The following is a 107,492-nucleotide window of genomic DNA, read 5'->3' as shown; positions in this document are numbered from 1 at the left end:
GCCGATTCGAAGTCTAAGCCCGCTGGATCTGCAACAGTCACTTCGCCCGTAGTTGGATCGATCGCGAAGGCGCCGTCGGGGTTTTCACTCAGGGAGTACGCGACGCCGTTAGCGGAGCCATCGGCATCAGTGGCAAAGGCGGTGATGCCGACGGGGTCACCAACGGATGCGTTCTCGGCCACACTGTTTGCGGCGCCATTGATATCACTGGCGGCGGAGACGTCGAACTCGTTGCTATCCGTGACCGCGATATCGAAGGTTTGCGTCGATGAGGATCCGTCTTGCGAGGTAGCGGTCACCTCGATCTGCATTGACTGAGCTGATTCGAAGTCCAAGCTCGCCGGATTTGCAACAGTGACTTCGCCCGTAGTCGGATCGATGGCGAAGGCCTCATGCGGGTTTTCGCTCAGGGAGTACGCGACGCCGTTAGCGGAGCCGTCGGCGTCGTTGGCGAAGGCCGTCACGCCGACCGTGTCGCCCGCCGACGCGTTTTCGGCGACCGAGTTGCGGTCGCCATTGGTGTCGCTGACGGGGGTCACGTCGAACTCATTGCTGTCGGTGACGGCGATCTCGAAGGTCTGCGTGGACGAGGAGCCGTCCTGGGATGTCGCAGTGACGTCAATTCGCATGGACTCGGCCGACTCGAAGTCCAAGGCCTCGGGGTTGGCGACCGTGACTTCGCCGGAGTGCGCGTCGATTGCGAAGGCACCGCCGGGATTCTCGCTCAGCGAGTACTCGACGACGTTGCTGCTGCCGTCCCCGTCGCTCGCGAAGGCGGTGACGCCCACCGAAGCGCCGGCTTCGGCGCTCTCGGTCACTGTGTTTGCGCCGATACTGAGATCGCTCACGGTGGAGATATCGAACTCGTTCTGATCCGTAATAGTGATGTCGAAGGTCTGCGTGGACGTGGATCCGTCCTGCGAGGTGGCGGTGACTTCGATCTGCATGAGGGGTGCCGACTCAAAGTCTAGGGCACTCGCATCGGCCACGGTGACGATGCCCGATTCGGGATCGATCGCGAAGGCATCGCCTGGGTTCTCGCTCAGGGTGAACTCGACGGCATTCGAGGACCCGTCGGCGTCTTGGGCGAGTGCAGCGACCCCGACCGTGTCGCCGATGGCAGCGTTCTCCGATACGGCATTGGCACTGTTGTCGAGATCGCTCACTGGCGCAACGTCGAACTCATCCGCATCCGTGACGGCGATGTCGAAGGTCTGGGTAGAGGTGGAGCCGTCTTGTGAGGCGGCGGTGACCTCTATCTGCATGGACGGCGAGGACTCGAAGTCCAGTGCCTCAGGGTCGTCAACGGTGACCACACCCCTCACCGGGTCGATGGCGAAGGCATCGTTCGGATTCTCGCTGAGGGAGTACTCGACGCCACTGCCGGAGCCGTCGGCATCGCCAGCGAAGGCGGTTACACCCACTTGATCGCCCGCGGCCGCGTCCTCAGCCACCGTGTCCGCAGCGCCATCGCCATCCACGGCGACAGAGATATCGAACTCGTTTTCGTCAGTGACGGCGATCTCGAAGGCTTGGGTCGATGTTGACCCATCGCTAGAGGTGGCGGTGACTTCGATCTGCATCGACTGAGCAGACTCGAAGTCGATCCCGGCCGGGTTTGCCACGCTGACCACACCAGTGTCGCTGTCGATCGCGAAGGCGCCGTTCGGATTGGAGCTTAGGCTGTAGGTGACAGCATCCGTAGCATCGGCATCCTCTGCTGCGGCCGCGACGCCGACCAGGTCACCGATGCGAGCGTTTTCGCTCACGAGGTTCAAGGAACTATCAGTATCGCCGGTGGGCGTGATCGTATACTCGTTGATATCTTCAACAGAAATGTCAAAGCGCTGGGTGCTTGTGGAACCGTCTTCGGATGTGGCCGTCACCTCGATTTGAATGGACCTGGTGGATTCGAAGTCGATGCCTGTGGGATCGGCGACGGTGACGACGCCACTGTTCGGGTCGATCGCAAAGGTCGCGTTGGGGTTTTCGCTCAGAGAGTATTGGACGGCGTTGTCGCTACCATCCTCATCGACCGCACTGGCGGCAATGCCCACCGTGTCCCCAACGCGGGCGTTCTCGGCGACCCGATCACCGCTTGCGTCCCCATCGGCCACCGGCGATAAGGCAAATTCATCGTGATCGTTCACGCGAATGACGAAGTTCTGAGTGCTGACGGTACCGTTCGGTGACGTGGCGTTGACAACGATCTCGTGGCTCTGGATACCTTCGAAATCGAGAAGCTCCGGTGCCGCGACGTATACCTCGCCGGTCGCGGAGTCGATGGCGAAACGCCCATCCGCATCGTCGGCGAGGGAGTAGGTCACCACACCGTCGCTGCCGCTCGGGGCGGTAGCGACAATCCCCACGCGATCACCGTGATTAGCGTCTTCGCTGATCTCATCGGCGGCGCCTGCACCGTCGGATATTGCGATGGCCGCGCCGTCCACGTCGGACGCCGCCTGCGGCTCGTCGTTGGCATTCGAGGCTTGCTCGTTGGCGGCCTCTTGCGCGTCTTCGTCCTCAGATGAGGCGGGTCTTTGCGCCTCGGTACCGTCATTATGGGCGGGCGCGGGCTCGACGGGAATGAACCTACCGCTGGGCGCGTCCGGGTTGTTGTCAGCGACGACCGGCTCGGGTGGTTCCGTGTCATGCTGCATCGCATGCGCGGGCGGCGTCGTGGGCCTACTTTGGCTACCTTGTGCCACGGGTGACTGACCGACGGCGGCGGGCGACTCGCCGTCGCTCTGGGGTGACTCGGTGAGCGTTGCAGCGGTGTCGCGGCGCGCTTCAGCGCCGCTCGAAAACACCTGCGTGTCGTCGAGCGAAACGGTGCGGGCGCCTACCTGCTGCTCGTCCACGACTGCGCTGGTGGCTTGGCGATTGCCCGTGCCTTCGCGATCGCCATCGGCCGCGAACTCCGGTGAGCCGTAGCCGCCGGCTCGAGGCGCCTGTCCGGCTTGATCGGAGCTGTCGCTGTCGATCTTTACTTCCTGCGCGTCCTCTCGGCGCCGTTCACCCCCCTGCTGACCCACCTCGCGGTCCAAGGCAGAGTCGATCGTCTCGGGGCCGCGTTTGGGCTGTCCCTGGTTTTCGTTTTGGTCGCTCATATGCTCGATCTCGATACGTCGGGCCCTTGAGGGCACCGGATGTGCACTGGGCGAAGCGCTCGCGGCGATCGCTCCTTCTCAGTGTTCGGCTATCGGACGGCATAGAGAAAACCCACAGCCCGTTATTGCATAAGGGTGTGGGTTTTTCGCTTTACAGTAGGATTAAGAGACGCGGTCCGATGACGAGGCCTTGCCTGGCTATAGCCCATCACGCGAGCGAGGCACTGCGAGAACGTTGGCCCCGGGCCCCGGTAGACTCAGTGCAGGCCTAGGGGCCGCCGAACATCTCCGCAGTAATGCCAGCGTACCAACCGACGCTTTCGAGGTAGTTGGCGCGTCGCGTTGCCTCGGGTTCGCCCGTGTCTGAGACGAAGCCGGAGACCTTGGTGATCTTTTCGGGTGTGGCCGTGTAGGTGGCACCGATCTTCACGCTGTCGTCCTCGGCGACGAGCGACCAGCAAGTGTTGGCGTAGCTCGCGCGCGGCAGCGGTGAGTCGGTGAGCGAGGCCAGTATGGCGCGCACCGCGACCTTGGCCTGGCTGTTGGCCGAGAATGCTGACTTCGGCATATCGCCTTGCTGAGAGGCGTCGCCCAAGATGTAGATGTTCTCGTCAGCGCGACTGCGCATGCTGGCCGGGACGACGGGGGCCCAACCGGTCGCCACCGTCAACCCCGCGGCGCTGCAGATCCTTCCCGCCTGTTGTGCGGGTATCACGTTGCACACGTCGACGGCTTGTACGCTGCCATCGATCACCAGTTCCATCCGCTCGGGACGGACCTCCACCTTCGCACCACCGGCGTCCGCATCTATGCGTTCGATCATCCCCGGGTAGTGACGGGCCCAGCTCTCCTCGAACAGAGCCTGCTTGGCGAAGCGCGTCTTCGGATCCACGATCAGCAGCTTTGCGCTGGGGTTGGTTGCCTGGAGCGTACGCGCGAGCATCGACACACGTTCGTAGGGCCCCGGGGGGCAGCGGTAAGGGTTAGGCGGTGCGATCAGCGCAAACACGCCACCTGGTTTCATCGCCAGCACTTGGCTGCGCAGAAGCGCCAGCTGCGTACCGCCCTTGTAGGCGTGAGGCATCTTGCTCTGGGCGCTCAGATCCCAACCTGGTACTGAGCCTGGCACAAAGTCGATGCCGGGACTCAAGACCAGCCTGTCGTAGGCGATGGTACCGCCGCTCGCAAGCCTCACCTCGCGTGCCTCGCGTTCGATGCCAACTACCCAGTCGTGGACCACGTTAACGCCGTACTGCGAAGCGAGGCGTGTGTAGCTGTGGGCCAGGCTGTCGTGTTGGCGGAAGCCGCCGAGGTAGAGGTTCGAGTAGAAGCAGCTGTGATAGGTACGCGTGGGTTCTACCAACACCACGTCCACGGAATCCGTCGACTCGCGCGATAGGGCAAGGGCGGCCGTAGCGCCACCCGCGCCGCCACCAACGACGACGATGCGCGGTCGGGTCTGGCCGCGCAGCAGGCGTGAAGAGAGGGTGAGGGCGGCGACTCCAGCGCCAACGAATTGCCTTCGTTTCAGCCTCATGACAGGTTCTTCGCCCGCTGTCAGTCTTGCAGTGAGTTCAATTCGTCCTCGTACTTGCGCACGAGGGCAATGTTACTCTTAGGCTGGTTCATCGCCTGCTGCATCATCTTCATGGCTGGCCCCATCATCTTCTCCATCTGAGCCCACTGCTCAGGTGGCATGGAGTCCTTCATGCGTTGCATCTCCGCCATCTGCGCGCTGGACTCTTCGAGACTGCCGTCGGCGGCGGCCATTGCGAGCCCAACGCTGTATGCCACGGTTTGTACGCGCTGAGGAGTGAAGTTGTGGCGCTTCAGGATGGCCTTCGCCTCTTCCTGGCCGGCGAGTCGCTCCGCGAAATCCGGGCCACCGGGGTTGTCGTCTAGCTTCACACCGAGCGCTTGAAGCTCTTTAGCGACCTTGAGAAGACCAGTGACGTCCCTTTCCGATAGTACTATCGGATCGGGCAGCTCGCCGGCCATCATGGCCGCACCCATGTCGTTCGGTGTCTGCGCGTCGGCAGGGATGGCTGTCGCGAGCATCAACAGGGCGCTGAGCAGCGGAAGGAGCTTGGCGTTGTTCAGGGTAAGACTGGGCATGGGATCTCCTAATGCATGGCGAGGTTGCGCGGCGGCCGATCACTATTTGCCCTGCGCATTTGACCGGCGCAAGAGTACCAGGATGGTGGGCATCGAGTGATGGTGGGAGAGCCACAGTCATCTCAGCGTGTCCAAACGCGGCGGTAACTCCCTGTCAATATTGCAGTTTATGCCGCTCTGTGGCTCGAGCGAAAGGTGAGAGTTCACTGCTGGGGACGCGATCCTGGGCTGATCGCTACCACGGCGGTGGCAACCTCGCCGGATGGGGCGGGTTCCACCAGTTCTACTGGGTGGCCCAGTCACCGGTTGAGTTGCGTGAGGCAGCTGGGCTGTGCCCTAGGTGAGTAGGTCGTTGAGTAGGGCGGTGGTCGCGTCCATCGGGTCGCGGGCGAAGTTGCCGAGGTTGGGCAGGAGGGCCTGTAGATCCGCGCCTTCAACCCCGAACCAATCGGCCGCGGTCGCCGTCAGCTGGTCGTTCGCAAGCGTAGGGATCACGCGGCCCTTGTCCGAGATGTCATCGTCCGATCCCAAGGCTAGGTTAGGGGCCGCCCCCACCATGGCCGATGTGCGCATGCCGCCGCCGAGCACCAATTGATGGGTGCCCCACCCGTGATCGGTGCCATCGCCATTGTTGCTCAAGGTGCGGCCAAAGTCCGACAGGGTGTACGCCAGCACGTTATCCCCAAGGGCTAGGTCGCCCATGGCCTTGTGGAACTTATCAAGTCCGAGGCTCAGCTCTCGCAATAGTGCTGGGTGGGACTCTGCTTGGTTGCTATGCGTATCAAAGCCCGTCAGTTGGGCGAAGAACACCTGGCGGCCGTACCCCTGGTCGCTTCCCAGCTTGATCATCGTGGCGATCGCTTCGAGTTGACCGATGAAACCACCGAAGGCCGAGGGCAGCGCCAGGTTGAGGTCATGCTCGGAGGGGACGGCGAACAGATCGCTGCCCCGATTACCGTAGAGATCCGCTGAGGTGTAGGCGAGGCCTGACCGTGTGTCGTTCCAATCCTCGCTCAGCTGCGCGAGCACGTCTTCGGAGCGATCGCCGAGGCGCTGGTAGGCCAGCTCGAACAGGTTCTCCGGCGTGCGCGGTGCGCGATCGGTGTAGTCCTGGGCGGGTGGCCTGACCGTATCCTCAAATCTGGGTGTCTGTGGATTTCCCATGAGAAACTGATAGAGCGCACGTCGGTTTGCAGCCAGGCGGTCGACGCTTGTGTCGATGGCACCGTCGACGGCGAAGGGATTGAACGCGGTGGGACCCGAGGACTCCAGCACTAGCGGCGTCGTTCGCAGGCCCGTTAGCATCTTGCTAGCGCTGCCCATCGAGACGTTCAAGCCGAGCGGGAACTCGGGGTCGTAGCCGCCGATCCACAGATCCGCAAGCTGCCCCGCCCACCCCGGGCCATTCAGCTGATCCGCTCGGCCGAGCTCGAGCTGGCGACGTTGATGGTTGTGGGCAAAGAGGAACAGAGGCAGGCGTGCCACGTCGTCTTCGATCTGAGCCTTGTCGGTGGGTACCACCAGGTTGCCCGTGTTGAGTACTGCCTTCAGACGCCCTGCTTCCATCAGCTGGGCGAGCTCCGGCATGACGCCGTTCACGCCGAGGGGCAATCCGGGCAGCGTATACATTCCCGCTAGGTAGGCTTGTGCCGGATCCAGGGGATCGCCGCCACGGTAGGGGTTGGTGCCAGGGGCTAGGGTGGCACTGGGAACGGTCAGTGTCGTGTCGGCGACGGCGAGGTTGCCGCGTGTGGCCGCGTAGGTAGCGTACGCTTCGCTCGCCGGGAGGGGCAGCAGCATGTTGTGTGCGTCGTTGCCGCCGCGAAGCATGATGATGACGAGGGCCTTGTAATCTCCCCTCGGTACCTGATTGCCGGCGCGCGCGGGAGCGCCGGCGAGCGTGCAGCAGCCCACGCTTGCGAGTGAGGTCAGGCGCAGGAAGTCCCGTCGATCGAGTTTCATTGGCATGTGTTCCTCAGATCCCTCACTGCACCATGTAGGCCGGCATCGCGGTGGCCATCACCAACGCATCGCGCACCAGTTCCCATGCTTCGAGGAAGCGCTTGTCGGCCTTTACCTCTGGCGGGTCATCTGCTTTCTCCCCCTTGTGCATGCCCTCGCGTAGGTGTTGGGCGAGGGCTTCGCGGTACTGCGTGGGTAGGCTGTCGCCGAACAGTCGCTCATCCACCCAATCGACGAGCGCGTCGACGGCGACCGCTTTGTACGGTTGATTGCCCTGCTCGTCCTCGAGATTGATGCTAGCGAAGTCCATGTTGCTGTCCCCCTCCATCGCGAGTTCCATGGCTATTAGAGGTGCGGTGAAGTTCACGTCGTAGACTCGGCCGTTGGAGAAACTCAGTACGCGACGGGAGCTGAGGCTACGATCGAAGCGAACGAACTCGCGGGTGTTGGCGAGGGACAGCACGAGGTTGGCCACATTGGCGTAGTACTGGTCGGTCATCATGACCATCTCGGGTGCGAGGAGATCCGCTTGCGTAAGGTCCGTGTCTGGCGGAGTGAAGTCGGGGTCGAAGAAGTTGAAGACCGACTCGGCGCGCATCGGTGCATACCCGATCACGCTGTCTAACTCACCCTCGTAGTAGATGTTGACCTCCGTGATCGGCACGCCGCCCTTATTGCTCATGAAGCCGGAGGGCACCGGAGCCACATCGAGCGCTCGCAACAACTGCGTGTAAGCCAGAAGGGGTTCTTTGATCTTGCTGTAGGCGGTGCCTTCGGCGTAGGCGTCTCGGTCGAGGAGAATGGCCTTAAGAACGGCGCCGAGATTGCCGCGCACGCCGGTGCCGTCATCGGTGAATACGTCGGCTACTCGAGCCACATACTGCGGCGAGGGGTTCGCCGTGACAAAGTGGGCGATGAGGTGCTTGGCGATGTATGGGGCGACGTTCGGATGAGTGAAGAGCGCATCGAGACTGGCGTCGAGGCCGCTGCGCGTCGAGTTGCCGTCGCCGTCGAGGGTGCGGTCGTCCGCGTCGAGGGCGATGCGTTGACCGAGGAGTACGACCTCACCATCGCCTTGCCCATCGTAGTACGGGTCGAGCTCATCTTCGTGCCAGGCCGGGTCGAAGACCATCGCTCGCGTGTGATCGCCATCGCCCGTTCGCGGCCCGCGAAAGCTGCGGCTGCCGGCGAGATTCCACCCGGTCATCACCTTGGCCAGCTCTTCGATATCGGTCTGTGTGTATGCGGGCACCGGTACTTCCTCGCCATCCACCGCGGCTTCGCCGTTCGGCGTGAGCGCGTATAGGCCGAGGGTGAACAGCTGCACTAGCTCGCGAGCGAAGTTCTCATCGGGGCGTGTCGCCTCCTGGGCGCTGGCCTTCTTATTGCCCGCATGCGAGAGAAAGGTTCCCATAGTGGGGCTGCGAGCGACGTCGCCCAGCAAATCGCGGTAGTTGCCGAAGGCGTGGCGCGCTAGGAGATCGTAGAAGTAGGCGAGGCTCTCGCCGCGCTGGTCCAAGGGGGGCGTACTGGTGGACGTCACCAGCAGCTGGCTGAGGGCGTAGGCCATGCGTTGGCGTAGGGGATCGGTGCCTACCAGCGGGTGGTCGATGGAGCCGAAGGCGTTATCGTTCCAGGCTGCCATCTGGAATCGGCGTACCAGCGGTTCCGCCGTGCGCTCGTTGAAGGCGATGCTGCCATCGACCGAGTCGACCGTGAAGAAGTCGATGTCGGGGGCGAAGGCCTCGGCGATCTCGATCGTGCGTTCCAGGTGAGTGGGCCATTCATCGCTCGGGCTATCGTAGGCCGAAGGCGTGGCCAGTTGGGCCTCTACCCAGCCCTCGGGCCCCAGGCGCTCAAGGTCGGCCATCAGGGTTGGGGTTGCCCCGAAGGTGCCCATCGAAAGGAGTTTGAAGCGCTGCTCGGTAGTGAGGTTCGCCGGGGCACTTACGCGCCCATCGCGTGGGTTGGCGTCGTCCACGTCGTCCACGCCGTCGCCGTCATCGTCCGCGTCACTGACATCGGGGATGCCGTCGCCGTCCAGATCGTCCTCGCCGGGCGCCGGCTCTGGTGGTGGTGCGGAGTCGCGTGTGGGATCTAGGGGAAAGGCGTCGTCGACGTCGTCCACGCCGTCGTTGTCGTCGTCGCGGTCGAAGCTGTCGAGCATCCCATCCTGGTCCGTGTCGGGTGCGTCCGGTTGGGTACGGCGCACCGCCTCTGAGAACGCCTCCCGCTGAGCGACGGCGAACTGCTCGGGGCTCATTTGGCCTGTGCGGACAAGGCCTACATCCCGAGCAGTGTCTGCCTGCACCACTGCGAGAATGGCCGCACCGGTGGAGCTGATCGGCCTAGCCTCGGCACTCGCCAGCAGCGAATTGACGTCCGCCACGGCTTCGGCCACATCGCTGATCGGCACGTCGTCCATCCACTCAATGCCAAGGTCGGTGAGAGCGCTCGTCAAGGCGCCGGTCAGAGGCTCCACCTGGTCGAGCAACGCACCGCCGATCAGCTGCTCCCCCAGGCGTCGCTGGAGCGCTTGTTCCAGCAGGGCGCTCGTGCGTGGGTCCGCGTCGGGGGCGAGGGCGGCCCGGCGCAGGGCCTTTAGCGTGAAGGCCAGCTGCTGCATCTGCTGCAGGAGCGCGGCCGCCTCGGCATCGCCGGCCAGAGTGGCTTCCCACACATCCAGGGTGCGCAGGGTACCTACGGCCGTCTCCACCCCCATCGCGCCAAGCAGCAGGTCGCCCTGAGCGTCGTCATCGAGGTGCGCTAGGAGGCTCGAGAGCGGCGTTACCATAAACGTCTCGGTTGAGTCTGGCTCGATCTTGGCGACCATGGTCAGACCTTCCAGGCGTAGCCCCGTGAAGGTGTCCACGCCATCCGTGGCGACCAAACGAGGCGTGATGCCCGGTTGCGGCGCGAAGTCCGGCACTCGGGCGTAGCCGCTCTCATCGGAGAGGGTGGACGGCTCATCGACATCGAGCACCCCGTCCGCGTCGAGATCGACGAAGACGATTGCGTTAGCCACCGGTCCGTCGATTACCCTCGCCTCGAGCACGTCCTCGACCTCCACTGTGACCGAGGCTCGAGCGGTGGCGTCTGCCGTGGCGGCGATGATCTCGAACACGTACCGAGTGTCTGCGCTCAAGGGTGCCTCGAAGTCAGGTGCGTCGATGAAAAGGACGCTTTGTCCCTCGATTCGCAGACGTGAAGCGTCAGGTCCTGCAAGGCTCATGGCGAGTTCGCCGCCGTCACTGGTGCCGGCGGAGAAATCGACGGCCTTCGCACTGCCCTCATCGACGCTCGTGCGTGCCGGTGCACTTACCGATGGCGTAGAAGGCACCGGGTCGGTGCCGCCGGTCTCGCCGCTGACTGGTGTGTCGTCGCCAGGGCTTGCGTTGCGGCCGCCAGAACCACCGCTACCACCACTGGAGTTGCAGCCTGCCGTCAGGGCGAGAAGCACTAGCATCAGCGCGAGGTGCACGCATGGCGGCGGGCGGAGTTGCATAGGGACCTTGCCTGAGTGAACGCACGACCCCGGGCGCGCCCACGCGCGCCATCGGGTGTAGGGCGTAGATGCTCTGCAAGGCGGAGGGCGCCGACGATGACCGCGATCTCGGAAAGAGAATCACGCGGGATTTACTTGACAGAATCGTTCACAAGGGAGGCTAGCGGTGAGATGCAGTACGCATCGGAAAGGGCGCGACGCGCGAGTTGGCGTGGCCGGCATGCCATAAGCGGGAGGGGCTACCAGCCGTTAACGCGCGGCCAGTAGTCGGTGTTTCTGGGGTCATCACCAATAACGACATAACCTTCAAAGCCGGCAGCACTCATGCACACGTGATTGGGCAGCACTCGTACTTGGGTGCCGACCGGCAATCGCGCCAGCACCTGCGGGCCGGTGACGTGGCCGTGCTCTTGGCTGACGGCAGTCACTCGGTAGCCCGGGAGCAAGCGTCCCGTGGCCGCGTCGGCGAGCAGACCGTAGGCAGTGTCGCGGGACTGCTCGGCCGTGGATCGGTCTTGGGACAGGGCCAAGGCGCCAGCATCAATGAACACCGTGTCTGTGGCCGTGTTCGCGCTGACCACGGTGGCCAACACGCTCACAGCCAAATCCTCGAGCGCACAGATGCCTAGCCCGTGTTGAAAGAGGTCGTTGAACATCCACACGCCGGCGCACAGCGTATCGACGCCCTCCAGTTGCTCTGCGAAGACCGCCACCGGGCTGCCACCCAGGCAGACGGACTCGACGGTGAGTCCAGCCGAACGAAGTTGCTCGGTGGCGGCCAAGGTCGCGCGGCGACAGCGCTCGACGATCTGAGCCCCTTGGGTGGCGTCAGAAGCAGTGTAGGTGCGGCCGGCGTAGCCATAGACCCCACCGAGGCTAACGGCCTGCGGTGCCGTGCGCAGCAGCGCTGCGCACTCCATAAGAGCGGGTGCCTCGGGCGCCAGGCCGCCGCGGTAGCCGTCGCTGTCGATCTCCAGCATGACTCGCAGCGGGAGATCTTCGCCGCTTGCGGGCGCCGATGAGATGAGCTGCTCGAGGGCCTGCGGCGTGTCGACCAGGAGGCCCAAGCGGGCGCCGCGTGCCACCAGCGCACGTGCTCGCGCGTGCTTGGCCGGCGCCAGCGGGATGGCGTGCAGGATATCGCGTGCGCCCGCATCGAACAGGTACTCCGCTTCGCGCAGCGTCGACACGGCGATCGATGGTGCCGAGGCGCCTGGTGCTCTTGGCAATCGGGCCATGACCTCGGCGCTCTTGCTGGTCTTCATGTGCGCGCGCAACTGAACGCCAAGGTGGCGCGTGCGCTCGCTCATCGCGTCGATGTTGCGGGCGAGCACGGTGGGGTCAAGTAGCAGGCACGGGGTGGGAAGGTCCATGAACGGCGGCTCTGGCAGGTACCTCGCCGAGCATAGGGGGCAGTCGATGGACTTGGCCAGTGCGCGAGGCGCCGGCGAGAGAGCTTACCGAAGCGGTGCGGGGTAAGGGACAGGGAATCTGCGGCAGCCGCTTAGCATCGGCGACCCGCGGGACAGGGTGGAGAGTGAACCTAGAGTGCGCTCATGTCGAAGTCATCGTCGTCGAACTCTTCAATGGCACTGCGCAGGCGTTTGCGCTCGATCATCTCTTCGATCGCGGCGCGCGCAGAGCTGGCCGTGCGCTTCTTCGGCGCCTCTTCCTTCAGGGACTCCAGTTCAGCGGCGATGGATTCGGGATCGAACAGATCCGTATCCGTGAACTCGTCGCTCCCCTCTACCTCGAAATCATCCGAATCGTCATTGTCCTTCTGCACCACGGTTCTCCCTCCTGTAGCGAGACCCCGACGCACATTCACGATGCGTTCGAGTGTCGATATACCACGAGACCGCGGCCGGTGCGATAGTGACTTTGCTACGTCGCCGGCTGCCCCTCACGAAGTGCCACTTTTACGGGGGCAGCGGTCGTGCAGACGTAGACCTGGATCACAGTTCCGGCGCGCGACACGCGGGACGCGCGCGGATCGCGAGCCAGTACCCGGCGGGAAAGCAGCTGGCGCTCGCGGTTGCGCCTATTGGATCAGGTTGTTGAGTTCGAAGATCGGTAGGAGGATGGCGATCACGATGATGAGCACTACGCCGCCCATCACCAGCACCAGCAGCGGCTGCATGATGCCGAGGAGCGTGGCGATGATCGATTCCATCTCACGCTCTTGGTTACCGGCGGCGCGGTCGAGCATGTCCTCCAACTCGCCGCTGGCCTCGCCGCTCTTGATCAGGTGAATGGTCATCGGCGGAAACAGGCGGCTGCTCGCGAGTGAAGCGCCGATCGGAGCCCCTTCGCGCACCCGCGAGGAGGCCTCCGCTACGGCCTCACGCATGGGGACGTTCGTGATCACCTCGCCAGAGATGCGCAGCGCATCGAGCACCGGCACGCCGCTACCGGCCAGGATGCTTAGCGTGCGCGTGAAACGGGCTGAGTTAGCCCCGCGGACCATGCGTCCGAACACCGGAGCGCGCAGCTGCAGCCGGTGAAACACCCGCTTTGGGCCCGGCTTCTGCAGCAACCAGCGAGCGCCTAGGGCCCCCACGATGAGCAGCACCGCGATCACCAGCAGGTTCTCGCGCATGAACGCGCTGAGCCCGATCAGTACTCGAGTGAGCAGCGGTAGCTCCTGCTGCATATTGTCGAACACCCCCACCACCTGCGGGACCACGTAGGTGAGCAGGCCGGTAACGATGAGCAGGGATAGGGTGATGAGGATGATCGGGTAGATCATCGCTTGCTGGATGCTCTGCTGCAGCGCGTGGCGGCTCTCCGTGTAGTCCGCCAGACGCTCGAGTACGCCGTCCAGGTGGCCTGAGGACTCGCCCGCTGCTACGGTCGCGATGTAGATCTCCGGAAAGGCGCGAGGGAAATCACGCAGACCGTCGGCCAGCGTGTGACCCTCGACAACCCGCGATCGCACCCCGAGGGTGACGGAGGTGACGCCGGGTTTTTCAGCTTGCTCACCGACGGCCTGCAGAGCTTCCTCGAGCGGCAGGCCAGAGCGGCTGAGGGTGGCGAGTTGCCGGGTCATGAGCGCGAGATCCATCGCCCCCATCGAGCCCGCGCGCTTTCCGCTGCCGCTCGCGCTGGCCTTGCCAGCTCTCTCCGCGATCTCCGTGACCTTGACCGGCAGCAGCGCGCGGTCGCGCAGGAGCTGGCGCACCTGGCGCGGCGTATCGCCCTCGAGGACACCCTTGCGGTTCTTGCCGTTGGCGTCGACGGCGACGTATTCGAAAGCTCCCACCGGCGCTTAGTCCTCGCGAGTAACGCGGAGCACCTCTTCCAAGGTGGTTAGACCCTTGAGCACCAGGCGCCGGCCGTCGTCACGAATACCGATCGTGCGGGTGCGGGCGTGGCGTTCGATCTCCTGCTCGCTGGCACCGTTGTGGACCAGCGTGCGCATATGCTCGTCGACCAGCAGCAGCTCGTATATTCCCGAGCGGCCGGTGTAGCCGCTGTGTTTGCATGCGGGGCACCCCACGGGACGATAGATGGTTGCCGGGTCGTCCTCGCGTAGATTCAAGAGCTCTCGTTCGCGTGGATCCGGCGAGTAGGCTTCCTTGCACTCCGGGCACAACACGCGCACGAGGCGCTGGGCGAGGACCCCGATGAGGCTAGAGGACAGTAGGAAGGGCTCGATGCCGATGTCGTGCAGACGGGTCACGGCGCCAACGGCCGTGTTGGTGTGCAGGGTGGAGAGCACGAGGTGTCCAGTGAGCGAGGACTGCACGGCGATCTCGGCGGTCTCCTTATCGCGGATCTCACCGACCATCACCACGTCCGGGTCCTGACGCAGGATCGCGCGCAGGCCGCGGGCAAAGGTCATGTCTACCTTGGTGTTGACCTGGGTCTGGCCGATGCCGTCAAGGTAGTATTCGATGGGATCTTCCACGGTCATGATGTTGCGGCTATCGTCGTTGATCCGCGTGAGCGAGGCGTAGAGCGTAGTGGTCTTACCGGAACCGGTGGGGCCGGTCACGAGGATGATGCCGTGAGGCTTATGGATCAGCTCGTCCATGTAGCCCATGGTGCCCGGCTCCATGCCGAGGGCCGTGAGCTCCAGGCGACCAGCCTGCTTGTCGAGCAGACGCATCACCACGCGCTCGCCGTGACCGCACGGCAGGGTGGAGACGCGCACGTCCACGGCGCGACCGGCGATACGCACGCCGATGCGGCCATCTTGGGGCAGGCGCTTTTCGGCGATGTCCAGACGCGCCATCACTTTGATGCGTGAGACCACCAGGGGCGCCACGGCGCGCTTGGACTGCAGCACCTCCCGCATCACGCCATCCACACGGAAGCGCACTACCAGGCGGTTCTCGAAGGGTTCGATGTGGATGTCCGAGGCGTTTTCCTTCACCGCCTCGGTAAGCACGGCGTTGATCAATTTGATGATCGGCGCGTCGTCGTCGCTCTCGAGAAGGTCCGAGGGTTCGGGCAGGGAGTCGGCAACGAGGTTGAGGTCGGTCTCGTCGTTGAGGCCCTCCACCATCTGCATGGCGTTGTTCGAACCGCTCTCATAGGCCTCGCGCAGCAGCTGGTCGAAGCGCTCGGAACTGACGCGCGTCGGCACGAGGGGGACGCCGGCGAAGCGGCGAGCCTCGGCCAGGCTGCTCAGGCTCACCCCCTCGCGACAGTACAGCTGCGCCTTGCCGTCCTCGTAGGCGCTGATCAGCACGCCGTGGCGCTTAGCAAAGGGGAAGGGGAGGTAGCGATGCTCGCCTGATCCCGTGCTCGCTGCCGACTCGTCCTGCGGCAGCTGCGCGTCGTCGGCGGGCAGTTCGTTCGGATTGACAGCCATGGCAGTTCAAAGACCTCGCAAATTTCCTTGGCGACGCGGTGTACTACCCGTCGCGTCGGCTGGTGCCCGGGGGCGGGCGCTCAGCCTATGCTCAGGGGTTAGCCGCCGGACTTGCAGCTTCGGCGGCGGCGTCGTTCAACGCGCCGCTGATGCCGCGTGTGCGCAGATCGATCAGCGGTGGAATCGACGGCGGTGTCTCACCGCCGAGCAGCCCGCCCTTACGGTCGTAGATGGTCTGCCCGCGCACCTGCGTGTACTTCTCGTTGGTGGCGAGGGCCGCCGCCTCTGCGTCACGCAATATCCGCGGCTGCACGAACACCATCAGATTACGCTTATTCCTCTCCGCCGTCCGGGCCCTGAACAAATTCTTCAGCAGCGGTAGGCGCCCGAGCACCGGCACGCGCTGTTCGCTCTCGGTCAGCGACTCGTCGATCAGACCGCCCATCACCACGACACCGCCATCTTCCACGATCACCTTTTGTGTGATCGTGCGCCGGTTGGTGATGAGGTCCACGGCACCTGCCGAGCCCTGGCTAAGGCTAGACACCTCGAGCTCGATATCGAGGATCACGGCGTCGCCTTCGTTGATCTGAGGCGTGACCTTTAGGGTCAGGCCCACGTCCTGACGCTGAATCGTCTGGAACGGGTTGACCGCGCCTTGGTTGGCGCCGGTGTTACTGAAGGATCCGGTCAGGAATGGTACCTGCTGGCCAACGCTGAGCTCCGCCTCTTCGTTGTCTAGGGTGGTGATCGTGGGGTAGGAGAGGATGTTGGTACGCGCGTCTCCCTCGAGCGCGGTCAGCAGCGCCGCGAAGCTCGTGCCGCCCTCGCGTATGCGACCAAGACCGAAGGTGAGCCCGTCTTGCACCAGTCCTGACGCGTCGGCCGGCACGCTGCCGTCAGCCGCGGCGACGGCCCCGGCGACGTCTACGATGCTGTTGCCGCTCGAGCGAAAATTGGTGGCGCCGGCGGACGCGGCCGTGCTCGTGGCATCTGTTATCCAGGTCACGCCCAACTCCGCGGAGCGGTCGGCAGAGACATCGACGATGATGGCGTCGAGCACCACCTGGGCGCGGCGGATGTCGAGCTGATCGATCACCGCCTGCAGGGAGCGCATCACCTTGGGCGGTGCTGTGATCACGAGGGCGTTGGTCGCCGCATCGGCCCAGATGATGACGCCACCACGCTGAGCTGGGCTACCGCCGCCACCGCCGCCGGCTTGAGCCTGGCCGCCGCCACCGCCGGTGCGGTTTTGCTGTTGCTGCTGGTTGACCTGCTCCGTGAGGCGGCCGGCCAGTTCCTCGGCGTCGGCGTAGCGCAGGTAGATCACCTGGGTGTTGCCGCCAGTTTCGAGGGGCGTGTCGAGGTGAGCGATAAGCGTGCGATAGCGCAGGCGCTCCGTCCGTTCGCCAGAGACCAGGATGCTGTTGGTTCGCTCGTCGGCGATCAGGCTGACCGGCTGTGAGGAGCCGTCGGCAGCGCGAGCCCCGGCCTGGTTCAGGGCGGTGAGCACGCGCACCAATTCGCCGGCGGTGGCGTGCTCGAGGGTGATGACCTCAATCTCCTCGTCCGAGTCGCGGTCGATGCGCTGGATGATGCGCGTGAGGCGATATACGTTGGCCTCACGGTCGGAGATGATCAGCATGTTCGAGGCGGGGTGCGCCGCCAAATGTCCGTACTGGGGCACGAGCGGGCGCAAGATCGGCACCAGCTGGGCAGCGCCCACGTTGTTGACCCGGATCACGTGGGTGACGATCTCGTCGGAGCGGTCGCTGAGAGTGGTCGGCAGATCGGTGCTCGGCAGCTGGCGCGCGTTCGTGTCCGGTAGCACCTTCACCACGTTGCCCGATGGGATGGCGACGAAGCCATTCACCTGCAGCATGGCGAGGAAGGCCTCGTAGAGGGCGTCGCTCGGCATCGGCGCGCCGAAGAAGGTGACGGGACCTTTGACGCGCGCGTCTACGATGAAGCTGCGGCCGGTCTCGTTGGCGACGATCTTGATAACGTCCTGCACGTCGACGCCGACGAAGTTGGGCGTGAAGTACTGATCGTCGCCCGTTTGCGAGAACACGTCAGCACCCGGGCTCACGAGCAAGAGGACGATCGCGAGCGCCCAGCCGGACCGCGTCGCCCGTGATGTGCGGCGAGCGTTGGGGTCGTCGGGGGAGTGTTGCTGACTCATGTAGTGATGAATTCCGCTGACGTGAAAGGGACGAGTTAGGTGATGCACGACGTCAGCCCCCGCTTAGGGCGGCTTGACCCGGATCGAGCACGATGGTCTCCGTGCTGCCGTTACGTTCGACGGTCACGGCGATCGGCACCTGACCCTCGAGCTGTTTAAAAATCTCGAAGCCCCGATTGGGGTTGTCTAACGCGGCGCCGTTGATTTGCGTGACGAGATCGCCGGGGCGCAGACCGAGGCGGGCGAAGGCCTGGCGGTCCTTGCCGGGGTACACGCGGTAGCCCTTAAGCTCGCCGCTGTCGAATACTGGCTGGGGACGAAGGAGATCGCTGAGCTTTACCTGGCCTGCGGCGACTTGGTCGACCAAGCTCTGCACGGACTTGTTTTGGGCCCGGTTGCGCGATGGCGCGCGACGTACGGCACTGCGTCGCCGCGCTGGCGTGGGGCTGGCCGCGAGATCGGCGATTTCAGGCAGGGACAGCTTGGTCAGCTGGCCGTTCTTACTAATGCGCACCCACTGGGAGTACACCCCGTCCACCTTGGCCTGCTCGCCCTCGACTTGGTCCCCCACACGGTAGACTGCGGCACTGTTGCGCGAGTTGACGATAACCGCCTGGCCCGCCCGGCCGCTGTTGTCCGCCAACACACCGAGAAGCTTGAGGCTGCGATCTTCCTCCAAGTCGTCGTCGGGCGTGAGGTCGGCCACCACCACCGGGGTCGCATCCGGATTGAATTCACCGAATAGGTGGGCGCTCACGATGCCCGCCGCAGACTCTCGCCCCCCCGGCCCGGCGCTGATCGACGGACCTGCGCTGGTCGCCGGCGGCGCGGCGACAGGCCCCAGATCGGGCTGGGGAATCAGCAGCCAGACGATTTGTCCAAGGTTCCAGGCCACGGCCACGGCGAGCACCAGAGCTACCCAGGGCGGCAACACCTTGGAGGCCTGGATCAGCAGCTGATCAGGCGGGGTTTGGCGCAGGCGGTCGATGGCAGGTGCGATGTTCATGGCGTTCCGTCAGACCTGAGGGGGACCCAGAGGTTCTAGTGTGATCAACAGGCCCGCCCACGGTCGGCCGACGCAGCCCAAAATTTTATGCGCCGCGACCACTTGCCCACAAGCACTGGGGTGCCCGGACTGTGGACCAGTGTCACTCTCGGCACCTGATTCCGCTTGGGAAATATAGCCCTAAAGTCGGCTTTTGCCCGTGTCTCGGGTCGCGTGTTTCAGGGTAAACGCCGCGTTCGGCAGATTGGGTTGCCTCACGCTTACACAGCACCTTGTTTCGCGCCCACGCTGACCCTATAAAGGATTGCGATGAGTATCTCGTCCCACGCCGGCCCTCGCGGCCGACCATACCCCGCGGCGGCCGACCGCGGGTGCGATCCAGTATGAGTGAGCTTCCGGAAAATCCGGCAACCGACGATGACTCCGGCGTTCTCGCCCAGGAGCAAGAGCCGCAGACCAAACAGCCACCGCTGTTTCGGGTTGTGCTGCTGAACGACGACTACACGCCAATGGAGTTCGTGGTCGATGTGCTGCAGCGGATTTTCTCGATGGACAGAAGCAAGGCCACTAGGATCATGCTGGAAGTCCACACCCGCGGGCGCGGAGTGTGTGGCGTCTACACCTACGAGATAGCGGAGACCAAGGTCGCGCAGGTGAACGCGTACTCACGCGAACACCAGCATCCGCTGCTCTGCACGATGGAGGAGAGCTGAGTGCTCAGCCGAGAACTCGAGTTCACGATCAACGAGGGCTTCCGCCGCGCGCGGGAGAAGGGCCACGAATTCATCACCGTCGAGCACCTATTGCTGGCGCTGCTCGACGTGCCGGAGGTGGAGGAGATCCTCCATGCCTGCCGAGCGGACGTGCTCGAGCTGAAGCGTCAACTCACGGAGTTCATCGACGAGTCCACGCCCGTCGCAGGCACCGAACGCGATCAGGAGGTGCAGCCCACGCTTGGCTTCCAGCGCGTTCTGCAGCGCGCCGTGTTCCACGTGCAGTCGAGCGGCAAGTCCGAGGTGGGGCCAGCCAACGTGCTGGTGGCCATCTTCGGCGAAAAGAAATCTCAGGCGATTCACCTGCTGAATGCGCAGGACGTGAAGCGCCTGGACGTGGTGAATTTCATCTCCCACGGCATCTCCAAGATCGATGACGAGAGTGAGCGGCCGTCCACCGAGTCGGGTGAGTCCGAGAAGGACGGGGAGGCGAACCGCAGCCCCCTCGAGAAGTACGCGGTCAACCTCAACCAGCGTGCGGACGAGGGCCGTATCGACCCGCTGATCGGCCGTTCGCTGGAAATTGAGCGCACGGTGCAGATCCTCTGCCGGCGCCGCAAGAACAACCCCCTCTACGTGGGTGAGGCCGGCGTAGGCAAGACCGCGATCGCCGAGGGCCTCGCGCGCAAGATCGTGGAGGGCGACGTCCCCGACGTGCTGACCGATTGCACCATCTACGCCCTGGACTTGGGCTCGCTGATCGCCGGTACCAAGTATCGTGGCGACTTCGAGAAGCGCCTGAAGGGCGTGCTCTCAGAGCTCAAGCGCCTTCCGGGCGCCGTACTATTCATCGATGAGATCCACACGCTGATCGGCGCCGGGGCGGCCTCGGGCGGGGTGATGGACGCGTCGAACCTGATCAAGCCCGTGCTCGCCAATGGCGAGCTGCGCTGCATCGGCTCGACCACCTACAACGAGTACCGAGCGATCTTCGAGAAGGACCACGCCCTCGCGCGGCGCTTCCAGAAGATCGATGTGCCCGAGCCGAGCATCGACGAGACGGTGGAGATCCTCGTCGGCCTGCAGTCGCGCTTCGAAGAGCACCACTCGGTGACCTATGACTTCGACGCGCTGAAGGCGGCGGCAGAGCTCGCGGCCAAGCACATCAATGACCGTCATCTGCCGGACAAGGCGATCGACGTGATCGATGAGGCAGGCGCCAATATTCGCCTGCAGCCGCCGGAGTCGCGAGCAAGCCAGGTGACCGTGCAGGATATTGAGGCCATCGTGGCAAAGGTCGCACGGATTCCGGCCAAGAGCGTATCCGCCTCGGATCGCGACCAGCTGCGCACGCTCGAGCGAGACCTGAAGCTGGTGATCTTCGGTCAGGACCCGGCCATCGCTACGCTGGCCTCTGCGATCAAGATGTCTCGCTCAGGACTCGGCGACGAGCACAAGCCGGTCGGCTCCTTCCTGTTCGCTGGCCCCACCGGAGTGGGCAAGACGGAAGTCACGCGCCAGTTGGCCATGAGCCTTGGCGTGGAGCTGGTTCGCTTCGACATGTCCGAGTACATGGAGCGGCACACGGTCTCGCGCCTGATCGGTGCGCCGCCGGGCTACGTCGGCTATGACCAGGGCGGCCTGCTCACCGAGGCGATCAACAAGCACCCGCACAGCGTGCTCCTGCTCGATGAGATCGAGAAGGCGCACCCCGACGTGTTCAACCTGCTGCTGCAGGTGATGGACCACGGCACGCTCACGGACAACAACGGCCGCAAAGCCGATTTCCGCCACGTGATCATCGTGATGACCACCAACGCCGGTGCTGCCGAGATGAGTCGATCGTCGATCGGCTTCACTCAGCAGGACCACACGACGGACGGCATGGAGATCATCCGCAAGCAGTTCACGCCGGAGTTCCGCAATCGTCTCGACGCCATCATCCAGTTCGCCGCGCTGCCCCCGCAGGTGGTCGTGCGGGTGGTCGACAAGCTGCTACTCGAGCTCGAGATGCAGCTGGAGGACAAGGGTGTGAGCCTCGAGGTCGACGCGGACGCCAAGGCTTGGCTCGGCGAGCACGGCTACGACGAGAAGATGGGTGCTCGGCCCATGGCGCGACTCATTCAGGACAAGATCAAACGGCCCTTGGCTGACGAGCTGCTGTTTGGGCGTCTCGCTGACGGCGGCGTCGCCGTGGTCAGCGTGGAGGACGACGAGCTGTCGATCAGCACTCGCGAAGGCGAGACGCTGTCTCCGGTCACCTGAGGGTAAGTCTCGGAAGCCGCCGCGGCGCCTGGGCGCCGTCGGCGGTCAGCGGGCGCGGTAGACGATGCGACCCTTGGACAGATCGTAGGGCGTGAGCTCTACCGTCACCGTGTCACCGGTGAGAATGCGGATGTAGTGCTTGCGCATCTTGCCCGAGATGTGAGCGGTCACCACGTGACCGTTCTCGAGCTCCACCCGAAAGTAGGTATTAGGCAGGGTCTCTAGGACTTTGCCCTGCATTTGAATTGCGTCTTCTTTCGCCATGTGCCTCGTCGTTCTGGGTATGTGGCGGGACGGCATTCTTGCCGAAGGCCGTGCCCTTTGCAAACCGATCAGTCGCCGTTCGGCGCCGACTCACCGCCCCAGCTACGCCAGGACTCGACCGGGATATGGGTGCAGGCGCGCGCTTCCTCAAGCCAACGTAGGAAGGTCACGCGGGAAATGCTCCGGCTGCCAAGGCTTTGCAAGTGCGAGGAGGGCAGCTGGCAATCGATGAACTGGTAGCCTCGCACCTGCAGCTGCCGCACGAGGCGAACCAGAGCGACCTTCGATGCATCCGATGCGCGGCTGAACATAGACTCACCGAAGAACACCCCACCGAGCGCGACGCCGTACAGTCCCCCCACCAGTTCGCCGCCATGCCAGGTCTCCACCGAGTGCGCGTGAGCGAGTTCGTGCAGATGACAGTACGCTCGGAACATGTCGCTGGTGATCCAGGTGTCCGCACAGGTGCCTCTTGGGGCAGCGCAACCCTGCATGACCTCGGCGAAGGCTTGGTCGAAGGTGGTCTCGTAACTGCCGTTGCGTTCGCGCTTAGCCAGGCTCCGCGAGACCTTGAGTTCGTCCAAGCGCAGGACCGCGCGAGGGTCTGGAGACCACCACAGGATCGGCTGTCCCTCGAACCATGGGAACACGCCTGCCGCGTAGGCGGCGAGCAAACGCTCCGGCGAGAGATCGCCGCCGGCGGCGAGCAGTCCCTCGGGCGAGTCGAGCGCATCGTTCGGGTGCGGAAAGGCATCCGGCGGATCCTCCGGTCCGATCCAATGCAGCTTTGCGGCGCGCGTCAACGCATCGACTCCCGATCGCCCGCACCGCGACGGAAGGGAAGGTGCTCGTCCGCAGAGTCCATGTAGCGATCGACGCCGTTGCGCTCGCTCTCGAGGTAGGAGGCGATCGCGTTCGCAAACGCGGGCTCGCCGATCATATGGCCGGACCAGGTGGCCGTAGGCTCGAAGCCGCGGCTGAGCTTGTGCTCGCCTTGGGTGCCTGGCTCGAAGCGCTCAATGCCCTCGGCGATGCAGTAGTCAATGCCCTGGTAGTAGCAGGTTTCGAAATGCAGCGAGTGGTAATCGCCGGCGCAGCCCCAGTAGCGCCCGTACAGGGTCTTCGCATCGCGGAAAAAGATCGCCGCCGCCACCGGCTTGCCCTCGCGTTGTGCTAGGCACACCTGCAGCTGCCCTCCTAGGCGCTCGGCCAGCATCGGGAACAGGGTGGGCGGAAAGTAAGGATCGTGGCCGCGCTTTAGGAAGGTGGAGGCATAGAAGTCGTAGACCTGGTCCCACGTGCCCTCGTCGAGCGTGTCGCCCCGGCGCCAGTCGAAGCGGATACCGTCCTCCTGGACCCGGCGTCGCTCGCGCTTGACCTTCTTTCGCTTGGCGGACGAGAAAGTGCCTAAGAAATCATTGAAGTCACCGTAGGCTCGATTGCGCCACTGGAACTGACAGTCCTTGCGCAGCAGATAGCCGGCGCTCTCTAGGGCGCCACGATCTGCGTCCTTCGGGAACAGCAGGTGATGAGAAGAGACGCCGAGCTCCTGAATTGCATCGGCCAAGGTGAGGAGCAAGCCCTGGCGCAGCGCTTCGGTGCTGGCGAAGGCATCCGGCGCCGCCTTACTGAGCAGCAGGCGCGGACCCGTTACCGGGGTGAAGGGGATGGCGGTCAGGAGCTTTGGATAGTACTCGCGGCCGTAGCGCCGGTAGGCGTCGGCCCACGCCCAGTCGAAGACGAACTCACCCCAAGAGTGGTACTTGAGATACGTTGGCACCACGGCCAAGACGCGGTTGCCAGCACCCGGTTCGCGCAGCACGGCGTGCTGCGGCGCCCAGCCGGTCGCCTCGCCGACGGTACCGGAGGCCTCTAGCGCATGCAGGAAGGGGTAGGAGACGAATGGCTGATCGCCCGTGTCTAGCGTAGCCCACACCTCGGGCCCGATCTCTTCCATGCTGCTGGCGAAGCTCAGGCAGTAGGGAGCCGGCGCGCTGGGCGCCGGTGGCGACGTCTCGGGCTCGATCGCGGACAAGGGTTACGTTTCTCCGGCTAGATGATCCAGGTAGCGCTCGGCGTCGAGCGCGGCCATGCACCCGGAACCTGCGGAGGTGATTGCTTGTCGGTAGACGTGGTCGGCCACGTCACCCGCGGCGAACACGCCCGGCACGCTGGTGGCGGTGGCATCGCCGTCGATGCCGGATTTCACCGTGATGTATCCGCCGCGCATGTCGAGCTGTCCCTCGAAAATTCCCGTGTTCGGCGTATGGCCGATGGCGATGAAAGCGCCCGCTACGTTGATGTTCTGCGCCTTATCCGCGTGAACGTCGCGGACACGCAGGCCCGTGACGCCTTGCTCATCGCCCAGTACTTCGTCCACGACGTGATTCCAGACGAGGCGAACTTTGCCTTCTTCCGCCCGATGCATGAGCTTGTCCTGCAGGATTTTCTCAGCCCGCAGCTTATCGCGGCGATGCACCAGGGTGACGCTGCCGGCGATGTTGGAGAGGTAGAGTGCTTCCTCCACCGCCGTGTTGCCGCCGCCAACCACGGCCACGTCACGACCGCGGTAGAAGAAGCCGTCGCAGGTGGCGCACGCGGAGACGCCCATGCCCTTGAACTTCTCCTCCGACTCGAGCCCGAGGTAGCGAGCGGAGGCGCCGGTGGAGATGATCAGCGCATCGCACGTGTATAGGCCCTGGCCGCTGGTGAGTCGGAAGGGGCGCACGGAGAGATCCACCTCATCGATGTGATCGAGGACGATCTGCGTCTCGAAGCGTTCCGCGTGCTGACGCATGCGCTCCATCAGGGCCGGCCCCTGCAGGCCCTCGACGTCGCCTGGCCAGTTGTCGACGTCCGTCGTGGTCATGAGCTGGCCGCCTTGCTCAGCACCGGTGATTAATACGGGGTTCAGGTTGGCGCGCGCAGCATAGACTGCCGCGGCGTAGCCGGCGGGGCCGGAGCCGAGGATGATAAGGCGTGCGTGCTTGATCGGTTCCATGATGTTCGTCTTGCTCAGTGCGTAGGGCCGTGAGGACCGTACCTCCCCAGCGCGTTGCTGGCCAGGTAGTCCATCGGGCAAAAGGGCGAAATTGCGCCATGCGCGACGGGTTTCAAGATCACCGTTGTTGCGACGCAGTGGGCTACCATTGCTCGCCGCTCCGAACGCCGTCCATCGCACCCCTCGCCACACTGCACGGATCGCAGTATGTGGGTTGTGCGTCAGGCTGTTATGCTCTTCTTTTAGAACAGAACTGAAGATTCAGGGACGATTTTTGATGGTGACCGTGTTCAGAGCGTTGCGCGAAGGCGCCCTTTGGGTACTCGCGGCCCTAGGTGGGCTGCTGATCATCGCCCTCGCCACCTACGATGCACGCGATCCGGGATTCACCTACTCCGGAGACGCGGGGCCTGTCTCCAACGCTGTCGGTCCCGTCGGCGCGGTCATCTCCGATGTGCTCTTCATGCTCTTCGGGACGCCCGCGTACCTGTTTCCTATCATGGTCTTCTACGCGGGCTGGCGCATCATCCGTCCGCGTCCTGCGGATGCGCGTCCGGAACGAGGGGTGGTGGCCCTGCGCGTCAGTGGGTTCTTCCTCACTATACTCACTAGCGCCGCCTTGGCCGCCCTGCACTTCTCCGGCGATGGCATGCCCAGCAGTGCCGGCGGCGTTGTGGGTAACGTGCTCGGCGGCACCTTGGCTTCGGGCCTGAGTTTCCTCGGCGCCACGGTGCTCCTTCTCGCCCTATGGCTGACCGCGGTCTCCTTGTTCACTGGGATTTCGTGGATCGCCGTCGTGGACAGCGTGGGCTACGGTTGCCTGTACCTCGTCGATCGCGTCCGCGGTGCCGTCAGCGATATGCGCGAACGCGCCGAGCAGCGCAAGGTGCGTCAAGAGCGCGTGAAGGCGTTAAAGGTGGAAACCAAGCGGCAAGAGAAGCGCCAGGCACCTCGCATCGAGCCGAGCATACCCAAGCCCAAGCCTTCTGAGCGGACCGAGCGGGAGCGGCAACGTCCGCTGTTCGAGAACGTGCCCGCGGGCAGCCTGCCGCCGCTGAATCTGCTCGAGGAGGCGCCGGCCAAAAAAGAGCAGTACTCGGACGAGTCGCTGGAAGCCCTGTCGCGCCTGGTCGAGCTGAAGCTGGCTGATTTCGGAATCGCCGTGGAGGTGGTGTCCGTGGCGCCTGGGCCTGTCGTCACGCGCTTCGAACTGAGCTTGGCTCCAGGCCTTAAGGCCGCTCGGATCACCGCTCTCGCGAAGGACTTGGCACGCTCCCTTTCGGTGATAAGTGTGCGCGTGCTGGAGGTGATCCCGGGTAAGTCTGTGGTTGGGTTAGAGATCCCGAATGAACAGCGCGAGTTGGTCACGTTGGGGGAGATCCTGAGCAGTGACGCCTACGAAGGCATGAGCTCACCCCTGACGCTCGCCCTAGGCAAGAGCGTCTCCGGCGCGCCCGTGGTGGCCGATCTCGGCCGCATGCCCCATCTACTCATCGCCGGTACCACCGGCTCAGGCAAAAGCGTGGGCATCAACGCCATGGTGCTGAGCCTGCTCTACAAGGCGACGCCCGAGCAGGTGCGTCTGATTATGGTCGATCCGAAGATGCTGGAGCTCTCCGTGTACGAGGGCATTCCCCATCTGCTGGCACCGGTGGTCACGGACATGAAGGAGGCGGCCAACGCCCTGCGCTGGTGCGTGGCGGAGATGGAGCGTCGCTACCGCCTGATGTCCGCCTTAGGTGTGCGCAACCTTGCCGGCTTCAACCGCAAGGTTCGCGAGGCCGAGGCGAGCGGTGAGCCGATCCTCGATCCGCTCCATCAGCCAGACCCCCTCGCCGAGGGGCCTGACACCGCCCCCGCGCTGCAGCCACTGCCGAGCATCGTGGTGGTGATTGACGAGCTGGCCGACATGATGATGATCGTCGGCAAGAAGGTGGAGGAGCTGATCGCGCGCCTGGCGCAGAAGGCGCGCGCGTCGGGCATCCACCTGATCCTCGCCACCCAGCGTCCGTCCGTGGACGTGATCACGGGCCTGATCAAGGCCAATATCCCCACCCGCATCGCCTTTCAGGTGTCCGCACGGGTGGACTCGCGCACGATCCTCGACCAGATGGGTGCCGAATCGCTCCTCGGCCACGGTGACATGTTGTACCTGCCGCCGGGAACGGCGCTTCCCGAGCGCGTCCATGGCGCGTTTGTTGACGATCATGAGGTGCACGCTGTGGTCGAATACCTCACGCAGTCCGGCACGCCGGAGTACATCGACGAGGTGCTCGAAGGGCCGTCGCAGCCGCTGCCCGGGATCTCTGGCGAGGAGCCCGCGGCGAACGATGATCCGGAGCAAGATGCGCTCTACGACGAGGCGGTGGCTATCGTCACGGAGACGCGCAAGGCCTCGATCTCAGGCGTCCAGCGACGGCTGAAGATCGGCTACAACCGCGCCGCGCGCCTGGTCGAAGCCATGGAAGCGGCTGGCATTGTCGGACCTCTAGAGTCGAACGGCGGGCGCGAAGTGCTTGCGCCGCCTCCACCTAAGGAGTCTTCTCGGTGACCTCGTTGCTTTGCCCTATAGCCGCCTTCGGGATGACTTGCCTGGCGCTGCTGGCGACGCCGCTGCAGGCGGGCACCAGTGCCGATGAGCTGGCTGAGGGGGCCGCCGTGTTGGAGGCCTACCTGTCTGATCTGAGCACAGTGCGCGCACGCTTCGTGCAGTCGCTCTACGACGCGGATGGGCAGCTGCTGAGCGAATCGAGCGGTGAGATGTGGCTGCGGCGTCCAGGGCGCTTCCGCTGGGAGTACCGCGATCCGTTTCCCCAGCTGATGGTGGCGGACGGCGAGAAGCTGTGGATCCATGATCCAGATCTCGAACAGGTCACCGTGCGTTCCCTCGCCACAACCGTAGCGGACACGCCGGCGAGCTTGCTGATCAGCGACGAGGACTACCGCGACGACTTCGTCATCACCAACACACAGCCGGGGCCGGAGCCCGGCGTGTTGGCGATTCGCCTCGAACCCCAAGGCGCTGGAACCGGTGACTTCGAGTATCTGGCCCTGCGCTTTCGCGAGGGAGAGCTCGAGCGCATGGAGGCGGTGGATCGTCTCGATCAGCTCACGCGTATCGACTTCAGCCAGGTGAAGCGCGGAGGGCGCCTGCCCGCCAAGCGCTTTCGCTTCAAGCTGCCAGAGGGTGTGGACGTCATCGACCAGAGCGACGACGCTGACTCGTGAGATCCCTGCGTTGGGCGCGCGCCTGGCTGACCGGGGGGATCGTGCTCGTGCTGGTCGTAGTGTTTCTTAGCGTTCGCCCTGTTGCGATGGCGCTTCCGGCCGTGTCGAACGCCGACAAGTTCGCACACCTCATCGCCTACTTCACCCTGGCTCTTTGGTTCTCTGGGGCGTTGCGTCGGGCCAGTTACTTGCCCCTCGCAGTTGCGCTCATTGCGCTTGGGGTCGGCTTGGAGGGTGTGCAAGCGCTGTTGCCGGTGCGGACCGCCGACCTTGGCGATGGGCTCGCCAACGCGATCGGCGTGGGGATCGGAGTCGCTGCGGGTGCCGCGGGGCTTGGCGAGTGGTGCCGCTGGATTGAAAATCGCTTGCCATGAGCACAATACCTCCCGACCCGGCGCGCGCGCCGCTAGCCGAGCGCATGCGCCCACGCGATCTGAGTGAAGTCACCGGTCAAGAGCATCTGCTGGCCGTGGGTCGTCCGCTGCAGGCGATGCTGGACGGGGGCCACCTGCACTCCTGCATCCTCTGGGGCCCGCCGGGCACCGGCAAAACCACCCTGGCCAGGCTCCTTGCGGATCAAGCGGGCGCGCGTTTCGCCGCGCTGTCGGCGGTGATGGCCGGTGTGAAGGATATCCGGGCGGCGATGGACGAAGCTCGCCGCGCCACGCAGCCGACCATCCTGTTCTTGGACGAGGTCCATCGCTTCAACAAGTCGCAGCAGGACGCCTTCCTGCCCTACGTCGAAGACGGCACCGTTGTGTTCGTTGGGGCCACCACCGAGAACCCCGCCTTTGAGCTGAATAACGCCTTGCTCTCTCGGGCGCGCGTGTACGTGCTCAAGGCCCTCGACGCAGAGGCGCTGGAGAGCCTACTGACACGCGCCCTGACGACGCCGTCGCGCGGCCTGGGCGACAGCCAAGTCGAGGCCGCTAACGGCGCCTTGGCCCAGATCGCGCGCTACGCGGACGGCGATGCGCGCCGCGCTCTCGGCGTCCTAGAGGTGGCCGTGCAGGTGGCGTTGGCCCAGGCCCGGCCCGTCGACGATACGGTCTTGGAAGTGGTCCTCACAGAGGGCACGCGTCGCTTCGATAAGGGCGGCGACGCCTACTACGACACCGTGTCCGCCCTGCACAAGTCCGTTCGCGGTAGCGATCCGGACGCTGCCTTGTACTGGTTCGCGCGTCTACTGGACGGTGGTTGTGATCCCCGTTATCTGATTCGGCGCTTGATCCGCATCGCCAGCGAAGACATTGGTAACGCGGACCCCCGTGCGCTCGCCATGACCCTCGACGCCGCCGCCGCCTACGACCGTCTCGGCTCTCCCGAGGGCGAACTCGCTCTCGCCCAGGCACTGGTGTTCATGGCCTGCGCCGCCAAGAGCAACGCGGTCTACGAGGCCTTCGGCGCGGCGCAGAAGGACGTGCAGCGCTACGGTAGTGCGCCTGTGCCCGATCACCTGCGCAACGCGCCCACCCGTCTCGCCAAGGCCCAAGGCCACGGTGAGGGCTACCGCTACGATCATGACGCGCCGGAGGGCGTTGCCTTCGAGCAAACGCATTTCCCGGAGGACATGGACCTGCGCAGCTACTATCATCCCGTGCCACGTGGCTTGGAGATTCGTATCGGCGAACGCCTCGCGCAGTTGCGTTCGCGCCGGGGGCGTAAGGCATGATCGCGCCGAAGGCCTTGGCGCTCGTCGCCTTCGGCGGCGCCCTGGGAGCAACTGCCCGCTACGTCACTACCGTAGCGATGCAGGCCTGGCTCGGTCGTGCGTTCCCCTGGGGCACGCTCAGCGTCAACGCCCTAGGCAGCTTCGCAATGGGCATCGCCTTCGTGGCGCTAGCGTCCCTCGGGGATGAGCAGCGCGCCACCGACGGACGCCTGCTGCTCATGACCGGGGTGCTCGGCGGCTTCACGACCTTCTCCGCCTTCTCCTTGGAGACCCTGGCGCTGATGGAGCAGGGTGCGTGGATGCGATCGGCGGCGAACGTAGGCGCGAGCGTGACCCTGTGCCTAGCCGCCACCTTCGCTGGCCTTGCGCTCGCCCGTCAGTGGAATCCTTGAGCCCAGCTCGCGATTGACGACGGCACACTAGGAGAAGCCCCCAACATGTTGGACCCCAAGCGTTTGCGTCAAGACATCGACGCGGTCGCCGCCAATCTCGCCCAGCGCGGGTTCGCCCTCGATACGGCCACTTTCCTGGCGATCGAGGAACGTCGCAAGGCCGCCCAGGTGGCAGTAGATCGCCTGCGCGCCGAGCGTAACAGTCGTTCGAAAGGTATCGGCAAGGCGAAGGCGCAAGGCGAGGACATCGCGCCCTTGCTGGCAGAGGTCGAGTCCTTGGGCGATCAGCTCGCCGCCGTCGAGACCGAACTCGGCACCTTGCGCGAGGAGCTAGATGCCCTACAGCTGGGTTTACCTAACACAGTCCATGAGTCGGTGCCTTTGGGCAAGGACGAGGACGAGAATGTGGAAGTGTCTCGCCACGGTGAGCCGCCGACCCTCGACTTCGAGCCCCGTGACCACGTCGACGTGGGGGCGGCGCTCGGTGGAATGGACTTCGATCGCGCCGCGGCCTTGTCGGGTTCGCGCTACGTTGTGCTTGCCGGCGAGCTGGCTAGCCTGCACCGCGCTCTCGCCCAGTTCATGCTCGACCTTCACACACGCGAGCATGGGTACCGGGAAGCCTACGTGCCCTACATCGTCGAGGCCCCAGCGCTGGTCGGCACGGGTCAGCTGCCCAAGTTCGCGGAGGACTTGTTTCAACTCGAAGGCGGCAGCGGCGAGCGCTTCCTGATCCCCACCGCTGAGGTGCCGCTCACCAATCTCTATCGCGAGCGCATCGTCGAGGAGGGGGAGCTGCCCGCACGCCTGTGTGCGCATACGCCGAGCTTTCGCTCCGAAGCCGGCAGCTACGGCCGTGATACCCGCGGCATGATCCGACAGCACCAGTTCGACAAGGTCGAGCTAGTGCACGTGGTGCATCCCGATGACTCCTACGACGCGCTCGAAGCGCTGGTATCGCACGCGGAGGAGGTGCTCCGGCGCCTGGGCCTTGCCTACCGCAAGGTGGCGCTCTGCACCGGCGACATCGGGTTTGCTTCCGCCAAGACGTACGACTTGGAGGTGTGGTTGCCGAGCCAGGGCAAGTACCGGGAGATCTCCTCGTGCAGCAATTGCGAGGATTTCCAGGCCCGTCGTATGCAGGCCCGCTTCCGTCCCAGGGGCGGAGGCAAGCCGCAGCTCGTGCACACCCTAAACGGGTCCGGCGTGGCCGTGGGCCGGGCGCTAGTAGCGGTGTTGGAGAACTTCCAGCAGGCGGATGGCTCTGTGGTGGTGCCGCAAGTACTGCGGCCCTACCTGGGCGGCTTGGAGCACCTGTCGGCTGTGGGGTAGGTGGACGGCACCGCTGGTTGACTGGCGCCTCCGCGTTGCGCGCGGTACCGCCAAACCTCGGTCGCGTGGACCAGCGCTACTCCTTTATGCAGCAAGACTGCGTCTGTCGGTAGATCGACTCCACGCGGCCTCGAACAAGCTCGAAGCAGCCGCGGCACGCCGTCGCCCGCCACGAACGCACGAGAAGAGGCGGCAGCACCCAGTAAGGACTACACGATTCCTCACGGTGCGACCGACGGTGCCGAATCCCGGAAGCATGGCAGTGAAAGTGCCGTACGCGGTCGGCGGTCGGCGCTATGCTTACGCGCCACGTGTTCGTTTTTACACTTCAAGGATCGAACGTGAAGCACCAGCGCACCAATGGCCGAGGGGCTTACGGCCCCCGACTCCGACGTACGACTTTTCGCCGACTCCCGACAAGTTCAGTCGCTGCCGGGTTGGCTACGGCGATGAGCGTCGCGTTCTGCGGCGTTGACGCACGCCCCCTCGATGCGCATGACATCGGCTTTGCCGGTGGTGCGTACATGTTTGGTGGCGCCACGGTGCAAGGGACGGTCGGCGGTATCGACGCGGTGGCCGCGTCGTGTCGTAACTTTACCGTGCCTCAAACGGTAGGCAGGGCGCTGCCTGGTCCCGGGCTTCAGGAGGCATGGGACTGCGAGAGGTTGGGGTTGATGGTCGCGGGCGGTGACCAGATCGCGTTGTCCGTGCGCGGTGTCGCCGCGACAGACGAGTTCATGGGCAGCGCCACGGGCTTGGCGGTGGGGGCGGTGGTGCGCTGTGTGAACGAAACACAGGGCGTGCGCCTGCGCATTCCGTTGACACAGGATGGCCGCTGGGACTGCGGTGCCGACGAACTCGGCCTAGTGCCTGGTGATCAGGTCTCCGCGACGGTGCTCGGCACCGCGCTCGGGACCCTGCGCTAGGTCGGACGCAGCCTCGTCGCTCCCGCGCCGAGGCTGGGCTGCGTACAGAAAAAAGCGCCGGTGGATCGGTCCACCGGCGCTTTGCTTTGTTGGCGCTCGGGCTCGAGGCCAGAGCTGCCTAGTCCTCGCCGCTGAATGCCATCAGCAGGTGCAGTAAGGACATGAACATGTTGTAGATCGACACCCACAGCGTGATCGTCGCAAGGATGTAGTTACGCTCACCGCCGTTGATGATCTCACCGGTCTGATACAGGATCAGCCCTGCCGAGAGCAGCAGGAAGGCGGAGGAGACGACCAGCGACAGCGTGCTCAGGTGGAAGATCATCGCCACCAGCCCTAGCAAGAAGGCGCCGAGGATGCCGACCGTCAAGAAGCCGCGCATGAAGCTGAAGTCGCGGCGCGACGTGATTGCGTAGGCGCTCAAGCCTAGGAACGAGACGCCGGTAACGCCGAAGGCGGTCATAATCATCTCGCTACCGCCCGGGACGCGCGCCATGGCGCCTAACAAGGGCCCAAGTGTGAAGCCCATAAAGCCTGTCAGGAGGAAGATAAAGACTAGGCCGAGCGGGCTCTCGGACGTCTTCGAGGTGGCGAACAGCAACACGAAGTAGCCGATCAGCGTGACCCAGGGCCCGAGGTAGGGAGCCCCGATGCTAGCGGCGATGAAGGCGCAGCCGGACGTGCACAGCAGCGTCAGTGCCAGCAGCCAATAGGTGTTGCGGAGCACCTTGTTAGTGGCGAGGGCGCTCTCGCTCGGAATGGATGCCGTTGAAGTGGCGTGCCGAAGTTCGGCCATCGGTGTTCACCTCCTAGCGGTGAGTGATTAGCTAGACCCTTGGACATTACCACGACCGCCGGTGTTCCCGCCTCTACAGGCGACCTACAGTTCTGGTCAAAATGCCCTCAGCGAGAACGTGAGCGGTGTGCGTAGAACCACTGTGCACGCCCGAGTGCTGGAAAATCCCCGTCGGGTCAGCCACCTGGGTAGTTGCGTTGGGGCGCGAGGGTCGCGACAATTCGCGCTCGGCTCGACGCTCGACGGAGGGGTGGCAGAGCGGTTGAATGCACTGGTCTTGAAAACCAGCAAGGGGTAACTCCCTTCGTGGGTTCGAATCCCACCCCCTCCGCCAAATCAATGGGTTACGCCAAATTCGTTGATCATAACAACCCTGCACCGATTGCATCATCTGCACCAATATGGCGAGTGCGGGAACGTCCTCCAGGTGGCGCGATCGGGCGCCGCGGAAGGGTGCCTTGAAGACAATCGCGTTCTTCCCGCTTCCGGTGGTCTCAAGGGCGTCGTAGGGAAGCGCTCGGAATGAGCTTCGCGTCGTCAGTGGCCAGTTTTTATTCCTTGGCTAAAGTACCGTTCTCTTTGGACCCAGGGTTCTACCCTTGCGGCGTCGGTGCCATGGGCATCGAGCTAGAGCCCGCCGTCTTCGAGCCAGAGTACTCCAGGCCAGCTTGGCTTCGATGCCGGGCCATCGACGATGGGCTTCGTTGCCCCGATGACGCCCCATCGGTTGGGCCGGTTCTGCGCAAGTACCACGAACGCGCTGCCGAGTGCAGTTCGCTAACCGTGTCCCAAAAGGGAAGAGCTACAGCAGGGGGCCTCGGGAGGTTCGCACCTTCGGCGAAGTGGTAGCCCGTACAAGGTGCCGGCCGGTTGAAACCTTAGCGCTCACTCCAGAGCCCGCCGATATCGCAGCTGAGCAAATCGTCATCGATGAGCGCGAAGAGGCGCCGCGAAGGGGTAACTCGTGCATGGGTTTCGGGATCGGCGTTGGCTCAAGCACCAGAGCCGGATACGGGATTGGTTGCTGCCAACGGCAGCGCGGCGGGCCAAGAGAGGTGACGGCGGTAGCGACGCTAGAGGGACCGCACGCCTTGGCGGCAAGGCCTTCGGCATGGCTATGGCGTAGCCGCTGTAACCGCCGGTGTACCGCTCAGTGTCCTGCAGCAGCTCCTCGGGCATGCCAGCCTTGAGACAACAGCTATCTACGCCAGTGCGATGGGACCTGAGAAGCATGCAATCATGCAGCGTATGTGGAGGGACTCATAAGGTTTGTGCACCGCGTATACTATTCAGCACTTATCGAATTCGCTGATATTCGGATTCAGTAGACGGCACGAAATCAATCGATAGATTCGCCGTGCAGGGGAGGGTCAATGAAACTGATAGCTAAATCCAGTTTAGTTCTGCTAGTACCATCTATTGGATTCGCGTTTCTGCTGGCGAAAGCACTCAACGGAGCCTCGATCGCTCATGAGCGGATCACTGCTACTGCGCCAGCCCAGGACGTAGCCGTGAGCCCCCGCGACAATGCCCTTGTAGCGAACTCTGCTGCAGACGACGATCAGATCATCGAAATTTCGCCAGTCACTTCGGATGTCGTGGAAGTAAGCAGCGACGAGTTTGCTGCCCTGCAAGAAGAGTCTGCTGTTGTACGTAAGCGCAATGGATGGATAGATCTACCTAACGATCAGCCGGCTTACCTAACCTATGACAATGATCTACTTGAGGCGCTGGTTGCTTACGGAGATGTAATAGCAGCCGATTGGCTTGGGACAAAGTACTCCTGGAATGATCCCGCCACCAGTAAAGAGATATTTACAGAGGCTGCGATTTTTGGGTCCACGGCCGCATTAGTTGCTATTGCGCAAATGCAGTATCACATGGCCACCGGCTCTCTTACAGAAGCCGGTGCCGCTAAGAAGATGTCCAAACAACTAGATGTGAATAGCCCGCACTTGGATCAATCCGTTGCATGGGCAATGGTCGCACTTGCTCGCGGGGATGAGCTAGCAATCAGCTTTCTAAACGACCTAGCAAGTCAAGTCGTCGCCTTTGCGCCGGCACGCAAAGCGTATGTCTGCGAAGAGTTTCATCGTCTCTACAATGAAATTGCGAGAGAGCGCGAGCAGAGAGGTATGCGTCCATTCAGCAATACGCCAAGCCCGATCGTGAACATCAGTTATCAGTCAATGTCTGTTTGTAATGAATGGCCAACAGCTAGTCCAGTATGCAAACCTGCGCAACTAGCCGGCGGCAGAAGCGTTGGATATGTCTGCGGAAGAGATTGAGAAGAGCGAATAACAGGGGAATTCGATGGCTAACGAAAAGAGTATTCTCCGGTGCCTATTGGCACCGACGATCGATTTAGAAGCCGCGCCCGAGTGCGCCACTGCCGAAAACCACTGGAGGGGAAGCGGGCCCGAATGCCCGGCCCCTCTCGATTTCGCCGCGCTTGCCTCGGGCGTTGGGCAATAGTCGCTGCGGGACAGTCCCACTCCACGCACCAGTTGGGGTAACTAGCATTGAAGTTTTGGAAATAGCACGAGAGGCAGGTGTCGCGCGGATCCCGCCGATGGTGCACGATGATGGCGTGCGGAAACAGCGTCGCGACGAGCCCGATGTCGATGAGGTCGTGGGGTAACTACTCCGTGACCCGCGCATAACCGCCCGCGCCCCTGCCGCCTTGTTGATCTCGCCTGTGGCAAGGTGGGCGAGCGCTAGGTGTTGCAGGCACTCGGTGGCACCGGGGTCGAGCTGTGCTGCAGTGGTTAGCGACTCGATAGCGTCGACGGGGCGCTCGCCATGCAGAAGGCAAAGATCGAGCGCTGCATGCAGTGGCCTCCTGCGGCGCTTCGTGTAAGGCGAGCTGGAACTGCTCCGCCGGCCAGATCGTATTCGCCTGCGAGCAGGCGAGCGTGCTCGCACTCTGCCGGTGTATCCGCGGTTGGGGAGACTTCAGCGCTCATCGGGGGGTTGGTCCTCTGGTCGGAGCAGGGCACTCGGCGCGCAAGCCGCTACCGGACCACCCGATTAGACAGAACCATAGTCCTGCGACCGGCGCGATACTGAGAACCAACTCGCCCTTCGGGTCTGCCCAGGGGCAGCGTCCGCGGCGTTGCATCGCTTGCCAATGGCGATGCCACTGGCTGCGCGACGCGCCTTGCTGGCGCTGCCCCTACGCAGACTGAGCGTTATCTTATTTACCAAGCGGCCCACTAGGTGCTCACTACCACCATCTGGGCGTTACCGACCTTCGCCCTAGCGGCCTGAAAGCTCGCTTCCGCCTGGATTCGCTCCAACCAGTCTCGGCAACTCGGATAGGCCTCCGTGAGATGACCTCGCACCTTTGCGGACTCCATGGCGTAGCTCATAACGATGTCCGCTGCGCTCAAGCTGGGTCCGCCAAACCACGCGGCTTCCTGTAGGTCTTGCTCGGCCTTCTGCAAGATTAGCTCCAGGCGAGGCCTTAGGAACCCATCCACTGCGCGGTTCAGCACCAGTACTACCAGCGGCTTCAAGAACAGCGGCACGCGCTGCCTGATGAAGGTGAAGAAGGTCTCGATCATCATCAGCGGTGTTAGGGAGCCTTGTGCTGTGTGGTACCAGAACAGGTGGCGGGTGCGGTGGGGCGCGTCGGCTGCGGGGCGCAGTTCGTCGTTCGGGTGTCGGTCGAGCAGGTAGTCGATGATCGCGTTGGTCTCGGCGAGCACGAGATCACCCTCGGTGATCACCGGTGCCGTGCCGAGGGGCGAGAGGTCTTTGTAAGCCGGCGGCGCGAGCAGGTTCTTGGGGTCTCGCTCATAGGTGATCAGCTCGTAGGTCGCGCCTATTGCCTCAAGAAGCCACAGGATTCGAAAGGACTGGGAATACTCAAGGTGATGCAGGGTGAGCAAGCCGGAAGACTCCCTTGCGAGGCGAAAAGTGACATGCCGACCAGGGGGCGAACCGGGGCTCTAAAGATGTCGCGTTCCCTGAGTTGATGAGCAACCTCATGGTGCCGGCGAAGCGTGCCCTCAGGTGATAGATCAACGGTATAGAGCCAAACGGGTGACGCGATTCGCGCCAACTCCGACATAATTTGAGCTTCGCGATGCCTGCTGCCTCTAACAGGATACTATGATCGAATACCTCGCTGCGGCACGTCGGAGGCGCTGGGCCTTCGCGGCAATCAACAACGGAACACGCGGAGAACGCATATGCCGATCGCACGTTTGTACGAAACAGAGCAGCAAGCCCACGATGCTGCGCAGAAGCTCAGCAGCACCAACCCCGGTGCCACGATGAACGTGATCACGCCATCGTCCGGCGGTGATGCGATGGCTGTGCTCACCGGTGCGGGCCTCGATGCCAGTGATGCGGCCGCGTACGCCGCTTCGGTCGCAGGAGGAAAGTCAGTGGTCACCGCGAGTGCCGCCTTCGGTAATGGCGTGGTGGTCAAGGCCGTGCTCGACGAGTTCGGCCCGGTACCACTGGCACTGCCGAGCGAGCGTCGCGCTGCGAACTCGCGCTACACGCCGTTTTCCGAGGCGCTAGCCCTGAACCTGTTGACCAAGCGCACGCAGGTGGCGACGTTCTGGGGCGGGGAGCTGAAGCGTCCCGATATCACTCGCTGGGGATTTCCGCGGATTCAGCGCAAGTACAACTGGAGCTTTGGTATTCCGCGCCTGCAGCGCAAGTACAACTGGAGTTTTGGGGTCGCGCGCCTACAGCGCAAGTACAACTGGAGCTTCGGTATTCCGCGGATTCAGCGCAAGTACAACTGGAGCTTCGGTATTCCGCGGCTGATTCACCGCTAAGCGGCCACTGATATCTCGTCGCCTCGGCACTGTCCAGGGCAGGGGCAACGAGCGTGGAAGCGCGGTGGGGCCATCGTCTGGGGACGCACTGCGGTGCGTCCCGGCCGCCCCCCGAACAGCCGCACCTGGTGCTCACGGTTCGGCAGATCGACGGCGAAGCATGCTGCCTGAGCCAGCCGTCCACACGATGCCGGTGATCTAAGGACAGACCTGCGCCGTGCCTATCCTTCCCCAGTTCAAAGTTGCTCACGCCGGACAGAGGGCTGCACCAAGAGCGGTGGCGGTAGGGCCTCGTGCGGTCGGCGCCGATACCACCGTACTGCTGACCCTAGGGCGCCTACCCAAGGCTGTAGCAATGGCGCGCAGTTTGGCTAATGCAGGCTGCCGTGTGATTGTCGCTGAGCCCTTTCGCATGCCGATTTGCCGCCTGTCTCGGGCCGTCGCTCGAACCTACCGGGTGATGGCGCCCAATCGGGATCGGCGCCGCTATCAGGACGAGCTGCTCGACATCATTGAGCAGGAGCAAGTCAATCTCGTGCTGCCCATCTCCGAAGAGGCAATGTACGTGATGTCGATCGCGCCGCGCTTACCCTTGGGCGTGCGGGTGTTCTCGCCAGATGCCGCTACGCTAATGTCGCTGCACGACAAGCTCAGCTTCGCTTGCAAAGCGGCGAGCTGCGGACTCGATGTGCCTGACACCTATCGGCTGCACGACCCGAGAGCGGAGCGACTCGCGCGAACTGGGCCATTCGTTGTGAAGCCCACCCATTCTTGCTCTGGCATCGGTATGCAAATTCTGGAGCAGGGCGCTGAACTGCCTCAGCCCACCCGCCCTGGCGAGCACGTGGCGCAACGCTTCATTGCGGGCGATCACGTGAGTACCTTCTCTGTCGCCCACAAGGGTGAGATCCGGTCCACGGTGATTTACCGCGGCAAGGTCATCACTCGCACCTCAGCGGTCTGCTTTGAGCGCATCGTGGAGCTGCCCTGTGTCACCGACTGGGTCGAGCGGTTCGTGCGCGAGGCTCGCTACAGCGGTTTTATATCCTTTGACTTCATCGTCGATCGCGGCCGCGCTTGGGCCATCGAATGCAATCCTCGACTCACTAGTGGCGTTCACTTTTTGCGCGCGGACTACGTGGCTGCTCAGGTGCTAAGGCCTGGCGAAGATCTGCCCGCGGCCTTCTCCGATCAGGACTTGCAGCAGCAGTTTTATACGACGCTCTCGAAAACCTGTACGAGCGTACTATCGCCGCGACGCTTCCGTTCCAACTTGAGCCACCTGCTGCGTGCTCGCGATGTGATGTGGTCAGCGAGCGATCCACTGCCCTTCCTGCTGAGCATCCCAGCTTGCTATGAGGTGCTGGTGCAGACGCTGTTTCGTGGCCGTACCTTCGGCGAGGCGGTTACCGACGATATTGCCTGGTTCGGTGACGGTGAGTTTGAAACGGTTGAGGATCTGGACACCTCCGCGCGAGATACCGCATCGGACCCGCAATTGCTGCAGCGTGATGCCTCCTAGGTGCTACTCCAGCGGCAGGCAGTGCGCTCATTATTTGCCGCTGAAGCTGGGCTCAGATGATGGATCAACGAGGCTTACCCCAACGCATGACGCAAATCGGGGTCAGAGGAGCCAAGTATTTGACGTTGCGACGGTCCATCGCTCTTTCCACGAGACTATTATCGGGCAGATGGCTGCGGAAGACCGCCAGCATTCCATAACAGCACCCAATCGATTTGCGGAGAAGGTCCATGCCGATCGCGCGTTTGTACGAGACAGAGCAGCAGGCTCAGGACGCCGCTCAGAAGCTCAGTAGCGAGTTTCCGGACGGCACAGTCCAGCTGATCACGCCGTCATCTGAGGGAGACGCCACCTCTATGCTGGTGCGGGCTGGGTTCCGCGATGATCAAGCGGCGGCCTTCGCGGCGGAGATTGCACAAGGGCGATCGCTGGTCGGCAACAGTCCCGCTTTCGGGAGCGGCGCCCGGGTCCAGGCCTTGCTCGGAGAGTTCGGGCCGATCGCCATGGCGGCACCTGCCCAGATCGCGCGCACGGGGAGTAGCGCCCGGTACACACCGTTCTCGGACCTCCTCGGCCTCAAGCTGCTAACGAACAACAGCCGGCAAGCCTGGTGGTTTACGGAGGACATGATTAAGCGTCCGGATGTCACGAGCCTTGGCATTCCTCGCCTGCAACGCAACTACAACATGAGCTTGGGCATTCCCAGGTTGCAACGTAAGTACAACTGGAGCTTCGGCGTTGCTCGCTTGCAGCGTAAGTACAACTGGAGCTTCGGTATTCCGCGCCTGCAGCGCAAGTACAACTGGAGCCTTGGTATTCCGCGCCTGCAGCGCAAGTACAATTGGAGCTTCGGCATCCCACGCCTGATCTACGCACGCGACACGCGGGTCGAATCTGGCTCTTGGCGCTCTCCCTGAGTTCGCGCGCGAGCGCGCTTGCCCAGTGTGTCTATCGAGGGCACGGCATCGTTGCCGCGCCCTTTTTTCATTGGGTCACTTGCCACGCGCGGTCGGCGCGGCCCGCTCGGTCGCCTTCGCAGCGTCCGGCGCGCCTGTACTGTGCCGCTTTCTGCACCGCTGCCTCGATCTCCTGCTGCACCTTCATCGAAGGCTGCTGAGTCTGCAGCATCATCTCCTGCTGACCCACCACCATGGCCTCCCGCATGCGCAGAGGCATCTTCGAGAGCACCCCCTGGGCAAGGTCTGACTCGTTAAGTCTCACGAGGTCGAGAATCTCTTGGTTCGTCAATACAGACTCGTAGATCGAGGCGTACTCTAGCTTCATCTTGTGCCAGACCATGCGATCGAAGGTGGGGTCAGTCAACTGGCTAAAATTCGGCTCATGATCTCATCAACTTCTTTGCCAGCGTCTGTGCTTGCGAGCCGCCTTGACTTGGATGACCGATCAACACTGGAAAGCCCTGAAGGACGCCTTCGAGGCCGCCCCCATCCAACTTGACGGCGCGGCTCGTGAGGCGTATCTGGCGGCAGTCCAGACCGAGTACCCAAGCCTCGCGGACGAGTGACCGCGCGGATCGCGCGATCACCAGCGCCTGGTCGAATTCACCCCTCGCCACGAGCGCATTGGCGACGTAGCGCCTGGCCCGTACCATGCGCAGGTGACCTTCTCCATAGAACGCCTCGTCGACGGCGAGGGCCGCGCGCGCTTGCTCCAACGCCTCCTCTAACGCACCCCGCTCGATCAACGATTTCGATAGGTTTTGGCAGGCAATGGACTCTTGGTAGTAGTTCTCTCCCCAGCCTGGATCAGCTTGGCGAGCGAGTCCCGAAAGACTGCCTCAGCTTCGGGATAGCGCCCGCAAACGTTCAGCAACAGGCCTAGGTTGCCAGTTCGTATTGTTGATCGTCGGCGCGGGCGGCGAGAAGGGCAGCGCCCATGCCGCCTTGCGCTAGCCGTTCTGTGATCGTCCACGGCCGATGGTCTTGCCGACCCAGTGATCGTGACCCTCATCGTGCATGATGCGAGCCGCTGCGATGGGAGCGGCCAACTCGGCGTCTGTCCGCTGGTCGGCATTGAGCAAGCCGCGCAGCTCGGCGAGGATGACTACCGGGTCCCGCGGCTCCGTGACAGTGCGCCCTGAGGCGGAGATGGTTTCGGCGCTGCGTGGCGAATGACCCTACGGATCGAGCCGCTTGCACATCACCGTGGCGCTGGCCGGGCACAGGGTGGAGAACTGGCGACTCGTTCGAATCGGCTCCGGCACTAGGTCGCGTTCGCGTGTGACGTAGCCGAGGCGGCTGAAGAAGCCCTCGGCGGTCTCCGTGAGCAGGTAGAGTTCGTCGAGGCCTCGACGGGTGGCGCTGTGTTCCAGCGCCAGGACCAGGGCGCGAGCGAGTCCGCGCCCGCGTAGGCTTGGGGCGGTGGCCACCGAGCGGATCAGCGCCGTGTGGCCGCAAGGCTCCAGGCCACCCACCACCTCGATCGCCCCGTCGGCCTCGCGCATGAGGAACCAGGACAGGTCCAACGCGTCGAGATCGTCCGTGGGCAGGCCGTTGGCCGCGAGCAGCCCGCTGATGGCCGGCAGGTGGGTGGAGTTCGGCGCTTTCATGGCGTGCGATCGAGCATTGCTGTTGGGGCCTGCGGATACGTTGCTAGCGTGGCGGATACCGGCACAGGATAGCAAGCGGGCGCCGGGCGGAGGCAGCGTGAATGCCACGCTATTGGCGGCGTGGTTTGAGCGCACGGATGCGCGTCCTCGATACGATGGCAGGCAACTAATGCCCGCCTTCGGCGTTGGTCAGTAACCTTGAAGCACCATCTGTTTGCGCAGCATGCTGCCGTCACGCGCCGAGCCAAGGGTCAGCGCAAGTGCCTCGGAACCAGGGTCCGGTCAGGAGGTCCAACGGGCCATTGCAGGCGCACGGACGGACAGGTGCAGATCAGGGATCGCATTTTCCACGGTGGGGCCTCTCCTAAGGCGAGGTCGATCGTCCGTGCTGGGCGAGGTGTAGGCGCGTGATCGGCGGCTCAGCCTCGATTGGAGATGGGCCATCGAGGTGGCTGACCTTCATCGCCCATCTGCTGTTCGTCCTCGCCGCCTGGTCGGTGTTCATCAAATACCTGTTCCCGTTGGCCTTCGCCGCGGTGAGGGGCGAGCCACTCGCGAGCTACATTTACTGGGATTTCTGGCCGGTCGTGCACGTCTGGCTCGGCTGGGCCTTGCTGACACGAGCCTCGTACGCGGGATGGTTGGCGCTGCTCGTATCGATCGCTGAGATTGCGATCATCGTCACGCTGTTCGCGAGGTTTTTGGCCGATCCGGACTGGACCATGTGGCGCAGCAACTGGTTCGTCAACAAGACCTTCGTGCTCGGCGGTTTCCTGCTGCTGCTGGGAACGGTGATTCGCTACCGGCAGGCACTTCTCGCGACGAGGTAAGGGATGAACGATCGGGTGTATCGACGACGGGAGGTCCTCAAGCACATGGCGCTCGGCGTCGGAGCGCTAGGCTTCGGGTCCCTGCGGGTGAGCGGGGCCGACGAACCGGCGCTAACGCTGCCGAACGGTCAGCCCTTGCCGCCCATCGGCATGGGCACCTGGATCGCCTTCAACGTGGGGGCGGACCCGGCCCTGCGCGATGCGCGGGCGGAGGTGCTGCGCGCGTTCTTCGCCCACGGCGGCGGCATGGTGGATTGCTCCCCCATGTACGGCTCGTCAGCCCAGGTGCTCGGCCATGCCCTGCAACGCTTAGGCGTGCCCGACACGCTGTTCTCAGCGGAGAAGGTGTGGACGCGCAATAGCCACGAGGCGAGGCAGCAGATCGATGCGCAGCGTGCGGCCTGGCACGTGCCGGCCTTCGACCTCCTGCAGGTGCACAACTTGATGTCTTGGCAGGCGCACCTCGACACTCTGGCGCAACTCAAGGCAGACGGCGCCTTGCGCTACGTCGGGGTCACCACCTCGCACGGCCGCCGCCACCGCGAGCTCGAGCGCGTGCTCGAGACGCGAGACCTCGACTTTGTCCAGCTGACCTACAACATCACCCACCGGGATGTGGAGCGACGGCTGTTACCGATCGCCCGCGAACGGGGTATCGCCGTGATCGCCAATCGCCCCTACGACGGCGGTGCTCTGATCAGAACCCTGAAGCGCTCGCATGCTGTGCCGAGCTGGGCCCGTGACGCGTTCGGCTGTGAGACTTGGGCGGACTACCTGCTGCGCTTTATCGTCTCGCATCCCGCCGTCGCCTGTGCCATTCCGGCCACCAGCCAGCTCGCGCACATGCACGAGAACATGCGTGCGGGCGTGGGGTCGATGCCGACGCCAGACCACCGTGCGCGCATGGTGCGCGACCTGGAGTCGATTTGACCGGCGAGTGGCTGACTTACCGCCTCGCTGACTTCGTTCCCTTCTCGGCGGAGGTCTACTTTCGGATGATCGAGCGGGTGAACGCGACCGAGTGGCCGCTGCATCTGCTAAGCCTCGCGGGGACGCTCGCGTTACTGCCCATGCTGCGCTGGGGACATCGACGCAGCGTGGCGCTGTTGCTAACCGCGATGTGGGTGTGGGTCGGCTACGGGTTTCTGTTGAGCGAGTACGCCAGCCTCAATTGGGCCGCAGGCCCGATCGCCTGGGTCTTCTACGGCCAGGGCGCGCTCCTGGCTGCCTTGGGCCTATCAGGGAAATTCGCTCTGGGGGAGCGATCGCATCCTGCGCCCGTGCCTTGGGTGGGGGCCGTACTGTGTTGGCTAGGCCTGTGCTATCCCGTGCTCGCGTTCGCCACGGCGGGGGGCTTCGGTCGCGGCGAGGTGGTGGGCATCCACCCGGACCCGACCGCAGTAGCGACGCTCGGTGTGTGTCTGCTCGCCCTGCGCGGTTGGGCACTGTGGGTATCGATGATCGTGCCCCTAAGCTGGTGCCTATTCAGTGGTCTCACCCTGTGGGTGCTCGGCGCGGTCTGGGCGCTCCCCTTGATGGCGTGCGCAGGTGTTGCGCTCGCCGCGGCGCTCGCTGCGGGTTGCTTTAAGCCGTGGTGTGCCCGTCGGCATTCCTGATGCGGGAGTTAACGAGCTCCACCGCCAGCGATGACGCATGATGGGCCACTTGCTCGTGGTGAAGCGCTTGTTCAAACCATATGCGCGCCGTAGCATCACGGGCTAACAGGGCGAGGGAGCGAGAAATTGCCAGGTCTGGCGGAGTCAGCTAAGCGAATATGGCGAGCATCGGGTATCGCTGAGAGGCTCAAGACGCGACGACTCGATCGTCTCAACAGGTTGGTCTCAGGTGGCCTTACCCGCCCCGCTAGTCGTGTTGTAGAAGTGGGGTGCAGCTCTGGAGAGGACTACATCCGATTTGCGGCCAGCCAAGGCGTTGCTGTGACGGGGGTGGATATTCGAGATGTGACGTTGGATTTCCCCAACGTCAGCTTCGTCAAGGCGGATGCCTCTGATCTTCCTTTCGAACACGATGAGTTCGACGTGGCGTTGTCGATTGGGGTGTTTGAGCACATTCAGCCGATTGAGACCCTTGCTGAGGCGGTACGCGAGATCTCCCGAGTGGCGCGTTCGTACGTGGTTGTAGTGCCGTCGATCTCGACTCGGCTGGAGCCGCACGTAGGCCAATTCTACTACCCGATCAGGAGCCACAGAAGGAAGCGTGTTCCGTGGTGGGGCCTGAACTACTTCAGCGATGAGGCGTGGCTTCAGTTCAAGGGGTTTGAGGGTGCGGAGATAGACCGCTTCGATTACATTCCGGGTCTTGTTACCAATACCGTCATCTGGCGCTTTGACCCGGGGGCGTCCGAGGTGTGAGGAGCTGGGTCTCGCGCCGTTCCCGTTTCGAGCAACTGCTGTCAGCCGCGTGCCACATCGCGGATTTTGAGACGGGCCTTGGTAAGGTTGCGAGGCCTTCGTGTCGCGGCTCCACCGGCGCAGCCCGCCCTTTTTCACACCTGCCTTAGATCCTCCTTAGGTGGAGGAAAGTGGCCTGAGCGCTCGAGTATTCTCGCGGCGCCGTTCCAGGGCGACACAAAATAGCCCCGGTCGCGCGTAGCGACCGGGGCCAACGGTCTTTCAAATCGAGGCCGGGCGCCTCAGCACCCGGCGCTCATCGCTAGCAGATCAAAGCTCCCCGGCAGGTCCAGGCGGGGCCCGGAACAGGGTGCGACCGATGTCGATGTCATCGTTGTCGATGGAACCATCGCAGTTCAGGTCGTACTCGCTGTATTCGGGCGGTTCGCTCGGGTTGCCGAAGCCTTCATCACGGAACAGCAGCGAGTCCTGGAAGAACACGAAGCCGTCGTCGTTGAAGTCCGCGTCGCAGTGGTTACCGAAGCCGTCGCCATCGCTATCGCACTGGCTTTCGTTCGAGATCAGCGTGCAGTTGTCGTCGGCGTCGGCGATGCCATCTTCATCGCTGTCGATGAACTCGCCCCCCACGGATACGCTCACGCTGGCCGTCTCCGCTTCGCTGCCGGCGTTGTCGACCACGCTCGTCGCCGTCGTCTCCACGTCACGGCCGGCCGCGGACGGATCCACGGACACCGAGAAGGTGAGCACGGCGGGGTCGAAGGTCACGCCCACGAGATCGAAGCAGATGAAGTCGCCATTGCTCACGGCCACATCGTTGAAGGCCGCCTGCGTACCGATGGACCCGTCCGGACCCTCCACGCCGATCGTGCCGACGCCGTCAGCGAAGCCGCTGATGTTGTCGTAGGCGTAGATGATCTCGTAGGCACCCGGCGCGTCGTCTACGATGCCCCAGTACCAGGCTTCGTAGTCGATGCGGTCGGAAGTGTCGCCTGCGGGCCACGGCTCCAGGTTATCGAACTCGACCAGGAAGGCGCAGGGCTCGCCGCCGCAGGTGAGGGTGATGGCGGTTACGCCGCGCTCGCCCTCAGGACCGTCAGACGGGCTCGAGACCATCTCCATGTCCCGCCAGAAGATGGCGGAGAGATCGTTCGGGTCGTCGAGGGACGGGATCGACTGGTTGATCCACGGGTTCGCCCCCGGGGAGCCTTCGAAGAAGACGAAGCCATCGTCCGTGAAGGTGAGGCTTCCGCGGTCGCTGCCGTAGAAGTTCACCTGCTCCGGATCGAGGCCGAAGGTGCCGGTGATGGTGTCGCCCTCGGTGTCACCGGGCTCGAAGCCGAAGGCCGCGAGGTCGATATAGCCACCGCCCTGGCCGACTTCCGGCATCGTGCACGCCGCATCTTCGGCGCTGGTGGTCACCGTGTAGCTGTTGGTGGCACCTTCAACGCTCGCCTGTACCAGCGACCAATCGATCGAGTCACCGTTCACCGTCACCTCACCGGCGGTCACTGCAACCGACTCCTCATCCAGCGTAAAGCCGTCGGGGATGGCGGTCTCGATGGCGTAGGCGAGATCTTCTGGCGTGGCGTTGGGCTGCACCGTGACGGTGAAGTTCAGCGTATCGCCGACCTCCGCCATCATCGAGTCGACCTCGATGGAGACGTCGTCCGCACCGCGCACCACGGTGACGGGGATGCTGCCGATGTCGCCTTCGTTGCCCGGGCCAGAGCCCAGGATGAGGTCGCCGTAGTAGATGTCGCCCGCCTCAGCATCGTCTAGATCGTAGAAGATCGACAGATCGTAGGGCTCGAGCTCGTCCACGGGGCCGCCCGGCCCCTCGGCGAAGAAGTTGCCGGTGCTCGGGGCCACGGCCGTGGCGTTGACGCTGGTCTCGTCGGTCGCTTCCGGATCGGAGGCGGTGAAGTTGATCACCGCAGCCCACCAGGTGCCGCCCTCGACGTCCGTGACCTCACAGAACTCATCGCTGCCGCCGGTGCCGCTGTTGCAACGCTCCTCGTCCAGCGAGATCTCGCCGTCCCCGTTGTCGTCGCGGCCCACGAACAGGTCGGCGTCTGGTGCTTCGGAGTCGAAGGTGCGCACGATCACGCGGATCGCATCGGCGGGCACGTCGAAGAAGCTCACGCCCACGCCGTCCGGCTGATCGTAGGGATCGAACTCGCCCGTCTCGCCGGTGATGGCGAGGCGCTCGGTGTCACCCTTGGACAGGCCGAAGGCCTGCACCTGCAGATCGCTCACCTCGATGGAGGCGATGGTCTCGGTCACGGAGCCGGCGTTGCGGCCGGTGTTGATGACCAGGGCGTTTGGCAGGTCACCGGCCGAGGGCGTGACCGCCACCTGCAGTTCCGTCGGCGGATTGGCGCCACCGGCGGGGGTCAGAACCAGTTCGGCGAAGGCGAACTCGCCGTTGGCCATGGCGGAGACGTCGGCCGTGACGGTTATTACCTGAGTGTCGCCCGCGTTCAGGGAGAACGAGGCAGGCTCGACGGTGACCGGGAAGTCGCCGTTGGAGCTGGAGGACCAGGTGTCGCTCACCGCGGCTTCCACGGTGCGCTCCCAGGAGCAGATGCTCAGGCACGCATCGTTGGCGAAGGACGCGAGGTTCATGTCCTTAGGATCGCCGCCGGTGGCCGGGTTAGCGGCCTCGAAGCCAGCTGCCGTTTCGTCGAAGAGCAGCCCTGCGTTGGCCGCCTGGTTCACGCGCACGCGGCCGCCACCGAAGTCGAAGGCGTCCGCCGGCGTGGCGCCGTCTTCCTTGCGCATCTCCTGCACGCCCGTGCTCATGAGGGCGGAGAGGATTTCCGCGTCGGTCCAGTCGGGACGGGTCTGACGCAGCAGCGCCATGGAGCCGGCGACGTGCGGGCTGGACATGGAGGTGCCGCCGAGGAACGAGTACTCGATGCCATCCGCGAAGGCTGCGTAGATGCTCACCCCCGGCGCGGACACGTTGGGCGAGAGGAAGTCAAAGCCCGTGTAGGGTCCGCGGGAGCTGAAGTCGGCCATGATGTCGCCGGCCGCTTCGTCGGAGAAGGGCGCGCCGCCCTCACCGATGGTGGCGACGTGGCCACTGCCGCTAGCCATCCAGGCCTTCAGGGCCGTGCCGTCCGCCTCCGCGATGTGGATCGCGGGGATGACGTGGGGGTCGTCCGCGAGAGACGTGGCGCCGCCCGGGATGTTGGTCAGGACGCAGCCGGCCGCACCGCCGTCACGCACGTTGATGCACTTTTGCACGCGAGCGATGGCACCGCGGTCGCAGACCACGATCTCATCCGCGCTCCAGGTGCCGGGCGGGAAGGGGTTGAGGCACTGCTCAGGGTCCGGGTCGCCGTTGGCATAGTCACCGGCGTAGACGATGGTGCCGGTGATGCCCGGGCTCAAGGAGCGGCCCGTGATGGTGGCCGGCGGCGCTACGTCGCCACCCTCAAACATATCCAGAGTCTTGGTGGGGAAGGCACGGTCGTGCGTGCTCGCCGCCACGGCCCCGTTCCAGGGCGCACCGTTGACCTCGGCAACGGTGCCGACGCCAGGACCGTCGTTACCGGCGGAGATGGCGAAGGAGATGCCTGCGGCACGCGCATTCAGGGCGCCGAGGGAAAGGCTAGCTTCCCAGGGGCTGCCCGGCGGGCTCGAGATGGACTTGTTGAGCACGTCGACGCCATCGAGGATGGCCTGGTCGATCGCGTTCAGCACGTCTGAGCTCGGGCACAGGGGCGCGCACACTGAGTAGGCGATGAGGTTTGCGTGGGGCGCCACGCCGGAGATGTTCACGGAGAACTCGATGGGGTTGCCTTCCGCATCGAAGAACGGGACATCGTCAACGAAGTTGCCCGCAGCAGTGCTCGCCACGTGGGTGCCGTGACCGTCCGTGTCCTCGGAAGTGGGCGCGGGTGGGTTCGACCCCTGGGTGAAGTTGTAGCGGCCGATTAGCTTGCTCGAGCAGACCAGGTCCGGTGTGTCGAAGCACTCACCCACGTAGACGCCGTCGCCATAGGGGTTGATGTGCTCGTACCCATCGGAGCCCATCGACGCGAAGGACGGATGGTCACCGTTGATGCCGCTGTCGATGATGCCGACGATGATGCCTTCACCGAGGGCCGCCTCGCCGGTGGCCTCACCGCTCCACACCCGCGGCGCGCCGATGAAGTTCGGGCCCGCGTCGGTGTCCAGCTGCATCGCTACGCTGCGTTCGACCATCGCCACGCCGGGCAGGCGCGCGACGCGCTGGGCTTCAGCCTGGGTCATGCGCAAGGACACACCGTTGACGGCGGCAACATAGCGGTTGAGTGGCGCTGCGCTGCGGCCAAGCATGCGCGAGGTGCGGCTCAGGAATCGGTCCTGCTGGCCACGCAGGTGTTGCATATAAGCGCGGCTGGCAGGGCTGCGGGCGTTGAGCTTGCGCTCGCCGCGGCGCGTATCCACCGCCGTGCGTGCGAGCCCGCGAACACCGCCGGTGTAGGCCGCGAGAGCAGGCTCGGCAAGGGTGATGATGTACACGTGTTCGCCGGTGAGGCCCCGTTCGGGCCGGAACACTCGACTGCCGACGCGCCCAGCATTGGGCTTGGTGGCGAGCGAAAGCTCCCTCATCTCGACCGGTTTGCTTAGCAAGGACCGCTGGTTGTCCCCATCAACGGACGCGTTTGCGCTGCCCGCCATCAGGGTGACCAGCAGGGACGATGCGACGAGCGCCGTCCTGCATGGCAAGTTGTGCATGGACTATGACTCCCCTGGTTTTTAGATAAGCACGGACCGCGCGGTGCGAAGTCACCCGTCGTCCGTGACGGTCGTTCAGGTAGCTGCGCTTGATGTTGTTAGCGGTCGCCGCTCGCACGACTCCCGATTCAGCCACCGGAACAGCCGCCAGTTAGACCATATTTTTGCCGTGGGCGGTAGGGGGATTTCAGGAAACCGCCATCTCAGAAGTCTGATGCGTCGCCGCAGGGGTCGATTTCAGGAGGGTGCCAGGGGCGCCGGTGCGCAGCCGTGTAGGCGCCAGAGTTCTCCGCTCGATGCATCGCGTACGTAGTCGATGAGATGTCCGTCGAAGTGGTAGCCGAGATGGCGCCCTGGGGTGACCGGTGGGCGAACGACGTCGGGCCAGAATGCGGCGAGCGCCTCTCCCTGGCCATCGCGTACGGCTGGGTAGACGATGCCGTCACTGCGGTGGTCGCTCCGCAGGCGCCAGGCCAGGGCCTGGGAGGGGGCGTAGTCATTCGGATCGAGGGCGCTCTCGAACGCCGGCGCGGCGCGTAGGTCGTGGAATCGGTGATCGACCCGCGCGATGAGCTCGCGTACTTGGACCAGCCATCCGGGCGTCTGAGCCGTGCTGCGGTAGAAGGCGGCCATGTGGTGCGCCGTTTCGGCGACCGCAGTCTGGAAGCGGTTGGCCGCGTACCAGGCGCCGTAGGTGCCGTCGTGGAACCGTCCGGGACGTTCCGTGCTTACGTGTACGAACGGTGCCATCAGGTAGCTCGCTCCCGGGCCACCGACGCGCCTGGCGGTGGGGACCAAATCCAAGCGCCCAACGCTGGTGCAGACGCGTGGATTGGTCTTCGCCTCAGCGGAAACTAGGAGATCCCAGTCGTCGGGGGCAGCGATATCTTCGAACAGGTCGATGGGAGGGTGGCGCGTGGGCACGATACGTCGCGCCTTGGACCAGCGCACGCGCGAAATCGGCGGGATCGCCAGCGAGCGGGCCTCCATCACCCGCGTATGGCGTCGAGGTAGTGGCGAACTCTAAACAGGTCCGTTAGGTAGCCGCCCAGCATCACGTCCAGGGCGCTGCTGCCGTCAAACACGGCGTTGGGCTGGCGTACCCAGCCGTGGGCCCGCGCCTTATCCGCAAATAGAATCCGCAGGGACTTGTGGATGCCGAGAAGCACCGACATACGAGTGCTCTGATCCACCGATGCGCGCCCGATCGCGCCTTCTTTCCAGCGGGCGTAGGTACGCTTGGAAAGGCCGCCGAGGAGCACGCACGCTTGGGCGTCGTTGACTTGCCATAGACGGAACAGGTTCACCATGGCGCGCGCCATGGCGGCGCTCTCTTCGTCCGTGATCTCCGGACCGTTGTCGAACGGGGCCAGGCGCGGGATGGACTCGAGCATAGGGGGTAATTGCCATTGGTAAAGTGTCAATATGCAAAGATTATTAAATATACTGTCAGATGGCAATATAGGCATTGATAGCGCAGAGTCGCGATGGCGCGATGGCCGCCCACCAATCGCGCCGGCGACCTCGCGGCTGTAGTCGTTGGCACGCGCGCGCACCGCCGGGCTGGGGGGGGCGAGCGCCGCGCGCTGGTACAGGGCGCAACTCCCTCCCGGTCGTGAGCCTGTGGCCCCGCATTGCCAGGATCCGAGTGATCGACACTCTGGTGCGATACAGACTGCGACATAATACGCACCGTCCTGCGTGCTCTCGCCTTGGGTCAGCCCGGGGACGCGTCGAGCTCGCCGCATCGACCTTGCGATAGGCGTTCGGCGCGCAGCTGACGCTCCAAGATCTCCAGGCCATCCATCGGCACCTCCGGCGTGCTCGGACGAACGGCCCGTGACACGTGTTTGGCGGCTCCCGTTGCGGGTTCTTGCCCGTCGCATGGCGGTATCGCTTAGGCGATAGCGGCCGCGCCAAACCCTGGCAACCTCTTTAACTAGGCTCGCTTCGGCGCCTGCGCTAAAGTGCGCCCCGACGGCGCGCGTAGAGGCCGACCGCTATAATTTAGAGAACACCAGGGGTTTTCGATGATGAGGTTTGGCCTATCTGGCTTGCGACCGACGGCTGCAGCACTCGCGCTAGCGCTGCTTGCGACCCTCGCCGCCCTAGCACCCGCGCAGGCGCAGGAGGCGGAAGGGGCCTACGCCCTGAATCCAGGGGACGTGCTGCGGATCTCCGTCTGGCGTGAGGAGGAGCTATCGCGGGAGGTGATCGTGCGACCCGACGGTCGTATCACTTTCCCGCTGATCGGTGAGGTCGAAGCCGCAACACGATCCGCGGAGGACGTGCGTACCGCGATCGTTGGTCGTCTCGTGGATTTCATTCCAGAGCCGGTCGTGACCGTGAGCGTGCTGTCCGCCCAGGGCAACAAGTTCTACGTGATCGGCAAGGTACCGCGGCCTGGCGAGTACGCCATGGATCGGCCGATGACGGTGATTCAGGCCCTCGCCCTAGCGGGCGGACTGGCCCAGTTCGCCAATGGCAATCGCATCCAGATCCTGCGCCGCGACGGTGGCGGTCGCCAGCGTGCCATCGCCTTTAAGTATTCCGACGTCGAGTCGGGCGATCGACTGGAGAGCAACATTGAGCTGCTTAGCGGTGATGTCATCGTCGTGCCCTGAGGGGGGCGACTGTCCTAGCATGGCCCCGAACGCTTTCGGCGCCACCTACCCGCCAGGCTCGCGCGCCCTCGCCAGCCTGTTGGCCGCTAGCGGACTGCTCTTCGCAGCAGGTATCGCCCATGCGGACACCACCCTCACTGGGAGCCTCACTCAGCGCGGGGTTTATGACTCAAGCCCGCGCCTAGCACTGTCCGATACGGAGTCGGTCAGTGGCTACATCTTTGAGCCCAGCCTCAGCTTGGATGTCGTTGGCGAGCGCTGGGATATGACCAATGGCCTGCGCTTGACTTTCCCGTTCTACGACAACGATGACTTCAATTTGACCGAGCAGCGCTACGAACTCACGGCCACGCGCGTGCTGCCGCGGGGTAACTTCTCCGTTACTGGGGCGCTGGAGCGTGGGTCCACCCTGACCAACGGCCTGGTGGACGAACTCGGTGGCCTGATCAACGACAACAACGAGGTGATTGCCACGCGCCGCAACAGCGCGGTCGTGCGCCCGCAGTGGGCACGCCAGTTGAGCGAGCGCAATCAGGTGATCATCGGCGGGTCTGCGTCGCTGGTGGACTTCGAGGATCGTACCTTCCCGGTGGCCGTCGACGGGCGTACCTTCGATGTGGATGCCGCCGGACAGCTGACCGACTACCGCTTCGACGGGGCCGACATCACCTTCCAGCGCGCCCTCTCCGAGCGCACCAATGTGTTCGCCACGGCGGCCGTCTCACGTTTTCGCGCAGATGAACGCCTGTTGCTCACCGACTTCTCGCTCAATGAGCAGGAAACATCGAACTTCAGCCGTCAATTCGAACTCGGTGTTACTCGTGCCTTCACCGCAACGGTGAGCGGTACCTTCCGGGCGGGTGCACGCATCGTGGACAGCGAGACAGACGTGACGGACCTGCTGCTAGGCACGCCCACCCAGACCTTTGAAGACGACTCCACGGGCGGCGTTTTCGACGCCGAGCTCAATTGGACGCCGGAACGTACGCAAGTCACCCTAACGGCCTCGCGAACCATCACGCCCTCGGGCATCGGTCAGCTGCTCGAGCAAGATCGCCTCTCGCTGCTGATCGTCCGTGAGTTGCGTCCCGGCCTGACGGCCAGGTTACGCACCGGCTATCTCGAGCGCAGCCGGGTGGCAGGGGGAGTTCCCTTCGATCGCGAAGTGGTGCGGGTGGACCCCACCTTGCGCTGGCGATTCCGCGAACACTGGGCGATCGCCGCTGGCGCGCGCTACGCGAGCGTGCGCGACGCCAACGGTGATGAGCGCGACGGCGTGCGACTGTTCGTCAACCTGATCTACGATTTCAGCCGTTCACCCGTGTTCCGATAGCAGTGTCAGGGCGTTGGTGCTCACGCGCGAACGCCACCTTACGTTTAACTCTGTAGGAGATGCACAACCGTGCAGCAGCAGTCCTCTGCGCCGCCGCAGCTCGAAAACCAGATCGCCCAACTCATGGCCGGTCTACGCCGCCGCCGCTGGCCCTTCCTGGCCGCCCTGGTGTGCGGTGTTCTGCTGACGCTGTTCATCGCGCTCGTCTGGCCCGCGACCTACCGCTCAATGGCCACGATCTACGTTGAGCCCTCGGACGTCACGGCAGAGACCGACGCGGCCGAAGAGCTTCCCGCTCGGCAGATCGCCCGGGTCACGCAGCGCGTGATGACCACTGAGAAGCTCGCCCCCCTGCTGCGTGACATACGTCTTTACGACAACGAGGGGCTGTCGATCAGCGAGCGCGTGGATAAGCTTCGTGAGAACTTCACGCTCGAGCAGTTCACGGCGGAGAGCGTAGACTCGCGGGGGCGCCCTACGGAGTCCGTCGTGACCTTCTCTCTCGCCTTCGAGGACCCTCAGCCCGCCGCCGCGCAGCGAGTGGTGGGCAGGCTGGTTAGCCTCTACGAGCGGGAGAACAAGCTGATCCGCGAGTCTCGTCTCAGCGAGCGCGCACGCTTTCTCGGCAACGAGGCTGCTCGAATCGAGGACCAGATCCAAGCTCTCGAGCAGCAGCTCGCCCAGTTCCGAGCGGTCAACGAAGGGTCGCTGCCCGGCTCCTACGAGAGCAACAGCCAGCTGCTGCAACGGGTGGAGGCCGCGCGCCTGGAGACGGACCGCCGCCTTGCCGCGCAAGAGCAGCGCATCATCTACCTAAGGGCAGAGTTGGCTACCGTGGCCGACCAGCTGGCCGGAAGCGGTGGCCAGCGTGGCCTGCTGCCACGCGAGCAGCTGGTGGAAGCGGAGTCGCAGTTGCGCCTGCTGAGCGCGCGCTACGGCGAAAGCCACCCCGACGTGATTGCCGTGAGTCGTCAGGTCGAAGCCCTGCAGCGGGCGATCGAGAGCGGGCGGCTGGCCAGTGAGAGCCCCGAGCTCGCCTCCGCGCGTGCGGCGCTGACGGCGGCTCGTGAGCGTTACACCGACAACCACCCCGAAGTGGTGCGGCTGCAGCAGAGTGTGGCGGAACTCGAGGCGCGGGCGGCCGAGACCGGTGGCAGCGGCGAGCTGCTCACTGATGCGGAGATTCGCCTGCGGGCGGATCTGGCGACGGCCCTGGCAGAGGTCAATACGCTCCAGAACTCGCGCCAGGAGCAGACGCGCCAAATCGCCGAACTCGAAGCAGCGATCTCCCGCCTGCCGCAGGTGGAATTGAATTACAGCAGCATCAGCCGTGATTTGAGCAACCTGCAGAACCAGTATCAGTCGGTGAAAGCCCAGGAGCTTGACGCGCGGGTGGCGCAGCAGGTGGAGGAGCAGCGCCGAGGCCAGCGCTTTGTGACCATCGAGGACCCTTCGCTTCCCTTCGAGCCTTACTCGCCTAATCGTGGCGCTATCTTGTTTCTGGGGCTGGTGATGAGCATGTTTCTGGCGATCTTTCTCGCCGCGACCTTGGAGGCCTTGGACAGCACCGTCCGCGGTCGCAATGGAGTGATCGACGTGTTCGGTGTCGCTCCGCTCGCCAGTATCCCTGTGATCGGCGCGTCGCCCGTGATGGCCGCCGGTGCCCGGTCCCAGGTGGCTCTGCTAGCTGCCGCCGGTGCCTTTGCCGCCCTACTCATTGGTCTCGCCCTGGTGCATATACTCATCATGGAGTTACCCGTCCTGTGGGGCGCGCTAGCTCGGAGCGTTGGCCTATGAGCCTGACTCGTGGACAGGAACGCACCGCAGCCCCCAGTGGGCGGAGCGGCTTCGTGAACCGGAAGTGAACTGATGGAAAAGATCAAAGAGGCGCTCGATCGCGCCCGTCGTGAGCGCAGCGCCGGACAAGTTGCGGCCCCGCGCCGCGTGGAGCATGCGCAACCTGCTGCCGGCGGCCAGCCCGCGGCGGCCGTGCGCTACACCCAGACCCGCGTAATCCCGACCGATCCTCAGGTGCTCGAGCACAATCGCATCATCGCCAACCGCGATCGCGATCCTGGTGCGGATGCCTTTCGAATGCTCCGCACTCGTGTGTTGCAGCTGATGCGCTCGCACCGCTGGAACTCCCTCGCCGTGACCAGCCCTGGACCGGGTGAGGGCAAGTCCGTCACCGCGCTCAATCTGGCGATCAGTCTCTCGCGTGAGGTCAACCACACGGTGCTGCTGGTGGACCTAGACCTGCGCCGGCCCACGGTGCACAGCCTCCTGGGCTTCGAGAACGAGATTGAAGTAGGCATCGCTGACTACATGTTCACGGAGCTGCCCCTGTCGCAGGTGCTGATCAATCCTGGCATGGACCGATTGGTGATATTGCCGGGGCGTGATGGGCAGGAGGAAGCCTCGGAAATGCTGTCAGCGCCGAAAATGCACCAGCTTATCGATGACATCACCCATCGCTATCCCGAGCGTCTAGTGATCTTCGATCTGCCGCCCGTGTGCACCACCGATGATGTGCTCGCCTTCTCGCCCCTGGTCGATGCGTTCCTACTGGTGGTACGTGATGCGGGTACGCGCCAGCAAGAGCTGCGCCAGGCGGCGGAGCTGCTCAAGGACGTCAACCTTGCTGGTACGGTGCTGACGATGACGGATGGCGTGGCAGGCTACCCCTTGTGAGCGTTCGCCCGCGCAACGCCGTCGCTTGGATGGCGTCCGATGTATGAGGCCTACTACGGCTTCTCTGAGAAGCCGTTCTCTCTGCTGCCGGATCCTGAGTTTCTGTACCTCGGTACGAAGCATCGAGCCGCGCTGACGATGCTCCAGTACGGCCTCATGAGCAACGCTGGCTTCACCGTAGTCACGGGCGAGATCGGTTCGGGCAAGACCACCCTGATCCGTCAGGTGCTGAACGAGATCGAGTCGGACCTCACGGTGGGCCTTATCACTAACACGCACGAGTCCTTCGGCGAACTCCTGCAGTGGGTGCTGATGGCGTTCAATCTGGAGTACAAGAACCTCGATAAAGTCGAGATGTACGAGCAGTTCATCAGTTTCGTTATCGAGGAGTACGCCCAGTCGCGGCGTACGGTTCTGATCATCGATGAGGCGCAGAACTTGAGCGTAGAGACGCTCGAAGAGCTGCGCATGCTGTCGAACGTTAACGCCGACAAGTCACAGGTGCTGCAGCTCATTCTGGTCGGTCAACCGGAACTGCGGGAGAAGCTTCGCCTGCCCGAGCTGACCCAGTTCGCACAGCGGATCCTGATCGCACACCACCTAGATACCCTTAGCGCAGACGAGGCGCACGAGTACATTCGCCACCGCTTGCAAGTGGTCGGGGGCGATGCCGAGCTGTTCGATGAGAAGGCTCGTGCACTGCTCTGGTACCACAGCCGTGGCGTGCCGCGCGTTATCAATTCACTGTGCGACGTGTCCTTGGTGTACGGCTACGCCGCCAGCCTCTCACAGATTAGCGAGGAGCTCGTGAAGGAGGTGGTCCGCGATCGCAAGCAGGGAGGCATTTTCACCGGTGGCGACGAGCGCGAAGCGGTCGGCTAGGGCAATGGCTCGCCTGCTGCTGGTCAGCCTGATAGTGTGGCTAGCGGGATCGATGACGTCGTGGGCGGCGTTCAGCCCCCGCGAGGTCGCCGTGATCGCCAATGCCAACGATCCTCTAAGCATGGTGCTTGCCCGCCACTACGTTGACGCGAGGGGAATACCACCGACGCAGCTGATAGAAGTGCGCCTGCCGCCCGATCAGCCGCGGGTGAATGCGGATCGCCTGACGCGTATCCGCGCCCGAGTACTTCAGAAGACGCCGGCGCATGTTCAGGCCTACGTGCTAGCGTGGATGCGGCCCTATCGGGTGAAGTGCATGTCGATGACGACCGCCTTCGCCGCCGGCTTCGATGAGCAGTGGTGCGCCAAGCCCTGCGCTCGCACGCGTCTTTCCGACTACTTCGACAGCTCGAGTGCGAAACCCTGGCAAGACCACGGGGTGCGTCCGGCCATGCTGTTGGCCGCACGTGACGAGTCCGAAGGGCGGGCCCTGATCGCGCGTGGTCTTGCTGCCGACGGCACGCGACCCTCGGGCACGGGCTACCTGGTACAGACCAGTGATCGGCACCGAAACGTACGTGCCGTGGCCTTTCCGGCGCTGGTGCAGCGGTGGTCTGGTCGCTTGCGCCTTCGCCACGAGCGCACCGACGCCCTGCGCGATAGGGACGATGTGTTGTTTTACTTCACGGGCGCAAAGGAGGTGGTGGCCTTGCGCAGTAATCGCTTCCTGCCCGGCGCCGTCGCCGATCACTTGACCTCCAGCGGCGGCCGTCTCGACGACAGCCCGCAGATGAGCGCCCTACGCTGGCTCGAGGCCGGTGCGACGGCGAGCTACGGCACCGTGGCCGAACCCTGTGCGTATCGAGAGAAGTTCCCCGACCCGACCGTGCTTCTAAGTCATTACTACGCCGGTGACAGCGTCATCGAGGCGTACTGGAAGAGCGTGGCGATGCCTGGGCAGGGGCTGTTCATTGGCGAGCCATTGGCGCGGCCGTTTACGAGCGCAGGCGAGCAACGCAGATGATGGACTTAATCAACGCCCACGGCGTACAGCTCGCCTTCGGACTGCTCGGCGCGCTCACCGTGTTCGTGGCAAGCTATGCGTTGCCTGAACGCTACCCGATCGCTTTGCTGATCTTGATGGTCCCGTTTCAGCTCATTGCGTCGCGCTACGGGTCGTTGAACGTGGGCATGGTCTACCTCACTTTCGCAGCGTTCCTGTTCCAGGGGCGTATGCGCGAAGTGCCTTATTTGCTGCAAGCGAGCCTGCTGGTGCTCGCCTACTTGCTGTCGATGGCGACGAGCATTCCGACTACCTACGGGCAGCAGGGCATCTACCTATTCAACGTCTTCTCAAGTTTCGTCTTCTTCTACCTGCTGTTCAATCACTTCCGCCGCTTTCCGGACCCGCGGTTCGTCCTAAAGCTGCTGATCGGGTTGGACGTGGCGGTGCTGCTGTTTTTCGCTGTTCAGATCACGCTCGGCTTCGACAGCGTGAACGTGCTCGGCCTCTCCGAGTGGTCGATAGGCGGCAACCTGGAAAACAAGGGGCGGCTTCTAGGGCCCTTCGGTCCGGCGGGAACGAATGCGGGCTTTTTGGTCTTGCAGTGCCTGATCATGGGGTACGCGCTCATGCGCTTCCCCAGCCTGCGGATGCGGGTGTTGCTGATAGCGCTGCTGTTCGCCAATGTCGCGATGCTGATCGCGACGGGTTCTCGCGGTGGCTTCATTGCGCTGATCTTCGGTACCTTGCTGTTTCTCACAGTGTTCCGCCGCACCCTCGGCACCGCGCGGGTAGTCAGCGTCCTTGCCGCGGGGGGCGCAGCAGTGGCTGTGGCAGGCGTGATCATCGTGGCCTATACGCCGTTCGATACGCTGTTTACGCGCCTTGCCGGTACGGAGTTCACCGGGGTGGTGCCGGACAGTCGGCGCGGGTGGTTCTACGTGATCGAGCGTATTCCAGAGGCCCTGACCTTCGGCCACGGCCCACGCATCGTGCTCGAGTACATGTCGCCGAGGTTCTTGCGCGAGGTGTACATCGGCTATCCCCACAATCTATACCTGTTCCTTCTCTATTCCCTCGGGCTAGTAGGCTTCATCGTTTGGATGGTCTGGTTCGCCAGCCTCGGCCTGCATTGGTTGCGCGCATCGCGCTGGGAGCGAGCAGAGGACATGGCGTCCGAGTTCCCGCGCCTGGGGGTGGTCGTGCTGCTCACCTTCCTATTTGACTCGATGAAGATCGAGTTCCTACGCTTTCAGGTGGTGGACTATCAGCACTACGTGTTCGCCTTGCTGGCCATATTCTCGGCCTTCAGCGTCCACTCCCTGCAGCACTACAGCAATCCGGTGGCCACGCGCTTGGCCACGCGCCCCGACTTCGCCAGTGCCGGCGATCCCTTCACGCCGGCAGGTGCCCTGAGCCGCACGCCTGGCGCGGGTTGACAGTGCCGCGCATCTGCTTCGTGGGGTTGGACAACTACCCCGTCCTAAACCCCAGCGCGGGCGGAGACTACTTCGGCGGGGAGTCTGTGCAGCAGACCTTGCTCGCGCGAGCTTACGTGGCAGCTGGCTGGGATGTGCACATGCTGGTGAAGGATCACGGGCAGGCGCCGGATGAGATCATCGACGGCATCCGCGTGCACACGGCTTACAACCAGCGCGCTGGCGTGCCCGTGCTGCGCTTCCTGCACCCGCGGGCGACCGGCATCTTGCGAGCCCTAGCGGCGGCCGATGCGGACGTTTACTACCAGTCCTGTGCGGGCATGATCACGGGGCTGACCGCGTGGCATGCAAGACGAAACGCAAGACGCTTCGTCTTTCGCGTGGCCCACGATACGGACTGCGTGCCGGGCCAGCAGCTGATCCGTTTCTGGCGTGACCGCAAGCTTTACGAGTATGGACTCGAGCGGGCGGATTTCATCTCCGCCCAGGGCGAGCACCAACGCGATCTCCTTCGAACGCACTACGGGCTCGAGAGCGCTCCCATCCCGATGGCTGTGGAACTGCCGCGCGAATCGCTCAGCGAACCGCGCGACCTGGACGTATTGTGGGTTAACAACCTTCGTGACTTCAAGCGCCCGGACCTGGTGCCTGTGCTGGCACAAGCGCTCCACCGTCGGCAGGTAGCGATGATCGGCGGTGCCGTACCCGGATACGAGGCCCTCTATGCGCAAGTGCAATCGCAGGCTAGGGCGATTACAAACCTGCGGATGCTCGGGGCCGTGCCCTACCATGAGGTCAACGCCTACTTTGCCCGCGCGCGCGTGTTCGTGAACACCTCTGATAGTGAGGGCTTCCCGAACTCCTTCCTCCAGGCATGGATTCGCGGGGTTCCCGTGGTGAGCTTCTTCGATCCCGATGGCCTCATCGCCCGCCACGGGCTGGGCCTTGCGGTGAAGGGAGACATCCATCTGATGAGCCGGCTGCTCGATGAGCTGCTCGGGGACCCGACCGCTCTGAAAGCCATGACCGAGCGTTGCCGAAACTTCGCCCTAGCGCACTACGCGCCCAGCGCTGTGGTCGAGCGCTACATCGCCAGCGGCGCTACGCCGGGCGACCGGCGCGGAGGTGCGGATTCGGCGCGCTCATCGCTGTCATTGCCCACCTCCTAGCACGCTCACCAATGAACCCCTCCCAAGGACCCGCACCGATTCTCTTGCTGGTGCCCTCCCTAATTCGTGCCGGCGCCGAGACCCAGGCCATCAGCCTGGCGAATGGTCTGGCTCGCCAGGGCTTCGCCGTGCACCTGGCAACCTTCGGTGAGCCGCTGGATCAGTTGAAGGAGATCGACCGCGCGCGGGTAGTGTTCCATCGGCTGCAGCGGCGCGGGCGCCTCGGCTGGTCGCTGGTGGGGGACTTGGTCCGCCTCGTGCGAACGCACCGCTTCGCGGTGATCCATTGCACGCTGCAGATCAGTCTGTTTTACGCATCGCTTGCCAGGTGGCTCATCGCGCAACGCGACAAGCCCGAGCTGGTCGTGGCGATCCACACCACGCAGAACCTCTCTGCGCGCGAGGACCGTTTCGATCGTTGGCTCTACCGGCCGCTGATCAGGCGCTGCGCCCGGACCATATTCGTCTGCCAAGCGCAAGCCGCCTATTGGATTCAGCGCTTCCCGGAGCTCAAGTCACGAGCCACGGTGGTCTACAACGGCGTGGATGCGGAGCGGTTCTCCCCGACGCCCACACAGGAGGCCGCAGCGCGCGCCCTTCGCGCATCCCTCTCCATCGCCGCCGATGCGCCCGTGCTCTTGTGCGTGGCCCGCCTGCGCCCGGAGAAGGGACACCTGCTCTTGCTGCGGGCCCTCGCGGGGCAGGCGCGCGTGCATCTGGTGCTCGCTGGAGACGGGGCGATGCGCCGGCAGATCGAGGCGCAACGCCAGGCGCTCGATCTGCAGGCGCGAGTGCACCTGCTCGGTGATGTAGCGGATACGCGACCGCTCTACGCCCTCGCCGATGCCAGTGTGCTGGCTTCCACCAGCGTGGAGACCTTCTCGATGGCGATGCTCGAGTCGCTGGCGATGCGCACGCCGGTGATCGCCACGCGGATTGGCGGCATGGGCGAGGCGATCGAGACGGCGAAGACGGGGTGGCTGGTACCGGTAGGGGACGCACCGGCGCTCGCCGAGGCCATCGCAGAGCTCGCGGCGGATCTGCCGAGGGCGGCTCGCCTCGGTGTGAACGGTCGCGCTAGGGTGCGGGAGTCGTTCACGGTGCAAGCGATGGTCCGCGACACGGCCGTCATATTGCGTGAGGTGGGGCCGGCTAGTGCGCCGGCCGGGGGGTCGCTGACCGCATGAGCTCAGCGGCTCCCAACCGCACGCACGTGCGTATCTTCTACCCATCGGATCCTTTGGGTACCCTGCCTGGCGGTATCGAGACCTTCATCCGTGGCCTAATCGGCTGGGCGCCGCAGGACATCGACTTCAGCGTAGTCGGATTGACGACTGATGTGCAGGCGCGCCCCGTGGGGCGTTGGCTGAATTGCCGGATGCGCGATAAGAACTATCGTCACTTCGCCACCTACGCGGTCGGTGACCCTTCGCGTCAGCCGCGTGTCCCAGCCACGGTACGTTACCTCGCCGCCCTCGCGCCGCGCCGGGGGCTGCTAGCTCGCAACGCCTTTGACGTGGCGGAAGTGCACCGGTTAGAGCCCGTGGTCCTGCTGCCTCGTGGCGTACCGATCAACGCCTTCATGCACCAGGATAGCGAGGTGCTCTACGACCCCGGTAGCGACATTCGCTGGCGCCACCTCCCCAGCCTGTACTTCGCTGCGGAGTCGCGCCTCATCGGGCGCGCCGCTAGCGTGTACAGCGTCTTCCAGAGCGCCGTGGACGGACTCAAGCGACGCTACCCGGCGCTCGCGAGTCGGGTGCGCTTTACCCCCACCTGGTTCGATGGCGATCGTTTCGCGGTGCCGAGCCTCGGGGCGCGCATGGACGCTCGACTCGCCCTGCGCCAGCGTTTGGGATTAGGTGAGAGTGCAGCGCTGCTGATGCTAGTGGGCCGCCTCGAATCGCAAAAGGAGCCGGCTCTCGCCGTCGAGACCTTAGCGCGCTTGGTGCAGTCCAAGGACGGACGTGACTGGAGGCTGGTCCTAGTTGGGGACGGGAGCTTGCGCCGACAACTGCAGGCGACTGCTCGATCGCTCGGCGTGGCTGAGCGAATGCACATCACCGGCTTGCTCTCTCCCCAGGTGATTCCGGGGTATCTGCACGGCGCCGATGTCTTCGTACTGCCCTCTCGTTATGAGGGGATGCCAATCGCCTTGCTCGAAGCCCTGGCATGCGGTCTGCCTGCGGTCGCGAGCGATGTAGGCGAAGTGCGACGTGTGTTGCGCGATGGAATTAACGGATGGGTGATTCCACCGGCTGGGCGTAGCGCCGAGCACTTCGCCGATGCTGTCGGCCGCGTGATGGCCCAAGCCGCATCGATGCCCCGCGAACATCTCGATCAGGCATGTGTCGAAGCCGTGACGCCCTATGCGCCCGAGCGCGTGCTCGCACCCCTTTATGACAACTATCGCCAGCTCCGCCGACCCGCCTGAGGGCGAGGCCAGCTGGTAGAATCGCCGGGCTCAAGGACAGGCTTCGCCAACCAACGACGGTGCGCCCGCGCGGCGCCCTCACACGTGCAACGGCAAGGACGATATGGTTTCGATCTCCGACGATGCGACGCTCGCCTCCGATCCCCCGGTGCCGCCCACCTCACCGGGTGACGGTCCGCCCCTAATGTCGGCCCTGGCGTGGGCGGTCTTGGGCGTGCTCCTAGCGGCCCTCGCGTTCATCTTCTTCGATGGCCTCGCCTTTATGGTGGGGGAGTGGTCCCGCGAGGAGTATAGCCACGGTTACCTGATTCCTGTGATCGCCGCCGCCATGGTGTGGCGCGAACGGCGCGCGCTCAACAATCTCGCTTGGCAAGGCAGCTACCTAGGGCTGCTGGTTACCTTTGCCGGGCTCGGCCTCTTCCTGTTGGGCGAGCTCAGCACCCTCTACGTGCTCATTCAGTACGCCTTCCTTCTGACGTTGACCGGCGTGTGCCTGTCGATCTTCGGCGTGCGAGCGATGCGCTACCTATGGGTGCCGCTCGTTTATCTCTTCTTCATGATTCCCCTGCCGAACTTCCTCTACGCGAACTTGAGTCAGCAGCTGCAGCTGATCTCTTCGGCTCTAGGCGTGGCGGTGATCCGCCTGTTCGACATCAGCGTCTTCCTCGAGGGCAACGTGATCGACCTTGGCGTCTATCAGCTGCAGGTGGTGGAGGCGTGCAGCGGGCTGCGCTACTTGTTCCCGCTCATGAGCTTCGGGTTTCTGTGCGCTTACCTATTCAAAGCACCTGCCTGGCAGCGCGTGCTGGTGTTTCTGGCATCGATTCCGCTCACGGTGCTGATGAACAGCGTGCGCGTCGGCATCATCGGCGTACTCGTGGAGTACTTCGGCATAGAGCAGGCAGAGGGCTTTCTGCACTACTTCGAGGGTTGGGTGATCTTCATGGCATGCGTTGGCATGCTGTTCGCCGGCATGTGGTTGCTCGCCCGCTTCACGGGCGGTGGCCGATCCTTCAACGATGTGTTCGTGGTCGATCTCGGCGAGCCGGCTGAGCGCGATCTCTCCCATCAGCGTTTGGCGCGGTCGGCCACCGTCGCTACGGTTGCCGTCGTCGCAATGGCCCTGTTCACCCTGTCGCTGACAACCCGTGAAGAGGTTGTGCCGGCGCGGGCCGACTTCACGAGCTTCCCCCTGCGCCTTGGTGACGGCTGGGTTGGCCGTACCGAGCGCCTGCGGCCAAACATCCTCAAGGTGCTAAAGCTCACCGACTACGCGCTGATCAACTACACCAGCCCAGGCGAGCGGGCGCCGGTGAACCTATACTCTGCGTATTACGCATCCCAGCGCAAGGGCGCATCGATCCACTCGCCGCGTTCATGCTTACCGGGCAACGATTGGATCATCAACGACTCGCGCGTCGAGGAGATCGACCTGCGAATCCCCGGCGAAGCGCCGGTACGCGTCAATCGCGTATTGATTCAGAAGGATCGATCGCGCCAGCTCGTGTACTACTGGTTTGACCAACGAGGCCGCTCCTTGACGAACGAGTATGCGGTGAAGTGGTACCTGCTCTGGGATGCCCTGCACCTGAACCGCACCGACGGCGCCCTGGTGCGGCTGACCACGCCGATCCTCGAGAGCGAGGCCCCGGCGCAAGCGGAGGCCCGTTTGCAAGGGTTACTGCGTGAGGTGAGCTTGCGCTTCGATCAGTACCTGCCGGACTGAGTGGTGCGCTTGGGCGAAGACGAGTGGAGATGAGTCTCTTTACCTCTTTCTTGTTTGCCCTCATGACGAGCATGCTCTTGGTGCCCGTCCTGCAGCGCTATGCGGGGAGGCTAGGGCTCATCGATACGCCCGATCCACGCAAGGTGCACGAACGCCTCGTGCCGCGCAGCGGTGGCGTAGCGATCGTCGCAGGCGCGCTCTTGCCCATCGTGCTGTGGGCACCGGCGGACTCCCTGCTCGCACACCTGCTGCTCGGGGCGATGGTGATCGTCCTGATCGGGCTAGTAGACGATCGGCAGGACTTGGACTACCGCCTGAAGTTCGCCGGCCAGGCGCTGGCGGCGTTGATCGCCATGCGCGGTGGGTTGTTGATCGAGGTGTGGCCCTTCTTCGGCATCGATCCGGTGCCCGCTGCGCTCTCCTACCCCACGACCTTCATGTTCTTGATTGGGGTGACCAACGCGATCAACTTCTCCGACGGCCTCGATGGGCTGGCGGGGGGCATCTCACTGGTCACCCTGGGAGCGATCGCGTTTATCGCCGGCACCCCCGCGGGGCAGGACCTCACTCAGACGGCGCTGGAGATGATGGTCGGCGATGCGGAGCAGGGCCGTCACATCGCGCTCTACTCAATCGCGATCATCGGCGGTCTGTGCGGCTTCCTACGCTACAACAACTACCCAGCGCAGATCTTCATGGGGGATACGGGCAGCCAGTTCCTCGGCTTCATGACCGCTGGCCTGGCGATCGCGTTGACCCAGCACTTCGATACGGCCTTGAACCCAGCCATCGTCCTGCTCCTCTTCGGTCTGCCAATTCTCGACACCTTCTCCGTGATGATCTGGCGTGTGCGCACGGGGCAGTCGCCGTTTCGTGCGGACCGAAAGCACTTCCATCACCGCCTGCTCGACATGGGCTTCAAGCACTACGAGGCGGTGTCTACGATCTACGTAGTGCAGGCGCTGCTGGTGTTGGCTGCGCTCGCCGTTCGCTTCAGTGCAGATGTCGTTGTAATCAGCATCTACTTGCTTGCCTCCGCGCTCATCGTGATCGGGTTTCGCGTGGCGCGAGTGTCCGACTGGCGCCTGCGCGCGCCGTCCGAACCAGGGGTGTTTGTCGAACGACGCAACCTGTGGTTGCGCGGCATGCCCTGGCTGCATCCGGTCAGCGTGTCGATGGTCGAAGCGGGCTTTGCATCGCTCGTCGCCCTAGCGGCGCTCTCACCGCTCTCCTTCGCGCCGGGGGTGGGCATCGCCAGCCTCGTGGCGGGGGTGGGGTTGCTGCTCACGCTGCGCCTGAGTGGGCGCCGGCGTCGCCTACTGCGGCGCATCACCCTTTACGGGGCTGCGGTGTTGTCCGTATTCGTGCTCGAGACGGCTGATGCGGGAGGTGCGGCGATCGTGCCGAAGATCGCGGTGAACGCGCTGACCCTGGCGCTGGTGGGCGCGCTCGTGGTGGCCATCCGGGTCACCCGTCGCAGTCGCTTCAGCACCTCGCCCCTCGATATCCTGATCCTGATTTTCGTGGTGGTGGTGCTCCTGTTGGGGGCGGATGTCGCGACCCCCCTAGCGCCCCTATCGCAGGTGGGCGCTGTGCTCGATCAGGACCAGGCCGTGGCACGGCTAGCCGTTCTTTTCTACGCCACGGAGCTGCTGAGCAGCAAGGGTAACCGCTACTTAAACCTGCTTAGCGGCGCCGCGGGGAGCTGCCTCCTGCTCATGGGCATGCGCGCGTTGCTGCTGGGCTGATGGGTGGCGGGTAACGCGCCGAAGCTGCGCCTGCGGTAGACTCTCGCGCCAACTAGGGGCGCGTCCTAACTACTGAAACCGAGGAATACCATGAGAACGCTGTTGCCCGTGCTGACGGCCTTGTTCGCGGCCACGTTGCTGACCGCCTGCGGCAGTGCTGAGGATCGTGCCGCCAACTACATCGAGCGCGCGCAGACGTTCTTCGACGAGGGCGACTTCGTTAAGGCGCGTTTGGATTTGCGCACGGCGCTGAAGATCGATCGTGACAACATCGAGGCGCGCATGCTCCTCGCTCGAGTCGCCGAGCAGAACCGCAACTATCGGGCGATGTACAACCACCTGGTGCGCATCCTAGCCCTTGACGAGAACAACGTTGACGCAAGGGTGAAGCTAGGCATCTTACAGCTCGGCGCAGCCAGCCAGACGCCCGAAGTGATCGAGCAGGCGAGAGACAACGTGGCCTTGGCGGTGGCGCAGGCGCCTGAGAATCCTGACGTGCAGGTGCTGCAGGCCTCACTCAAGCGCTTCGACGGCGACTTCGAAGGTGCGACGGCGCAGATGCGAGAGGTGTTGACGGAGCACTCGGACAACGTGCCGGCCCACTCCCTCCTGTTCTCCCTGCTCTACCAGCAGGGCCAGGTTGACGAGGCGTTGGTGGCGCTCGAGCAAGGGATCGCCCAGAACCCGTCCTCCGCGCCTCTGCACCTGTTGCGCCTGCAGGCGCTGCAAAGCCTAGAGCGTTGGGAGGATGTCGAGTCAGGGCTGAAGTCGCTCAGTGATCAGTTCCCCGATAGCAATGCCGTGCGCTACCAGCTGGCGAAATTCTACATCCAACGCGGTCAGGAGGACGACGCCGAAGTGGTGCTGGAGAGCCTGGTCGCCAACGATCCCGACGACAGCACTGCCAAGCTCAAATACGCCGAGTTCCTGGCCAACCGGCGTGACCTTGCCAAGGCTGAAGAAGCACTGCAGTCCTACTCGGCGGCGGAGCCGCAGATCCAGGAATTTCGCTTCGCCCTAGCGACGCTCTACCAGGCTCAGCGCCGCAATGGCGAGGCGATCGAGGTGTTCGAGAGCATTGTGAGCGGCGCGGACGACGCGGAGGATCGCTCGACGGCACGCAACGAGCTCGCCAAGCTGTACATGCGCGAAGGCCGCATTGAGGAGGCGCGGCCGCTGATCGATGGCGTGCTCGAGGACTCCCCGGGGGATCCGGAGGCCCTGATCTTGCGTGCGGGTCTTGCCTTGCAAGACGGGCAGGTGGAGGACGCGATCACGGATCTGCGGGCCGCCCGGCGCAACGATCCCGACTCGAAGCGCGCCCTGACCTTGCTCGCGCAGGCCCACGCGCAGGCCGGAGACGGCGTGCTCGCTGAGGAACGCCTGCGCGACCTGCTGGCCGCCCATCCGAATGATGCTTTCGCTCGTGATCGCCTGGCCGGTGTACTGTTCGCCCGCGAGCAGTTCCGCGACGTTCACACGTTGATCCGTGGCGCCAACGAGGCCGGCGCTCCGCCGACGACGACCAGCGTTCGTCTTCTCGCGGAGGCGCTCATTCGCGACGGGCGCCCCGCGGATGCCCTGACCGTGGCTGAGGAGCTAATCGGGGCGGCGCAGGGCGTCAACGCCGAGCAAGCGCGCTTGGGCCACTACCTGGCCGGTCGCGCCCACCTCGCGGCAGGCGACTACGAGGCGGCGCTTACCGCTTACCGTGAGGTCGCGGCGCTCGGCGAGATGACATCCGACGCGCTCTCGGGGTTGGTGACCGCTCTGGTCGAGCTCGAACGCCCGGAGGAGGCGCTCTCCGAGCTGGAGACGTACCTGAAGGAGCACCCCGACGACTTCGCTGGACTTACGCTGCAGGGACAGGTTTTGAGTCGTACCCAGCGCATGGATGAGGCGCGTGAGGTTTTGGAGCGGTCGCTCGCCGTGCGAAACGACGTGTGGCCCACCTATCGTGATCTAATCTCTGTGAACGTGGCCTTGAACGACGTTGGGGCAGCGATCGAGGTGGCTGATCGTGGCTTGGCCGTGGCCCCAGAGAACACCCAGCTGCGCGTGATTAAGGCCCAGCTGTTGGAGCGCGAGGAGGCCTATCTGGCGGCGATAGCCGAGTACGAGACGCTGCTCGGTACCGATCCATCGTCCCTTGTGGCGATCAACAATCTGGCGTCGCTGGTCGCCGACCATGACCGCAGTCCCGAACGCTTGGACTACGCTGCCCAATTGGCACGGCCTCTGCGTACCCAGTCCAACCCTGTGTTCCTCGACACCGTCGGCTGGCTCGCCTATCGCCTCGAGAATTTCATCGAGGCGCGTTCCTTGCTGGAGCAAGCGGTACGCACGGCACGTGCCGAGCCTCGCTACGCGCAAGTGCTTCCACAGTTGCGCTATCACCTGGGCATGACCTACGTGGCCGTTGGCGAGTCGGCGCTGGCTCGCACTGAGTTGGAGGCCGCGATCGCCGAGGATGGCGTGAGTTTCGTCGGCGTGCAGGAAGCCCGCGCGACCCTGTCGCGGCTGTAAGAGAGGAGTACCGACGATGAGTACATCTATTCGTGGCAACCTGTGGGCACCGCTGGTGCTCTGTGCGTTGTGTCTGCCCATGATGCCCTGGGCGAGCTGGGCGCAGTCCACGCAGGCGCCAGCGCTGCCTGCAAATGGGGAAGCGCGGGACGACCCGGAGACGCGCGCCGGCTTTCGGGTTTATTTCGCGCCGCTGGGTATCTGGCTGGAACCGGATGTGTTTTGGTATCGCTGGGCGGATGAGAAGAAGGCGTTCCTCTGGAACGGGTCCGAGCAACCACCGGAGGGGCCGGAGGTTGAGGAGGGCCACATGGTCATCGTGGAACGCGCTGATGGCCCGTGCCTGCTCGTTCGCAAGGACAAGCGTTGGCGCAAGGCGGGCACCGTGTACGGATGGGGGGAGCGCCTGCGCGCCTACGGAGGCTGCCACAGCCTTACGCTCGGCGACTAATTCCCCTAGGCGCCGGGGTGGCCCGGGTCGTCGCCGTCCTCGTGTAACACCTCGAACTCACCCTCCACCACGTCACCGTCCTTGCCTCGGTTCCGTGGGGGTGGGCGTGGCGCCGTGTGCGGCCCACGCGTCGCGCCACTGGCTTGGAACTTCCGCTCCTGCCACCACAGCCATACCCTTAGGGCGATGGCACCCACCAGGCCAATGGCCAGTAGGGTGGTGATCACAAAGGCACCGAAGATCAGACTTATCGCCAGTACCCCCACCGCTGCCACCATGCCGACGGCACGAGCAAGGAACGCCCCGGGCCCCGCCGGGGCGCCCCTCTGGGCTCGGCGCTGGCTTTCCAGAAACCGTTGAAAGTCGTTCATATGGACTCCTCTGAGGAGGTGCTCGTCGCCCCGCCAACTCGGCCCGCCGGAGGGTCCAACGGGTTGTGGGCCATCTGGCCGTCCTCGCGCAAGGGAGGGTAGGGCAATCCGCGCTCGTGACAGCGCCGAGCGATGTGGGGGTAGGCCCACTCGAAGAGCGTGTTGGCGTACTGCTCTGCCGGCAGGCGACTGGGGCCGTCATAGAGGCCCGCCGCCTCGCGCTGGCGTCGCGCTTCGAACAACAGTAATGCGGCCGCGACGGACACATTCAAGGACTCGGTGAGCCCTTCCATCGGCACCGACACGCATTTGGCGGACGCTGCCAGGGTCTGTGGCGCCACGCCATGGAGTTCGCTGCCGAGTACTAGGGCGATGCGTTTGGTGTAGTCCACCTCTCGGTAGTCGACCGACTGCTCACCGCGATGGGCCGTTAGCAGGGTGAAGCCGTCGCCGCGTAGGGCGCCAAAGCAGTCGGTGAGTGTTTGGTGTCGCTGCACGCGCACCCATTTGCGCACGCCGCCGGATATCATGTGGTGAGAACGGATGCCGTCGACGGAGACTGCGTGGAGTTCGTATAGCCCCACCGCATCGGCGGTACGCATCACCGCCGCGATGTTGTGACTCTTTTGCGTGCGGTCCATAACCACCGTCAGATCAGGCTGGCGCCGATCCAGGGCCTCGCGCAGGCGGGTTAGCCGTTGTGGGGTCAAGTGGGCTCTCAGGCGCCGGTGGCACCGGCTTCGATCGCGCGCCTCACGAAGGCCTCGTGACGATCCACGCTGAGGTCCGCGAGTACGGCATCCTCGATCGTGCCGTCTGCGCGAATGAGGAAGGTAGCTCGGCGAACGATCAGACCGAGCGGCCCTTTCACACTGTACAGACCCGCCACCCGCTTCTTCGTGTCAGCGAGGAGGGTGAAAGGTAGCCTGTGCTGCTCACGAAAGCGGGCATGGGAGTCGCTGTCCTGGGGGCTCACGCCCACTACGCGCAGGTTGGCAGCAATCAAATCGTCGTTGAGGTCGCGCAAGCTGCAGGCTTCGCGCGTGCACCCTGGCGTAAAATCTGCCGGGTAGAAGTAGAGGATCAGTGGCCCCTCGCCGAGGAGCGTCGACAGGGTCACGTCCTTGCCTTCGTGATCGGGCAGGGTGAAATCTGGGGCGCGGGTACCGGGCGCGAGCATCCTAAACACCTCCCAAGGCGCGAGTGGACGTTGAATTACCTGAAGTTCTTCATTTTACCGCAAGTCGCCTGCACCCGTGATTCACGCTATCGAGGTCATGCTAGCAACAGCGCAAATACGCCGCTCAGACCGTTCCGCGGACGACATGAAACCACCCGTACGTTAGGTCGCGAACAATGCCCCCGAGCGACGCTGCTACGCACGCCAAGGCGGGCGAGACAGGGTCACCAACACTTCAACCTAAGGGTGATATTGATGCGAAACGCACTGACCAAGTTCCTGGCTGGCTTCCTTGCCTTTGCCGCTATCTCCGGTACCGCTGTCGCTGGCCACCACGAGAAGGGTGAGATGGCTGCCGAGAAGGACATCGTTGCCACGGCGGTCGCCAACGGCAACTTCAAGACCCTGGCCGCTGCGCTGAAGGCCGCCGGTCTGGTCGACACGCTTCGCGGCGAAGGTCCCTTCACCGTTTTCGCGCCCACCGACGCTGCCTTCGCCAAGCTGCCTGAGGGCACTGTGGCCGAGCTGCTCAAGCCCGAAAACAAGAAGAAACTGATCGCCGTGCTCACCTACCACGTGGTGCCGGGCAAGGTGATGGCCAAGCAGGCCGTGAAGCTGGACTCCGCTGAGACCGTGAACGGTAACTCCCTCACCCTGAAGGTGATGGGTGAGAAGCTGCATGTTGACAACGCCACCGTCGTGGCCGCCGACGTGGAGGCCTCCAACGGCGTCATCCACGTGATCGACACCGTGGTGCTGCCGAACGCGCGCTAAGGCGCTAGATGCCTGAGCGAAGGGGCCGGCTGGGGGAAATCCCCGCCGGCCTCTTTTCGTTATGCGGCACACGATCGCTGACCTCATGCGTGCGCCAGTCGGAGACAACCGATGGGTTGCCGGGGGCTCGAACCATACCTGCGAGTGAGTGCGATCAGGTCGAGCCTGCATCGAGAGGACGCGCCGACCCGAGACGACGCTCAGCCCTGCTGTCGACGGCGTCGGTTTGGAATCGACGCTTTTCAGGGCGTAGACTCCGCATGCGGCAGGCCCCGGTAGCTCAGCTGGATAGAGCATCCGCCTCCTAAGCGGAAGGTCCCACGTTCGAATCGTGGTCGGGGCGCCACGTTCGCCATAGCGCCACCCCTAGCCCTCTGGACTTTCCGAGCTTGCCTTTCAAAGCGCGCGGCCGATGCGCGCGGATCGCTCAGTGCGTGCTTGCGAACACCCTTGGATGCAGTGGCAGCACGGAGGTGTCTGTGCCAAGGTCCCCGCTGACGCAATGTGGGGAATCGCTGAGTGGAAATCGCCGATCACGCAAGCCTGGTGCTTATCGCCCTTGGGTTCTACGTCGCGATGGTCATCGGCCTGGCCCTGTACTACTCCAGGCGGACCGGCTCCACGGAGGACTTCATACTCGCCGGCCACAGTCTCTCGGCCCCCTTCGTGTGTGGCTCCGTAGTCGCCACCTGGCTCGGCGGCGCCGTGGTGATCGGCAGTGCGCGCGAAGCGTATGTAGGCGGCTTTCAGGCCATTGTCTGGGACCCCTGGTCGCCCATGCTGACGCTCTTGTTCTGCGGGTTCTTCATGGTCGCGGTGTTTCGCCGCTCACGTTTCACCACGGCTATCGATTTTTATAATGCACGCTTCGACGAGCGAATCGGCATCTGCGGACTGTTCATTCATGTGCTCTCCTACCTGTCCTGGATCTCGGCGCAGCTACTCTCTCTAGGGGTGATCATCGCTCTGGTGACGGGGCTGTCTGCGGTGCCTGCAACGCTGCTTGGCGCCGTGGTCATTCTCAGCATCTGCTTGACCGGTGGCCTCTGGGCCCTGTCCCGCTCGGACATGCTTGCGTTCATCATCCTCACGGCAGTGCTGCTGATCGTGCTGCCCTACGCCCTATCGGCGGTAGGCGGGATCTCGGGCTTCATCGAGCAGGCGGGCACGGTCAACGGCACACCGCCCTTCAGCCTGTTCTACACCACGCAGCCGAACGCCGCTGGCGAGCCGACGGGCTTCGCTGGGTATCTGGGTTTGCTCGGCATCATCTACATGTTCGCCGCCTGGTTCTCCGTCGCTTTCGGCGATCTCGGCGGCTCGGTGCTCGTGGCGCGGGCGCTAGCGGCGAAGGATGAGCGCGCCGCGTCCAGAGGCTTCGTGTTCGGTGGGCTGATTTACATCGTGCTAGGCATGATCCCCGTGATCGTGGGGATGTGCGCCTTCATCGTGAATGCCAACGTCCCCGAGGCGCAGCTCGACAACGTGTTTCCCAACTTCGTGCAGGAGCACCTGCCGGGGTGGGTAACCATCTTGTTCTTCGTGGCGGCGTCGTCCGCGATCATCAGCACGGCGGGGGATACGGTGCTGACCTCCGGCGCGCTGCTGGGCTATACGCTGCTGCGGGTGGTCAAGCCGCAGGCGGATGATCGGTTGAGCTTGATCTTCACTCGAGTTGCCATGGTCGCGTTCACTTGCCTTGGCCTGCTGTTTGGGCTCGCGATGGGTGATCTGTACAACCTTCTTGTGTTCGGCGGCGCCGTCGCGTTCCCGACCATCGCTGCGACCTTCGTATGTGGGGTCCTGTGGAAGGGTGCAAACGTGACGGGGGCGCTCGCGTCTATGGCTATGGGGGCCTTCAGTTGGGTGATCTTGGCGTGGGTCTTGCTGCCGCACACGGGAGGCGAGATCTGGGATGCGATCTACATTGGGGCCGTACCGGCCTTCCTGCTGAGTTTCACCACGATCGTGGTGGTGTCACTGTTGACGCGCAAGTCCTGCCCGCCCAAGCCGGCGCGGGATATCGATGGCAACGACATCTCGGGCACGCGCCTGTTCACATGGTAGTTGGGTCGCAGTGAGAAGCGACGGCCAGCCATGGGTCTGTGGCGTAGGCGTATAGAACTGATAGCTAGGCAGAATCTAGGGTTCGCTCAGCTCAGGGCGTACGGCGTCGGGTGGCGGCATTGCCCGCGTGCACCCAATCACCCCGTTCTTTGCGCGCTAGCATGACCCACGCCCAGCGATCGTCGAAGATGTCGTCATCCGTGTTGCGCACGGTGCCTCGCGCACGAACCTCTACTGCTACCCAAGCGAGATCCCCGGAGCCGGCAACCTCGATCACCGGCGGGCGAAGATCTTCGTAGCGCTCGTAGTCGAGGCGACCGAACAGCTGCTCGAAGCCGCGTTGTACGTCGAGTGAGGTGGCGTCAGTGAGTTGGCCGTCACTGATCACCATCATGATGGGGGCGCTGAGTGAGCCGAGCATGGCAGCGTCGGCCTCGCAGTGGGCGGCGAGCAGGCGCCGGTGCAGGCGGTACAAGCGTACCGGGTCCAGTGCTGGTGCTTCGATCTCGTCGAACAACCACGTGGGAGGACGTGGGCGCGGATCGATGAAGGAGAAGCGGTACGAGAATGTGCGCTCACCGTCGTCGACGATCATGTCGTAGGGCAGGGCGACCCCGTCCAGCTGACGCCAGTCGGAGAAAGTGGCTCGTAGGGTCGTGTCGTCGGGTAGGCGCAGGACCATCCCGAGGGGGCGCTCGCTTGCCCCTACGAGCGCGAGGCTGCCGCCGTAGGGGAGGCGGCCTCGGCGGGCTGGCTGGGCGTCTTCGCCGAAGGCGACCACCGTGCCCACGGCATCGGGTACCACGCGGGAGAACTCCAGCAGTAGGGCGTGGAATTGGTGACCGAAGGCGAACACTTTCGTGTCGTCATCGCCGAGTCCTACGCGGTCATCCACGGACTCCCAAGCGAGCGGCCCCTCGATCGCGCGCGTGCGCACCTCGGCCTGCGGATAGGCGTGGCGAACGGCCATGTTGTCCATCGTGTGGTAGAAGCTCTCTACCCGAAACGATGTGCCGTCGGACACATCCACCTGCGCGGCCGCGACGATGGCGCGGTCTGCGCAGGCGTCAGTCGCATAGGCGGCGGGCACGCTGAGCGCCAGGAATGCGGTGATCAGCAGGAGCGGGGCATGCACGAGGCGCATAGAAGGTCTCCGCGGCGCGCTGGTGGGGGGTCGTGGCTGTCGATTGGAAGGGGCCGATCGTAGCGCTTGCATCATGTCGATCCCAGGGCAGGGTGCCAGTTCCCCGACGGATGCGCAGGGGCGCGGCAGTCCTGGCGTTCCGGCCTCCTCGAGCGACCTAGCAATATCGCTCGCAGTCGGGGACGACTGCCGTCTCGCGAGCGCCGTCGTGCGATCGATTGGCGGGGCATCGACTGCCCCGGTGGATCCCCGCAGGATTCGCCTTTCCGCTACAATTCACACATGCAGATCAGACCCTTAGCGCCCAAAGGGGCGGGCCGTGGCGCCGGCAACGCCACCTTGGATGACTTCGTACGTGTGCCCTGGGCACTCTACCGAGACGACCCTCATTGGATCGCTCCCCTGCGCTTCGAGCGCAAGGACGCCCTCTCGCCCAAGGCGCCGGTATTCGACCACGTGCAGTGGCAGGGTTGGGTGGCCTACGACCAGGCGGGCGCCCCCGTGGGAAGGATCACGGCGCAGATCGATTCGCTCTACGAGGAGCGCTACGGGGAGTTCGTCGGCTTCTTCGGTATGCTCGAAGCCCCAGATGACCAAGCGTACTTCGACGCGCTCTTCGAGACGGCCAAGGGCTGGCTTCGCGAGCGAGCGCGAACCCGCGTCCTCGGTCCGTTCAACCTCAATGTGAATCAGGAGGTGGGCGTGCTGGTGGACGGTTTTGACAGCCCACCCTACTTCATGATGGGGCACCACCGCCCCTACTATGGGACTCGCATTGAGGCGGCGGGTTTCGCCGGTACCCAAGACATGTTGGCCTACGAGATCGATACCGAGCGCTACGTAGTCCCGCCCGTCCATGAGCGCCTGCGCAAGCGCTACCTCAAGGGGCTGACCTTGCGGAGCATCGACAAGCGCAAGCTCGACGATGAGCTCGAACTGATGCGCGACATCTTCAACGACGCCTGGTCCGAGAACTGGGGCTTCGTGCCGTTCACGGAAGAGGAGTTCCGCACGGTGGGCAAGGAGATGTTGATGATCACTCCCGCGGACTTCCTTAGGATTGCGGAGATCGATGGGCGCGGGGTGGCCTTCATCGTCTTGCTGCCCAACGTCAACGCCCACATTGCGGATCTCGATGGCGCCCTGCTGCCCTTCGGGTGGGCGAAGCTGTTGTGGCGCTTAAAGCGGGGGCCCCTGCGCAGTGCGCGGGTACCGCTCATGGGGGTGCGCAGCGAGTTCCACCACACCCGCCTAGGGCCTGGCCTCTCCTTCGCCCTCATCCATTCGCTCAAGGAGCCGGCGATCGCCAGGGGTGTAGCCCGTTCGGAACTGTCCTGGATCCTGGAGTCGAACGACGGCATGCGCAGCATCATCGAGTCGATCGGTGGCAGGGTGTCAAAGCGCTATCGCATGTATTCGTGCGACCTGTGAGCCTGCCACCGATCGCGGTGGTGTTAGCCGGGGAACGCCCTGGAGGTAACGCACTGGCCCGTGCCCGCGGCGTTCGAAGCGCCTTGCTGATGGATCTGGAAGGGCGCGCCTTGATCGACTGGGCGTTGACCGCTATCGCCAACAGCGGCATCGAGCGCATGCTGCTGGTGGGACCTGGCAACGGTTTGTCCGAGAGCCCCGCAGTGCGCCGGTGGAGCGAGCGGGAGGAAGTGGACTGGGTGGCTCCGGCGCCAGGACCGGCCGCGAGTGCGATCGCCGGCGCCGAGCGCGCAGGCACCTGGCCGCTGCTGCTCACCAGCGCCGACCACGCGCTGCTGCGGCCTTCCACCGTACGCGAGTTCTGCGCGAAGGCGCAGGCGCTGGCCTCGGCAGATGTGGTGGTCGGTTTGGTGCCAGCCGATCGAGTGCGCGAGCGATTCCCCGACAACCAACGCACCTGGCTGCGCTTTCAGGACGGTGATTGCTGCGGCAGCAATCTCTTCTACTTGCGCACACCTGGCGCCCTGCGCGCGCTGCGTTTCTGGCAGTCGCTGGAGGCCCTGCGCAAGCACCCCCCGCGTATGGCGTACAAGCTAGGTCCCCTGGTGCTGGCACGCTACCTCGCCGGGCTATTGACCCGCGATGCTGCCCTCGCGCACATAGGCTCACGCTGCGAGGCGACGATTCGGGCCGTGCTGCTGGACAGCGCGGAGCTGGCCGTCGATGTGGACTCCCCTGCCGACTACACCCTAGCGGCACAAGTGCTGCGCGACCGACCCGCTGAACAGGACGAATGACGGTACGCCTGCTGTGCCTATGCAATGCCGGCGCCGGAGGTAAGACGGGGCGCGCCGACGCCCTACGGGCGCTGTTGCCCGACGCCGCCAACTTGCGCTCGATTCTCACGCAGAACGCAGAGCACGTATCGGTGCTGGTCGATGAGTTCGACGGCACTCACGAAGATCTCATCGCCATCAGCGGCGGTGACGGCAGTCTCCAGTGGCTCCTATCGTTGCTCGCACAACGGCACGAGCGGGGCCTGCCTTGTCCGCGCCTCGCCGTGCTCCCAGGGGGCTCCACCAACATGTCGGCGCGGGATATCAACCGCCACCATCGCTGGTCCGCTGCTGCGGCTGTGCTCGCCCAGGTGGCGAAGGACGGGCCGCAGGCGTCGACCTTTGTTCGAAGGCCCGTGCTCAGGGTGCATCGAGCGAGCGGCGTCCAAGCGGGTTTCTTCCTCGGCGCCGGAGCCGTGGTGGAGGGCATCGACTACTGCAATCGTCGCTTGTGGGCTGAGGGTGCCGCACGCCGCGAACTGACCGCAGGCCTCGCCATGGCACGGACCGTGCTCGGCGTGCTGCGGGCGGAGGCGCCCTTCGACTCGCCCTTGCCGCTCGCCTTGGAGGCCTTCGGCGAGCGGGAGAGTGAAGCGATACGTTTGGCGCCTAGCACGGGTGCTACTGTGCTCGCCGTTTCCACCCTCGATAGACTGCTGGTCGGCGCACGTCCCCATTGGGGCGCGGAGAGCGGCGCCGTGCGCTTCACGCTGGTCGAGCGCTCGGCACGCCTGCTTCGCCACTTGGGCGGATTGCTGGGCCTGCCGGGGCTGGGCCGGCCGGGCGCTGACGCCGGTTATCACAGCCACAATTGCACGCGCTTAAAGCTCAGCTTCGCCAGCGAGCGCAAGGCGCAGCAGCCCGCAAGCTATGCGATCGATGGCGAAGTGTTCGCTGCTCCTGCCGAGGCGTTGACCGTCGATGCCGACTGGGCGCCGGAATTCCTTATTCTCTAGCTCGGCCGGGTCCTTGCAGACGCTGGCTCGCGGTGAAAGCAACAGCTCTTCCATGCTATCTTGGCGGGCTTTCGTCGAGCTGAATTGCAGGAGATGCGTTGAAAGCCATCATTCTCAGCGCCGGCCAGGGGCGACGCTTGCTTCCCCTGACGGAGAACACGCCGAAGTGCGCCCTTGATGTCGCCGGCCGCACCGCCCTCGAGTGGCAGCTGAGCCAGATCGCCCAGACCGACATCGATCAGGTAGTGGTAATGACCGGGTTCCGCGCGCCCGTGGTCGAGGCGATCACGCAAGCGTTTACCGAAGTGGCAGTGAGGACTACGCACAACCCCTTCTACGCGGCCTGCGACAACCTCGGCACCTGCTGGCTGGCGCGCCCGGAGATGACGGGAGAGTTCGTCATCATGAACGGCGACACCTTGTTTGAGGCAGCGGTCCTGCAACGCTTGCTCGACTCGCCTGCCGATCACGCGGTGACCCTCTGTATCGATCGCAAGGGTGAGTACGACGACGACGACATGAAGGTGGTGGAGCAGGGGGGGCGCCTGGAACGCGTCGGTAAGCAGCTTGGCGATGCCCCCGTCAACGCCGAATCGATTGGACTGATGACCTTTCGCGGCGACGGTCCTGCCGTCTTCAGCGCCCAACTCGATCGAATGATGCGCGACGAGAGCGGTCTAAAGCGCTGGTACCTGTCTGCGATCGATGCGTTGGCGCCGCAGGGCCACGTCGGCGTGTGTTCGATCGAAGGCCTAAGCTGGTGCGAGGTCGATGATGCGGCCGATTTAGCGCATGCGGCCAAGGTGGTCGCGACCTGGCCAAGCCCGTGAGCCTAGCCAACCGAGGAGTAAGGGCGAGATGAACGAGACGATGACCAAGTTTGGTTATCCCCAGACGCTCATCCACGAGTACGAGCACTGGTGTGTGCTGCTGCGTCCCAAGCAGGTCACGCTCGGCTCCTTGGTGCTCGCCGCGCGCAGTGAGGCCACTCGCTTTTCCGATCTGTCGCCGGCGTCGATCGCCGAGCAACACCAGGCAGTCGCCGATATCGAGCGCGTGCTGGGCGAGTGGGTGCAGTACGAGAAGATCAACTACCTGATGCTGATGATGGTAGACCCGCACGTGCACTACCACGTGATACCGCGATATTCCGTCCCCCGCAGCTTCGCTGACATCGAGTTCGCCGATGCGGGTTGGCCGGCCTTGCCAGCCCTCGGCGACCCCATCGCAATGACTCCCGCGCAGAACGAGGCGCTGATCACGGACCTGCGCGCCCGCTGGTGATTCACCTGGCTGCCGCGTGATCGTCGACCGCTACATCACCCGGCACATCGCCAGCCCGATGTTGCTCATCATCGGGCTGTTCGTTGCCTTGTTCGTAACCTACAGCCTAACTCGCTTCCTGACTGATGCGGCTACGGGCCTGCTCAGCATGTCCGAGGTGCTGCGGATCACCGCCCTGCGCGGGATCATCGCCCTAGAGGTGTTGATTCCGATCAGCCTCTACGTGGCGATCGTGGTCGGCCTAGGTCAGCTGTACAGCGACAGTGAGATGGATGCCTTGCGCAGCGCCGGCCTGTCGCGGCCTCGCCTCATGCGCCCGATCGTCGCATTGGCCTTGGTGGTTGCGCTGGTGACCGCCGTCGGTTCCCTGGTGGTGCGACCCTGGGCCTACGCGAGCATCTACCAGTTGAAAGCTGAGGCGGAGGCTAGCGATGAGCTTGAGCGCATCAAACCTGGACAGTTCTATCACTACGAGGATCAGGATCGCACCGTATACGTGCGTGCCCGTGGCCAGCAAGCGGGCGATCTGCGCGGTATCTTCGTTCGCACGCGGGTCGCCGACCGGGTGGAGGTGATCGCCTCGGCACGCGGGCACGTGGAGGAGTTCGTGACCCCCACCGATCACGAGCTGCAGCTTGAGAACGCGCGGGTCTTTCGCATCGAAGACGGTGAGTTCGACGTGGTGGGCGAGTTCTCCGCCCTACGCCTGACCCTTGCAGCGGCCGTGCCGCAAAGGCCTCCCTACAAGGCGAAGTCGGCCACCTCTGCTGTCCTAGCGCAGTCCACCGTGGGTGACGATCAAGCCGAGTACCAGTGGCGTCTGTCGACTGGGCTCTCGGTGATGCTGCTCGCCTTGTTGGCGATACCCCTCAGCCACAGCCTACCGCGCCAGGGTCGCTATTCGAAGGTAATGATCGCCGTTGGGGTATACGCCGTGTACTACATCCTGATCGGCATGGCGCGCACCTGGGTGGAGCAGGAGCGCCTATCGAGCATCTTCTGGGTGCCCGCTTTGCTCACGGCTGCGGTGGTGGTTGCGTATAAGCCGTGGCGTGGCGGTAAGCTCTAGTGCGGCTGAACATCTACCTAGTGACCAGCATGATCAAGGCCCTGCTGCCGGTGACCTTGATGCTCCTTGCCCTGTTCAGCTTCCTCGCCTTGGCGGAGGAGCTCGAGGACGTAGGCAAGGGGCTCTATAGCGCCACCGATGCGCTGGTGGTCATTAGTCTGACCTTGCCGAATCGTCTGCTCGATCTACTGCCGGTGATGCTGTTGCTGGGTGCCCTGATCGGTATCGGAGGGCTTGCAGGTCATAGCGAACTCACCGCAGCGCGGGCGATTGGTCGGTCCCCACTGCAACTTATGCGAGGCCCCATTCTGACGGCGCTGGCAGTCGGTGTCGTGCTGCTGCTGGCGGCCCAGTTCATCGTTCCCGCGGCGGAACGCGAGGCCCAGCGTCTGCGCGAGAAAGCGGACGTGGGAGGGGTGCAGGCTGCGGCCGACTCCCCGGACCCCGAGGCAGACTTCTGGACCCGCAGTCGCCAACAGATCATTCGCGTTGACGGTAAACGCAACGGGGGGCTGTTGCAGGACGTGGAGATCTACGCGTTCGAGGATGATTCATTGGTGAGCGTGCGTCAGGCGGCCTCGGCGCGCGTAATCGATCGCCAGCAGTGGCAGCTGCAAGATGTGCGTGTGCTCGCTGTGGCGCAGGGCCAGCCTGCGGCAGATCGACGCGTGGTCGGTGAGGCACGCGCCGTAGACCTCCCCATCGGTGGCCTTGACACCCTGAGTGCGCCGGCCGCGTCCCTCGGCCTCTACGATCTCGCCGCGCGGATCGCCCACGCACGCGCTAACGCCCTCGATGTACACGGTTTACGCGTGTTGCTGTGGCAGCGGCTGAGTCTGCCCTTGGCGGCCCTCGCCATGATGCTGCTGGCACTGCCCTTCGTCTTCGGCAACACGCGCGTGTTACCGATCGGCGAGCGCGTGACCTTTGGTGTGATCGCCGGTGTTGCCTTCTACCTCGTGGAGCAAGTGAGCGTGCACCTGGCGGTGATTTACCGTTTGCACCCGGTGCTCCTATCCCTCGCGCCAGAGATGATCATTCTGATGTTGCTGGGCGTGTGGCTTTGGCGCTTGAGCGAACACTAGCGAAGACGTTAGGAATGTTCGGTTAGACTGGGACGGTCGACGGGCTGCCGATCGAGCGGGTCTGAGAGGTGAAGCCACAGGGCGCGCATGCCGCATCCGCTAGGTACAGTCTGGCGTCCACAGGAGCGGCCGGGTCTGGGGGTAAGCGGAACAGGTGAAAACCTGCACGATGATGCTCATGCTCGCTCGAGGCGGACGGCGCACAGAAGCATGGTACGGTGCCCACGCGGTAGGCGAGCGGCTTGTGCAGGTGGCCGTGGAGCAGCAGCGCTGGCGGGTGCTCGTGCAGGAGTTCGGCGAGCGCGGCGGCATCGCGCAGGGCCTTGCGCGCGGCGCACAGCGATGAGTCTGCAGGATGGTGAACAACTAGCACCGTCGGTGCATCGCAAGGCTCGGCCAAGGCCATGCGCAGGGCCTCGAGCTGTTCGGCGCCGAGGTACCCATCTGCCCGAGTCAGGGGCGCCGCGTAGGCGCTGTTGAGGCCGATCAGGCGGGCACCGGCAAGTAGCAGCGTTCGGGGCCAAGGGGCATCCGTAAGCGGCGCGCCGAAGAGATCTAGGTCACCTAGCTCGCGCTGCCACCAGGCCACGGAATCGGCGCGGTACAGGTCGTGATTGCCGGGCACCAAAAACACGGGCAGCTTTGCCCGTAGAGACTCGAGCCAGCCGCGGATCTGTCGCATCTCCTCGGCTAGGCCGATGTGCAGCAGATCGCCGCTAATTACCATCGCATCAGGGGTATGCGCAAGGGCGGCGTCAGCGCTGGCCTCTAGCATGCGCGTGCTGTGCTCGTAGCGCCGCCGACGCCGCCAGGACAGATAGCCGAGCAGGCGCTTGCCGAGCAGCTGGGCGGGACGCACGCCGCGAAGGTCCGTGGTGTGCGTGTCGCTTAGATGGGCGAGCGTGAAGGGCATGGGCAGGGGACGCGTTATACTTGGGCGTTTGCTTCGAGTCAGGTACGAACGCCAGCGAAGCGCAATTAAAGCGAACGATAACACTGTGATCTACGTGCACATAGTCGGCCGGGCGGCGGTGCCGCTTTGGGGCCTGGAAGCGACCACCCGTGTGGCGCGTCAGCTGCGGCAATTCACCGCCTTCGAATTGCTCGAGGGACTGCCACAGTCGCCACTAGAGCATCCACTGCTCGTAGTACACGCGGGGTATCTGTTTGAGCTGCGCACGCTCGAGGGTCTTCACGAGGCCGGGCCAGGCCATGCGCTACGGGCGAGTGACGACGGAGGCCTCGCAGCCGCGCTGGTCGCGGGTGATGATGCGCCCCGTGGCCGCGCGGCGCTGGTCGAGCAGCAGCCCCAGGGGCTGAGGGTGCTCGAGGCGGGCGATCTCAATGCCTTCGACGGCATGCTTCGCAAGGCCGAGCCCCCCCTATTGGCGAGGGTCGACGCCTCCTCTCAGGAGCGCTTGGAGAGCGTGCTCTACGGCAACTCCTACAAGGGCATCACGGATCTGGTCACCAAGTGGTGGTGGCCGCGTCCAGCCCGTGTGGTGGTGGGGTGGTGCGCGAGGTTAGGCATCACGCCGAACATGGTCACGCTGACGGGCTTCGCGTTGATGTTGGCGAGCTGTTGGTGGTTCTACCAGGGGCAGTACGTCCTCGGCCTCGTGAGCGGCTGGATCATGACCTTCCTGGACACAGTGGACGGCAAGCTCGCACGGGTGACCGTTCAGTCGTCCAAGCTCGGACATGCGTTGGATCATGGAATGGACATCCTCCATCCGCCGTTCTGGTACGTCTTCTGGGGGGTGTCCCTAGCCGGTGGGGGGGCGGAGCCGCTGTGGGGTGTCTCGCTCGCCACCTGGAGTCTGTGGGTGCTCCTCGGCTACGTGGGCGGTCGGATCGCCGAGGGGCTGTTCGACATCCTCGGGGAATGCTCTCTATTTGCCTGGCGACCATTTGATGCGTACAACCGACTGGTCACCGCCCGGCGCAACCCAAGTCTGATCCTGCTGAGCGCTTCCGTGCTTGCGCAGCGGCCGGACTGGGGCTTCTACGCCGTGGTCCTATGGACCCTCGTCAGCACGGCGCTGTTGTTCCTGAGGCTGCTCCAGGCAGCGTGGTGGCGCTGGCGCGAGGGTCCTGTCCGCTCCTGGTTGATGGATCCGGCGCAGGCGCGCTCGACCCATCCCCAGGCCTTCCGTCGTTTCTCAGGGACGCGTTCTGCCTACGGGAGCGCGCAGCAGGCTGATGGCGCTCCCTCCGCCCACTGACTCGGTACCCTCATTTGAGCTAGCGAATCTCATAGGTGCTAGGATCGGCCTGGCAGAGGGGGCAGTCGGCTCGATGGCGCTGCTGGAGCAGGATGAAGATCTGGGTACCCTGTTCGCGGCGCTGCGTGTCCGCTACGGTGACAGCCTTCGGGCAGTGCTCCTGTACGGCTCCTACACGCGAGGCGAGCGCGATACGTTAATCGATCTCTACGTGCTGACGGAGGGCCCCGTGCCTACCGCAGCCTTGCCGCACTGGCAGCGCTTCGCGAACCGCATACTCGCGCCGAATGTGTACCAACTCGGCGTGGCGACCGGCGCCCGTTGCAAGTACGCTCTGGTGCCCCTCGCGGCCTTCGAGCGCCATCTGCGAGAGGACTTTCACTCCTATTTTTGGGCTCGTTTCGCGCAGCCCTGCCAGGTACTCTACGTGGCCGACGCGGGCACGGCGACGCGCCTAGTAGTGTGTCTCGCCAATGCCGTCAGGCGAATGCTCACGGAAGCACAGCGAGGCATGCCGCACTGTGCGCCAACGCCGCAGGCCCTATGGCAGCACGCTCTATCCCAGACCTATCGGTGTGAGCTGCGCGCCGAGAGCGGGCTGCGCGCTGGACAGTTGGTGGAGCGCGATCACGCGTACTTCGTGCAGCTCGCGCAAGCGTGGAGCGCAGAGCAGCCGCGAGTGGAAGGGAACCGGTCCTCTTGGCCGCTCGCCGCGTCACCAGGTGGCTGGCGGTGGCCCGCGCGCAGGCTGTGGGGCAAGGCCTTGAGCGTTGCCCGATTGCTCAAGGCAGCGTTCACCTTCAACGACGGCTTCGAGTACTTGTTGTGGAAGATCGAGCGCCACTCCGGCATATACGTGGAGCCCACGCCCTTGCAGCGCCGCTGGCCGCTGTTGTTCGCCTGGCCTCTGTTCTGGCGTCTCTATCGCCTCGGCGCCTTTCGCTGACCAAGGGTCTAGGCGGCGATGAGGTCTGCCGTGGCCGCGGCCATCGCGGACTTGATCGCTTCCACTTGGGCGTGAGTGTGTGCCGCGCTCACGCTGCAGCGGATCAGACTGGAACCATCGGGTGAGGCGGGGGGCACGATGAGGTTGGTGTATACCCCGTGTTCGAGCAGTCGCTGCCAAACACCCAGGGCAGCTTCCGCGCTCGGGCAGCGTACGGCGACTACTGGTGAGGGCTGTGGCCCGAGCGTCAGGCCAAGCGCCGTGAATCTCTCATATAGGCCGTGAGCATGCTGCCAGAGCCGTTCGCGGCGCTCCGGCTGGGAGCGCAGGAGCCGCAGGGCGGCACGCGTACTCGCCACCACGGAGGGGCAGGGAGAGGCGGTGAAGATGAAGGGCCTCGAGGTGTAGCGAAACAGGGAAAGCTCCTCGTGGCGGCTCACGCAAAAGCCGCCCGTGGCGCCGAGGCTCTTGGAGAAGGTGCCGACGAGAAAGTCGACCCGATCGAGAACGCCATCCGCCTCCGCCAAGCCCCTTCCATGAGCTCCCATCGTGCCGAGCGAGTGCGCCTCGTCTACAAGCAGTAAGGCGCCGTAGCGCTCACAGACGTCGCAGAAGGGCTCGAGAGCGGGGTAGTCGCCAAGGATTGAGTACAGTCCTTCTATGGCCACTAAGGTGCGTTTGGCGCGCTCGCCTAAGCGGCGCAGGCGCTTATCTAGATCGATGGGGTCGTTGTGGCGAAAGCGAAAGACATCCGCACCGGACAGCCGACACGCATCGTACAAGCTCGCATGAGCGTCGGCGTCGAGCATGACGCAGTCACCTGGTCCAAGGAGTGCAGCGATGGTGCCGAGATTGGCGCTGTAGCCCGTCGAAAAGAGCATGGAGTAGGGGTAGCCGAAGAATTCTGCTAAGTCAGCCTCGAGTGCTTCGTGATCGGTGTAGTTGCCATTTGCCACACGCGAACCAGTGGTGCCCGTGCCGAATTCCGCCAGGGCCTGTTGCCCTGCCTGGATGCACTCTTGCTCGAAGGTAAGTCCTAGGTAGTTGTTGGTGCCGGCCATGATGACTTCGCGGCCATCGATCTGCGCGGTGGTCGCGTCGATCGCCCGCTCGATGGGCACCGCCACTGGGTTGATGGGCGTCTTCGCCAGGGCGTCGCGCTTTGCGCGCGGCTGGGCGAACTTTTCCAATAGGCTCATACGTCCCCCTGCGCCACGACGACCTTCGCTAGATCGCCGAGCGTATGAATCTGCGCCAAGCTATCGAGATCGATGTTGATATCGAAGTGATCTTCCACCTCAGCGACGAACTGCATGATCACCACTGACTCGAGCCCAAGGGTGTTGATGGGCGTGGCCGCGTCGATCATCTTCTGCTCCGCGCTCAGGAAGCCGTGCAGCAGCTGGCTCAGGGTCTGCTCGATCTCAGTCATCGTTCGTCTCGTTCCTCAGGCGCGCCGTGCCAGTGGCCAAATCCACTGCCGGCTCCCAGCCGGTGGCTTCGGTAAAGGCGCGATTATCGCAGAGCCAGCGAGGGTAACCCAGCTCTCTAGCCTTGCCAGGGGTAAGCATGGGTGCGTAGCGCAGAGCGGTGGCGGCCAGCAGGTTGGCCGTCCCCACCGCGTGCAGCAACGCCTTTGGCACGGGCAGGATGCGGGCGTGCTTGTGGGGCGCAATCGCTGCGGCGATCTCTGGCCACGAGTAGCCGTTGGGCGCGCCATCGTGCAGGGTGAAAGTCTGGTCCAAGTCGTCTTGTCCCGGTGCGCATTGCAGCCAGGCGACCACGGCGTTGGCGAGGTCGTCCACGTGCAGGAAGCAGATGCGCTGATCGACGGGGCCCGGACGAGGTACCCAGCCGCGGCGGATCGTCTGGAACAGGCCGGCAAGCTCCCGGTCCCCTGGGCCGTAGACGGCGGGCGGGCGCAGCACGGTGACAGAACGAGCGCTCAGGGCGACTTCACCAGCGCGCTTGCTGGCGGCGTAGGGCGATAAGCTTGGTTGGGTCGCCGCGAGTGAGGACATGAGCAGCAAACGAGGCGGTGCCGTTAGCCCTTCCAAGGCGTAGGCGAGCGCGGTGAACGGTCGCTCGTTGACCCGCGCAAACTGCTGGAAGGTGCGCCCGCGCACGGCCCCTGCCAGGAGGATCACGGCCTCGGGCGCGTCCTCACGATCCAGCAGATCTCGCCAGGCGGCGCAGTCGAGCTGATCGAACGGAAGTTGCTCTATGCCCGTTAGTAGCTCAGGACGTCGTTGGTGCTGGGCGGGGCGGACAAGGGCGGTGAGCCGATGGCGGAGATGTAGCAGCGCTTGCTGCAGGCGGCGACCGATGAACCCGGTCGCCCCGGTCAGTGCGATGTGCAATCAGGCGACGCTGCCGCTGGTGGCAAAGTCCTGGTGAACGGGAGCGTGACTGGCCTGACGCTCGAGGTGATCGAGCTTCGCGCGCGAGCGCGACAGCTTGCCTGACGAGGTGCGCGGCAGGGTGCGTGGAGGCACGAGGTCCACGTGCACGCGAATGCCGAACTGCTTCTGCACGCGCTCGACGATCTCCTCCGCCAACTCCGCGTCTTGGTGGCGAGACTCCACCACGATCACCACCTTTTCTGGACTATCGCCCTCGTTCACTGAGAAGGCGGACACGTTGCCCATGCGCACCTTCGGGGAACTCTCCGCAATGTACTCAAGGTCCTGCGGCCAGATGTTGCGACCGTTGATGATGATCACATCTTTGCGCCGCGCGGTGATCACTAGCTGCTCGCCGATGCGGTAGCCGATGTCGCCTGTGTCGAGCCAACCATCTTGCGAGAGCACGGCGGCCGTGGCCTCCGGGTCGCGGAAGTAGCCAGTCATCACGGACGGGCCGCGAAGGCAGATCCGGCCGCAGGTGCGCTCGGGGAGTTCGTTACCGGCGTCGTCACGTATCGCCAGCTCGTAGCTTGGCAGCAGGTTGCCGCAGTCAACGAACTCCAGTGTTTGGTCGTCGGGATGATCGGCGGCGACGGGCGTTGCCTTGCCCTGGTCGGTCATCTCCACCTTGTCGACTGTGTCAATGCTCACGCCATGGTCCATTTGCACGAAGCTCACGGCGAGCGCGCACTCGGCCATGCCGTAGCAGGGGACGAAGGCTTTCGGATCGAAGTTGGCGTCCTTGAGCAGCTTTGCGAACTGCTCGAGCGGACCACGAGGCACGCGCTCAGCGCCCACGCAGGCCGCTCGCCATGCAGATAGGTCGTAGCGCTCGCTGTCTGCGACACGCAGGCGCTTCGCCACCAGCGCGTAGCCGAAGGGTGGGCTCGAAGAGATCGTGCCGCGATTGTCGGAAAGCAGCTTCAACCACAGGCGTGGGCGCATGGCGAAGGTGCGCGGGCTGAGATAGTCCGCGGAAAGTTGGCTGCCCAGGGGCACTAGGACGAAACCGACTAGGCCCATGTCGTGGTAGAAGGGCAGCCAGCCGACGAAGCGGTCCCTGCTGGTGAGCTTCAGGCCGTACCGGCAGATCTCTCGCAGATTCGTCAGAGCCGCTGACTGCGACACCTCGACGCCGCGCGGAAACTGAGTGCTCCCCGAGGTGTACTGAAGGTAGGCCGGTTCGTCACCCGTGAAGGGTTCGAATGGCAGGTTGTAGTCTGCTGACAGCGAGTCAAACGCATCGGCTTCGCCAGCGAGCACTAGGTCGAGACCTTCGCACGCGGAATCGAGCAGCGCGCTGTGCGATGCGGGTGCCACGGCCACCGCCGCGTCGCACGACATTAGCATCTGGCGGATCTGCCTCACCCACGCCTCCCCTCCCCCGAGCTGCAGGCCGGCGGGCAGCGCCACCGGAAGCAGTCCCGCGTACTGAGCAGCGAAGAAAAAGCGGATGAACAGCGGATCAGTCTCGGCCACGATGGCGACGCGGTCACCGCGCTGCAGGCCGAGGCCGAGCAGCTTGCGCGCCAGCAGCTGCGCTTCCTGGCGCAGGGTGGCGTGCGTGAGGCGATGTTCCAAAGCGCCCTTACCGTCATAGAAGTTGTACCCGGCCTTGCCCTGAGCGGCGTAGTCGAGTGCTTCCACAAGGTTGGCGAAGCCATCGCTCCGCAGGGGCAGTTCGTCGTTGAATCCCGTTGGCGTCAGCTCAGCGTCACGGTTCATAAGTGTCTAAAGTCTCGGTCCTTCCAAACCGCTTACGCCTGGGCCGTGGGCCCGCGCGCGTGCGGTTGATCAAACGTGGGCGGGCAGCAACGCTGCGGCACCGTTATGTTGGAGTCCCAATAGCGCCAATCACAAGAAATCCCGCCCCACCGCCTTTCGCGGCGTGGCATCAAACTCCCCGTGGAGCGCTCCCGATGGTCTCCCCCTCACCCAGGCACGTCGTTCTTCGACCTTCCCCCGGCGCCGTTCGCAAGGTGAGGATGCGAACGACTAATCGGAAGATCATAACGGTTTCAGCAACATGAAACAATTATGATGCTTCAATTCAGCCATATTTGAGGCCGCTCTTCCCCCGACTTTCAGCCGGTCTCAACTCGCGAAACAAGCCGAATTCTGCACTCTCAACGCTATTTTGACGCGCCGCACTTGGCGCGCTGCAGCGAAATCGCCGTTCCTAGCGTGTTCCCCGTATCCGGGGAACGGTTACACGCAGCGCGCAAGACATTACCGCCAGCATCTGCCGCCAGCCCCGATGGGCGTCGAGCGGATTGTACGCATCTACACCCGAACTGGCAGCAATCGCGTAACTGCCGAGTCGATGTGACATATCGTAGCGCCATCACCCCCAGGCGGCGCGCATGCCAGGAGGTCCCCACCTACCCCGCCGCGGGAGATGGCGGCTAACGGGCGAATTCCGTCGAGCCGTGAGGCGTTTGCGGACGCCAGCCGGTAAGCTGGCGCACCGTTACCCAGCCGCACCTTACACGGAGGTGAGTGTCCTTATGACCGCTCGACTGCAGTTCCTCGCAGGCCCTATGGGTGCCGCCGCGCCCATCGTCGTCTTCGTCGTGTGGGCCGTTGCCATCTCCGTGGCGGGAGCACCGAGCGAGCACGGACTCATCTTTGGCATGTTGCTGGGGCTTGTGCTCGGCATGTTCTTGTGTCGCAGCGCGTGGTCTGACTACGCGGACGAGCTGTTTAAGGGCATGGCCAACCCGGTCGCTACCGTCACCATCATGGCGTGGTTTTGGGCCGGGATGTTTGCGCAGCTCGTGCGCGCCGGAGGGTTGGTCGACGGCCTCGTGTGGCTGGGGGGAGTCTCAAACGCCACCGGCGGCACATTCGTCGGTGCTACCTTCGTCCTCGCCGCCGTTTTCGCGTCGGCGGTGGGCACGGGCTATGGCACCGTGGTCGCCTTCTGCACGTTGATGTTTCCGACGGGGATCATTCTGGGCGCCGACCCCACCTGGCTGTTCGCGGCCATCCTCTCTGGGGCTGCCTTCGGCGACAACTTGGCGCCGGTCTCGGACACCACGGTGGTATCGGCCACCACCCAGGGCACAGATATTCCAGGGGTTGTGCGAAACCGCTTCAAATACTCTCTTATCGCTGCCGTGCCGGCCTTGATGCTGTTCGTCTTACTGGGGGGCGGTGACGGCAGCGTTGACCGCGCGGCCGCGAACGCCCTGTTTGCCGAGTCCGCCTCCCCTCAAGGACTCATTTTGCTGATTCCCTTCGCCTTGGTGATAGGCCTCGCCCTCAGGGGAACGCACATCATCATCACGCTCACCTGGGGCATCTTGTGCGCGCTCGCCTTGCAGTTTGGTCTCGGCCTGTCTGAGCCGGATGCGATTCTGTTCATTGATCCAGAGCGCGATCTCGTCGGTGGAGCCCTGGTTGATGGGATCACCGGTTACATCGGTCTGTCGATTTTGATTTTGCTGATTGTTGCGGGCGGTCACCTAATGAAAATAGGTGGTGCCTTAGGGGCCATAGTAGACGCCATGAAGCGCTTCGCGGGCGAGTCTGTGGCGCGAGCGGAGACTGCGATCTGGGGTCTCGTGTTCTCCCTCAACTCTTTTATCACCATCAACACGGCCGCAGAGATCACGGCCGCGCCGGTCGTCCGCGAACTCGGAGAGAAGTTCGACCTTCACCCGTACCGGCGCGCCAATATGCTGGACGCGGTGACCTCGGCCATCGGGTACATCTTCCCCTGGGGCGGGGGGATCCTGATCGGCTACCAGACGATTCGTAACCTCGAGCAAAGCTACGACTTCGTAAAGGCCGTGCCGCCGACGGACGTATGGGCCTACGTGCTGCACGGCTGGTTCCTGGCCGCCGTCATGCTCGTGGCCGCGGTCACCGGGTTCGGACGGATCTACACCGGCGCCAATGGCGAGCCTGTCAGGGATCGTCCAGCCGCCATCTAGTGGGCCGCTTGGTAAACTAAGGTGACGCGCAGCGTGCTACTCGCCCTTCGGGTCTGCCCAGGGGCAGCGTCCGCGGCGTTGCATCGCTTGCCAATGCGATGCCATTGGCTGCGCGACGCTAGCCGTGCACCAATTGCGCGCTGAGCCGTTCTACTCCATACCTTCCAACACCTTTTGTACTGAGGAGAGCCCCGAAGATGGCGAATCCGCTCCGAAAGCCCCTACTGACGGCGCTCGCTCTGTACGCGACGTTGGTCGTGGGTGCGCTCAGCGCATCGAGCGCGTGCGCCCAGGGTGGTGCCGGTGGCCGCGTGTCACCGCAGATGATCTTCGATCGCCTCGACAGCAACGGCGACGGCCAGCTGACGCGCCGAGAACTCGCCGGCCGCGAGCGCCTGCTCTCCGCCTTCGAGCACCTTGACGGCGACGGCGACGGCGCCATCAGCTACGAGGAGATGTCTGCGATCGCCGGTCGTGGCCGCGGCGCGCACAGCGGTGGCGGGGCGCGAGGTCAACGCGCGACGGCCCCACCGGCGCGCAGCGCTGCGGCGAGCACCGTCGATCCAACGGCCGCGCAGCCGGTGGCCTTGCCTGCGCCGCGCTACGGCACGGCGCGCAGCGCCGTCGAGGTAGGCCGCGGCCGCGACGCCGTGTCGCTCAAGCTGTCCTTTCCCCTCGGCGACGGCCCCTTCCCAATTATCCTGTTCTCTCCCTACCTCGCCGGCAGCGACCAGGCCTACCAGCCGCACCATGATTTTTTCGCCGGCCAGGGCTACGTGGTGGCGGAGCTGCAGCATGATGCCTCCGTCGGGCGACTCTCTGACGGCAACCGAGATGCCCTCGCCAATTGGCGCGAGCGGCCCGAGGATCTCGCCTATGTGCTGGATCATCTGCAGGATATCGGTCGCCGCGAGCGGCGCCTGGAGGGGAAGCTAGATCTGGACGCCGTCGGCGCCAGCGGACACCTCATCGGCGCCCTCGGCGCGGCCCTGATGGTGGGCGCGACGCCGACCTCGGGCGAGCGCTACGCGAACCCGCAAGTCGATGCGGCCTTGCTGCTGGCGCCGCAGGGGCGCGGCAGCCTCATGGACGAGAACAGCTGGCGCGATATCGATCGGCCGATGATGGTCATCACGGGTACGGAGCTTCCGTCGCGGCGCACGGGTAACCCGGCGAGTTGGCGCACGGAACCTTTCCGCTACTCGCAGCCGCCGGACAAGTACCTCGTGTACGTCAACGGTATGGACGGTCGCTTTGGCGGCTTGTTCGATGAGGGCGGCAATAGCAGCAGCCGCTTTACGGGGGTGGTCAACGCAGGGCTCGAAAGCTACGTATTGCGCTCGGAGCTGTGGTTCTGGGATGCGCACCTTCGCGGCGACGGCGAGGCGCTGGCCGCGCTGGCCAACGGGCAGGTGCAAGGTGAGAGCGATGGGATCGCGGAGGCCTCGACCCGGCCCGGCAGCGACGAGCCCTCTCGAGTGGCAGGCGGCGCCGGCGGCGACTACGTGCCGGCCAGCGGCGTACTGCCAGCACGCCAGGAGCGGCTGACGCTCTACGATCGGGAGCGACGGCGAGAGGTTCCCGTCACCGTGTACGCGCCTAGTGCCAGTCCCCTGGACGAAGGGTGGCCTGTCGTGGTGTTCTCCCACGGGCTCGGCGAGTCTCGCGATTCCTACAAATACCTAGGAAATTCGTTAGCTTCGAATGGTTACGCCGTAATCTTCATGAACCACCAGGGCAGTGACGCCGCAGTGGCCAGGAACAACTTCCGCGGCCTGAACACGGTGGACAACGCGCAGCAGAAGGCAGCCGACACGCACTTCGTGATAGACCAGGTGGTTGCCGACGCGATCGATAGCGATCTGCTGCGCGGACGGATGGATGGAGACCGCCTGGTGGCGGCGGGGCAGTGTGCCGGATCCTCCATCGCCTCGGCCATGGGCGGCTTGACGGCCAAGCTACCCGGCAATCAGCGATTCTCGAGCCGGGATGATCGTGTGGATGCGATCATGTTGCTCGGGCCCCAGGTGCCCCTGGGGCTGGCCCAACCCTCGCGCGCCGGCAACGGTAAGGGCAGTGACATGCTGCAGCCCGATTCCTGGTCGGGCATTGACCTGCCGCTGTTGGTGGTGGCCGGCGAGCGCGACTTTCTCTGGTACGACGGCGTCAAGCGCAATCCTGATGTACGCGTCACTGCCTACACGACAGCAGTGTCCGATGAGAAGTATCTGGTAGACCTTGCAGGAGGCGGGCACCACGCGTTCACGGACTCGACCCCCTGGTATCCCGCCGGGCCGCGCAATCCGCAGCACCATGTGCAGATCGAGAAGTCGGTCATGGCTTTCCTCGATGCCTATATCGGGGGTGACGCCGACGCCCTGGCTTGGCTTCAGGCGCAACGGCTAGAAGGGGAGGGCGCGAGACAGGAGCACGTGAGCGCGCGCGGCCCCGCGACGACGGCGCTCGCGCTCGCCGACACACGGTCCTACCCATCGAGCGCCGACACTCCGCCACCGGCTGCCACGTCTTGGAATGGCGCGGATTACTACAAGCTCTCCCGTGGTCCCTACGCTATCGATGTGCTCACTCGCATCGACCTCGATGACCGCCGCCGCAACAAGCAGCTGCAGGTGCGGGTGACCTACCCGCGCGCGGCGAGGCAGCCGCGGCCGCTGATCGTGTTCTCCCACGGCGCGTGGGCCTCGAACGAGAACTATCAGCCGCTTGTGGAGCACTGGGTCAGCCATGGCTACGTGGTGTTGCAGGCGAACCACCGCGACTCCGCGGCCTTGGGAACGACCAAGCGCGACACTTCGGTGTTCCGCGAATGGCGCGATCGCCCAGAGGATGTGCAGCTCATGCTCGACTCCCTCGACCGTATCGAGGACGCCGCACCGGGCTTGAGAGGTATGATCGATCGCTCTCGGATCGGGGTTGGCGGACACTCCTATGGAGCGCACACGGCGCAGCTGGTGGCCGGTACCAAGATCCTCGACGCGCGCACGCAACGCCCCGTAAACCTTGGCGATGAGCGAGTGGACGCCGCCCTGCTGATGTCACCGCAGGGGCGCGGAGCGCTGCTCGACGAGCGGGCCTGGGACACCCTGCAGATGCCCATGATGGTGATGACGGGGTCTAATGACCCCGGCCGCGGCGGCGACGGCGTGAGCTGGCGAATCGATCCCTTTGTCTACGCTGCTAGCGATCAAAAGCATTTGCTTTTCATCGACGGTGCCTACCATGACTTTGGCGGCGCCACAGGCGGCACGATGTCTGGCTCTCGTGCGCACCCCGATGAGGACATCGTTCGCTATGCGCAGAGTGCCAGTATCGCCTTCTGGGATGCCTACCTGCTGGAATCGGCTGAGGCCTTGGGGTATCTGCAGTCGGGCGCTATGCAGCAGGCGTCTCGCGGTCGTGTGACCCTGACCCAGAGCCGGGCCGACGGCGAACGCATTTCCTCTCAGCACAACACGCGACCTGGGCGCGGTCGCGGTCGCACGCGACCGTAGGCTGATCAGCGCTCCTTCAGGGCCCCGCTGAAGCCGCGATAGACCGGCTTGAGTAGGTAGTCGAGGATGCTCTTGCGCCCGGTGATGATGTCCGCCTGCACCAGCATTCCCGGCACCAACTGGTGCTGCTGCGGATCGTCTCCTAGGTAGAGCTGCTGCAGCTCGATGTGTGCTTCGTAGTAGGGCTGTCGCTCCTCGTTTAGCTGGGTCGAAGGTGACACCTGTGTTAGCTCACCTACCAGCGTGCCGTAGCGTTGGGGCTCGAAACTGCTCACCTTCACGTCGACGGATTGGCCGATCATTAGGTGACCGATGTCGTCGGGCGACACGCGCGCGTGCACCAGCATACGACCCTCGCCCGGGACGATCTGCAGAACCGTTTGGCCGGGTTGGATGACTGCCCCAGGACCACTCACGGCCAGTGCTTGGACCACGCCGTCCACGGTGGCCCGCAGATCTAGGCGTTCCGTGCGATCCTGCAGGGCAGCAAGGCGCGCCTGGACCTCATCGAGGTTCGCCTTGACCTCTTCGCGCTCGAGATTCCAGCTCTCGCGACGTCGGCTGCGAAGCTCGCGCTCGCGTTGCTCGCTCGCTTCGATCTGCCTCTGCAGGGATCCCCATTCGCCTTGGGCCTGATGCAGATCCCCTTGGGTGCGCAAGGCGGTCAGGCGCACATTGGTCACGTCCGCCGCCGCCACCAGCTGGCGAGCTAACAAGAGCTCTTGCCGCTCCTGCTCGCCGCGCACGAGGGCAACCTCGCGCATCAGGGCGTCGACGCGCGCGGCGCTCGCGGCGCGTTCTTCGAGCAAGCGCCCGCGTTCGGCACGGATGAGCTGCAGCTGGGCAAGGCCGCTGCTGCGCTGGGTAGTGAACACCTCCCGCTGAAGCGCGATCATCTCCGCCGTGTAGGGGGGCTTGAGATCGTCGAAGCTCGGCGCTTTGCCCGCCATGAGCGCGTCGAGGCGGCGTAGGCGAAGATCCAGAGAGGCCCGTCGCGTGGCCAGCTGGGCAAGCTCGCTGCGCGCGCCCGCGTCGGCGATCTGCAGGAGCACGTCCCCGGCCTGCACGCTCGCGCCGTTGCTCACTTGAAGCTCGGCCACGATGCCGCCCTCAAGGTGTTGAATCGACTGCACTAGACCCGCCGGCACCACCTCGCCGGAGGTGCGCGCGATTTCGTTCACCTCCGTGAAAGCGGACCAAACGATCAGTCCGATCATCAGCACGGTGGTGAGCAAAATACCCTGGCTAATCAGGCTCGTGTTGTCTCGCTCTTCCAGGGAGAGTGCCTGCACCAGGTAGCGCGCGCGAGCGCGCGGCATGCCGGCATGCTGGCGACCCTGACGGGTGACGAGACTGTTGACGGGTGTGCTCATCGCTTAGCTCTGGCCTGGCTTTGAGATGGAACTGATCATGCCGTTCGCCAGGTCGATGACCTTGTCGGCCAAGGCAACGTGGCTGGTGCGGTTCGAAACCATCACCACGGTCATTTTGCCTTTGAGCTTTCGAAACTGTTCGGTCAGCTGACGATCGCGAACCCGATCTACCCCGGCGGTGGGTTCGTCCAAGAGGAGGATCGGAGAGGGGCGTAGTAGCGTGCGAGCAAGACACATGCCCCGAATCAGACCGTTGGGCAGGACACGCGTGGTGTGGTCGCCGATGCGCACCTCCAGACCGCCGGGCAGCGCCAGCACATCGTCAAGCACGCCGGCGGCCTCACAGGCGGCGCGCAGGTCCTGCTCGGTCGCGAGTATGTTCTTCAGGCGCAGGTTTTGCGCAAGCGTGCCGTGGAACAGGCGCGGGTGCTGTGGCATGTAGGCGATCAGACGGCGTAGCTCATCGGTATTGAACTGGCGTGTATCTACCCCGTCGATGCTCACGGTGCCACTGGGCACGGCGTAGAGGCCGCCGATGAGCTTGAGGATCGTGGACTTGCCGCTGCTGTTCTGTCCACGCAGGATCACGAACTCCCCGGGCTCGATCGTGAAACTCACGCCGATTAGAGCGGGATCCGCCTCGCGGCTGTAGCGAAAGCTCACCCGATCGAAGCGAATTGCCCCCTGGCAGTCTTCCTTGATCATCACGGAGCGTCCGCGGTGACGCTCCGAGTTCAAGCGCATCAGTTGGTTGATGCCCTGAACGCCCATGAGAATCTGCTCGAAGCGCACGTAGGTCATGCACAGGGCTTGCAGGGGACCGAGCACGCGCCACAGGAGCGCCAGGATGGCGATCAGCGCACCCACTGTGATCGTGCCCTCGATCACCTGGCTGGCGCCAACGGCGATTACCACCGTGCCCGCAAGCTTGGTCATAGCGGTGGTCACCGCCTGCAGGCTGGCCTGCTCGTCCGCTGTGCGCAGGTGAGCCATAGCCGTATCGGCGGAGGTTTCACGAAAGCGCTCGTGCCAAATCGCCTCAGCGCCGAGGGACTTCAGCTCGCGCAGGCCGTTGAGTGTCTCCATGAGCGACTGCTCTCGATTGGTCTTGGCGGCGCCGGCATGACGCGTGAGTTCGCGCACGCGCGGTAGGGCGGCGCCAGTCACCAAGGCGAAGGCGAGGGCGGCGAGCAGGGGAATGGCGGCTAGCCAACCGCCGAGGATACCGATCACGATCACAAAGATGAGCACGAAGGGGGATTCGAGCACCAAGTTGGCGGTGGGACCGGAGAAGAACTCGCGCACGGAATCGAACTGACGTAGGCGCGAGAGCTGCGAGGTAATAGTAGACCGCTCGGTCATGATCGGCGGCAGGGAGAGAATCTGGCGGACCGTCTCCGTGCCGATGAGGTAGTCGATGCGACTGCCGGTGATGCCCAGCATCTTGGCGCGCAGGTAGCGCAAGCCGAATTCGACTGCCAGTACGAAGGTGATGCCCAGCATGAAGGCTGGTACGGCGGTGACGTCGCGGGTGCCGATCAGCCGGTCGTAGACCAGCATGATGTAGATGGGCACGGCGAGGGCGATCACGTTCAGTAGCAAGGTGGTGCCGAGCAAGTGCTTGATCAGTCCCTGGAAGCGGCGCAGGAGCATGCCGAACCAGTCCTCGTCTGGGCGCTCCGGCACCACCGCGTGGGTCACGTGCGTGTCGGTGAACAGGTATGCCGTGCCCTTGAGAGGCGCGTCGAGCAGCACGTCGGTCCGCCTTTGCGAGCAGAAGGCGCGCACCCCGAACTCGCTCTGCTCCTTTAGCACATACAGGTGCCCGCGGTGGGTAGAGAACAGGCAGGGCAGCATGTCGCGCGGCACCGTGTGGGTGTCGATATCGAGGGGGTCGCTGCGGTAGCCGAGCTCGACCAGCATGTTGCGCAGGGTGACGAGATCCACCGTGTCGGAGAAGTGCGGCAGAGCCTCGAGGATGTCGCGATCGCAGGTCACCCAGCCCAAGGCGTGCAGCAGTGGCAGCAGGCAGCCGGCGTACGGGGAGAGCTCACCCAAGCGCTCGTAGTCGCCCGCGCGAATCGCATCGGCGATCTTCTCGCTTAGGGGCTTGTAAGGCGCGCGTGGCGGCGGAGTCTCCTTGGCCGACCGCTGGCCCACGGGCAGGTTGCTGGCGCTGGCGCTCATGCCGACTCGCTCCCCAGGGCATCGGCATCGTCAGGCGAGGCACCCGCCGGTGCGGGATCGCCGCCCAGTAGCTCCGCCGGCACCATCCCGCCAAAGCCATCACTCTCGTACAGCTTGCCGTTGGCGAGGGTGAGTTGGCGGTCACAGCGCATCAATACGTAGGAGCGGTTGGACACAATGATCAGGGTCGCGCCCTCATCGCGCAGGCGGAACAGCATCTCCACGGCCTGCAGCTGAGCCTCCGCGTCAAGGCCTGAGTCCGCGTCATCGAAGAGGATCAACTTAGGTCGACCGATCAGGGCTCGGACCATGACCAAGCGCTGGCGCAGGCCGTCTGGCAGCGTGCCCTGGGCGCCGCTGTGGTATTGGGTTTCCAGGCCGTCAGGGAGGCGTGTGATGAACTCATCGAGTCCGATCATGCGGGCGAGCTGTAGCGCTTCGCTGATGGCTTCGCCTTCGCGAAAGAGCGTCATGTTCTCCAGCAGCGTGCCGTTGAACAGGATGCCGTTTTGAGGCACTAGGCCGATCTGGCTGCGCAGGTTGGATTTCTCTAGCGCATCGAGGTTTTGCCCGTCGAAGAGGATCTCGCCGCCGTCTCGATGGGTGAACCCCATCATGAGGTCGAGGAGCGTGCTCTTTCCGGAGCCGCTCTCGCCGGAGATGGCGATCGCCTCCCCTGGTGCCACCTCGAGGTTGACGCCGTCGATCAGATCCCCATCCATCCAGGGGTGCTTGAAGCTCACGTCCCGCAGGGTCACGCCACCGCGCATCTTCAGCGGCTGCTTGCCGTACAAGCCTTCCATGGGCAGGGCCATGAATTTCTCCAGCTTCTCACGCGCCAGCTCGATGCTCTGGCGCTGGGTCCAGAAGCTCATGGCGCCAAGGGCCGGTTGCAACACGCGCCCGGCGAGCATCGTGCTGGCGGCAAGGGCGCCAACGCTGATCTCGCCATTGATCGCCGAGACGCTGCCGACGGAGACGAATAGCACCATGACAGCCTGGGAGAAGGTGGCGCCGATGCCCGTCACCATGCTGTTGGTGGTAGTCAGCGTGTACACCGCCTGCGCCGCGGAGCCCTGCAGGCGCTCGTAGCGACGCTGGATCTGCTTCTCCATGGTGCTTGCCTTCACCGTGTGGATGCTCTGCAGCACCTCGATAAGGAAGTTGCGGCGGCGTTCGAGCTGCGTGTCCTGTTCAGTGATGGCGGCCTGCAGTCGTCGCCCTGCGATGATGGACACCAGGGTGAAGATCGTGACGATGGCCACGGGGATCAGCACCAGCGACCCGGCAAAGGTCCAGATCAGCCCAAGGAAGAGCAACCCGAAGGGCATGTCCACCATCGTGAGCATGGTATTGCCGTGGTAGAAATCGCGGGTCTGGCTGATCGCGTCGAACTGATCGAGATAGCTGCCCTTGGCGTGAGCTTCAAAGGCCACGAGCTCCATGCCGAGCAGGCGGTCGATAGCTTGCATCATCGCGTCGTGCTCGTAGCGAGCACCTTGTAGATTTAGCAGTTTAGATCTAGCGATACGCAAGCCGGTCTCGATCGCCGTGATCACGATCAGGGCCGACGTCAACAGCGCCAGGGTTTCTACCGCCTGCTGGGGGATAATGCGGTCGTAGAGTTGGAGCACCACCAGAGGCATCGCCAGGGCGAGCAGATTGAGGCATACGGAGGCGGCGAGCACGTCAGTGCGCCGCCAGGCTCTGGTGGCCGTGGCGGTCAGTGAGAGACTGCTCGCGGTGGTCGCGTTGCCCATGTTCTTGGAGGCCGTCCCCGTAATATGCCCACGCCAAGGCATGCGGCTCAGACCGCACCTTATGGCTTGTGCCAATAGACGGCGCGAATCAGCGCGACTTGAGTCAAATTGCTCGGGAGAAACCTGGCGCGTGCGCCAGATCACATATTGGGAAAGGCGCTCCGCTCGCGGAACGCGGCGCCCGATGCAGTCTGGGCGATCCCTACCAGAAGATGTTGTCGAGGCGTTCGAACTCCAGCTGACTGCCATCGTCGTAGGTGATGGTGCCGCTCGAGTCGGCGTCCAGGTCGAGCGTGCCGGCGTCCAGGTCGTAGTCGAGCGTGTCGCCGTCTACCTCGATGGTCCACGGGGTGTCATCGGTGCCGACGGGGACCTCCAACTCTACCGAGTCCCAACCGGTACCGCCGTCAAAGCTGTTCACGCCCGTGTCCATTGCGAAGAACTGGTAGAGGTCATCGCCATCGCCGCCGCTGACCGTGTTATCGCCCGCTGCCCCAGTGAAGATCTCGTCCGCGGCCGTCTCTGCGCTGCCGAACTGGATCCGGTTGACGCCGTCGAAGTTGAGCTGCGCACCGTTCTCGAAGGTCACGGTGCCGGCCGTGTCCTGGCCGAGCTCGATGACGCCGTCGCTCAAGGAGTAGGTAACCTCCTCGCCGTCGACCGTGACCGTGAAGGGCTGGTCGCTGGCGTCCGGCGTGATCTCCAGGTGCACGATGTCGTTATCGCCCTCGCCACCGCTGAAACTGTCGCTGCCATCGTTGGCACCGAACACGTACACGTCCGAGCCCTCGCCACCTTCTGCCGTATCGTGGCCGGCGCCGCCTTCGAGGATGTCATCGCCATCGCCGCCGTAGAGTTGATCGCTCTCCGTATCGCCCACGAGGAGGTCGTCGCCAGCGTCGCCGTAAAGCTGGTCGGCGCCCTCCCCGCCCATGAGAACGTCGTCGCCGCTGCCGCCGTGGAGCGTATCGTTTTGCTGCTGGCCCTCTAGGTAGTCATCGCCAGCCTCGCCGCGCAGCGTATCGCTGCCCGTGTCGCCCGAGACGCGGTCGTTGCCGCCGCCGGCGCTAATGTCATCGCTGCCACCGCCTGCCGTGAGATGCTCTGCCGCATCACTGCCGGTGTAGGTGCCGCTTACGCTGGCCGACGCCTCGGTGCCGATGGTGGCCACATCCGGCGTCGTGTAGGGTGAGGCGATGTCTGCCTCGAGCGTGAGATCGACCTGGGCCGTGTCCTCGCCGCCGCGACCGTCGGAGACCCGCACTGCCAGCGTCGCTTGGCCTTCGCGCGGATCACCATCGCGCACCGTCGAAGCGTCATCGACGAGGAACAGCTCCCCGGTGGCGGCGTCGATGCGGAAGTGCCCGTCATCGTTACCCGAGATGATTTCATAGGTAAGCGAGTCGCCGTCCACGTCGAAGGCGCTGACCTGGCCGATCGAGCTGCCGGCCTCGGCGCTTCCGCCAACGTCAAACGCGTAGGCGATACCTTCGCCTACCTCATCGAACGCGTAGTGGCGGAAGTCGAGCTGCTTGATGGCGAAGTCGGAGTAGTCATCGGCCTGGGAAGGTTGGATCACCAGCTGGGCGATATCTTGCCCCGGATCGATCGTGTACTCGTACTCGTTGACACCTACATTGGTGCCGTCGGCCACGAGAAGGCTGCCGCGCGCGACCTCGTTGCCATCCGCATCCAGGGCGATCCACTCCCCTTCCTCGCCCGCAGCGCCTTCGCCTTCGTACTGGCGGGTGGTGGTGAGTGTGATGTCCGAGGCGTAGCCCTCGAAGTCGAGGACTATCTGCTCAGCCTGGTCGATCTGCGTGCTGTGGCGACCGCCGTCGACGCCTACGCCGCCACTGAACGCGTTGACCGTACCGGCGCTGCCGTCGGCCGCGATGGCAGAGACCGTAACGAGACCGCCTTCGAGAGATCCCACACCATCCCCATTCACCACGGTCGCGGACATCGCTAGGGAGTGGTCGGAGATGCCCGCCGCAGTGGTGGTCAGCACGGGGGCAGAGCTGTCCCACTCAACGTCGACGCCGAAGGTCTGCACTGAATTGCTGCCGTCGGTAGAGGAGGCCGTGACCTCGAGGTCCACGCTTTCACCGCCGAGGGCCGCCAACGCGTGCTCATCGCCCACGCTGATCTCGCCTGTGTTCTCGTCGATCACAAAGGCGCCGTTGTGATCGTCGCTGAGCGCGTAGGTGATGCCGTCGTCCAGGTCTCCATCGGTGCTACTCGCGGTGACCCCGACCGAGTCGCCGCTGCTAGCGGTGTCGAACACCTGGTTAGCGGCGGTGTCCGTGTCGCTGACGGCGCTGGCGTCGAACTCGTCCACGTCGACCACGTTGATGTCGTAGGTCTGGGCGGAGGTGGAGCCATCTTCGGAGGTGGCCGTGACCTCGATCTGCATGGACGCCGCGGTTTCCGCGTCGATTGCGGCGGGGTCGGCCACCGTGACCTCGCCCGTATCCGCGTCGATGGCGAAGGCGTCGTTCGGGTTTTGCGTCAGCGAGTAGGTAACTTCGTTGTTGCTGCCGTCGTCATCGCTGGCAAAGGCCGTCACACCCACGCTATCGCCAGCGCTCACGTCCTCGGCGATGCTATTGGTCGCCGCGTCCGTGTCGCTGATCGGCGTGACCGCAAACTCGTTCTCGTCGGTCAGATTGACCGTGTACCAGCGCGAGCTGCGCGAGCCGTCATCGGACTCCGCCCGGATGGCGATCCGCATGCTAGCGTCATCCTCGAAATCAAGGCCCGACGGGTCGGCAACGGTGACCTCACCCGTGTCCGGATCGATGGCGAAGGCGTTGTTCTGGTTGTGAGTCAGCGTGTAGGTCACGTTGTCCGTGCCATCGGCATCGCTGGCGAAGCCCTGGATGCCCACGGAGACGCCCACCCCGGCACTCTCGCTGACTGCGTTCGCGTCGGCGTCGATGTCGGAGATGCTGCTGATGTTGAACTCGTCGTGATCGCCGATTTCGATGTCGAAGGTTTGCGCGGAGCTGGAGCCGTCGGCGGAGGTGGCGGTCACCTCGATCTGCATGCTCGAGGCACTCTCGTGGTCGATGGCGCTGCTGTCGGCGAGAGTGACCGCACCGGTGAGAGGATCGATGGCGAAGGCGTCGCTAGGATTCTCCGTGAGCGAGTAGGTCACATCGCTGCTCGTGCCATCGCCGTCGGAGGCGAAGGCGGCAACGCCGACGTAGGCGCCGTCCTCGGCGTTTTCGCCCACGAGGTTGGCGGCGCTGTCGCTGTCGATCACCGCCGATACGTCGAACTCATCGTGGTCGTCGATCGAGATACGGAAGGTCCGGCTACTGGTGGTGCCATCCTCCGACGTCGCCTGCACTTCGATGCGCATCGTGTCGCGGCTCTCGAAGTCGAGAGCGCTGGGGTCGGCGACGGTGACCACGCCGCTATCCGCGTCGATGGCGAAGGCGCCACCGCCGTCACTGAGGAGCTCGTAGCTAACGTCGCTGTTGGTACCGTCCTCGTCGACGGCGAACACCGTCAAGCCGACCTGATCGCCTGCTTGCGCGTTCTCGCTCACTAGGTTGGCGCTAGCGTTCGTGTCGCTCAGACCACTGATGTGGAACTCATCGTGATCGCCCAGGGTGATGTCGACGGTCTGGGTGCTCGAGGACCCATCCGCAGAGGTCGCCGTGACCTCGATCTGCACCGTCTCGCCCGCCTCGTAGTCGAGCGCGTTCGAATCGGCCACGGTCACGACGCCGCTGCTGGGGTCGATGGCGAAGGCGCTACCGGGGTTTTCGGAGAGGGAGTAGGTGATCTCGTTGGTCGACCCGTCCGCGTCGCTCGCGGAGGCGGTAACGCCCACGCGCTGGCCGGTCGGCGCGTTCTCCAGGATGGTCGGGTTGCTCGCGTCCGAATCGGTGATCGGACCGACATCAAACTCGTCGTGGTCGGTGACCGCCACGGAGAAGCTCTGGGTCGTGCTGCTGCCGTCGTCGGACGTGGCCGTGACCTCGATGCGCATCGAGGCGTCGGACTCGTAGTCGATGGCGCTTGCGTCGGCCACGGTCACGACGCCGGAGTCGGGATCGATCGTGAAGGCGCCGTCAGCGTCGTCGGAAAGGGAGTAGGTCACGCCGTTGTTGGAGCCGTCGTCGTCCGAGGCGAAGGCGGTGATGCCCACCGTGTCGCCCACGGACGCCTGCTCCGATACGGTGTTGGCATCCGTGTCCGCGTCGCTCACCGGCTTGACCGCGAACTCGTCGTGGTCGGCGATCGTGATGTCGAAGGTCTGGGTGGCGGTGGAGCCGTCCGTCGAGGTGGCGGTGACCTCGATCTGCATGGTCGAGGCGGTCTCGTAGTCGATCGCGCTCGAGTCGGCCACGGACACCACGCCCGTGGTGGCGTCGATGGCGAAGGCATCCCCGGGGTTGCTGCTCAGGGAGTAGCTGACGGAGTCGGCCGAGTCAGCGTCGTCGGCGAAGGCCGCGATGCCTACGGTCACACCTTCCCCGGCGTGCTCGGACACGATGTTGCCGTCCGCGTCCGTATCGCTGATCGCGGAGACGTCGTGATCGTCTACGGCACCCCCGCCACCGCCACCCGCGCCACCGCCGTGCGACGGATCGACCACGTCGATGTCGAATAGCTGCGTGGTGCTCGAGCCGTCTTGCGACGTAGCGGTGACTTCGATCTGCGCGGTGCCGTGGGAGAGGGCGCCGGGGTCCGCGATGGTGACGACGCCGCTCGAACTGTCGATGGTGAAAGCGCCGCCGGCGTCGTCGCTCAGCGTGTAGGTCACCTCGCTGTTGGTGCCGTCGGTGTCGTCGGCCTGGGCCGTCACGGCCACCGTATCACCGGCGCTTGCGGTGGTGCTCACCGCGTTGGCGCCAGCGTCGTCGTCGGTGATGCGCGAGACGTGGAACTCGTTGTGGTCGCTGATCGCGATGTCGAAGGTCTGGACCGACGAGGAGCCGTCCTGCGAGGTGGCCGTCACCTCGATCTGCATGCTGTCGCTGCTCTCGAAGTCCAGCGCGTTCGAGTCGGCCACCGTGACCACGCCGCTCGAGGCCCCGATAGCGAAGGCGCCCCCGGGGTTGGCGGTCAGCGTGTAGGTGACGTCGCTGTTCGAGCCATCGGCGTCGTCGGCGACGGCGGTCACGCCCACGCGGGTGCCTTCGATAGCGTGCTCGGACACGGTGTTGGCGGCGCCGTCGCTGTCGCTCACAGCGGTGACGTCGAACTCGTCGACGTCCGTGATGGCGATGTCAAAGCTCTCCGTGGTGCTCGACCCATCCTCGGAGGTGGCGCGTACCTCGATGCGCATGGAGCGCGATGACTCGAAGTTGAGGCCGTTCGGGTCGGCGACGGTGACCACGCCCGTTTCCGCGTCGATGGCGAAGGCATCGTTCGGGTTGGAGACCAGCTCGTAGCTCACCTCGTTGGTGCTGCCGTCCGCGTCTTCGGCGAACACGGTGACGCCAACCACGTCGCCCGCCGACGCATCTTCGGCGACGCTGTTCGCCGTGGCGTCCGTGTCGCTCGGCATGGTGACGTGGAACTCGTTGTGATCGCCGATGGCGATGTCGTAGTCCTGCGTACTGACCGAGCCGTCCTCGGAGGTCGCGGTCACCTCGATGCGCATCGACTGGGCGCTCTCGAAGTCGAGCTGGCTCGCGTCGGCGACGGTCACCTCGCCCGTTTCCGCGTCGATGGCAAAGGTGCCGTTGGCGTCGTCGCTCAGGGAGAAGGTGACATCACTGTTGGTGCCGTCGTCATCGCTGGCGGAGGCGGTCAGGCCCACGTAGACGCCGTCGACGGCGTTTTCCCTCACCGTGTTGGCATCGCCGTCCGAGTCGCTGATCGCCGTGACGTCGAACTCATCGAAATCGTTGATCTCGATGGTGAAGCGCTGGGACGATGTGGAGCCGTCATCGGAGGTGGCGGTGACCTCGATGCGCATGCTGTCGTCCGTCTCGAAGTCGATCGCGCTTGGGTCGGCGACCGTGACGACCCCGGACTCGGCATCGATGGCAAAGGCGTCGTTAGGGTTGTCCGTGAGCGCGTAGGTGACCTCGTTGTTGCTGCCATCATCGTCGCTGGCAAAGGCGGTGACGCCCACCGTGTCACCGGCGGAGACGTTCTCGCTAATGCTGTTCGCCGTCGCATCCGTGTCGGTCACGGGTGAGACGTTGAATTCATTCACGTCATTGACGGTGACCGTATACTGCTGCGAGGTGCTCGAACCGTCCTCCGACGTCGCCGTGATCTCGATCTGGATCTCTGGCGTGACCTCGAAATCGATCGCATTGGCGTCGTTGACCTGAACGGTGCCGTTGCTGGAGATGCGGAAGGCATTGCCGGGGTTTTCCGTCAGCTCGTACGTTACCTCGTTGTTGGTGCCGTCATAGTCTTCTGCGCGTACGCGGAAGACACTCTTGTCGTCGGTGGCCTCCTCGCTGACCGTGCGACTCGAGCCCCACACATCGCTCAGGGCGGAGATATCGAACTCGTTGTGGTCGGTGATAGCGATGTCGAAGGTCTGGGACGAGGTGGAGCCATCCTCGGAGGTGGCGAGCACCTCAATCTGCATCGACTGGGCCGTTTCGAAGTCGAGCCCGTTCGGATCGGCCACCGTGACCACACCCGTCTCCGGGTCGATGGCGAACGCGTCGTTGGGATTGGTGCTCAAGGAGTACTCGACGTCGTTGGTGGATCCGTCTTCGTCACTGGCGAAGGCAGTGACGCCCACCGTGTCGCCGGCCGAGGCGTTCTCGGCGATCGTGTTGGCGCTCGCATCCGAATCGCTGACGGCAGAGACGTCGAACTCGTCATCGTCG

82 protein-coding genes, 2 tRNA genes and 1 pseudogene are annotated in these 107,492 nt (G+C 64.3%); 47 read left to right on the top strand and 38 right to left on the bottom strand.

Annotation, left to right across the window (positions count from 1 at the left end):
• The 11 genes from AAGA68_15325 to gspC form a co-directional block, all read right to left on the bottom strand.
• Window positions 1-3,110, bottom strand: a 3,110-nt coding sequence (locus tag AAGA68_15325) for a cadherin domain-containing protein (GenBank protein MEM9386426.1), incomplete at its 3' end; no start/stop codon positions are given.
• A 268-nt stretch (window positions 3,111-3,378) separates the two neighbouring features.
• Window positions 3,379-4,647 carry an NAD(P)/FAD-dependent oxidoreductase gene (locus AAGA68_15320; GenBank protein ID MEM9386425.1) on the bottom strand — a complete coding sequence of 423 codons (1,269 nt, stop codon included), beginning with the start codon at window positions 4,645-4,647 and terminating at the stop codon, window positions 3,379-3,381.
• Between the two features lie 20 nt (window positions 4,648-4,667).
• Window positions 4,668-5,225, bottom strand: coding sequence for a hypothetical protein (locus AAGA68_15315; protein ID MEM9386424.1), 558 nt, complete (start codon window positions 5,223-5,225; stop codon window positions 4,668-4,670).
• 336 nt (window positions 5,226-5,561) lie between these two features.
• The gene (locus tag AAGA68_15310) at window positions 5,562-7,187 is read right to left on the bottom strand and encodes a DUF1501 domain-containing protein (GenBank protein ID MEM9386423.1); all 1,626 of its coding nucleotides are present in this window, start codon (window positions 7,185-7,187) and stop codon (window positions 5,562-5,564) included.
• Between the two features lie 22 nt (window positions 7,188-7,209).
• A complete protein-coding gene (locus AAGA68_15305; GenBank protein ID MEM9386422.1) occupies window positions 7,210-10,692 on the bottom strand; it encodes a DUF1800 family protein in 3,483 nt (1,160 codons plus the stop codon).
• A gap of 239 nt (window positions 10,693-10,931) precedes the next feature.
• Window positions 10,932-12,065, bottom strand: coding sequence for an alanine racemase (locus tag AAGA68_15300; GenBank protein MEM9386421.1), 1,134 nt, complete (start codon window positions 12,063-12,065; stop codon window positions 10,932-10,934).
• Window positions 12,066-12,235: 170 nt separating this feature from the next.
• Window positions 12,236-12,478: a hypothetical protein gene (locus AAGA68_15295; GenBank protein ID MEM9386420.1), complete on the bottom strand. Its 243-nt coding sequence runs from the start codon at window positions 12,476-12,478 to the stop codon at window positions 12,236-12,238.
• Window positions 12,479-12,733: 255 nt separating this feature from the next.
• Complete coding sequence (gene gspF / locus AAGA68_15290; GenBank protein ID MEM9386419.1) at window positions 12,734-13,954, bottom strand: type II secretion system inner membrane protein GspF; 1,221 nt, start codon at window positions 13,952-13,954, stop codon at window positions 12,734-12,736.
• Between the two features lie 6 nt (window positions 13,955-13,960).
• The gene (gene gspE, locus AAGA68_15285) at window positions 13,961-15,511 is read right to left on the bottom strand and encodes a type II secretion system ATPase GspE (protein ID MEM9386418.1); all 1,551 of its coding nucleotides are present in this window, start codon (window positions 15,509-15,511) and stop codon (window positions 13,961-13,963) included.
• A 91-nt stretch (window positions 15,512-15,602) separates the two neighbouring features.
• The gene (gene gspD, locus AAGA68_15280; protein MEM9386417.1) at window positions 15,603-17,693 is read right to left on the bottom strand and encodes a type II secretion system secretin GspD; all 2,091 of its coding nucleotides are present in this window, start codon (window positions 17,691-17,693) and stop codon (window positions 15,603-15,605) included.
• A gap of 52 nt (window positions 17,694-17,745) precedes the next feature.
• Window positions 17,746-18,699 (bottom strand): type II secretion system protein GspC, encoded by a 954-nt coding sequence (gene gspC / locus AAGA68_15275; GenBank protein ID MEM9386416.1) that lies wholly within the window; start codon window positions 18,697-18,699, stop codon window positions 17,746-17,748.
• 383 nt (window positions 18,700-19,082) lie between these two features.
• Here gspC and clpS point away from each other — a divergent pair, with 383 nt between their 5' ends.
• Together clpS and clpA are read left to right on the top strand one after the other, a co-directional pair.
• Window positions 19,083-19,412: an ATP-dependent Clp protease adapter ClpS gene (clpS, locus tag AAGA68_15270; protein MEM9386415.1), complete on the top strand. Its 330-nt coding sequence runs from the start codon at window positions 19,083-19,085 to the stop codon at window positions 19,410-19,412.
• Window positions 19,413-21,677, top strand: coding sequence for an ATP-dependent Clp protease ATP-binding subunit ClpA (gene clpA / locus AAGA68_15265; GenBank protein ID MEM9386414.1), 2,265 nt, complete (start codon window positions 19,413-19,415; stop codon window positions 21,675-21,677).
• A 45-nt stretch (window positions 21,678-21,722) separates the two neighbouring features.
• Here clpA and infA read toward each other — a convergent pair whose 3' ends face one another.
• The 4 genes from infA to trxB all read right to left on the bottom strand — a co-directional run bounded on the left by infA (window position 21,723) and on the right by trxB (window position 24,942).
• Window positions 21,723-21,941, bottom strand: coding sequence for a translation initiation factor IF-1 (gene infA / locus AAGA68_15260; GenBank protein ID MEM9386413.1), 219 nt, complete (start codon window positions 21,939-21,941; stop codon window positions 21,723-21,725).
• 68 nt (window positions 21,942-22,009) lie between these two features.
• Complete coding sequence (gene aat, locus AAGA68_15255; GenBank protein ID MEM9386412.1) at window positions 22,010-22,717, bottom strand: leucyl/phenylalanyl-tRNA--protein transferase; 708 nt, start codon at window positions 22,715-22,717, stop codon at window positions 22,010-22,012.
• Between the two features lie 23 nt (window positions 22,718-22,740).
• Window positions 22,741-23,976, bottom strand: a complete 1,236-nt coding sequence (locus tag AAGA68_15250) for a GNAT family N-acetyltransferase (GenBank protein ID MEM9386411.1) — start codon at window positions 23,974-23,976, stop codon at window positions 22,741-22,743.
• Between the two features lie 3 nt (window positions 23,977-23,979).
• The gene (gene trxB / locus AAGA68_15245; GenBank protein ID MEM9386410.1) at window positions 23,980-24,942 is read right to left on the bottom strand and encodes a thioredoxin-disulfide reductase; all 963 of its coding nucleotides are present in this window, start codon (window positions 24,940-24,942) and stop codon (window positions 23,980-23,982) included.
• A 277-nt stretch (window positions 24,943-25,219) separates the two neighbouring features.
• On the opposite strand from trxB, the gene AAGA68_15240 reads away from it, so the two are divergent.
• The 7 genes from AAGA68_15240 to AAGA68_15210 all read left to right on the top strand — a co-directional run bounded on the left by AAGA68_15240 (window position 25,220) and on the right by AAGA68_15210 (window position 32,492).
• A complete protein-coding gene (locus AAGA68_15240) occupies window positions 25,220-27,493 on the top strand; it encodes a DNA translocase FtsK 4TM domain-containing protein (protein MEM9386409.1) in 2,274 nt (757 codons plus the stop codon).
• Window positions 27,490-28,170 carry an outer membrane lipoprotein chaperone LolA gene (lolA, locus tag AAGA68_15235; GenBank protein MEM9386408.1) on the top strand — a complete coding sequence of 227 codons (681 nt, stop codon included), beginning with the start codon at window positions 27,490-27,492 and terminating at the stop codon, window positions 28,168-28,170. The genes AAGA68_15240 and lolA overlap by 4 nt, the downstream gene beginning before the upstream one ends.
• Window positions 28,167-28,544, top strand: coding sequence for a VanZ family protein (locus tag AAGA68_15230; GenBank protein MEM9386407.1), 378 nt, complete (start codon window positions 28,167-28,169; stop codon window positions 28,542-28,544). The genes lolA and AAGA68_15230 overlap by 4 nt, the downstream gene beginning before the upstream one ends.
• The gene (locus tag AAGA68_15225; protein MEM9386406.1) at window positions 28,541-29,842 is read left to right on the top strand and encodes a replication-associated recombination protein A; all 1,302 of its coding nucleotides are present in this window, start codon (window positions 28,541-28,543) and stop codon (window positions 29,840-29,842) included. Before AAGA68_15230 ends, AAGA68_15225 begins: the two co-directional genes overlap by 4 nt.
• Entirely contained in the window at window positions 29,839-30,234 is a 396-nt protein-coding gene (crcB, locus tag AAGA68_15220; protein MEM9386405.1) for a fluoride efflux transporter CrcB, read from the top strand. Before AAGA68_15225 ends, crcB begins: the two co-directional genes overlap by 4 nt.
• A gap of 45 nt (window positions 30,235-30,279) precedes the next feature.
• Window positions 30,280-31,566 carry a serine--tRNA ligase gene (gene serS, locus AAGA68_15215; GenBank protein MEM9386404.1) on the top strand — a complete coding sequence of 429 codons (1,287 nt, stop codon included), beginning with the start codon at window positions 30,280-30,282 and terminating at the stop codon, window positions 31,564-31,566.
• 449 nt (window positions 31,567-32,015) lie between these two features.
• Window positions 32,016-32,492: a hypothetical protein gene (locus AAGA68_15210; GenBank protein MEM9386403.1), complete on the top strand. Its 477-nt coding sequence runs from the start codon at window positions 32,016-32,018 to the stop codon at window positions 32,490-32,492.
• Window positions 32,493-32,610: 118 nt separating this feature from the next.
• Here the strand turns inward: AAGA68_15210 and AAGA68_15205 are convergent, their stop codons facing one another.
• Window positions 32,611-33,288 (bottom strand): Bax inhibitor-1/YccA family protein, encoded by a 678-nt coding sequence (locus AAGA68_15205; GenBank protein ID MEM9386402.1) that lies wholly within the window; start codon window positions 33,286-33,288, stop codon window positions 32,611-32,613.
• A gap of 244 nt (window positions 33,289-33,532) precedes the next feature.
• Here AAGA68_15205 and AAGA68_15200 point away from each other — a divergent pair.
• The 3 genes and pseudogenes from AAGA68_15200 to AAGA68_15190 all read left to right on the top strand — a co-directional run bounded on the left by AAGA68_15200 (window position 33,533) and on the right by AAGA68_15190 (window position 35,576).
• Window positions 33,533-33,622: transfer RNA gene (locus tag AAGA68_15200), tRNA-Ser, on the top strand.
• A 779-nt stretch (window positions 33,623-34,401) separates the two neighbouring features.
• Window positions 34,402-34,554: pseudogene (locus tag AAGA68_15195) on the top strand (site-specific integrase).
• A gap of 107 nt (window positions 34,555-34,661) precedes the next feature.
• Window positions 34,662-35,576: a hypothetical protein gene (locus AAGA68_15190; protein MEM9386401.1), complete on the top strand. Its 915-nt coding sequence runs from the start codon at window positions 34,662-34,664 to the stop codon at window positions 35,574-35,576.
• A gap of 29 nt (window positions 35,577-35,605) precedes the next feature.
• On the opposite strand, the gene AAGA68_15185 is transcribed toward AAGA68_15190, so the two are convergent.
• Together AAGA68_15185 and AAGA68_15180 are read right to left on the bottom strand one after the other, a co-directional pair.
• The gene (locus AAGA68_15185) at window positions 35,606-35,914 is read right to left on the bottom strand and encodes a sulfotransferase (protein MEM9386400.1); all 309 of its coding nucleotides are present in this window, start codon (window positions 35,912-35,914) and stop codon (window positions 35,606-35,608) included.
• Between the two features lie 589 nt (window positions 35,915-36,503).
• On the bottom strand, window positions 36,504-37,181 hold the full coding sequence (locus AAGA68_15180) for a glutathione S-transferase (protein ID MEM9386399.1): 678 nt from the start codon (window positions 37,179-37,181) through the stop codon (window positions 36,504-36,506).
• A 303-nt stretch (window positions 37,182-37,484) separates the two neighbouring features.
• Here AAGA68_15180 and AAGA68_15175 point away from each other — a divergent pair, with 303 nt between their 5' ends.
• The 3 genes from AAGA68_15175 (at window position 37,485) to AAGA68_15165 (ending at window position 40,523) form a co-directional block, all read left to right on the top strand.
• The gene (locus AAGA68_15175; GenBank protein MEM9386398.1) at window positions 37,485-38,084 is read left to right on the top strand and encodes a hypothetical protein; all 600 of its coding nucleotides are present in this window, start codon (window positions 37,485-37,487) and stop codon (window positions 38,082-38,084) included.
• Window positions 38,085-38,496: 412 nt separating this feature from the next.
• Window positions 38,497-39,606 carry an ATP-grasp domain-containing protein gene (locus tag AAGA68_15170; protein ID MEM9386397.1) on the top strand — a complete coding sequence of 370 codons (1,110 nt, stop codon included), beginning with the start codon at window positions 38,497-38,499 and terminating at the stop codon, window positions 39,604-39,606.
• Window positions 39,607-39,836: 230 nt separating this feature from the next.
• Window positions 39,837-40,523, top strand: coding sequence for a hypothetical protein (locus tag AAGA68_15165; GenBank protein ID MEM9386396.1), 687 nt, complete (start codon window positions 39,837-39,839; stop codon window positions 40,521-40,523).
• A gap of 67 nt (window positions 40,524-40,590) precedes the next feature.
• Here the strand turns inward: AAGA68_15165 and AAGA68_15160 are convergent, their stop codons facing one another.
• The 3 genes from AAGA68_15160 to arsN2 form a co-directional block, all read right to left on the bottom strand.
• Window positions 40,591-40,929 (bottom strand): DUF2059 domain-containing protein, encoded by a 339-nt coding sequence (locus AAGA68_15160; protein MEM9386395.1) that lies wholly within the window; start codon window positions 40,927-40,929, stop codon window positions 40,591-40,593.
• A gap of 16 nt (window positions 40,930-40,945) precedes the next feature.
• Window positions 40,946-41,311 carry a tetratricopeptide repeat protein gene (locus AAGA68_15155; protein MEM9386394.1) on the bottom strand — a complete coding sequence of 122 codons (366 nt, stop codon included), beginning with the start codon at window positions 41,309-41,311 and terminating at the stop codon, window positions 40,946-40,948.
• Between the two features lie 432 nt (window positions 41,312-41,743).
• On the bottom strand, window positions 41,744-42,175 hold the full coding sequence (arsN2, locus tag AAGA68_15150; protein MEM9386393.1) for an arsenic resistance N-acetyltransferase ArsN2: 432 nt from the start codon (window positions 42,173-42,175) through the stop codon (window positions 41,744-41,746).
• A 407-nt stretch (window positions 42,176-42,582) separates the two neighbouring features.
• On the opposite strand from arsN2, the gene AAGA68_15145 reads away from it, so the two are divergent.
• From AAGA68_15145 to AAGA68_15130, 4 genes are all read left to right on the top strand, one after another.
• Window positions 42,583-43,005, top strand: a complete 423-nt coding sequence (locus AAGA68_15145; GenBank protein ID MEM9386392.1) for a hypothetical protein — start codon at window positions 42,583-42,585, stop codon at window positions 43,003-43,005.
• Window positions 43,006-43,008: 3 nt separating this feature from the next.
• Window positions 43,009-43,935: an aldo/keto reductase gene (locus tag AAGA68_15140; GenBank protein MEM9386391.1), complete on the top strand. Its 927-nt coding sequence runs from the start codon at window positions 43,009-43,011 to the stop codon at window positions 43,933-43,935.
• Window positions 43,932-44,621, top strand: a complete 690-nt coding sequence (locus AAGA68_15135) for an MFS transporter permease (protein MEM9386390.1) — start codon at window positions 43,932-43,934, stop codon at window positions 44,619-44,621. The genes AAGA68_15140 and AAGA68_15135 overlap by 4 nt, the downstream gene beginning before the upstream one ends.
• Before the next feature lie 126 nt (window positions 44,622-44,747).
• The gene (locus AAGA68_15130) at window positions 44,748-45,377 is read left to right on the top strand and encodes a class I SAM-dependent methyltransferase (protein MEM9386389.1); all 630 of its coding nucleotides are present in this window, start codon (window positions 44,748-44,750) and stop codon (window positions 45,375-45,377) included.
• A 309-nt stretch (window positions 45,378-45,686) separates the two neighbouring features.
• On the opposite strand, the gene AAGA68_15125 is transcribed toward AAGA68_15130, so the two are convergent.
• The 4 genes from AAGA68_15125 to AAGA68_15110 form a co-directional block, all read right to left on the bottom strand.
• Window positions 45,687-50,105, bottom strand: coding sequence for a S8 family serine peptidase (locus AAGA68_15125; GenBank protein MEM9386388.1), 4,419 nt, complete (start codon window positions 50,103-50,105; stop codon window positions 45,687-45,689).
• 237 nt (window positions 50,106-50,342) lie between these two features.
• On the bottom strand, window positions 50,343-51,029 hold the full coding sequence (locus AAGA68_15120) for an RES family NAD+ phosphorylase (GenBank protein ID MEM9386387.1): 687 nt from the start codon (window positions 51,027-51,029) through the stop codon (window positions 50,343-50,345).
• A gap of 65 nt (window positions 51,030-51,094) precedes the next feature.
• Complete coding sequence (locus AAGA68_15115) at window positions 51,095-51,499, bottom strand: antitoxin Xre/MbcA/ParS toxin-binding domain-containing protein (GenBank protein MEM9386386.1); 405 nt, start codon at window positions 51,497-51,499, stop codon at window positions 51,095-51,097.
• Window positions 51,500-51,822: 323 nt separating this feature from the next.
• Complete coding sequence (locus AAGA68_15110; GenBank protein MEM9386385.1) at window positions 51,823-51,951, bottom strand: hypothetical protein; 129 nt, start codon at window positions 51,949-51,951, stop codon at window positions 51,823-51,825.
• Window positions 51,952-52,135: 184 nt separating this feature from the next.
• Between AAGA68_15110 and AAGA68_15105 the strand changes: the two genes are divergently transcribed.
• From AAGA68_15105 to AAGA68_15040, 14 genes are all read left to right on the top strand, one after another.
• Window positions 52,136-52,729: a polysaccharide biosynthesis/export family protein gene (locus AAGA68_15105; GenBank protein MEM9386384.1), complete on the top strand. Its 594-nt coding sequence runs from the start codon at window positions 52,136-52,138 to the stop codon at window positions 52,727-52,729.
• Window positions 52,730-52,748: 19 nt separating this feature from the next.
• Window positions 52,749-54,062, top strand: coding sequence for a hypothetical protein (locus tag AAGA68_15100; protein ID MEM9386383.1), 1,314 nt, complete (start codon window positions 52,749-52,751; stop codon window positions 54,060-54,062).
• Between the two features lie 69 nt (window positions 54,063-54,131).
• Window positions 54,132-55,859 carry a hypothetical protein gene (locus AAGA68_15095; GenBank protein MEM9386382.1) on the top strand — a complete coding sequence of 576 codons (1,728 nt, stop codon included), beginning with the start codon at window positions 54,132-54,134 and terminating at the stop codon, window positions 55,857-55,859.
• Between the two features lie 72 nt (window positions 55,860-55,931).
• Window positions 55,932-56,753: an AAA family ATPase gene (locus tag AAGA68_15090; GenBank protein ID MEM9386381.1), complete on the top strand. Its 822-nt coding sequence runs from the start codon at window positions 55,932-55,934 to the stop codon at window positions 56,751-56,753.
• Between the two features lie 39 nt (window positions 56,754-56,792).
• Window positions 56,793-57,635: an AAA family ATPase gene (locus AAGA68_15085; GenBank protein MEM9386380.1), complete on the top strand. Its 843-nt coding sequence runs from the start codon at window positions 56,793-56,795 to the stop codon at window positions 57,633-57,635.
• Window positions 57,636-57,639: 4 nt separating this feature from the next.
• Window positions 57,640-58,659 (top strand): TIGR03790 family protein, encoded by a 1,020-nt coding sequence (locus AAGA68_15080; protein ID MEM9386379.1) that lies wholly within the window; start codon window positions 57,640-57,642, stop codon window positions 58,657-58,659.
• Window positions 58,656-60,077 carry an O-antigen ligase family protein gene (locus tag AAGA68_15075; protein MEM9386378.1) on the top strand — a complete coding sequence of 474 codons (1,422 nt, stop codon included), beginning with the start codon at window positions 58,656-58,658 and terminating at the stop codon, window positions 60,075-60,077. Before AAGA68_15080 ends, AAGA68_15075 begins: the two co-directional genes overlap by 4 nt.
• 2 nt (window positions 60,078-60,079) lie before the next feature.
• Window positions 60,080-61,246, top strand: a complete 1,167-nt coding sequence (locus AAGA68_15070; protein ID MEM9386377.1) for a glycosyltransferase family 4 protein — start codon at window positions 60,080-60,082, stop codon at window positions 61,244-61,246.
• 11 nt (window positions 61,247-61,257) lie between these two features.
• Window positions 61,258-62,433, top strand: a complete 1,176-nt coding sequence (locus AAGA68_15065) for a glycosyltransferase family 4 protein (protein MEM9386376.1) — start codon at window positions 61,258-61,260, stop codon at window positions 62,431-62,433.
• Window positions 62,430-63,680 (top strand): glycosyltransferase family 4 protein, encoded by a 1,251-nt coding sequence (locus AAGA68_15060; GenBank protein MEM9386375.1) that lies wholly within the window; start codon window positions 62,430-62,432, stop codon window positions 63,678-63,680. The genes AAGA68_15065 and AAGA68_15060 overlap by 4 nt, the downstream gene beginning before the upstream one ends.
• A gap of 103 nt (window positions 63,681-63,783) precedes the next feature.
• A complete protein-coding gene (xrtD, locus tag AAGA68_15055; protein MEM9386374.1) occupies window positions 63,784-65,406 on the top strand; it encodes a VPLPA-CTERM-specific exosortase XrtD in 1,623 nt (540 codons plus the stop codon).
• A 29-nt stretch (window positions 65,407-65,435) separates the two neighbouring features.
• Window positions 65,436-67,154: an MraY family glycosyltransferase gene (locus AAGA68_15050; GenBank protein MEM9386373.1), complete on the top strand. Its 1,719-nt coding sequence runs from the start codon at window positions 65,436-65,438 to the stop codon at window positions 67,152-67,154.
• Window positions 67,155-67,244: 90 nt separating this feature from the next.
• Window positions 67,245-69,680: a tetratricopeptide repeat protein gene (locus AAGA68_15045; GenBank protein ID MEM9386372.1), complete on the top strand. Its 2,436-nt coding sequence runs from the start codon at window positions 67,245-67,247 to the stop codon at window positions 69,678-69,680.
• Between the two features lie 16 nt (window positions 69,681-69,696).
• Window positions 69,697-70,131, top strand: coding sequence for a hypothetical protein (locus AAGA68_15040; protein ID MEM9386371.1), 435 nt, complete (start codon window positions 69,697-69,699; stop codon window positions 70,129-70,131).
• 5 nt (window positions 70,132-70,136) lie between these two features.
• Here the strand turns inward: AAGA68_15040 and AAGA68_15035 are convergent, their stop codons facing one another.
• The 3 genes from AAGA68_15035 to AAGA68_15025 are packed head-to-tail and all read right to left on the bottom strand — an operon-like array spanning window position 70,137 to window position 71,682.
• Complete coding sequence (locus AAGA68_15035; protein ID MEM9386370.1) at window positions 70,137-70,502, bottom strand: hypothetical protein; 366 nt, start codon at window positions 70,500-70,502, stop codon at window positions 70,137-70,139.
• Window positions 70,499-71,212 (bottom strand): tRNA (guanosine(18)-2'-O)-methyltransferase TrmH, encoded by a 714-nt coding sequence (gene trmH / locus AAGA68_15030; GenBank protein MEM9386369.1) that lies wholly within the window; start codon window positions 71,210-71,212, stop codon window positions 70,499-70,501. The genes AAGA68_15035 and trmH overlap by 4 nt, the downstream gene beginning before the upstream one ends.
• Window positions 71,213-71,220: 8 nt before the next feature.
• A complete protein-coding gene (locus AAGA68_15025; protein ID MEM9386368.1) occupies window positions 71,221-71,682 on the bottom strand; it encodes a peroxiredoxin in 462 nt (153 codons plus the stop codon).
• 255 nt (window positions 71,683-71,937) lie between these two features.
• Here AAGA68_15025 and AAGA68_15020 point away from each other — a divergent pair, with 255 nt between their 5' ends.
• The 3 genes from AAGA68_15020 to AAGA68_15010 all read left to right on the top strand — a co-directional run bounded on the left by AAGA68_15020 (window position 71,938) and on the right by AAGA68_15010 (window position 74,523).
• Entirely contained in the window at window positions 71,938-72,456 is a 519-nt protein-coding gene (locus AAGA68_15020) for a fasciclin domain-containing protein (protein ID MEM9386367.1), read from the top strand.
• A gap of 269 nt (window positions 72,457-72,725) precedes the next feature.
• Window positions 72,726-72,802: transfer RNA gene (locus AAGA68_15015), tRNA-Arg, on the top strand.
• Between the two features lie 173 nt (window positions 72,803-72,975).
• On the top strand, window positions 72,976-74,523 hold the full coding sequence (locus tag AAGA68_15010; GenBank protein MEM9386366.1) for a hypothetical protein: 1,548 nt from the start codon (window positions 72,976-72,978) through the stop codon (window positions 74,521-74,523).
• A gap of 91 nt (window positions 74,524-74,614) precedes the next feature.
• Here AAGA68_15010 and AAGA68_15005 read toward each other — a convergent pair whose 3' ends face one another.
• Entirely contained in the window at window positions 74,615-75,667 is a 1,053-nt protein-coding gene (locus AAGA68_15005) for a hypothetical protein (protein MEM9386365.1), read from the bottom strand.
• Window positions 75,668-75,949: 282 nt separating this feature from the next.
• Between AAGA68_15005 and AAGA68_15000 the strand changes: the two genes are divergently transcribed.
• The 7 genes from AAGA68_15000 to lptG all read left to right on the top strand — a co-directional run bounded on the left by AAGA68_15000 (window position 75,950) and on the right by lptG (window position 82,328).
• A complete protein-coding gene (locus AAGA68_15000) occupies window positions 75,950-77,098 on the top strand; it encodes an N-acetyltransferase (GenBank protein ID MEM9386364.1) in 1,149 nt (382 codons plus the stop codon).
• Window positions 77,095-77,895, top strand: coding sequence for an NTP transferase domain-containing protein (locus AAGA68_14995; protein MEM9386363.1), 801 nt, complete (start codon window positions 77,095-77,097; stop codon window positions 77,893-77,895). Before AAGA68_15000 ends, AAGA68_14995 begins: the two co-directional genes overlap by 4 nt.
• Window positions 77,892-78,890, top strand: coding sequence for a diacylglycerol kinase family protein (locus AAGA68_14990; GenBank protein ID MEM9386362.1), 999 nt, complete (start codon window positions 77,892-77,894; stop codon window positions 78,888-78,890). Before AAGA68_14995 ends, AAGA68_14990 begins: the two co-directional genes overlap by 4 nt.
• Before the next feature lie 98 nt (window positions 78,891-78,988).
• Window positions 78,989-79,720 (top strand): phosphocholine cytidylyltransferase family protein, encoded by a 732-nt coding sequence (locus AAGA68_14985; protein ID MEM9386361.1) that lies wholly within the window; start codon window positions 78,989-78,991, stop codon window positions 79,718-79,720.
• A 28-nt stretch (window positions 79,721-79,748) separates the two neighbouring features.
• On the top strand, window positions 79,749-80,174 hold the full coding sequence (locus tag AAGA68_14980) for an HIT family protein (GenBank protein MEM9386360.1): 426 nt from the start codon (window positions 79,749-79,751) through the stop codon (window positions 80,172-80,174).
• A 16-nt stretch (window positions 80,175-80,190) separates the two neighbouring features.
• Entirely contained in the window at window positions 80,191-81,243 is a 1,053-nt protein-coding gene (lptF, locus tag AAGA68_14975) for an LPS export ABC transporter permease LptF (protein ID MEM9386359.1), read from the top strand.
• The gene (gene lptG / locus AAGA68_14970; protein MEM9386358.1) at window positions 81,243-82,328 is read left to right on the top strand and encodes an LPS export ABC transporter permease LptG; all 1,086 of its coding nucleotides are present in this window, start codon (window positions 81,243-81,245) and stop codon (window positions 82,326-82,328) included. The genes lptF and lptG overlap by 1 nt, the downstream gene beginning before the upstream one ends.
• 22 nt (window positions 82,329-82,350) lie before the next feature.
• Here the strand turns inward: lptG and AAGA68_14965 are convergent, their stop codons facing one another.
• Window positions 82,351-83,241 carry a metallophosphoesterase gene (locus AAGA68_14965; GenBank protein MEM9386357.1) on the bottom strand — a complete coding sequence of 297 codons (891 nt, stop codon included), beginning with the start codon at window positions 83,239-83,241 and terminating at the stop codon, window positions 82,351-82,353.
• 85 nt (window positions 83,242-83,326) lie between these two features.
• Between AAGA68_14965 and AAGA68_14960 the strand changes: the two genes are divergently transcribed.
• Together AAGA68_14960 and AAGA68_14955 are read left to right on the top strand one after the other, a co-directional pair.
• A complete protein-coding gene (locus tag AAGA68_14960) occupies window positions 83,327-84,553 on the top strand; it encodes a CDP-alcohol phosphatidyltransferase family protein (GenBank protein ID MEM9386356.1) in 1,227 nt (408 codons plus the stop codon).
• Window positions 84,554-84,626: 73 nt separating this feature from the next.
• Window positions 84,627-85,499, top strand: a complete 873-nt coding sequence (locus tag AAGA68_14955) for a hypothetical protein (GenBank protein MEM9386355.1) — start codon at window positions 84,627-84,629, stop codon at window positions 85,497-85,499.
• 8 nt (window positions 85,500-85,507) lie between these two features.
• Here the strand turns inward: AAGA68_14955 and AAGA68_14950 are convergent, their stop codons facing one another.
• The 4 genes from AAGA68_14950 to AAGA68_14935 are packed head-to-tail and all read right to left on the bottom strand — an operon-like array spanning window position 85,508 to window position 89,629.
• Complete coding sequence (locus AAGA68_14950) at window positions 85,508-86,698, bottom strand: aminotransferase class I/II-fold pyridoxal phosphate-dependent enzyme (GenBank protein MEM9386354.1); 1,191 nt, start codon at window positions 86,696-86,698, stop codon at window positions 85,508-85,510.
• Window positions 86,695-86,931 (bottom strand): acyl carrier protein, encoded by a 237-nt coding sequence (locus tag AAGA68_14945; protein MEM9386353.1) that lies wholly within the window; start codon window positions 86,929-86,931, stop codon window positions 86,695-86,697. The genes AAGA68_14950 and AAGA68_14945 overlap by 4 nt, the downstream gene beginning before the upstream one ends.
• A complete protein-coding gene (locus AAGA68_14940; protein ID MEM9386352.1) occupies window positions 86,924-87,859 on the bottom strand; it encodes an NAD(P)-dependent oxidoreductase in 936 nt (311 codons plus the stop codon). Before AAGA68_14940 ends, AAGA68_14945 begins: the two co-directional genes overlap by 8 nt.
• Window positions 87,860-89,629 (bottom strand): fatty acyl-AMP ligase, encoded by a 1,770-nt coding sequence (locus AAGA68_14935; protein MEM9386351.1) that lies wholly within the window; start codon window positions 89,627-89,629, stop codon window positions 87,860-87,862.
• Window positions 89,630-90,411: 782 nt separating this feature from the next.
• Between AAGA68_14935 and AAGA68_14930 the strand changes: the two genes are divergently transcribed.
• Window positions 90,412-91,842 (top strand): Na+/H+ antiporter NhaC family protein, encoded by a 1,431-nt coding sequence (locus AAGA68_14930; protein ID MEM9386350.1) that lies wholly within the window; start codon window positions 90,412-90,414, stop codon window positions 91,840-91,842.
• A gap of 197 nt (window positions 91,843-92,039) precedes the next feature.
• The gene (locus AAGA68_14925) at window positions 92,040-95,354 is read left to right on the top strand and encodes a hypothetical protein (protein ID MEM9386349.1); all 3,315 of its coding nucleotides are present in this window, start codon (window positions 92,040-92,042) and stop codon (window positions 95,352-95,354) included.
• 5 nt (window positions 95,355-95,359) lie between these two features.
• Here AAGA68_14925 and AAGA68_14920 read toward each other — a convergent pair whose 3' ends face one another.
• The 4 genes from AAGA68_14920 to AAGA68_14905 all read right to left on the bottom strand — a co-directional run.
• Window positions 95,360-96,727 (bottom strand): HlyD family type I secretion periplasmic adaptor subunit, encoded by a 1,368-nt coding sequence (locus tag AAGA68_14920; GenBank protein ID MEM9386348.1) that lies wholly within the window; start codon window positions 96,725-96,727, stop codon window positions 95,360-95,362.
• 3 nt (window positions 96,728-96,730) lie between these two features.
• Window positions 96,731-98,914: an ABC transporter transmembrane domain-containing protein gene (locus AAGA68_14915; protein MEM9386347.1), complete on the bottom strand. Its 2,184-nt coding sequence runs from the start codon at window positions 98,912-98,914 to the stop codon at window positions 96,731-96,733.
• Entirely contained in the window at window positions 98,911-100,674 is a 1,764-nt protein-coding gene (locus AAGA68_14910) for an ATP-binding cassette domain-containing protein (GenBank protein ID MEM9386346.1), read from the bottom strand. Before AAGA68_14910 ends, AAGA68_14915 begins: the two co-directional genes overlap by 4 nt.
• Before the next feature lie 202 nt (window positions 100,675-100,876).
• The coding region (locus AAGA68_14905; protein MEM9386345.1) for a cadherin domain-containing protein at window positions 100,877-107,492 on the bottom strand (6,616 nt) is incomplete at its 5' end.

The sequence above is a fragment of the Pseudomonadota bacterium genome, from assembly GCA_039193195.1.
Lineage (GTDB): Bacteria > Pseudomonadota > Gammaproteobacteria > Steroidobacterales > JBCBZW01 > JBCBZW01.
This window is presented reverse-complemented; position numbering and strand designations above follow the sequence as displayed.

Excerpts from the sequence above, each read along its gene's own strand:
- AAGA68_15320 (MEM9386425.1), bottom strand. The coding sequence starts at position 4,647 with ATGAGGCTGAAACGAAGGCAATTCGTTGGCGCTGGAGTCGCCGCCCTC.
- AAGA68_15315 (MEM9386424.1), bottom strand. The coding sequence starts at position 5,225 with ATGCCCAGTCTTACCCTGAACAACGCCAAGCTCCTTCCGCTGCTCAGC.
- AAGA68_15310 (MEM9386423.1), bottom strand. The coding sequence starts at position 7,187 with ATGAAACTCGATCGACGGGACTTCCTGCGCCTGACCTCACTCGCAAGC.
- AAGA68_15305 (MEM9386422.1), bottom strand. The coding sequence starts at position 10,692 with ATGCAACTCCGCCCGCCGCCATGCGTGCACCTCGCGCTGATGCTAGTG.
- AAGA68_15300 (MEM9386421.1), bottom strand. The coding sequence starts at position 12,065 with ATGGACCTTCCCACCCCGTGCCTGCTACTTGACCCCACCGTGCTCGCC.
- gspE (MEM9386418.1), bottom strand. The coding sequence starts at position 15,511 with ATGGCTGTCAATCCGAACGAACTGCCCGCCGACGACGCGCAGCTGCCG.
- gspD (MEM9386417.1), bottom strand. The coding sequence starts at position 17,693 with ATGAGTCAGCAACACTCCCCCGACGACCCCAACGCTCGCCGCACATCA.
- gspC (MEM9386416.1), bottom strand. The coding sequence starts at position 18,699 with ATGAACATCGCACCTGCCATCGACCGCCTGCGCCAAACCCCGCCTGAT.
- clpS (MEM9386415.1), top strand. The coding sequence starts at position 19,083 with ATGAGTGAGCTTCCGGAAAATCCGGCAACCGACGATGACTCCGGCGTT.
- infA (MEM9386413.1), bottom strand. The coding sequence starts at position 21,941 with ATGGCGAAAGAAGACGCAATTCAAATGCAGGGCAAAGTCCTAGAGACC.
- trxB (MEM9386410.1), bottom strand. The coding sequence starts at position 24,942 with ATGGAACCGATCAAGCACGCACGCCTTATCATCCTCGGCTCCGGCCCC.
- AAGA68_15240 (MEM9386409.1), top strand. The coding sequence starts at position 25,220 with ATGGTGACCGTGTTCAGAGCGTTGCGCGAAGGCGCCCTTTGGGTACTC.
- AAGA68_15225 (MEM9386406.1), top strand. The coding sequence starts at position 28,541 with ATGAGCACAATACCTCCCGACCCGGCGCGCGCGCCGCTAGCCGAGCGC.
- crcB (MEM9386405.1), top strand. The coding sequence starts at position 29,839 with ATGATCGCGCCGAAGGCCTTGGCGCTCGTCGCCTTCGGCGGCGCCCTG.
- serS (MEM9386404.1), top strand. The coding sequence starts at position 30,280 with ATGTTGGACCCCAAGCGTTTGCGTCAAGACATCGACGCGGTCGCCGCC.
- AAGA68_15210 (MEM9386403.1), top strand. The coding sequence starts at position 32,016 with ATGAGCGTCGCGTTCTGCGGCGTTGACGCACGCCCCCTCGATGCGCAT.
- AAGA68_15205 (MEM9386402.1), bottom strand. The coding sequence starts at position 33,288 with ATGGCCGAACTTCGGCACGCCACTTCAACGGCATCCATTCCGAGCGAG.
- AAGA68_15190 (MEM9386401.1), top strand. The coding sequence starts at position 34,662 with ATGAAACTGATAGCTAAATCCAGTTTAGTTCTGCTAGTACCATCTATT.
- AAGA68_15175 (MEM9386398.1), top strand. The coding sequence starts at position 37,485 with ATGCCGATCGCACGTTTGTACGAAACAGAGCAGCAAGCCCACGATGCT.
- AAGA68_15170 (MEM9386397.1), top strand. The coding sequence starts at position 38,497 with ATGCCGATTTGCCGCCTGTCTCGGGCCGTCGCTCGAACCTACCGGGTG.
- AAGA68_15165 (MEM9386396.1), top strand. The coding sequence starts at position 39,837 with ATGCCGATCGCGCGTTTGTACGAGACAGAGCAGCAGGCTCAGGACGCC.
- arsN2 (MEM9386393.1), bottom strand. The coding sequence starts at position 42,175 with ATGAAAGCGCCGAACTCCACCCACCTGCCGGCCATCAGCGGGCTGCTC.
- AAGA68_15140 (MEM9386391.1), top strand. The coding sequence starts at position 43,009 with ATGAACGATCGGGTGTATCGACGACGGGAGGTCCTCAAGCACATGGCG.
- AAGA68_15125 (MEM9386388.1), bottom strand. The coding sequence starts at position 50,105 with ATGCACAACTTGCCATGCAGGACGGCGCTCGTCGCATCGTCCCTGCTG.
- AAGA68_15115 (MEM9386386.1), bottom strand. The coding sequence starts at position 51,499 with ATGCTCGAGTCCATCCCGCGCCTGGCCCCGTTCGACAACGGTCCGGAG.
- AAGA68_15105 (MEM9386384.1), top strand. The coding sequence starts at position 52,136 with ATGATGAGGTTTGGCCTATCTGGCTTGCGACCGACGGCTGCAGCACTC.
- AAGA68_15100 (MEM9386383.1), top strand. The coding sequence starts at position 52,749 with ATGGCCCCGAACGCTTTCGGCGCCACCTACCCGCCAGGCTCGCGCGCC.
- AAGA68_15090 (MEM9386381.1), top strand. The coding sequence starts at position 55,932 with ATGGAAAAGATCAAAGAGGCGCTCGATCGCGCCCGTCGTGAGCGCAGC.
- AAGA68_15085 (MEM9386380.1), top strand. The coding sequence starts at position 56,793 with ATGTATGAGGCCTACTACGGCTTCTCTGAGAAGCCGTTCTCTCTGCTG.
- AAGA68_15080 (MEM9386379.1), top strand. The coding sequence starts at position 57,640 with ATGGCTCGCCTGCTGCTGGTCAGCCTGATAGTGTGGCTAGCGGGATCG.
- AAGA68_15075 (MEM9386378.1), top strand. The coding sequence starts at position 58,656 with ATGATGGACTTAATCAACGCCCACGGCGTACAGCTCGCCTTCGGACTG.
- AAGA68_15065 (MEM9386376.1), top strand. The coding sequence starts at position 61,258 with ATGAACCCCTCCCAAGGACCCGCACCGATTCTCTTGCTGGTGCCCTCC.
- AAGA68_15060 (MEM9386375.1), top strand. The coding sequence starts at position 62,430 with ATGAGCTCAGCGGCTCCCAACCGCACGCACGTGCGTATCTTCTACCCA.
- xrtD (MEM9386374.1), top strand. The coding sequence starts at position 63,784 with ATGGTTTCGATCTCCGACGATGCGACGCTCGCCTCCGATCCCCCGGTG.
- AAGA68_15050 (MEM9386373.1), top strand. The coding sequence starts at position 65,436 with ATGAGTCTCTTTACCTCTTTCTTGTTTGCCCTCATGACGAGCATGCTC.
- AAGA68_15045 (MEM9386372.1), top strand. The coding sequence starts at position 67,245 with ATGAGAACGCTGTTGCCCGTGCTGACGGCCTTGTTCGCGGCCACGTTG.
- AAGA68_15040 (MEM9386371.1), top strand. The coding sequence starts at position 69,697 with ATGAGTACATCTATTCGTGGCAACCTGTGGGCACCGCTGGTGCTCTGT.
- AAGA68_15035 (MEM9386370.1), bottom strand. The coding sequence starts at position 70,502 with ATGAACGACTTTCAACGGTTTCTGGAAAGCCAGCGCCGAGCCCAGAGG.
- AAGA68_15025 (MEM9386368.1), bottom strand. The coding sequence starts at position 71,682 with ATGCTCGCGCCCGGTACCCGCGCCCCAGATTTCACCCTGCCCGATCAC.
- AAGA68_15020 (MEM9386367.1), top strand. The coding sequence starts at position 71,938 with ATGCGAAACGCACTGACCAAGTTCCTGGCTGGCTTCCTTGCCTTTGCC.
- AAGA68_15005 (MEM9386365.1), bottom strand. The coding sequence starts at position 75,667 with ATGCGCCTCGTGCATGCCCCGCTCCTGCTGATCACCGCATTCCTGGCG.
- AAGA68_15000 (MEM9386364.1), top strand. The coding sequence starts at position 75,950 with ATGCAGATCAGACCCTTAGCGCCCAAAGGGGCGGGCCGTGGCGCCGGC.
- AAGA68_14990 (MEM9386362.1), top strand. The coding sequence starts at position 77,892 with ATGACGGTACGCCTGCTGTGCCTATGCAATGCCGGCGCCGGAGGTAAG.
- AAGA68_14980 (MEM9386360.1), top strand. The coding sequence starts at position 79,749 with ATGAACGAGACGATGACCAAGTTTGGTTATCCCCAGACGCTCATCCAC.
- AAGA68_14965 (MEM9386357.1), bottom strand. The coding sequence starts at position 83,241 with ATGCCCTTCACGCTCGCCCATCTAAGCGACACGCACACCACGGACCTT.
- AAGA68_14955 (MEM9386355.1), top strand. The coding sequence starts at position 84,627 with ATGGCGCTGCTGGAGCAGGATGAAGATCTGGGTACCCTGTTCGCGGCG.
- AAGA68_14950 (MEM9386354.1), bottom strand. The coding sequence starts at position 86,698 with ATGAGCCTATTGGAAAAGTTCGCCCAGCCGCGCGCAAAGCGCGACGCC.
- AAGA68_14945 (MEM9386353.1), bottom strand. The coding sequence starts at position 86,931 with ATGACTGAGATCGAGCAGACCCTGAGCCAGCTGCTGCACGGCTTCCTG.
- AAGA68_14935 (MEM9386351.1), bottom strand. The coding sequence starts at position 89,629 with ATGAACCGTGACGCTGAGCTGACGCCAACGGGATTCAACGACGAACTG.
- AAGA68_14930 (MEM9386350.1), top strand. The coding sequence starts at position 90,412 with ATGACCGCTCGACTGCAGTTCCTCGCAGGCCCTATGGGTGCCGCCGCG.
- AAGA68_14925 (MEM9386349.1), top strand. The coding sequence starts at position 92,040 with ATGGCGAATCCGCTCCGAAAGCCCCTACTGACGGCGCTCGCTCTGTAC.
- AAGA68_14920 (MEM9386348.1), bottom strand. The coding sequence starts at position 96,727 with ATGAGCACACCCGTCAACAGTCTCGTCACCCGTCAGGGTCGCCAGCAT.
- AAGA68_14915 (MEM9386347.1), bottom strand. The coding sequence starts at position 98,914 with ATGAGCGCCAGCGCCAGCAACCTGCCCGTGGGCCAGCGGTCGGCCAAG.
- AAGA68_14910 (MEM9386346.1), bottom strand. The coding sequence starts at position 100,674 with ATGGGCAACGCGACCACCGCGAGCAGTCTCTCACTGACCGCCACGGCC.